This window comes from Pontibacter sp. JAM-7, assembly GCF_048548695.2.
Lineage (GTDB): Bacteria > Pseudomonadota > Gammaproteobacteria > Pseudomonadales > Balneatricaceae > Neptuniibacter.
Genome location: NZ_JBLYIF020000007.1, coordinates 130,432 through 223,546, shown reverse-complemented (window position 1 = coordinate 223,546; position 93,115 = coordinate 130,432). Strand labels below are relative to the sequence as shown.

90 protein-coding genes and 1 other RNA gene are annotated in these 93,115 nt (G+C 51.4%); 63 read left to right on the top strand and 28 right to left on the bottom strand.

Features of this window, described 5'->3' with window-relative positions; all coding sequences use genetic code 11:
* The first annotated feature begins 364 nt into the window (after nt 1-364).
* Nucleotides 365-850, top strand: coding sequence for a DUF2489 domain-containing protein (locus tag ACFVYJ_RS11425; RefSeq protein ID WP_419415962.1), 486 nt, complete (start codon nt 365-367; stop codon nt 848-850).
* Nucleotides 851-861: 11 nt separating this feature from the next.
* The gene (locus ACFVYJ_RS11420; RefSeq protein ID WP_419415961.1) at nt 862-1,236 is read left to right on the top strand and encodes a hypothetical protein; all 375 of its coding nucleotides are present in this window, start codon (nt 862-864) and stop codon (nt 1,234-1,236) included.
* A gap of 3 nt (nt 1,237-1,239) precedes the next feature.
* Here ACFVYJ_RS11420 and ACFVYJ_RS11415 read toward each other — a convergent pair whose 3' ends face one another.
* From ACFVYJ_RS11415 to ACFVYJ_RS11380, 8 genes are all read right to left on the bottom strand, one after another.
* Nucleotides 1,240-3,870: an ATP-binding protein gene (locus tag ACFVYJ_RS11415; RefSeq protein ID WP_463255287.1), complete on the bottom strand. Its 2,631-nt coding sequence runs from the start codon at nt 3,868-3,870 to the stop codon at nt 1,240-1,242.
* Complete coding sequence (locus ACFVYJ_RS11410; RefSeq protein ID WP_419415959.1) at nt 3,867-4,622, bottom strand: ABC transporter substrate-binding protein; 756 nt, start codon at nt 4,620-4,622, stop codon at nt 3,867-3,869. Before ACFVYJ_RS11410 ends, ACFVYJ_RS11415 begins: the two co-directional genes overlap by 4 nt.
* 223 nt (nt 4,623-4,845) lie before the next feature.
* Nucleotides 4,846-6,921: a TonB-dependent receptor plug domain-containing protein gene (locus ACFVYJ_RS11405; RefSeq protein WP_419415958.1), complete on the bottom strand. Its 2,076-nt coding sequence runs from the start codon at nt 6,919-6,921 to the stop codon at nt 4,846-4,848.
* A gap of 209 nt (nt 6,922-7,130) precedes the next feature.
* Entirely contained in the window at nt 7,131-8,825 is a 1,695-nt protein-coding gene (locus ACFVYJ_RS11400) for a ShlB/FhaC/HecB family hemolysin secretion/activation protein (protein WP_419415957.1), read from the bottom strand.
* 82 nt (nt 8,826-8,907) lie between these two features.
* A complete protein-coding gene (locus ACFVYJ_RS11395) occupies nt 8,908-9,702 on the bottom strand; it encodes a hypothetical protein (RefSeq protein ID WP_419415956.1) in 795 nt (264 codons plus the stop codon).
* A gap of 175 nt (nt 9,703-9,877) precedes the next feature.
* Complete coding sequence (locus ACFVYJ_RS11390) at nt 9,878-10,543, bottom strand: 2OG-Fe(II) oxygenase (protein ID WP_419415955.1); 666 nt, start codon at nt 10,541-10,543, stop codon at nt 9,878-9,880.
* A gap of 137 nt (nt 10,544-10,680) precedes the next feature.
* Nucleotides 10,681-10,830, bottom strand: coding sequence for a hypothetical protein (locus ACFVYJ_RS11385; RefSeq protein ID WP_419415954.1), 150 nt, complete (start codon nt 10,828-10,830; stop codon nt 10,681-10,683).
* A gap of 77 nt (nt 10,831-10,907) precedes the next feature.
* A complete protein-coding gene (locus ACFVYJ_RS11380; protein ID WP_419415953.1) occupies nt 10,908-11,531 on the bottom strand; it encodes a PRC-barrel domain-containing protein in 624 nt (207 codons plus the stop codon).
* A 445-nt stretch (nt 11,532-11,976) separates the two neighbouring features.
* On the opposite strand from ACFVYJ_RS11380, the gene ACFVYJ_RS11375 reads away from it, so the two are divergent.
* From ACFVYJ_RS11375 to ACFVYJ_RS11355, 5 genes are all read left to right on the top strand, one after another.
* On the top strand, nt 11,977-12,390 hold the full coding sequence (locus ACFVYJ_RS11375; protein ID WP_419415952.1) for a hypothetical protein: 414 nt from the start codon (nt 11,977-11,979) through the stop codon (nt 12,388-12,390).
* A 90-nt stretch (nt 12,391-12,480) separates the two neighbouring features.
* Entirely contained in the window at nt 12,481-12,969 is a 489-nt protein-coding gene (locus tag ACFVYJ_RS11370; RefSeq protein WP_419415951.1) for a DUF411 domain-containing protein, read from the top strand.
* Between the two features lie 15 nt (nt 12,970-12,984).
* Nucleotides 12,985-14,838 (top strand): copper resistance system multicopper oxidase, encoded by a 1,854-nt coding sequence (locus ACFVYJ_RS11365; RefSeq protein ID WP_419415950.1) that lies wholly within the window; start codon nt 12,985-12,987, stop codon nt 14,836-14,838.
* 10 nt (nt 14,839-14,848) lie between these two features.
* Nucleotides 14,849-15,553: a copper resistance protein B gene (locus ACFVYJ_RS11360; protein WP_419415949.1), complete on the top strand. Its 705-nt coding sequence runs from the start codon at nt 14,849-14,851 to the stop codon at nt 15,551-15,553.
* Nucleotides 15,554-15,635: 82 nt separating this feature from the next.
* The gene (locus tag ACFVYJ_RS11355) at nt 15,636-18,269 is read left to right on the top strand and encodes a heavy metal translocating P-type ATPase (RefSeq protein WP_419415948.1); all 2,634 of its coding nucleotides are present in this window, start codon (nt 15,636-15,638) and stop codon (nt 18,267-18,269) included.
* Between the two features lie 62 nt (nt 18,270-18,331).
* Here the strand turns inward: ACFVYJ_RS11355 and ACFVYJ_RS11350 are convergent, their stop codons facing one another.
* A complete protein-coding gene (locus tag ACFVYJ_RS11350; protein ID WP_419415947.1) occupies nt 18,332-19,225 on the bottom strand; it encodes a LysR substrate-binding domain-containing protein in 894 nt (297 codons plus the stop codon).
* Between the two features lie 104 nt (nt 19,226-19,329).
* Between ACFVYJ_RS11350 and ACFVYJ_RS11345 the strand changes: the two genes are divergently transcribed.
* The 3 genes from ACFVYJ_RS11345 (at nt 19,330) to ACFVYJ_RS11335 (ending at nt 22,823) form a co-directional block, all read left to right on the top strand.
* Nucleotides 19,330-20,448: an S-(hydroxymethyl)glutathione dehydrogenase/class III alcohol dehydrogenase gene (locus tag ACFVYJ_RS11345; RefSeq protein ID WP_419415946.1), complete on the top strand. Its 1,119-nt coding sequence runs from the start codon at nt 19,330-19,332 to the stop codon at nt 20,446-20,448.
* A gap of 25 nt (nt 20,449-20,473) precedes the next feature.
* On the top strand, nt 20,474-21,310 hold the full coding sequence (gene fghA / locus ACFVYJ_RS11340; protein WP_463255284.1) for an S-formylglutathione hydrolase: 837 nt from the start codon (nt 20,474-20,476) through the stop codon (nt 21,308-21,310).
* A gap of 103 nt (nt 21,311-21,413) precedes the next feature.
* Nucleotides 21,414-22,823 (top strand): formylglycine-generating enzyme family protein, encoded by a 1,410-nt coding sequence (locus tag ACFVYJ_RS11335; RefSeq protein WP_419415945.1) that lies wholly within the window; start codon nt 21,414-21,416, stop codon nt 22,821-22,823.
* A 33-nt stretch (nt 22,824-22,856) separates the two neighbouring features.
* Here ACFVYJ_RS11335 and ACFVYJ_RS11330 read toward each other — a convergent pair whose 3' ends face one another.
* Both ACFVYJ_RS11330 and ACFVYJ_RS11325 read right to left on the bottom strand, forming a co-directional pair.
* Nucleotides 22,857-23,417: a TMEM165/GDT1 family protein gene (locus ACFVYJ_RS11330; protein ID WP_419415944.1), complete on the bottom strand. Its 561-nt coding sequence runs from the start codon at nt 23,415-23,417 to the stop codon at nt 22,857-22,859.
* A gap of 266 nt (nt 23,418-23,683) precedes the next feature.
* Nucleotides 23,684-24,175, bottom strand: a complete 492-nt coding sequence (locus ACFVYJ_RS11325; RefSeq protein ID WP_419415943.1) for a Crp/Fnr family transcriptional regulator — start codon at nt 24,173-24,175, stop codon at nt 23,684-23,686.
* A gap of 562 nt (nt 24,176-24,737) precedes the next feature.
* Here ACFVYJ_RS11325 and ACFVYJ_RS11320 point away from each other — a divergent pair.
* The 3 genes from ACFVYJ_RS11320 to ACFVYJ_RS11310 all read left to right on the top strand — a co-directional run bounded on the left by ACFVYJ_RS11320 (nt 24,738) and on the right by ACFVYJ_RS11310 (nt 28,112).
* Nucleotides 24,738-25,169, top strand: coding sequence for a BLUF domain-containing protein (locus ACFVYJ_RS11320; protein ID WP_419415942.1), 432 nt, complete (start codon nt 24,738-24,740; stop codon nt 25,167-25,169).
* The gene (locus tag ACFVYJ_RS11315; protein WP_419415941.1) at nt 25,166-25,936 is read left to right on the top strand and encodes an EAL domain-containing protein; all 771 of its coding nucleotides are present in this window, start codon (nt 25,166-25,168) and stop codon (nt 25,934-25,936) included. Before ACFVYJ_RS11320 ends, ACFVYJ_RS11315 begins: the two co-directional genes overlap by 4 nt.
* Nucleotides 25,937-27,647: 1,711 nt before the next feature.
* Complete coding sequence (locus ACFVYJ_RS11310) at nt 27,648-28,112, top strand: Panacea domain-containing protein (protein WP_419415940.1); 465 nt, start codon at nt 27,648-27,650, stop codon at nt 28,110-28,112.
* 601 nt (nt 28,113-28,713) lie between these two features.
* Here the strand turns inward: ACFVYJ_RS11310 and ACFVYJ_RS11305 are convergent.
* From ACFVYJ_RS11305 to smpB, 9 genes are all read right to left on the bottom strand, one after another.
* The gene (locus ACFVYJ_RS11305; protein WP_419415939.1) at nt 28,714-29,196 is read right to left on the bottom strand and encodes a phage terminase small subunit P27 family; all 483 of its coding nucleotides are present in this window, start codon (nt 29,194-29,196) and stop codon (nt 28,714-28,716) included.
* Between the two features lie 616 nt (nt 29,197-29,812).
* Nucleotides 29,813-30,790, bottom strand: coding sequence for a hypothetical protein (locus tag ACFVYJ_RS11300; protein WP_419415938.1), 978 nt, complete (start codon nt 30,788-30,790; stop codon nt 29,813-29,815).
* On the bottom strand, nt 30,763-31,059 hold the full coding sequence (locus ACFVYJ_RS11295) for a hypothetical protein (RefSeq protein ID WP_419415937.1): 297 nt from the start codon (nt 31,057-31,059) through the stop codon (nt 30,763-30,765). Before ACFVYJ_RS11295 ends, ACFVYJ_RS11300 begins: the two co-directional genes overlap by 28 nt.
* 11 nt (nt 31,060-31,070) lie before the next feature.
* On the bottom strand, nt 31,071-31,277 hold the full coding sequence (locus tag ACFVYJ_RS11290; RefSeq protein WP_419415936.1) for a helix-turn-helix transcriptional regulator: 207 nt from the start codon (nt 31,275-31,277) through the stop codon (nt 31,071-31,073).
* 240 nt (nt 31,278-31,517) lie between these two features.
* Nucleotides 31,518-32,312, bottom strand: coding sequence for a hypothetical protein (locus ACFVYJ_RS11285; protein ID WP_419415935.1), 795 nt, complete (start codon nt 32,310-32,312; stop codon nt 31,518-31,520).
* Nucleotides 32,313-32,404: 92 nt separating this feature from the next.
* Nucleotides 32,405-32,596: a hypothetical protein gene (locus ACFVYJ_RS11280; protein ID WP_419415934.1), complete on the bottom strand. Its 192-nt coding sequence runs from the start codon at nt 32,594-32,596 to the stop codon at nt 32,405-32,407.
* 1 nt (nt 32,597) lies between these two features.
* A complete protein-coding gene (locus ACFVYJ_RS11275; protein WP_463255281.1) occupies nt 32,598-33,821 on the bottom strand; it encodes a tyrosine-type recombinase/integrase in 1,224 nt (407 codons plus the stop codon).
* A 198-nt stretch (nt 33,822-34,019) separates the two neighbouring features.
* Nucleotides 34,020-34,377: a transfer-messenger RNA gene (gene ssrA, locus ACFVYJ_RS11270) on the bottom strand.
* A gap of 73 nt (nt 34,378-34,450) precedes the next feature.
* Complete coding sequence (smpB, locus tag ACFVYJ_RS11265) at nt 34,451-34,924, bottom strand: SsrA-binding protein SmpB (RefSeq protein ID WP_419415932.1); 474 nt, start codon at nt 34,922-34,924, stop codon at nt 34,451-34,453.
* 168 nt (nt 34,925-35,092) lie between these two features.
* Here smpB and ACFVYJ_RS11260 point away from each other — a divergent pair, with 168 nt between their 5' ends.
* From ACFVYJ_RS11260 to ACFVYJ_RS11250, 3 genes are read left to right on the top strand one after another with little or no spacing between them, the layout of a single operon-like run.
* On the top strand, nt 35,093-36,457 hold the full coding sequence (locus ACFVYJ_RS11260) for a sodium-dependent transporter (protein WP_419415931.1): 1,365 nt from the start codon (nt 35,093-35,095) through the stop codon (nt 36,455-36,457).
* Nucleotides 36,458-36,472: 15 nt separating this feature from the next.
* Nucleotides 36,473-36,907 carry a type II toxin-antitoxin system RatA family toxin gene (locus tag ACFVYJ_RS11255; RefSeq protein ID WP_419415930.1) on the top strand — a complete coding sequence of 145 codons (435 nt, stop codon included), beginning with the start codon at nt 36,473-36,475 and terminating at the stop codon, nt 36,905-36,907.
* A gap of 8 nt (nt 36,908-36,915) precedes the next feature.
* Nucleotides 36,916-37,212: an RnfH family protein gene (locus tag ACFVYJ_RS11250; RefSeq protein ID WP_419415929.1), complete on the top strand. Its 297-nt coding sequence runs from the start codon at nt 36,916-36,918 to the stop codon at nt 37,210-37,212.
* Between the two features lie 11 nt (nt 37,213-37,223).
* Here the strand turns inward: ACFVYJ_RS11250 and ACFVYJ_RS11245 are convergent, their stop codons facing one another.
* Complete coding sequence (locus ACFVYJ_RS11245) at nt 37,224-37,571, bottom strand: outer membrane protein assembly factor BamE (protein WP_419415928.1); 348 nt, start codon at nt 37,569-37,571, stop codon at nt 37,224-37,226.
* Between the two features lie 181 nt (nt 37,572-37,752).
* On the opposite strand from ACFVYJ_RS11245, the gene fur reads away from it, so the two are divergent.
* Nucleotides 37,753-38,178, top strand: coding sequence for a ferric iron uptake transcriptional regulator (gene fur / locus ACFVYJ_RS11240; RefSeq protein ID WP_419415927.1), 426 nt, complete (start codon nt 37,753-37,755; stop codon nt 38,176-38,178).
* 53 nt (nt 38,179-38,231) lie between these two features.
* Here the strand turns inward: fur and recN are convergent, their stop codons facing one another.
* Entirely contained in the window at nt 38,232-39,893 is a 1,662-nt protein-coding gene (gene recN / locus ACFVYJ_RS11235; RefSeq protein WP_463255278.1) for a DNA repair protein RecN, read from the bottom strand.
* 190 nt (nt 39,894-40,083) lie between these two features.
* On the opposite strand from recN, the gene grpE reads away from it, so the two are divergent.
* From grpE to ACFVYJ_RS11145, 18 genes are all read left to right on the top strand, one after another.
* Nucleotides 40,084-40,674 carry a nucleotide exchange factor GrpE gene (grpE, locus tag ACFVYJ_RS11230; RefSeq protein WP_419416053.1) on the top strand — a complete coding sequence of 197 codons (591 nt, stop codon included), beginning with the start codon at nt 40,084-40,086 and terminating at the stop codon, nt 40,672-40,674.
* A 110-nt stretch (nt 40,675-40,784) separates the two neighbouring features.
* Complete coding sequence (dnaK, locus tag ACFVYJ_RS11225; RefSeq protein WP_419416054.1) at nt 40,785-42,713, top strand: molecular chaperone DnaK; 1,929 nt, start codon at nt 40,785-40,787, stop codon at nt 42,711-42,713.
* Between the two features lie 129 nt (nt 42,714-42,842).
* Nucleotides 42,843-43,976: a molecular chaperone DnaJ gene (gene dnaJ, locus ACFVYJ_RS11220; RefSeq protein WP_419416055.1), complete on the top strand. Its 1,134-nt coding sequence runs from the start codon at nt 42,843-42,845 to the stop codon at nt 43,974-43,976.
* Nucleotides 43,977-44,058: 82 nt separating this feature from the next.
* Nucleotides 44,059-44,865 carry a serine O-acetyltransferase gene (cysE, locus tag ACFVYJ_RS11215; protein ID WP_419416056.1) on the top strand — a complete coding sequence of 269 codons (807 nt, stop codon included), beginning with the start codon at nt 44,059-44,061 and terminating at the stop codon, nt 44,863-44,865.
* A gap of 25 nt (nt 44,866-44,890) precedes the next feature.
* On the top strand, nt 44,891-45,697 hold the full coding sequence (dapB, locus tag ACFVYJ_RS11210) for a 4-hydroxy-tetrahydrodipicolinate reductase (RefSeq protein WP_419416057.1): 807 nt from the start codon (nt 44,891-44,893) through the stop codon (nt 45,695-45,697).
* A 164-nt stretch (nt 45,698-45,861) separates the two neighbouring features.
* Nucleotides 45,862-46,968, top strand: coding sequence for a 4Fe-4S dicluster domain-containing protein (locus ACFVYJ_RS11205; RefSeq protein ID WP_419416058.1), 1,107 nt, complete (start codon nt 45,862-45,864; stop codon nt 46,966-46,968).
* A complete protein-coding gene (locus tag ACFVYJ_RS11200) occupies nt 46,965-47,804 on the top strand; it encodes an FAD/NAD(P)-binding protein (protein WP_419416059.1) in 840 nt (279 codons plus the stop codon). Before ACFVYJ_RS11205 ends, ACFVYJ_RS11200 begins: the two co-directional genes overlap by 4 nt.
* Nucleotides 47,804-48,586: an NADH-quinone oxidoreductase subunit B family protein gene (locus tag ACFVYJ_RS11195; RefSeq protein WP_419416060.1), complete on the top strand. Its 783-nt coding sequence runs from the start codon at nt 47,804-47,806 to the stop codon at nt 48,584-48,586. The genes ACFVYJ_RS11200 and ACFVYJ_RS11195 overlap by 1 nt, the downstream gene beginning before the upstream one ends.
* Entirely contained in the window at nt 48,579-49,871 is a 1,293-nt protein-coding gene (locus ACFVYJ_RS11190) for a Ni/Fe hydrogenase subunit alpha (protein ID WP_419416061.1), read from the top strand. The genes ACFVYJ_RS11195 and ACFVYJ_RS11190 overlap by 8 nt, the downstream gene beginning before the upstream one ends.
* Nucleotides 49,868-50,335: a hydrogenase maturation protease gene (locus tag ACFVYJ_RS11185; protein ID WP_419416062.1), complete on the top strand. Its 468-nt coding sequence runs from the start codon at nt 49,868-49,870 to the stop codon at nt 50,333-50,335. Before ACFVYJ_RS11190 ends, ACFVYJ_RS11185 begins: the two co-directional genes overlap by 4 nt.
* A complete protein-coding gene (locus ACFVYJ_RS11180; RefSeq protein ID WP_419416063.1) occupies nt 50,328-50,639 on the top strand; it encodes a YqfO family protein in 312 nt (103 codons plus the stop codon). The genes ACFVYJ_RS11185 and ACFVYJ_RS11180 overlap by 8 nt, the downstream gene beginning before the upstream one ends.
* A gap of 28 nt (nt 50,640-50,667) precedes the next feature.
* Complete coding sequence (locus tag ACFVYJ_RS11175; protein ID WP_419416064.1) at nt 50,668-52,044, top strand: V-type ATP synthase subunit B; 1,377 nt, start codon at nt 50,668-50,670, stop codon at nt 52,042-52,044.
* Nucleotides 52,037-52,636, top strand: a complete 600-nt coding sequence (locus tag ACFVYJ_RS11170) for a V-type ATP synthase subunit D (protein WP_419416065.1) — start codon at nt 52,037-52,039, stop codon at nt 52,634-52,636. The genes ACFVYJ_RS11175 and ACFVYJ_RS11170 overlap by 8 nt, the downstream gene beginning before the upstream one ends.
* Nucleotides 52,633-54,411, top strand: coding sequence for a V-type ATP synthase subunit I (locus tag ACFVYJ_RS11165; protein WP_419416066.1), 1,779 nt, complete (start codon nt 52,633-52,635; stop codon nt 54,409-54,411). The genes ACFVYJ_RS11170 and ACFVYJ_RS11165 overlap by 4 nt, the downstream gene beginning before the upstream one ends.
* On the top strand, nt 54,399-54,845 hold the full coding sequence (locus tag ACFVYJ_RS11160) for an ATP synthase subunit C (RefSeq protein WP_419416067.1): 447 nt from the start codon (nt 54,399-54,401) through the stop codon (nt 54,843-54,845). The genes ACFVYJ_RS11165 and ACFVYJ_RS11160 overlap by 13 nt, the downstream gene beginning before the upstream one ends.
* Entirely contained in the window at nt 54,842-55,525 is a 684-nt protein-coding gene (locus ACFVYJ_RS11155) for a hypothetical protein (protein ID WP_419416068.1), read from the top strand. Before ACFVYJ_RS11160 ends, ACFVYJ_RS11155 begins: the two co-directional genes overlap by 4 nt.
* Entirely contained in the window at nt 55,525-56,220 is a 696-nt protein-coding gene (locus ACFVYJ_RS11150; protein WP_419416069.1) for a hypothetical protein, read from the top strand. Before ACFVYJ_RS11155 ends, ACFVYJ_RS11150 begins: the two co-directional genes overlap by 1 nt.
* Complete coding sequence (locus tag ACFVYJ_RS11145) at nt 56,213-58,042, top strand: V-type ATP synthase subunit A (RefSeq protein ID WP_419416070.1); 1,830 nt, start codon at nt 56,213-56,215, stop codon at nt 58,040-58,042. Before ACFVYJ_RS11150 ends, ACFVYJ_RS11145 begins: the two co-directional genes overlap by 8 nt.
* Here ACFVYJ_RS11145 and ACFVYJ_RS11140 read toward each other — a convergent pair.
* Entirely contained in the window at nt 58,039-58,587 is a 549-nt protein-coding gene (locus ACFVYJ_RS11140) for an NUDIX hydrolase (RefSeq protein WP_419416071.1), read from the bottom strand. The genes ACFVYJ_RS11145 and ACFVYJ_RS11140 overlap by 4 nt on opposite strands.
* Nucleotides 58,588-58,717: 130 nt before the next feature.
* Here ACFVYJ_RS11140 and ACFVYJ_RS11135 point away from each other — a divergent pair, with 130 nt between their 5' ends.
* The 4 genes from ACFVYJ_RS11135 to ACFVYJ_RS11120 are packed head-to-tail and all read left to right on the top strand — an operon-like array spanning nt 58,718 to nt 60,352.
* Nucleotides 58,718-59,317, top strand: coding sequence for a CoA pyrophosphatase (locus ACFVYJ_RS11135; RefSeq protein WP_419416072.1), 600 nt, complete (start codon nt 58,718-58,720; stop codon nt 59,315-59,317).
* A complete protein-coding gene (locus ACFVYJ_RS11130) occupies nt 59,317-59,847 on the top strand; it encodes a gamma carbonic anhydrase family protein (RefSeq protein WP_419416073.1) in 531 nt (176 codons plus the stop codon). Before ACFVYJ_RS11135 ends, ACFVYJ_RS11130 begins: the two co-directional genes overlap by 1 nt.
* Nucleotides 59,844-60,038 (top strand): DUF1289 domain-containing protein, encoded by a 195-nt coding sequence (locus ACFVYJ_RS11125; RefSeq protein ID WP_419416074.1) that lies wholly within the window; start codon nt 59,844-59,846, stop codon nt 60,036-60,038. The genes ACFVYJ_RS11130 and ACFVYJ_RS11125 overlap by 4 nt, the downstream gene beginning before the upstream one ends.
* Entirely contained in the window at nt 60,035-60,352 is a 318-nt protein-coding gene (locus tag ACFVYJ_RS11120) for an MTH1187 family thiamine-binding protein (protein ID WP_419416075.1), read from the top strand. The genes ACFVYJ_RS11125 and ACFVYJ_RS11120 overlap by 4 nt, the downstream gene beginning before the upstream one ends.
* Before the next feature lie 10 nt (nt 60,353-60,362).
* Here the strand turns inward: ACFVYJ_RS11120 and ACFVYJ_RS11115 are convergent, their stop codons facing one another.
* A complete protein-coding gene (locus ACFVYJ_RS11115; RefSeq protein WP_419416076.1) occupies nt 60,363-61,637 on the bottom strand; it encodes an HlyC/CorC family transporter in 1,275 nt (424 codons plus the stop codon).
* An 85-nt stretch (nt 61,638-61,722) separates the two neighbouring features.
* Complete coding sequence (locus ACFVYJ_RS11110; protein ID WP_419416077.1) at nt 61,723-62,514, bottom strand: cytochrome C assembly family protein; 792 nt, start codon at nt 62,512-62,514, stop codon at nt 61,723-61,725.
* 242 nt (nt 62,515-62,756) lie between these two features.
* On the opposite strand from ACFVYJ_RS11110, the gene ffh reads away from it, so the two are divergent.
* The 20 genes from ffh to parC all read left to right on the top strand — a co-directional run bounded on the left by ffh (nt 62,757) and on the right by parC (nt 84,186).
* Nucleotides 62,757-64,166 (top strand): signal recognition particle protein, encoded by a 1,410-nt coding sequence (gene ffh / locus ACFVYJ_RS11105; protein ID WP_419416078.1) that lies wholly within the window; start codon nt 62,757-62,759, stop codon nt 64,164-64,166.
* Between the two features lie 158 nt (nt 64,167-64,324).
* A complete protein-coding gene (rpsP, locus tag ACFVYJ_RS11100; RefSeq protein ID WP_419416079.1) occupies nt 64,325-64,576 on the top strand; it encodes a 30S ribosomal protein S16 in 252 nt (83 codons plus the stop codon).
* A gap of 23 nt (nt 64,577-64,599) precedes the next feature.
* Entirely contained in the window at nt 64,600-65,133 is a 534-nt protein-coding gene (gene rimM, locus ACFVYJ_RS11095; protein ID WP_419416080.1) for a ribosome maturation factor RimM, read from the top strand.
* A gap of 3 nt (nt 65,134-65,136) precedes the next feature.
* Nucleotides 65,137-65,886 (top strand): tRNA (guanosine(37)-N1)-methyltransferase TrmD, encoded by a 750-nt coding sequence (gene trmD, locus ACFVYJ_RS11090; RefSeq protein ID WP_419416081.1) that lies wholly within the window; start codon nt 65,137-65,139, stop codon nt 65,884-65,886.
* An 18-nt stretch (nt 65,887-65,904) separates the two neighbouring features.
* A complete protein-coding gene (rplS, locus tag ACFVYJ_RS11085) occupies nt 65,905-66,261 on the top strand; it encodes a 50S ribosomal protein L19 (RefSeq protein ID WP_419416082.1) in 357 nt (118 codons plus the stop codon).
* Between the two features lie 200 nt (nt 66,262-66,461).
* Nucleotides 66,462-67,859: a hypothetical protein gene (locus ACFVYJ_RS11080; RefSeq protein WP_419416083.1), complete on the top strand. Its 1,398-nt coding sequence runs from the start codon at nt 66,462-66,464 to the stop codon at nt 67,857-67,859.
* Between the two features lie 5 nt (nt 67,860-67,864).
* Nucleotides 67,865-68,788 (top strand): site-specific tyrosine recombinase XerD, encoded by a 924-nt coding sequence (gene xerD, locus ACFVYJ_RS11075; protein ID WP_463255272.1) that lies wholly within the window; start codon nt 67,865-67,867, stop codon nt 68,786-68,788.
* Nucleotides 68,789-68,869: 81 nt separating this feature from the next.
* A complete protein-coding gene (locus ACFVYJ_RS11070) occupies nt 68,870-69,601 on the top strand; it encodes a thioredoxin fold domain-containing protein (RefSeq protein ID WP_419414928.1) in 732 nt (243 codons plus the stop codon).
* 244 nt (nt 69,602-69,845) lie between these two features.
* Complete coding sequence (locus ACFVYJ_RS11065; protein ID WP_419414929.1) at nt 69,846-71,147, top strand: homoserine dehydrogenase; 1,302 nt, start codon at nt 69,846-69,848, stop codon at nt 71,145-71,147.
* Nucleotides 71,148-71,161: 14 nt separating this feature from the next.
* Nucleotides 71,162-72,556, top strand: a complete 1,395-nt coding sequence (thrC, locus tag ACFVYJ_RS11060; protein WP_419414930.1) for a threonine synthase — start codon at nt 71,162-71,164, stop codon at nt 72,554-72,556.
* Between the two features lie 77 nt (nt 72,557-72,633).
* Nucleotides 72,634-73,428, top strand: a complete 795-nt coding sequence (locus ACFVYJ_RS11055) for a YdcF family protein (protein ID WP_419414931.1) — start codon at nt 72,634-72,636, stop codon at nt 73,426-73,428.
* A complete protein-coding gene (gene recJ, locus ACFVYJ_RS11050; protein WP_419414932.1) occupies nt 73,425-75,158 on the top strand; it encodes a single-stranded-DNA-specific exonuclease RecJ in 1,734 nt (577 codons plus the stop codon). The genes ACFVYJ_RS11055 and recJ overlap by 4 nt, the downstream gene beginning before the upstream one ends.
* A gap of 9 nt (nt 75,159-75,167) precedes the next feature.
* Nucleotides 75,168-76,049 carry a deoxyribonuclease IV gene (gene nfo, locus ACFVYJ_RS11045; RefSeq protein ID WP_419414933.1) on the top strand — a complete coding sequence of 294 codons (882 nt, stop codon included), beginning with the start codon at nt 75,168-75,170 and terminating at the stop codon, nt 76,047-76,049.
* A gap of 57 nt (nt 76,050-76,106) precedes the next feature.
* On the top strand, nt 76,107-76,760 hold the full coding sequence (locus ACFVYJ_RS11040; RefSeq protein WP_419414934.1) for an NUDIX domain-containing protein: 654 nt from the start codon (nt 76,107-76,109) through the stop codon (nt 76,758-76,760).
* The gene (locus ACFVYJ_RS11035) at nt 76,750-77,190 is read left to right on the top strand and encodes a DUF1249 domain-containing protein (protein WP_419414935.1); all 441 of its coding nucleotides are present in this window, start codon (nt 76,750-76,752) and stop codon (nt 77,188-77,190) included. Before ACFVYJ_RS11040 ends, ACFVYJ_RS11035 begins: the two co-directional genes overlap by 11 nt.
* Entirely contained in the window at nt 77,183-77,950 is a 768-nt protein-coding gene (locus tag ACFVYJ_RS11030) for a metallophosphoesterase (protein WP_463255269.1), read from the top strand. The genes ACFVYJ_RS11035 and ACFVYJ_RS11030 overlap by 8 nt, the downstream gene beginning before the upstream one ends.
* 87 nt (nt 77,951-78,037) lie before the next feature.
* Nucleotides 78,038-78,676 (top strand): YqiA/YcfP family alpha/beta fold hydrolase, encoded by a 639-nt coding sequence (locus tag ACFVYJ_RS11025; RefSeq protein ID WP_419414937.1) that lies wholly within the window; start codon nt 78,038-78,040, stop codon nt 78,674-78,676.
* Nucleotides 78,677-80,569, top strand: a complete 1,893-nt coding sequence (gene parE, locus ACFVYJ_RS11020; protein ID WP_419414938.1) for a DNA topoisomerase IV subunit B — start codon at nt 78,677-78,679, stop codon at nt 80,567-80,569.
* Nucleotides 80,562-81,863 carry an outer membrane beta-barrel protein gene (locus tag ACFVYJ_RS11015; RefSeq protein ID WP_419414939.1) on the top strand — a complete coding sequence of 434 codons (1,302 nt, stop codon included), beginning with the start codon at nt 80,562-80,564 and terminating at the stop codon, nt 81,861-81,863. Before parE ends, ACFVYJ_RS11015 begins: the two co-directional genes overlap by 8 nt.
* A 43-nt stretch (nt 81,864-81,906) precedes the next feature.
* Nucleotides 81,907-84,186 (top strand): DNA topoisomerase IV subunit A, encoded by a 2,280-nt coding sequence (gene parC, locus ACFVYJ_RS11010; RefSeq protein ID WP_419414940.1) that lies wholly within the window; start codon nt 81,907-81,909, stop codon nt 84,184-84,186.
* A 61-nt stretch (nt 84,187-84,247) separates the two neighbouring features.
* Here the strand turns inward: parC and ACFVYJ_RS11005 are convergent, their stop codons facing one another.
* A complete protein-coding gene (locus ACFVYJ_RS11005) occupies nt 84,248-84,937 on the bottom strand; it encodes a hypothetical protein (RefSeq protein ID WP_419414941.1) in 690 nt (229 codons plus the stop codon).
* 439 nt (nt 84,938-85,376) lie between these two features.
* Between ACFVYJ_RS11005 and ACFVYJ_RS11000 the strand changes: the two genes are divergently transcribed.
* Entirely contained in the window at nt 85,377-86,840 is a 1,464-nt protein-coding gene (locus ACFVYJ_RS11000) for a diguanylate cyclase domain-containing protein (protein ID WP_419414942.1), read from the top strand.
* A 515-nt stretch (nt 86,841-87,355) separates the two neighbouring features.
* Nucleotides 87,356-88,918: a methyl-accepting chemotaxis protein gene (locus ACFVYJ_RS10995; protein ID WP_419414943.1), complete on the top strand. Its 1,563-nt coding sequence runs from the start codon at nt 87,356-87,358 to the stop codon at nt 88,916-88,918.
* A 721-nt stretch (nt 88,919-89,639) separates the two neighbouring features.
* Here ACFVYJ_RS10995 and ACFVYJ_RS10990 read toward each other — a convergent pair.
* Entirely contained in the window at nt 89,640-90,605 is a 966-nt protein-coding gene (locus tag ACFVYJ_RS10990) for an IS5 family transposase (protein WP_419414944.1), read from the bottom strand.
* A gap of 98 nt (nt 90,606-90,703) precedes the next feature.
* Between ACFVYJ_RS10990 and ACFVYJ_RS10985 the strand changes: the two genes are divergently transcribed.
* Complete coding sequence (locus ACFVYJ_RS10985) at nt 90,704-92,272, top strand: conjugal transfer protein TraG N-terminal domain-containing protein (protein ID WP_419414945.1); 1,569 nt, start codon at nt 90,704-90,706, stop codon at nt 92,270-92,272.
* A 7-nt stretch (nt 92,273-92,279) separates the two neighbouring features.
* Here the strand turns inward: ACFVYJ_RS10985 and ACFVYJ_RS10980 are convergent, their stop codons facing one another.
* Entirely contained in the window at nt 92,280-92,489 is a 210-nt protein-coding gene (locus tag ACFVYJ_RS10980) for a hypothetical protein (protein WP_419414946.1), read from the bottom strand.
* A 263-nt stretch (nt 92,490-92,752) separates the two neighbouring features.
* Here ACFVYJ_RS10980 and ACFVYJ_RS10975 point away from each other — a divergent pair, with 263 nt between their 5' ends.
* Nucleotides 92,753-93,106: a hypothetical protein gene (locus ACFVYJ_RS10975; protein ID WP_419414947.1), complete on the top strand. Its 354-nt coding sequence runs from the start codon at nt 92,753-92,755 to the stop codon at nt 93,104-93,106.
* Nucleotides 93,107-93,115 lie beyond the last annotated feature (9 nt).

Sequence of the window (93,115 nt, the reverse complement as noted above, 5' to 3'; positions counted from 1 at the left end):
TTCCCCATGTGAGAGTAGGTCATCGCCAAGCACCTAACATTAAAGACCCCCAATCGCTGACGCGGTTGGGGTTTTTTAATGTTTGGCGGGATGATTTACTGTGTACTACAAAGGGTCGATGTGACCACCTCTGTTCCGAAGGAACGAGGGTGGAAGCGCCAAGGGCGTCGCGAAGCGATTGGAAGTGCTGCTTTCAACTTATTGTAGGTCATCGCCAAGCATTTAATTAGAAAAAGCCCCGGTCACGCTGTGATCGGGGCTTTTTTGTTGCTCAAAATAAAAATCATGTGGCGTTTTGGCAATGCATCTTTAATGACAAGCCGGTAAGCTAGCCACGTTTGTTCAGGTCTGCCTTGGGTGATGAATGTCTGAATCAGTTGTCTACAGTCTTATTGCAATTTGCGTATTGGTCATTGTGCTTTGTGTGTTTTATCTGCTGCGTTATTGGCGGCGGTATAAACAGCGGGTGGCGTATGAAAATCAGCAACAACAGAAGTTGAAGCAGGAGCTGCGTGAGCGCCGGGCTTATCTGGTTGAAAGTGTCCAGGTGATCGCTCGTGCGGTTGGGCATGATGATAAGTTAACTCTGACGGAGGCATGCATGCGGCTGAGTACCTTATTAGAAAGTTTATCCCCCGAACTGGTTAAGCATCCTGAAGTCGCCGTGTTAAGAGAGATGCACAATCGTACGAGTCATATCCCCATTAAAGAGGGGTGGCAAAAACTGAGTAAACAGGAACAGTGGCGATTTAAACAAGAGATGGTTCGGCTGGAACAAGAGTACGAGACGAAAATCCATACGGCTGCGGGTTTTCTGGCAGCGTATGACTTTAGCAAATTGATTCACTGACGGAGGGTAGGATGGAATTTCTGGCTGTATTTGCAATTACGTTATGCATGACAGTCGGTCTTTGTCTTGCGCTTTTGTATGGTAAAGCGCCTACATATCGTCCGCGGCGTCAAGATATTCTGGTGCTGCTTAATGCCGTCCTTTCCGGCACTGCTTCGCAGGACCAGTGGACTGTTTTTTTGGCCTTACCTATTACCCATGATCCTGAGTTGGAATCTATTCGGCAACGCTGTATTGAACTGGACGAAGGTTCTGCAGCGGAGTCTGCTGCTTGCCAGGGGTTGAATGGTAAAATATATGACAGTGCAGGTAATGCGCGCTTAAAAGCCATTAGCGAATCATTACAGCAGCTGATTGAGCATGCGCCAGTGAGCCGTTGGTTCTAGTAGCTAGAACTGCTCGTGCTCGATGATTCGCGTCATGTGCCAGAGTTTTTTCCAAATAGTACGCAGTTGTTGTCCAAGAATCGCCTCATGCAATTCATTGCCGGCATTTTCCAGTTCTGGTAGTTGGTAGAGCCCGGCTAAGCCAACGATTTGGTGGCTGCACTCTCTCATCCCGGCAAAATCATGTTGATCAAATTGTGTTCGCAGGCTGTCGAGTTGTTGCTGTAGTTCATGAGTTAAGTCACTGTGACTGATGCCATATTGTTCTAGTTTTGTCCCGTTTTGTGCGTTTTTTTCATGGCTGCTGTTATTAGTTGATGCCGGGAAAAGCAGCTCTTCGATGGTCTGAAACAACTCATGATCATTGATAGGTTTAAGTAATACTTGGTTGACGCCTGCATCGAGTAACTTTTGGTGTTCACTGCTTATAATGTTTGCGGTTAATGCCACGATAGGTAGTTTCTTTTGGCTGCGCATGCGAATTTGGCGTGTTGCTTCAATGCCATCCATTTTGGGCATATGCACATCCATGAGAATCAAATCTGGACTCAGCCTTAAGCTTTTATCGACAGCTTCCTCGCCGTTGATAGCCTCATAAACCTTGGCGCCGGCTTTTTCTAAAATGCGGCATATGAGTAATCGGTTAAAGTTGTTGTCTTCAGTGATGAGAATGCGTGGTGAGCCACTGAATTGTAGATTCGACGCGTCTTGTTCCTGCGTTTGTTGTGCGTCAGGGGATAGTGCGTTTAGCAGCAACTGAGTTCGCACAGGCTTTCTTAGCTGGATCACTTTTCTTGGTAAATCCACGGCCATAGGTTGGCTGGACAGAATGATTACCGGATGAGTGGCATATTGTAGCATTTCACCCAGCTGCAAAATGGTTGATTCGCTTAGGTCGCCGGCGGGTAGTCCCCACAATATAGAGCTGTTAGGCAAGCTTTCTGCAAGCTTGGACATCTCTTCCAGCGATTTAGCGACATGGATTTTCTTAATAAACGTTTCTAGCAAGTACTTCAGTGCGGTACGTACTTCGCTGCAGTGGTCGTAGATAATTAAGTGTGGAACCTGCAGTGGAGTGACGATAGATTGCACCGGGCTGACCTTGAACGGTATCTCTAATGTTACGGTGGTGCCTTGGTTTTCTTCGCTGCTGAGTGCTATCGTTCCGCCCATTAATTCGGTGAGCTGCTTAGCAATCACCAAACCAAGTCCGGAGCCACCGTAGCGCCGGCTAATTGAAGTATCAGCTTGGTTAAATGCCTGGAACAGGTGCGATACCCGTTCTTCTGGGATGCCAGAGCCGGTATCTCGTACGATGATGCGCAGTTGTATTTGCTGTTCGCCTAGAGGGGTCGCGCTGACATACACGGCAATATGTCCCTCGGCGGTAAATTTTACGGCATTGCTGATCAGGTTGCTGAGTACCTGTTTAATACGTACTGAATCACCATGCAGGATGCGGGGTGTGTCAGGCTGGAGGATGGGAACCAGTTCCAGGCCTTTATCGTGTGCAAGTACGGTCTGCATTTCAAATACATCCAGAATACAGCTCTCGATGTTGAACGGCAGTTGCTCTAGCTCAATGGCATTCGATTCTAGCTTCGAATAATCGAGGATGTCATCAATGATCGACAGCAGCAGGGTGGATGTTAGGTTAATAATCCGGGTGTATTCTTTTTGTTCCATTTTCAATGGAGTTCGGTCGAGTAGCCGGGCAAAACCCAAGACTGAGGTAAGAGGAGTTCGTAGCTCATGACTCATTCTTGCCAGGAATTCGTCTTTGGCCGCGTTGGCATCGTCGGCCCTTTGCCGTGCGGTATCGAGGGCTTGATTTTGTTTCTCAAGATGCACAAGGGTAGAGCGCAAGCGCTGCGTGGCGCGATCGACCTGCCCCTCAAGATTCTGGGTAAAATCATACACCTGATGTCCAAGCTTATTAATGCCATGTGCCAGCTCTTTCAGTTCGCCGGTGCTTTTTAAGTTGGCTCTGGCTTCCAGGTTGCCACGTTGTAGTTCTTGAATAACGCGACTCAGATCCAGTATGGGGCGGGTTATTTGACGACCAAAGCGAGAAGCCAGCAGAAATGCCAGTAGGAAAATAATGCCGACCAGGACTGAACTACGAATGATGATTTCCTGCTGGCGAACCTGGCCCGGTTTATTTGAGAAGGCAACAATAACCCATCCAATAAATTCCGGACTACTGTATTCAGGCAGAAGCTCGGGGTTGTTGGTAATGTCAAATCCAGTAGTTGTAATAGGGTAGCGGAAATAGCTGAGGCTGCCTTCAATGAGCGGGAACTTGGCGGTTTCAAGTGGAATGTTGCCTGACGATGCTGCCCGTTGAACCAGTTTATAGTCTCTATCAAGGAATAGAATATCCGCAACTTCGTCCTGTTTCATGGCAGAAGTGATCAGACTGCGCAGTGCTGCTGCATTACCTGTCAACATGCCGAATTCGGCAGAAGAGGCAAGTAATTGGCTCATAATTAAGCCCTTCTCCTGGCGTTGAATATTGGCATCTTCAAGCCGGGAGGAGATCAAGTGTCCACCCAGGATGAGGGTGACCAGTAAGAGCGGCAGGAAGGTGATCAGTAACACGCGCTGGCGGATACCTAAACGCCAGCTCTTCATGGTTCCATTCCTTTTAACTGCTGTTGAATGATTTCAGGTGACTTAATGTTTATGCGCAATGAGCGGGCCGCGACCGGGTTGGTCACAACGTTGAAATAGCTCGGGTACTGTGCATCTGCCAGACGCTTTTGGCTTAGCCATTGTGAAAGTACTTCTGCGGTTTGTCGGCCAATATCATTCGGCTTAGAATAAACGGCAGCGATAGCGCCAGCTTTGACATACTTTTCTGAAAAACCGAATAAAGGTATTCCCTGCCGAAACGAGATATATAAAATCCACTTTGCGGTTGTGCGGTTAAACAGAGACTTATCCGGCAAGGTGAGTACTACATCACTGCCTGCAATCAATGGCTGAAGTTTCTGCATTGGATTGTCATTTTCACTGAGAATAGCCTGTTTGATCTTTATGCCTTGAGCCGCACCAAGCCGCTCAAGTTCTGGCAATTCTTGCTGTGAATAGGCGCCCAGTGCAGTTGCCAGGGTAGCGGTATCAGGTTTAATAATTCGTATCAGATTAAATTGTCGTTCCAGCGGTTGGTCCAGGAAAACAGCAGTAAAGTTCTTCAACTTCTGGCGTGGGTGTGGTGTGTGTTTTTCTAATAACCCCAAGTAAGTGCGTTTGGGTAAAAATGCCATGATCAGGGTTTGCTCAGGTGATAAGTGGGTAAATGCCTGATCTGAAGCTTGGGAGCCTATAGTCACCACTGTGGGATAGGTTTTAGCATTACCGTGTATTGGAGCAAGTTCATCCATGGTTATCAGGGTGAAAGGCTCCGCAATTTGGTGTGTGATCGCAGAGGCTACCTTTTGGTAGGTGATTTGTTCCCCGCTGGTGACGATGAGTACCTGGGCGAGTGCCGGCTGTATGATAAATAAAGAACACAGTACCAGCCAGCGAAGCCAGGTTGGCTTCGTGTTTCTTAGGGCTGGGTAATTCGAGTTCCTTGGCATCTTTACAGTCCGTGTGGTACGCCGGTCAGAAGCTTAACTTGAATTGAAGGTAGGTGCGTCGGTCAAACTCGTTGTAGCGATAAAATTCTGAATATTGTTTATCAAACAGATTTTGAATAATGACTGTCATCGAGAGTGTGCTGTTCCAGTCAGCGGCGAAGTCGTAGGATAACCGCAAGTCAGTCCGGTCATATTGGATGTCATCATCCCGGTCATCGGTGCCTTCCAGCCAGCGAGCGTGATTCAGGTAATAGTGGGCCAGGCTGATAGAACTCTGCACAGTTGGTTTGGTGCTTAATAGAATAGAGGCAAGGTGAAGTGGAGCGGTTTCATCCAGTGGTTGAACGCCTTTCAGGCCTCGGTTACGGTCGCCTTTGACGTTGTTATAGCTGTAGTTAAATAAGGCGGATGATGCATGGCTGGCTTTTGAGACGTATTTGAACTGGAACTCAAACCCCTGATTGGTCCAGTTATAGACGTTGTCCTGAATGATGTAACGGTTGTCCAGGTCAGTAGCCGTCACGAAGGTAGAGCCGATACCATCATCAATGTCTTCATAGAAGATACGCAGATCCAGTTGGCTGTTAATGTCTGGAAACAGTGAAAAGTAGCCAATTTCGGCAGAGCGGATTGTTTCTGGATCAATGTTAGGGTTGGCAGCAGTATAAATATCATCGTCAACCCCTAGGGGGAAATGTAGGGTGTAGCTGCTGTTGGCCGATAACAGGGAAGGCATACGGTAGGCCTGTGTTGCTGCCGCTCGTATCGTGCTGTTTTGATCAATCAGGTAGTTGGCAGCGAAACGGGGTGAAAATGCGGTGCCGGCTATGCTGCTGTGTTCAATCATGCCGCCCAGGTTGAATACCCAGTCAGGTAGGGTTTTGAGTTCAACATTACCAAATAATCGCCAGCGGGTTTCATCAATCCAGTGGTTATTGGGTTGTTGAATCAGAGCACCACTGCGTGCCCGGGCATAGCGACCAGCGATGCCTAATACAAGGCTTACCTCGTGACTCGGCTCTATGGTATGCAGGTATTCCAGCTCATGGGTTTCAGTGGTACCGACTTCGGAGTCTTTGAAAATACCCGTTGGGTTTAAGGCATTCAATTGTGCTCCAGTGTCAGGAGGCAGAGCCCCAAAATCAGCTTCCAGCAATGCCTGTAATTCGGCATCGCTGAAGCGCGGGGTTTCCATGTCCAGGTAATTGTGCTGGTAGTTGAGCTGGAAGGAGTGGATCGGGTTAACGATATGTTGCCACTGTACCGCCTGGTAATGCGCAACATGTTCCCGGGATACAAACTCGGCTTCAGCCGGATTAGCTTCATTGCCATTACCGCGGTACGCGTGGCCGCTATTAATGCCTAAGCTTACATTGAAGGTATCAACCAGCGTAGGGGTGAAAACTGCCTCAATATTGAGGCGGCGGGTCAATCCACTATCTTGGTAGCGGTGGATACCGTCATTTTGAGTAAAGCCGGCGCTGAGTGCTAAGCGCATGCCGTTAATGCTTGTTGCATGTCTGAGATTATAGGTCTCGGTTGATAATGCACCCTGCGTGGTAGATATTTCGGTGCCCTGGCTCTGTATAGGGGAACGGGTAATAATATTGATGGCGCCTAGAAACGCATTGGAGCCGTGAGTTGGTACGTTAGAGCCGCGAACGACTTCAATCTTTTCAATATCATTTACTGTAATGCCCAGCGCTTCCCAGACTACCGTTGAAAGCAGAGGTATATAAACAGAGCGGCCATTAAGCATGACTTCCATCTGTCTTGGGAAGTCATCACTGACGCCGTGGTAGCTGGCAGCAAATTTGTTGCTGTGGATATGGTAGACATTCATGCCGGGTACTAGACGTAACAGGTCAGGGATGTTGAGGGCGCCAGAAGTTTCAATCATCCGTCGGTCGATAATACTGATTGCAGCGGGGGTTTCAGTAAGCTTTTGTGACAGGTGTGTTGCTGAAATAACTTCAGGGATATCAATCAGCAGGTCTGCTTCGGTTAGCAGAGGTAGTGGTTCTTCGGCGGATGCATGCAGTGGCAGGGAGAGTATTGCCAGCAGCAAGTGGGCGCGGCGTGATAGTAGTACTGGCTTCATCTGTTTATCTCGCGGCACAGGTCAAGGGAGAAGGCCTTCCCTTAACTGCTTAGACGGTCAGGTTATTATCATACTTTCAAGCCAATATATATGATTATGGCAGCCATGACGATGGCTTCCAGAATGAAACCGTTGTTTTCTAAAACCCAATTCAGCATCGATAGTCCAGATATAAAACTGACCCGAGTCGTCTCGGGTCAGTGGTTAGTTTAGAAAGACCAGCGCAGATTCAGATTATAGAAGGGACTGTGATCACCGGTCTCTATATGGGGGTCGCCAGTGGGCTTGGCGTACTCCAGACCAATACTGTAATGCTTGGTATCGGTAATTTCTAATCCCAGTGCATAAGATGAAATTGAACTATCAATATTCGGATCGTTCAGTTCGGTATGCGCAGTATCCATGGCAATGTAGGGCTCGAGACGTTTCGCATAAGTGCCGTTAATCGGGAGCAAATAACGCAGTTCAAGCTCTGCAGCCATGCCTCGATCGCCCTGTGCCTGACCATCATCATAACCTCGGCCAAAGCGCTTGCCGCCATAGCGGATTCGTTCTGATGATGGCAATACATCATCTGAGTAAAACAGGCTGCCCTTTGCTGTGACGCGCCACTGCGGTGCAAGCGACTGGCGCCACATGCCTTCTATTTTATAGTAATTGAAATACAGGTCTTCTGATCCGGTACGGGAAGCGCCGCTTTGTGTAATCTGGTTTTGATTGTTGCCCAGGTCAAGGCCTTGTTTCATGCTGCCGGTAAGCTGCCAGAAACGAATCTTATTCAGGTCCTGCCAGCGCGAGACTAACTCCAGAGCGGAGTAGCGCAGGTTCTTTTCGATATAGATAGGTGCGAACCCCTCAGGCGTTAACTCATAGTTAGAGGTTTCGTCCAGGTAGTGAAGATTACCTCCCAGCCACCAGCTGGAAGTGCGGGTGAGGTTGATGGGGTAATTTACCCCGAGTTTGAATCGGTCGCGGTTTTTGGTTTCTTCGTTATTAACCGGGATATCGGTGATATAGAAGGTGTCGTCGTTGTTACTTTCAAAGTGGTTGGCAGAGACGCTCAGTTGCAGACCTTCGTCGCCAACCTCCTGCTGGTAGGCAATATTTAAATAACTTTTGACGCTATCACTGGGTGTTAGCGCGGATACGGTCAACCGGTCTGCGTTGGAGGTTAGCGAGTTCAGCGTCAGGCCCAGCTGTACTCGCAGGTCATCCTGATCGCCGTCTAAGTTGAAACTGCGGTTGGTTTTGCGTACTTCGGTAGCTTCGACCAAAATTTTGGTGGCGCCGGTGGTGGTGACAGGCCGTGGTACATTGACTTTAAATCGATATCCCGGAGTTTTTTGTATCAGGCTGACGTAACGTTCGTACCCCTTGCGGGTGAGGGGTTTGAGTTGTTGCAGTTTAGCAACCAGACGCTCGATACGAGCGCGGACATCTGGGTCTTCAACTTTGATTTCGCTCTGGGTGATGTGCCCTTCGATCAACATGATCACCAGCTTGCCATCGGCCAGTGTTTGGCGTGGCAGGTGAGCAAAGGATAATGGGTACCCCTTGGCAAGGTAATGTCGGGTGATATTCTGCAAGGCGGTTGCCAGTTCGGCTTTAGATGTCTTTTTGCCACGAATTGCTGCAACCATCGCTTGCAGTTCAGCGTCACTGAAGACACTGCCGCCCTGAAATGTAATTTGTTGCACATTAAATTGCGGCAGGCTCTTAACTTCCTCACTCGCGACAGGCGGTTGGGGTAGTTTAGCTTGCTCCGGTTCGAATTCCGGTACCGGCTCGGTTGGACCGTCGGGTTCAGCAATAAAAGGCGGTTCCGTCGCATTAGCGGGAACAATAAAACAGCAACCGCCAAGCAGTATGCCAGCGATAATATATGAGCGCTTAGAGGGGTTCATTGGGGTGCCTGATCCTTTGGCTTAACTTATATCCGATTGTGCTTATGTACTTGCCAGACTTTAACACATACCAACTGACGTTTTATAGTAGTCCGCCCACTAGTGGATCCAGCAAGCCATCATCAACTTGGTCAAGCAGGTCGGTCAGCGGATCAAGCAGAGAATCCAGCGGAGTGTCATCTAAGGTTAGCGTGTCCAGTGTGTCGGTAAGAGAGTCGACCAGCTGTGTATCAGAGCTGTTGCCGGTGAGCAGGTTGTCGACGGATTCAGTGATTTGGTTAAGACCGAGCAGGCTATCGTCATTTATAAGCAAGCTGTCTAATGAATCGGTAATGGGCTCCAGGAGAGGTTCATCTCCGCCCAGCAGACCATCAAGGTTGTCAGTGAGAGGCTCAAGGATTGGGGTTTCTGGCGCGAGCACGTTATCTAGATCGCTCGCCAATGGATCAGATAGTAAATTGTCTACAGTGCCGCCAATCGGTTGTAACAGGGAGTCCACAGAACCGAGCAGCTGATCAGTTTCTGTACCCAGCAATAAATCAACCGTGCCGGTTAGATCAGACATCACCCCGCCAGATGTGTCATCAAGTGTGCTTGTCAGGCTGGTGAGCAGTCCCTGATCCAAGTCTAACAGGTCGCTTTCCAGATCTAATAAGTCAGCAGAGAGTTCAGAAGGCGCTTGGTTTTCTCTCGTGTCGGGCTGTGGGTTAGGCCCAAATCCCACTGTTGTATGGTTATCACTGACAACAATATCTGCGTCGATGCTGTCGGCGTCAGAAGGCATTACACGGGTGGATTGGGATGCTGTGCAGCCAGCACCCAATAGCGCTGCGAACAACAGACAACTGGTGAGTAAGGGTTTGAGAACTGTATCCATGTGTTTATGCCAATGTGACATAACTGTTTTCTTAACAAGTAGTTATGTCTGGTTCGATTTTCCTATCGTCAGAATTACCTTAATTCCCAGGCGCGATTATAGCAAGTTTTGAATAAAAAATGCCCAGCGGGTTACTGCTTATGAGTGCACAGTGGCATGGCCGTTTTCATGGGGCTTATGCAGGTGGATCAATGTGGTCTAGCCTAGTGCTGTTGATACGATACCAACCGGCAATACTATAACGCTCACGGCAGGCCGGAAGTACCTCGTGGGGGAAGTGCTCACTGAGAAATAGCACTAGGGTACCAAATGCGGGCTGAACTTTGATCAGTTCTGAGTGGTTATCTTCTGCATAGATTATCAACTCGCCGCCCTGACCAGGTTCCCAGCCGCGGTTGAGGTATGTCACCACCGACAGCACTCGGTTGGATTGGCCGCGAAAGGCATCGAAGTGCTTTTTGTAAAAGTCACCCGGTTGGTAATAAGCAAAGTGGCTCTCAAACGAAAATAACCCCATAAACAGGCGCTGGTTTAAGAAACAGCGAAGTTGTTCCGTCCACTCCAGCCAGGTGTTCACTGCAGGCAGGTGCGGTTCAATCCATAAAATCCGATCCCGGCGGATAAAGGGGTTCTTGGTCTGCTCTGGACCACGCCCAACTGAGGCTGCCCGAAAATTGTATTCGTCTTGTATGGCCAGTGCTTGCATGAGCGCATCTGTGATAGTTTCAGGCAGCGAGGCAGGCAGTACAGCGTAACCTTGGCTTTCTAGCTTTTGGGCAATTTGTTCGAATAGCGCAGGGGTTTCCCCTTGGGGGATGTCAGGTGGAAGTAGGGAGTGCATGTGGGCGCAACCTGAGTGGGTGTAAGGCTGCTATTTACACTACATCTGAAGCACAGGATAGTTATTTCTCATTAAGACTGAAAATAAAAAAAGCCTGACCGAAGATTCGATCAGGCAAGGTCTGCCCAAGAGTGAGTCTACTCTTTGGTGACGGGAGACTGAACGTCGTAGCCCTCTTCACTCAGCAGGTAGCCTGCCGTGCCGCCAACGGCCGCTCCGACAAGCAGACCACAGCCCTGCATGCTAAGGCTGAGTGCAAGTACAGTACATATCAAAATATGTTTCATTATGATTACCTCCTCATTACAGAGCACAAAGGGCCCTGTTATTACTGGTATGAGTGGTTATTCGTCCATGGGTATTGTTAGCTGGTGCCGCCGGCTGCAGTTGGCTCTGTTGGTAAGGAGTCTATCGCAGTGAATTCGCTTAGCGGCAGGTCGTCGGGGAGGGAAATATAGCCCTCGCCATGAAACTCAGCGGACTGTTTGATGATTTTAGCTGAGCTGTTTAATTTGACGGCACTGTTGGCAATGGTAAGCGCTTCTAATGGCACAGCAACGATTTTTGCGCCAAAACCCAGGACCCCACCTGAGGAGATGACCGCTTTATATTCTGCGGCGCTCATGTTGCGCACAATATCAGTGACTATGCCGACGGTATCGCCGTCGTTGTCTACTACCACCATGGACGACAGTTGGGCGGGAGTCAGCTGATAAATAGGATTGGTTTCTGCTGGCTGCTTGTTGGCAGCGGATTTATCTGACCAACTGCTGTCAGGTCTCAGCTCGCCGGCTTGGGTTCTCAGTTGGTTGGCGGGCGTGTTGGTTTCCACCTGGACCGAGGGGGCTTCCAGTTGAATTTTTACTGGAGAGGTTTCTGCAGTCAGTTCAGCTTTTGTATCAGCGAATGCCTGGGGTGCGGCCAGTGCGGCCAGTGCGGCCAGTGTGCATGTCAGCAGCGTGGTTTTAAACTTCATTGTAGAACGCATGATTACCTCCTTAAGGGTATTAACCACATAAGTTGCCAATGGTGTTGGGGCAACTCTGCGAATGAACTTAATAAAGGCTTAGCGAAGAGTGTGCCAAACGGAGGGTTGATAGAGAAAGTCAGTACCGAAGATCTTATTTTTTTACGTAATTGCATGAAAAATAATAAGAATTTAATTTTCATTCAGTGTAAGCGAAACGTAGCTTGGTTAGTTCGTGTCAGGGGTGGTGAGGTGAACTTGATTTGCAGAATGGTCTTAAGTTATTGATATTTAAATAATTATTATATGTCTCCAAAAAGAGACATTGTTTTTCATATATAAAACAGTACCTTAGGTTTCCAAGTGGGGTGACTGTCGCTGATCAGATACGCTTTGAATCTTTGCCGGATGCAGGGGTCAGAGCTTATACTTGGATAGATATCTACTCGTGTTCTGTAGGATATAGATGTTGTTTTATCGCCTGAAACAAAACCTGCTGTTATTACTGATTGTCGCTGTGACCTTTCAGGCGTCCTCTGTGGTTCAGGCTATCACGGCCGATGCTGCAGAAGCCCATACCGGGCGAATGGTCAACTGTCATGCCGAGATGAATCAATCGGTTCAATTGTCTCAGGCAGGTGAGAACATTTTAGACTGCTGCGACCATGCATCCTTGTCAGCTGAGCCAGCTAAATCAATGTCATCCTGCTCTCCCGGACATTGTGCAATGCTGCTTTGCGCAGGCGCCAGTTGCGGGCTGCCTTCTCTGACTCTTGCTGCTGATATAGGTCCACAAATCAATCATATAATCTTGCCTGCTGTGGCTTGGCGCTCCCGGGCGATCTCTCCGCTGTTACGCCCTCCCATTCTATACGCCTGATGCATTCCCGTTGCGTTGAACTGATCGGCGCAGCACTCTTATTATTGCAAAGCGATTACTCGATGGTCGCTGAATTATTGGGTGTTAGTTATGAAAAAACGTGGATTACGTCGTTTTAGTGCGGCTGTATTTGGCCTGTGTCTGAGTCTGTTATATGGGGTGGTTGCCACCGCAGCGGATAATGCTGAGCTGAAGGTATATAAAAGCCCCACCTGTGGCTGCTGTACTAAATGGATTGAACACTTGGAGCAACAAGGGTTGCAGGCCACCGGTTTACACCCGACGAGTATGCCAGCTGTGAAACAACATTTTGGCATCGCCCCGGCCTACCGTTCCTGTCATACCGGGGTTTCTACCGAGGGTTATGTGTTTGAAGGCCATGTGCCGGCCAAATTTATTCGTCAGTTCCTGGCATCGCCGCCTGAGGGTGCTATCGGTTTGTCGGTACCGGGCATGCCTGTCGGTAGTCCGGGTATGGAGGTCGATCAGCGGTTTGATGCCTATCAGGTCCTGCTGTTAATGCAGGACGGTAAGGTTGAAATTTATCAGGCGGTGAACTCGTCGGCAGAGCAGTATTAAGTTGGGAGATTGATTATGAAGCCTACTCTATTTACTGGTCGTCACGGGCTCACCCGTCGTCAGTTTGTCACCGGCTTGGCTGTGGGTGGTGTGTGTTCGGCATGGACAGCGCCAGGGGCAAAACTGTGGGCAATGCCGTCGGCATCAGCGGTACCTGAACTGACCGGCAAAGACCTTAAGTTAACGCTCGGTCAGCAAGCGGTGAATTTTACCGGCACTGAGCGAATTGCGACCACAGTCAACGGTTCATTACCGGCGCCCACGCTGCGCTTGCGGGAGGGTGATGAAGTTACCATTAGGGTAACCAATACATTGGGGGTCGATAGTTCAATTCACTGGCATGGGATTATTCTGCCGTCCGAAATGGATGGGGTGCCGGGTTTTTCGTTCGATGGCATTCAGCCGGGGGAGACGTTTCAATATCGTTTCAAGCTCAACCAGTCAGGCACCTATTGGTATCACAGCCATTCCGGGTTTCAGGAGCAAACCGGCTTGTATGGTGCTTTGATTGTTGAGCCTAAAGCGCCTGCCCCGTTTGCGTATGATCGTGATCACGTGGTGATGCTGTCAGACTGGACAGATGAAGACCCTATGGCTGTTTACCATAAGCTGAAAAAGCTCAGCCATTATTACAACTTTAATGAGCGCACGTTTCAGGATACCTGGCGCGACATTCAGCAAAAAGGTGTTAAAGCCACGTTACGCGAGCGTGAGATGTGGAATGAGATGCGTATGAGCCAGACCGATATCGCCGATGTCACCGGGTATACCTATACCTATCTGATGAATGGCGTTACTCCGGCAGACGGTTGGCAAGGGCTGTTTCGGCGTGGCGAAAAAGTTTTACTGAGGTTTATTAATAGCTCTGCGATGACCTTTTTTGATGTGCGCATTCCCGGTCTGAAAATGACGGTGGTGGCAGCAGATGGTCAATATGTCGAGCCGGTCACGGTAGATGAGTTTCGTATCGGTGTAGCAGAAACCTATGATGTGTTGGTTGAACCCTGTGCTGATCAGGCCTACACCTTATTTGCGCAATCGATCGATCGCTCCGGCTATGCCCGTGGCACACTCACCCCGGACCTTGGTTTGACCGCACAGGTGCCTGAGCTCGATCCGGTACCGTTGTTGGGACATGGGGAAATGGGTATGGGTGGCATGCATGCAATGCATGGTATGGATCACGCAGGGCATCAGATGACCGATAAAACGCCCATAGATCATTCCGCTCATGTCATGCCTGATGATCAGCCGATGGAGCATGCAGGGCATGCAGGGCATGCAGGGCATGCCGGGATGAGCCATGCAGGTCATGGCAGCAAGGCATCTACACTTGCCAGTGATAATCCAGGGCCTGTGATCCATGCGGCAGCGGAATATGGCCCTCATGTTGATATGCGTGCGGAAGCGCCGCAATACCGATTGAATGATCCGGGCATTGGCTTGCGTGATAATGGTCGGCGGGTGCTGACTTACGCAGATCTGAAAAATCTCGGAACGACCCCCGATCCGCGACCTCCGGAGCGCGAGATTGATCTGCACCTCACTGGCAACATGAGCCGGTATATGTGGTCGATTAATGGCGTGCCGTTTGCTGACGCTGATCCGTTGCATCTCACCTTTGGTGAGCGGGTTCGTTTCAACTTGGTTAATGACACCATGATGAATCACCCAATGCACTTGCATGGGATGTGGAGTGATCTGGAAACCGGGGATGAATCGCGCCTGCCGCGCAAACATACAGTGATTGTGCAGCCGGGCTCACGCATCAGTTATCGGGTGACCGCAGATGCTCGTGGCCGCTGGGCTTTCCACTGCCATCTGATCTACCACATGATGGGTATGTTTCGTGAAGTCCGGGTGAGTTAAGGAGCGCATAATGAACATAACTAAGTATGTAGTATCGATGTTTATGTTACTGCCAGCTGTTGATGCCTATGCCATGGGCGATGCGGACCCACTAGTGGGCATGGTCAAGTTTGATCAATTAGAGTTTAGAGATGCCAGTGAAGGCAAACCTTTGGTGTGGGAGGCTGAAGCATGGCTGGGTTATGACTTGAATAAAGTAAAGTTAAAAACCCGGGGTGAGCGTTTGGATGGTGTCACTGAGTCAGCCGAACTGCAGCTGCTCTACAGTCGGGCGATCGATCCTAACTGGGACCTGCAGTTGGGTGTCAGGCATGATTTCCTGCCAAAGCCAGACCGTACCTGGGGTGTCGTTGGCGTCGAGGGTTTAGCACCATGGTATCTGGAAACGGATGCGGCACTCTTTATCGGTGAGTCTGGTCAGACAGGTATACGGCTTAAGACAGAGTATGAGCTCATGCTGACTCAGAGGCTGGTATTGGTGCCGGAGTTGCAGTTGACCGCTTACGGCAAAAATGATCTGCAATATGGGATTGGCTCCGGATTGTCGGATCTGGAATTGGGTATACGCCTAAGCTACGAGTTTAAGCGTGAATTTGCGCCTTATATCGGGCTGAATTGGGAACGCTTGCTGGGCAAAACAGCCGATTTGGCGCGGGATGAAGGACACGAAACTAATGACCTGCAGTGGGTTGTCGGTGTCAGGTTCTGGTTCTGATGACATAACCTTATGTTGCAATAACAGGCGTGCATACATTTTTATGAGTGGATGCTGCGCCTGATGAGTATTGAGGGTCACCATGGTTAAAGATGCAGCGACTCCGCCTTGTTGCCAGCAAGAAGGCTCAGCAATGTCAGATGGGCAGTCTGATACAACGATGCAACGGGAGTTCCTGATAGAGGGCGCCGGTTGTGCCAGTTGTGTCAGTAAAATCGAACAGGCACTGCAGGCAGTGTCAGGTGTTGAGACTGCCAGTATGGACTTTCCGTCCCGGCGAGTCAGAGTGGTGGGTCAGGTGGCAAATCAGGCCTTGATGGATGCAGTTGCTACTGCGGGTTATCAGGCTCGGCCGGTAGTACAGGGCGATGGCTGCACTGGCGCAAAAAATGCGCAGGATACTGGAGCAGCATCTAAAGCTCAGAACCCGCCGAAAGCCATGTCGCAAAAGGCAGCGGTGACCAATGTCGAGTTGCTTATTGATGGCGCCAGCTGTGCCAGCTGTGTGGCTAAGATTGAGAAGTCACTTAACGCAGTACCGGGTGTGCGGAGAGCCAGCATGAATTTGGCTGAGCACAGTGCATCCATAGAGGGCGATGCGTCTCTGGATGCGTTAGTTCTGGCAGTGGAGTCTGCCGGTTATCAGGCACGTGCCAGAGGTGACCTGGCCGATACTGAGCTGATGGCCGAAAAAGCGCAGGCTGATCAGGCGAACTATCAAAAACTCATACGGGATATGGCGATTGCCCTCTCGTTGGGTGTGCCGCTGATGATTTATGGTCTTTTCATCGGAGAAATGACCGTCTCTACCCCGGCACAGCGCTTGTCCTGGCTGTGTGTCGGCGGCCTGACATTGGCAGTAATGCTGTTGTCTGGTCGGCATTTCTATCTCAGTGCCTGGAAGTCCATGCTCAATCGAAATGCCAACATGGACACGCTTATCGCACTTGGTACTGGTACCGCCTGGTTGTATTCCATGGTCGTAGTGATATTTCCTGATTGGCTGCCGGAGCTGACCAGGCATGTGTATTTTGAAGCGACTGCCATGATCATTGGTTTAGTTAACCTTGGGTTGGCGCTGGAGGTACGTGCTCGGGGGAGAACGTCTGTGGCGATCAAGCGGTTAATCGGTCTGCAGGTGAAAACGGCACGGATACTGTGCGAGGGTGTGGAAATTGATGTGCCGATTGAGTCCGTGGCACTTGGCGATCAGGTCAGAGTGAGGCCGGGTGAAAAAATCCCGGTGGATGGGCAGGTTGCAGAAGGGGAATCGACAGTTGATGAGTCCATGTTGACGGGTGAGCCTATGCCAGTCAGTAAACGTGGGGGCGATGATGTTGTTGGTGGCACGCTGAATAAGTCCGGTACTTTGTTATATGTTGCCACCCGTGTCGGCAAAGATATGGCGCTTGCGCGAATCATCGATATGGTCAAGCGTGCCCAGAACTCTAAACCGCCGATCGGCCGGCTGGCTGATGTGATTGCCGGTTATTTTGTACCCGCTATTATGATTATCGCTGTGGTTACCGCCCTGGTGTGGTTGAACTTTGGGCCGCAACCTTCGCTGGCGTTGGCGATGGTTTCTGCCACTACCGTACTGATTATTGCCTGCCCCTGTGCATTGGGATTGGCAACACCGATGTCTGTGATGGTGGGTATTGGTAAGGCAGCGGAAGCAGGGGTGTTAATTCGTAATGGCGAAGCCCTGCAAACTTCCGCCCGCCTGACGACGATGGTTTTGGATAAAACGGGTACTATCACCCAAGGCGAACCAAAACTGACCAAAATTGAGATCATCGGCAGTCTGGCAGAAGAGGATATATTGCAGTTATCTGCCAGTCTGGAGCAGGGATCAGAGCACCCACTGGCGGATGCCATTATACAGGCAGCGAAACAGCGACAACTGACATTATATGGGGTGGATGAATTTAAAGCGTTGGCCGGACATGGCGTATGCGGCAGCATAAATGGCAGGTTGGTTGCGCTGGGTAATGCGGCCATGGTGCGTCAGTATAAGGTTGATCTGGAATCTGCGACTGATATTACAGCATCAATGTCCGCTGAGGCGGTCACGCCACTGTATCTGGTTGTGGATGGCGCATTGGTGGCGGTGCTTGGTGTGTCTGATCCGGTGAAACCAGACTCAGCGGCGGCGGTTGCACGCCTGCAGCGCAATGGCATTAAGGTCGTGATGCTCACTGGAGATACCTATGCCACCGCGCGTTCGGTAGCTGCTGCGGTGGGTATTGATAAGGTGGTGGCGGAAGTGTTGCCGGAGCATAAGGCGGCAAAAGTTCGGGCGTTGCAACAGGATGGAGAGGTTGTTGGTATGGTCGGAGATGGGATAAATGATGCTCCGGCGCTGGCGCAGGCCGATGTGGGGTTTGCCTTGGGCACCGGAACCGATGTGGCGATGGAAAGTGCTGATGTCACGTTGATACGGGGATCGCTACTGGCGCTGGCCGATGCCATTACTATCAGCCAGGCAACTCTACGTAATATTCGGCAGAACCTTTGGGGTGCTTTTATTTATAACAGTGCCGGTATTCCGGTGGCCGCAGGGCTGTTGTACCCGCTGTTTGGTGTGTTGTTGAGTCCGGTGATTGCGGGTGCAGCCATGGCGCTCTCTTCCGTGACTGTCGTGAGTAATGCGAATCGATTACGGCTGCTTAAAATCAGGCCTGATGCACAGGAGCGGACTGATGCTGCTGGTTAACCTGCTTGGTCTGTTGTTGATTGGCTTGATCATCTGGTGGTTCTGGTTACATTAAGTTGCGGTTATGGGCTGGGTGGCCAGTTTGCTGGGGCATGTAAATTCTCCGCCAGATGGTCCACTAACATCCTTACCTTTGTGGAAAGGTGTCGATTCTGGGGATATACCGCCCAGATGCCTTCTCCGGTTTGCTGGTGCTGATCCAGTACCGCAACCAGTGTGCCCTCAATCAGGTGTGGCACAACGTAGTAATCAGGCAGTTGCACTAGGCCAAGGCCTTTCAGGGCAGCGTCCGTCAGCGCTTCACCACTATTGCAGCGCATATTGCCCCGCACCTTGATGTGCCGTTCGTGCCCCCGTTCCTGAAAGCGCCAGTAGTCCAGCGTACCCAACAGGCAATTATGCTGGTTTAACTCAGACAGGTGGGAGGGTTTGCGATGGTTGGCAAAATAACTGGGTGAAGCGCAGACATAGAGTGTTCGGGGTGCCAGTCGTTTCGCCATTAAACTGGAATCTTCCAACTTGCCAAGACGAATTGCCAGATCAAAGCCGCCCTCAACCAGGTCCAGTTGCTTGTTGGTGAGAAATAACTGCACTTCCAGTTCCGGGTACTGCATTAAAAAATCATGCAGTAATGGCGCAATCCGCGCCTGGCCAAAGGTGGTGGGCGCGGTGATTTTTAGCTTGCCCCGCGGTGTGGTTTGCAACTCCTGCAGCGAGCGTTCAGCAGACTCAAGACCGTCCAGTACCTGGCGGCAGTGTTGGTAGTAGAATTGTCCGGCCTCTGTGATGCTGACTTTACGGGTGGTGCGATACAACAGTTTGCTGGAGAGTCGGTTTTCCAGTGCGCTGACCTGTCGGCTAACCTGCGCGGTAGAGATATTCAGTTGTTTGGCGGCTGCAGTAAAGCTACCTGTCTCAGCTACCGCGACAAATTCACAAACGCCTTCCCAATTCATGATTATTACCACACAGTAAATATTATTTAATAAAATGGTAGATTATTCTGATTGAGTAACAAAATACAATAGTACTTTGAACTACCAAAACTGAGAGAGTTGTAATGATTAAAGCAAAAGCAGCGATTGCTTGGGGGCCGGGTCAGCCTCTGTCTGTTGAAGAAGTTGATGTGATGCCGCCTCAGGCGGGTGAAGTACTGGTAAAAATCATTGCCTCCGGTGTTTGTCATACCGATGCTTTTACCCTGTCAGGTGACGACCCTGAAGGTATTTTTCCAGCCATCCTGGGGCACGAAGGTGCGGGTATCGTTGAAGCGGTAGGTGAAGGTGTTACCAGTGTCGCAGTGGGGGATCATGTTATTCCGTTGTACACCCCAGAATGTGGTGAATGTAAATTCTGCCTGTCTGGTAAAACTAATCTGTGCCAGAAAATCCGTGCGACTCAGGGCCAGGGTTTGATGCCGGATGGAACCACCCGTTTCTATAAAGATGGTAAGCCAATTCACCACTACATGGGTTGCTCTACTTTCTCTGAATACACAGTTTTGCCAGAGATCTCGCTGGCTAAAGTTAACCCGGAAGCGTCTCTGGAAGAGATCTGCCTACTGGGTTGTGGCGTCACGACCGGCATTGGCGCGGTAATGAATACTGCCAAAGTTGAGGCGGGCGATACAGTGGCTATTTTTGGTCTGGGTGGTATCGGCTTGTCAGCGATTATTGGCGCGACCATGGCGAAGGCCGGACGTATCATTGCGATCGACATCAACCCTAGCAAATTTGAGCTGGCGAAAAAGCTGGGCGCTACTGATTGTATCAATCCACAGGATTATGACGGCCCTATCCAGGATGTGATCGTTGAACTGACCGACGGCGGCGTAGATTATTCATTTGAGTGTATTGGTAATGTGAACATCATGCGCTCTGCTCTGGAATGTTGCCATAAGGGGTGGGGTGAATCTGTCATTATTGGTGTTGCCGGTGCGGGTCAGGAAATCTCTACTCGTCCGTTCCAGTTGGTGACCGGTCGCGTATGGCGAGGTTCTGCTTTCGGCGGTGTTAAAGGCCGTTCTGAGCTGCCGGAATACGTTGAGCGTTATATGCAAGGCGAGTTCAAACTTGATGACTTCATTACGCATACCATGAAGCTTGAAGAGATCAACGAGGCTTTTGACTTGATGCATGAAGGCAAAAGTATTCGTAGCGTCATTCACTTCGATCATTGATAACCATTGATCGTCAGGAGGTGATATGACTTTGGAGTTGAAAAGCAGCAATCGCAGTTTTTCCGGCTGGCAGAAGCAGTACCTGCATGATTCAGAGGTACTGCAATGCCAGATGCAGTTTGCGATCTACCTGCCGCCTCAAGCTGAGACGGCGCCGGTACCGGTGCTTTACTGGTTATCTGGTTTGACCTGCACGGATGAGAATTTTGTCCAGAAAGCGGGAGCGCAACGGGTGGCCAGCGAGTTGGGTGTTGCTATCGTGTGTCCGGATACTAGCCCGCGCGGCGAAGGTGTGCCTGATGATCCGGAAGGACAGTATGATCTGGGTCTGGGTGCAGGCTTTTATGTCAATTCGACTCAGGCTCCCTGGCAACAGCATTATCAGATGTATGATTATGTGGTGTCTGAATTACCGCGCTTGATTGAAGCTAACTTCCCGGTATCGTCACAGCGCGCCATTGCCGGTCATTCCATGGGTGGTCATGGTGCATTGGTGGCGGCATTGCGTAACCCGGGTATGTATACCTCGGTGTCTGCATTTAGCCCTATCTGCAACCCAACGGATTGCCCTTGGGGGCAGAAAGCACTAACGGCGTATCTCGGTACGGATCAAACCGCCTGGGTCGAATATGATGCCGCCAGATTATTGTCTGCTGTTTCGCATCAGCTGCCAATGCTGGTTGATCAGGGTGAAGCGGATAATTTTCTGGCTGAGCAGTTGCGACCTGAAGCCTTACGGCACGCGGCTGCAAAGCAGGGGTATCCACTGACTTATCGATTGCAGCCTGGCTACGACCACAGCTATTTCTTCATCGCTAGTTTTATTGAGGATCATTTGCGCTTTCACGCTCAATATCTTTGATGCCTTAGGGGCAGGTTCGCTGCCCCTTTTTTTGCCTAATTATTGACCTGCGTCTTATAAATGTATAAAACTTTATATCAGTCAGATCTTATTTAGGTTCCTCATGCAGCGTTCAAAATCAGGCTACGGCCAGCCACCGGAAGGCGACTCTCTCGACTGTCCTGTCGATGGGGGATCCCCACGTACATCTGAAACAATTCGAAATCGAGACGTAACAGATACCCAGAATAAACAATCTGTGGGTTTGTATTGTCGGATTTCAGGTTTGGCACTTAGTGCGGATGTGCCGCACTTTCGTTGTCAGCGTTGTCGTGAAACTTATTTGTTGAAGTACCGTTTTGAAGAACAGCCCATGTGTCAGGACTGTGCTCAGCGTAGTGGCCTTACCCGGTTGTTGCTCCATGAGCGAGAGGGCCGTGAAAAATATATTGATGAATCCCTGCAGCAGCGACTCTATATCTTAAAAGAAGACCTGTTGTCTGAGATGCGCAAAGAAATCCGGATGCAGCTGGAAAATGTCATGGTGCATCAGGAAAATGAAAAACGCGCTATGGAAGATGCCATTGAGCAAGCAGTGCGTAAGCGTATGCATGGCATGACGCCGCAAACTGAAAAAACTCCTTCGCCAGCAGGATCGCCGAGTGTCGAAAGTCAGCATAAACAAGATCAGGATCATCTGAGAGAAACGTTCAACGCGCAGTTGGAACAGCTCTCAGCCGATTTGCAGCGTAAAATTGATGCGGTTTTTGTGGCTGTTTCACAAGCACCTGAAATGACTTCTGTGCAAGATATGCAGCTGGCACAGCTGGATGCCACGCCAAGCGAAAAAGTCACTCTGCCGCTGAGGGAAAAAGACTTCGTCACTATTCCTCCCGGTACCTTTATGATGGGCGAGGCAGAGAAAGAGCAGCGTGTTGCGATATCAGGTTTCCAGTTACAGATAACGCCGGTGACGTTCGCGCAGTTTGATGATTTCTGTGATCAAACTGGTCGAACCCGTCCCAGCGATAGTGGTTGGGGGCGTGGCCAACGGCCGGTGATGCATGTCAGCTACTGGGATGCCGTCGATTTTTGTGAATGGTTGAGTGAACACAGCGAGTACACGTATCGCCTGCCAACTGAGGCTGAATGGGAGTATGCCTGCCGTGCTGGTACTTCAACCCGCTTCTGGTATGGCAGTCAGCCCGACTTGAACAAAATGCATTGCTCGCAGGAAAATATCGGTGATGCCGCGCGAACCCTGCCGGTGGGACACTTTCCGCCAAATCCATGGGGGCTATACGATACTCATGGCAATGTTTGGGAATGGTGTGCTTCGATCTATAACAGTCAGTACAACGGTGCAGAAGAGCTTGATGCCAGTCTTGACCGTAATGATGATCGGGATCGCGTATTGCGTGGTGGCGCCTGGTTGTACACGCAGGCGTTATGTCGCTCAGCCTGTCGTTATACTCGTTGGCCAGATGGCCACAATAATAACATCGGCTTCCGCGCGGCTCGCACCTTGGATTAATCTCAGATTACTGAAAATTTCTACGCCCAGTGCTCAGCCGAACACCGGGCTATGCCAAATCCCTACGCCGGCAAATACCACTGCTGCCGCAACTCGCACTGCATTCATCGGGATGCGTTGCATCAGGTAATCCCCCGCATAAACGACAGGTACATTGGCAATTAGCATGCCCAGTGTGGTGCCCATGGTTACCCAAAATATTGATTCGAATTGCGCGCCCAACAAGACAGTGGCGACCTGCGTTTTGTCGCCAATCTCCGCAAGAAAAAACAAGATTGTTGCGACGACGAATGGACCATAGCTATCGAAGCGGCTATCGGTTTCATCCTCTTTATCAGGAATCAGCAACCAGGCAGCCAGCAGAATAAAACTACCGCCGATAACCCATCGTCCCAAATCACTTTGCAGGAACTGTCCTAACCAGTTACCCAGCCAGGCAGAGACGGCATGGTTCAACAGCGTAGCCAGTAAAATCCCCGCAATGATGGCGGTTTTATTACGAAAGCGTGCGGCCAGTAATAAAGACAAAAGTTGGGTTTTATCGCCAATTTCTGCCAGTGCAACTGTCATTGTTGAAGTGAAGAAAGCATCCATGAATTGTCTCTGGGGGAATGAAGCTGGAAGCTGGCTATTATAACCGTACCAAGAACGCTTCTACAGCGGTTATCGGTATTTGCAAACAGGATCTATCTGTTTTGAGACAAGGCTTTTTATGTTGTGCTGAAGGCGCAGTGTGTCACAGCAATCATGCGAAATGAATAATTACAGTATCTACATCATGGCTTATGTACTTAGTGTGGAACATAAGTGACAGGTGGTGGATCTTGCCTGAGAGGATGGCGGCTTAAAGCGACTAAACGTTACTGAGAGTGTTCATGTTTCTCTTGTGCCAGCATGCCAGACATCGTGACAATGGTCCGTGCCATCTCGCGGGAAAGGTTTAGCAGGAGAATGCCGAAATCGAGGGGGTGTTCGCAATGTAGCTCGTAAAACAGGTCATTGGTTACCTTTACGACCAGGCTCTCTTTGTTGGCAACCGCCGTACCCTGTCGGGGCAATAAAGCGACCATACTGACAAAGCCAATCTCAGCGCCGAACAGGTAGTCACGCAGATATTCTTTGTGGCTGTTTAGGCTTCGGTAATAAGCAATTGAGCCATTGAGGACAACATAAAAAGAATCGCCTTTCTCGCCTGCTTTAAAGAGCACATCGCCTTGATTGAGTTCTAGCAATTGCCCTTGTCGCAGCACAGCCTCGAGTGCCAGATTAGACAGAGCGCCTAAGGTTGATGCGTTCTTGAAATACTCAATACCTAGTTGATCAATTACCTGGCCTGCGTCCACCTGTTGCATGGCAAATACCCTTTGTCTGGGATCAAGTCAGCAGCTGCATCGCTTTCTATTTAGTATGGTACAGAGCGCGATCTGAAGCTAGCGTTGCGAGCTGATTCGGGGGTGTTTTGTCTTTAAAATCATTGGACTGTGTTGGCTCTTGTCGTCAAAGGAAGCTATATACAGTGCTGTGATACCAGCTACAGAGAGACCCCTGTTGCGTTAGAGTCACCTCTCCTTATCTACTTGCTGGTGGCTCGGTAGTATCGGTATGGGATATGAATCTGTGGTGAACGTGACCTTTCAGGTCAGCGTTTTTCATGGGGGGCTCGTGTTTATTTGATATGGGTCAGGTTAGTCTTGGTTAGTCGGATATTAGGAATGCAACGCATGGTTTTGAGATTAAAGTGGCGGTAAATCCAAGTTATCAAAGAGCTGAAAAGTGACCCAACTGCATCCACATAAGCCAACCAAAATGCTTCATCTAATGACATGATTTATCTTCAATGCTACTTTTACTTTAGCCTTGTTAATAATATGACTATCAAAGTAAACAGCTAATTACAGAGGGGTCATTTCGGTCGTGAGTAATTTAATTCACATCATTTACGTTAGTCAGTCTGACATGGCATGGGATGATTCAAAAATAAAGGAAATTTTGAGCGCGGCAAGGCAGTCGAATTCACAATTGGATATAACAGGCATGCTGCTTTTTGATGGTGGAAGTTTTTTTCAGGTATTAGAAGGCGACAAAGTTGCCGTGCGTAAATTGTATGAGAAGATCAAAAGAGACAAACGACATCAAAAACTAGTTAAAGTCATCGAAGAACCTATCGAAAGTCGATCTTTTAGTGACTGGACTATGGGTTATTCTGCGCTTAGTAAGGAAGAAATTGCAAGAGCCGAGGGGATGAATGATTTCTTCAAAGGTGATAATTGCCTCGTAGATCTAGATGAAGGGCGTGCGCAAAAACTTCTAGAAGCATTTAAGCAAGGTAGGTGGCGTATCAAATGAATCAAGTTAAAAATTTCCGAAAAATGCAATGTTCTGCTTGCCTTAATGGAGAAGGTTTCGATTATCCCTTCACTATGGCCTTTCAACCGATCGTTGATGTTAAAAGTAGGACTGTTTTCGCTCAAGAAGCTTTAGTTAGGGGTCTTGGCGACTTGCCTGCACGCGTTGTTTTCGAGCATGTTAATGACGAAAATCGTTATGCTTTTGATCAGGCATGCAGAGTTAAAGCAGTCAAGCTCGCTTCGCAGTTGAATATTTCTTCACTTGTTAGTATTAACTTCATGCCAAACGCTGTTTATAAGCCTGAGTTGTGTATTCGTACTACTCTTGAGGCAGCTGAACAATATAACTTTCCTGCTGATCAAATCATGTTTGAAGTTACGGAAGGCGAAAAGGTACTCGACATCGATCACTTACAGAATATTTTTGTCGATTATAATGAACGTGGTTTTATTACGGCGCTTGATGATTTCGGTGCAGGTTATTCCGGATTAAATCTTCTTGCTGGATTAGATGTCAAGGTTTTGAAGCTTGATATGGAATTGATCAGTAACATCGATACGGACAAGCGCAAGCAAGCGATAGTTAAAGGCATAGTGACTACATGTGGTGAATTGGGCGTAAAAATTATTGCTGAGGGAGTAGAAAAAAAGAATGAACTGCTAACAGTAATTGATATTGGTATCAATTTGGTTCAAGGATACTATCTCGCAAGGCCATCTTACGAATCACTAGCGAAAATTGATTGGGAGGCAGCTCTCGATTGAACTTTTAAGCTGCATTAGCTTGATCTAATTTTCTGGGGCTATTGCCGCGATGTTCCGATATATATCGACACGCTTTTCCGGGGCATAGCATACGTCTTTAATAGGTAGACAGGGGATATGCCCGTCCTATCAAACCCAGACAGTTGTATTTTATTCGAATCTGCCGACAACTCTGCTTACTTGCATAGTGCTGTATTTAAACCTCTCGTATGTTCTCATGCCATTGTCATTGAGAGTTAAAGCGATTTGCACATGGACTTACCAGCCGTTCTCATTGGAGCAATAATAGCCCAAAGCCTTGCAGCTTGTGTCTGTGCCTTTTCAGCCTTCGTTTTATTCCTTTTCGCTGTTTTATCTTGCGGGCCGTCCTTAACGCGCTCTCTCGCATTACCGGCATGGAAGCGATTAATAGAGAAGCCTAAAGCGATCTTGTACCACTTGGCGATATGATCGCCGTGCCCTTCACGCTGAACCTGATTAACGATGTCATTAATAAAGCCCGGACTGGCTGTGAAAACTTCACCACGTGTCTATGACAGAGAAGACATCAGAAGCTGAAACTCGCTACAGGTCCCCCGTACAGTTCTTCTACCAAATTGAAGTCGCTGTCAGTGGAAGTAGAGGTCGCCCTCATATTCATGGGCAGATGCTGCTGACACACAGAGAAGCTACGCTGTCAGGCATCAAAAGCCCTGCAAGACAGCACGGCATAGGATCAACGACTATACAGAAAAGTCTGACTTCAAGAAGAAGGCACTCAAGTTCGACCTACCGCGCTGTGATGCCGGATGGACTCAGTACACTACAACGCACTTGAATATCACTAAGCAGTTCATGGATAGCAAACCGCTCACCTGTACAGGCGATTGCTCAAGTGAAGCAGAGCACTCTGGGAGCAGCTAATAGAGAGGATAAAGCAGGGTGATCAGTATGATGTGTTACCTGAACCCAATAGGAAAAAATTAAACTTCGACGGCAGCTGTCAGGCGCTCTGCAATGCTATTCATGAGTCATATAGCGTATTCGAGACGCATTGCGCTATGTAGTTGGCCGTATGGATGATTGAAGAAGCGCGACTGCGTAAGAGAGGCTAAGAGAATAGACAGTGTTGGACACTGAGGTCCGACGCTTTGTTGCTTATAGTTAAATTGTTCACATGCCTTGTAATCCAAAAAGCCAGATTTTCAATTATTTATTGAAAATCTGGCTTGTGATGAATTTGGTGGGGTGGCGTCTACTGAATAGTCAATGTAACTACTTGTTATTAATAGTTATTATGTTTTCTTTTTTGTTTTTATACCCCCAGAAATACCCCCGCAATGCAAAGGCTGGCCCGGTAAATTAAGAATATTTCTTAGATATGGGAAAGGGTGAAAAGCCTACACTGCAACTGTGTTTTGGTTAACAAGGAAGTAAGGCATGACTGATACCTGCCCTGATTGTGCTGGTGGTCCTCGCCAGCAAGCCCTGAAAGAAATACATGCTATCCCCGGCAGCCGGATCTGCCGTTTGCCTCTTGTGGTGCCTACTGGCTGGAACAGGAAGGGAGGTGGGATCTGCTGTTGTTTGAGCAGGTTTTTAAACCCATCTGTTAGAGTTGGCGGGCTATGGCTCTAAAGAATAATGTTGGATACAATCCGCGCAGTCTAAACTTATAGCTAGATTTGGCCGATATATCTCGACAGACGGCGACCAAGGATTATGGTGGAACATGAACATTAATGAAGTGGCTGATTATTTTATAGCAAAGGCTGATGTCGAGTCGGGTGATAATATCACCCACTTGAAATTGCAGAAGCTGCTCTATTACACCCAAGGGTGGCACCTTGCAATTCATGGCCGGACTCTGTTTTCATCTACCTTTGAGGCTTGGGCTCACGGCCCTGTTTCTCCTGAAATTTATGCCCGTTTTAAGTCGTATGGATGGGACCCCATTCCGACTTCAGAGATTGTCACTGATTTCTCTAAGGTCTCTAGTGGCGACAGTGAGTTCCTTGATGAAGTCTGGGAAGTCTATGGGCAGTTCTCGGCTAAAAAGTTAGAAATGATGACGCATCAAGAGTCTCCTTGGCTTGAGGCTCGAGAGGGGTTGTCAGTTGAAGCTAGATCTTCAAAACCCATTTCGCAGAGAACAATGGACACATACTTTAAATCTCTCATGGAAGAAAGTGAGTAAAAAATTCCTAAAATTCCCCGCCAAAAAATATCGAGAGGCAAAAATATTAATCCTGGGCGTCATGCTGATCTAGTTACTTCTGATGAGTATGATGCTAATAATCTGACCCCACGTCTTCTTTTCAAGTATTTTGATGAGAAAGCAGAATGCCCTACTACTTGGGATAAAAATGAAGTTAAACAGCTGTTTTCAACATTTAAACTGCTTACAGACCAGACCTGGCAACAAGTGGTTGGATCGTCAGGTAAGGGAGCAAACAAAACTGGGTTAGGGTTCACTGAATTTAAAGAAGTACCAAACAAAGTTCCTTTTCCTAGTGGGTTATCGCCTGATCTTTCTGTTTCAGAGATAAGGGTCAGCAGGAGAGCACGTATTTTTGGGGTCCGACACAGAGAGATGTACTACGTTCTAAGGCTGGATCGAGATCATCAAGTATTTCCCGAAAATAAAACTAGAAGATAAAGAGTTACCTAAAAGCTTTTTATTTTTCCCTCAGTTCTGTTCGTCGGTTGTCGGGTCCTTTCTCTGTAGGCGGGTAAGGGTAGTTCGAGCCTCGACCTAAATTTAGCCAAATGGTTGTTGAGAGCTTTCCTTCCTTGGATCACTCGTCTTTAGGCTTTCTGCGGTTCAGGTATTCTGCAAGGGGATCAACTTCTACAGGGTCAATAGCAGCGACATTTGATCTAGTGGCGGGTGTCATACCGAACTCAGTCATCATGCTTTTAACCCGTTTCCAGGCATCTGAGCGCATCGCAATGATAGGGTGAGCTTTAATGGCTTCCTCGCCAGTTGTGGTTTTAATCCGATAGGTCCGGCCTTCTGATTCAATAACAGATGTTGTACTCAGGTATTCCAAATAGGCACAGGTCAGCAGCTCTAAAGCCATACCATCCAGTTTTGTAATGATACCTGCCTCGAACAGTTGATCTGCTAGGGTTTCAAATACGGCCCTTTCCTGATCGTTCAAGTGTTCAGGAGGAGTGGGCTTTTCTCGGCGAGACTTTGGTTCTGATTGTGTCTGTCGATCCTTCCGTCCAGTGCCTGTTAAGACATGAAGCTCTGTTGGTTTTCGTGGTCTGCTCATTTAAGTTCTCCAAAAAAATATTTCAGTTTTGACAGTGTGCGTGAATCACTGGGGCGGCGGTGTTCCGGTTATCAGTCTGTAGGGATTTGATACCCCCTCCCGTTAAACACACAACCACTGCCCTATAGAGGAAAATTCCATAGTGTTGCTGCTGGTGGCTCTGCGCCCCCACTGCCAGGGGATGAGCTGGAAAGGACCCGGAGCCGGTATTGCCTCACCTTCCGCACCTTTAACTAGCTGATCTGCTTATCAAAACACCCATCTGGTGGTGAGGCCCATAGAACCTCGATAATTAGCCGGGAATCGGGAGTTGCAAGCCCGGCCCGTGGGGGTGGTTTTTGCCAGGGTCCCCCGGCATTGATGGCATTGCCAATGTTGCATTCTGGGTGAGTGTAAACAGGGGGCGGGTCTACGCCCTCGCAGTGGGTCAGGGGGGCTGGAAAGAACCTTGCCGGGGTGGTCTATCGGTCAGTCTTCTTAAAGATCCACCATAGCCAAAGACAGAATAGAATCGCAGCTAACCCTGGACGCTGAACCAGTGCTGCAACTATCAGAATAAGAACTACTTGCTCCATATCGCTGCCTGCGTGTCATTCCCTGAGACACTCAGTATAGCTTAGAGGCTGGCAGAGCTATTCAATTCTGCAAGCCATTCCTCAGTGGTCTGTTCTTCAGGTCGCTTCTTAGTTGCAGGTAGCTCAGCAGTAAGTGGCTCAATGCTTTGCTGATCGACTGTTTTATATTCTGCCCCCTTATCTTCAATATCTTGTAGGGATGTATCTCTGTTTACCTTTAACCTGTTTACCGTATTACCGTAGCAAATTGCTCCCGTAGTTAAATTTGGCTGTATGCCTTGTGTTGTCTGGGTTTGAGCGGATTCCTTACACACGCTGCTTACACACGCCTTACTCACTTCATACACACCAGTTACACACGCCTTACGCACGGTTTGATCGTTCATAACTGCTGCCAATAGCTCATCGTGTGTAATGCTGAGTGGCTTGAGAGAGCTAGTGACAACCTTTTCACTTTCCTTGTAACAACCCGTCAGTATTAGTTGTTTCAGGTTGCCCATGCGTCTGTGATATGAGCAGTTATCTTTGCGCGGTTTGAATGGGCATAGCTGCCAGAATTTCACGAAGTCGCTTCCCGGTCTTGGCCTGAATTGTTTTTCAGGTAAAGGGGTGCCCTCTTTTCCGTGTTTGGTGTTCCTGTCTCTTGTCAGTTCGACATTGAAAATACAGAAAGCCTTTGTGTTGTGTATCAGGTCCAGCATTTGAATACTGGCACCAGCAATGTGAATTACGCAGCCGTTCTTTCTCTTGAATTCATATTGCCCGGTGCTATAGCTCTGATACCTGAAAACAGAAATGCCCAGTGCTACTCCAATGTCGTGGGCAATCCGGTCTGCGTTTTTTTGTATCCAGTCGTCAGGCACCTCTGAACCGTTCTGTGGCTCGATCAGTAGTTGACCTTGGCTAACAGATACCCGGTGCCCTTTACGCAGTACACGGGCTAACAGTGTTGATTCTGTCATGGCGAAAGCAGAGCGGCGGTTAAGCCGCTTTAGCAGGTGTAATAATCTATAAGCCATTCAGCCCATACCCGGCTTTCCTCTTGCAAGGTGTAGCGGGTAAAGCGAGCGTTAAACCTGCCGTATTTTTCCGGTACACGCTCAAAGACTAAATTGTGATCGTTAGCTAGGGTGCTGATTGTCGAATGCAAACATGATTCACCGTAAAGCTCGTGGGCTTCAGGTTGGATCAGTGAGCGGCGCAGCAGATATTTGAGTGCTACAATCTTTTTCGGCAAACGCTTCTGGCTGGTGCCCTCTGTGGCGGAGGGTGCTGGCATCTTATCCATGCTGTGCCCTCCTATGCGGCGTTGTCGTTGCTGGTGGACTCAGCAATGCGGTCAGCGATCCACTGTTGAATCACCTCTGAATCCCAGGCCACCAGTCGGCCACCTAATGAGATGGGTTTCGGAAATTCATCGCGGGACATTCTGGCGTAAATACAGCTTCGGCTGAGGCCGGTCAGGTGCTGTACTTCAGATCGGCGTAATAGTCGTTTGGTGGTCATTGGTTACTCCTCGCTTCCTATGTTGATATTGGAAGCAGGGTAAAGCTGATGGGTTAGGTGCCCAATTTTGCGGGATATTTCACTTTCGCTGAGGTTGGTTAGGCAATTTTCTGCAGGTCGTAGTCGTATGGTGCTCATTGTGTACCCCTCGTTTCCTATGTGGATTTGATGGGGCAATGGTTACTGTGTTCTGGAAGGGGAAACAGATAAAACCCCTTTTTGAAAAGGGGTAAAGGGGGCTTAGGGGTTTTCTGGTCTTCCGCCAGGGTGACTCCTGCCATCCCTCAAAATAGTGTCCATTTTTTCGGCCAGACTTTTGCTGTAACCCTTATCCATCAGCCACTGGACAACCTGCTCTTTACGTGGTGCTGTGTATGGATCTTCAGGGTCGTATAGCTCCCAGAATTTACTATTGGTTTCCAGCAAAACCAATAGCTGTGGGGATGTGTTAGCGTGTAAACCAAGGATGGGTTCACTCGTATCCTTTTTTGCAGATATATCGTTAGTTTTTTTTAGTTTTCTAACTTTTTCTTTAATGTTTGGTATGCCCTTGGAATCTGAAAAACGGCAAAGATCCTCTGTTGTAAAATAGATTCCTAGAATGCCGTCTGATGACCAATAGCTGTGGTTTCCAAAGCTGGAAATAATGTTGTTTTTGTGAAAATTGAATATCAAATGTTCAAGATTTGGTTCGCCATCAGGGAATAGCTTTTCAATTATGCTGTGGGTGATTCCGATGTGGCCGTGGTTTTTACCAAAGCAGCCAATGTAATCAGTTCTAAATGTGGTTGTATAAGGAGCAGCCGGGTCTGAAACATTGCGCTCCTGTCCAATGGAGTTGATCTGCAGATACCCATCTGCATATATATCTTCACACCAAAAAGGGTTGTTTTGCTTGTGATGCTGTTTATGGAAGGCATGTATCCAGCCATCTACTTTTACATAAAACGTCATTCCCTCAGCATCAGTCAGGTGTATTTTTGTCAGTTCATAAAAGTTCTCGGCACTGATGAATTCAGGTAGGTTTATGTTCATGGCATCCCCTTAATGCTTCCCTGCTGAGATACAGCACCAGCCTGTCAGGGAACAGGCGTTCGGGAGCTACCCTAGGTGCTGTAGAACGGGTTTTATTCGCTCAATGACTTCTCATATAGGCTTTTGATTTCTGTTACTTGGTCCACAAGCTCTGCCAGTAAGATTACTGCTTGGTTTCTTGTTATTCCCGTGCCTGAACATTCCGCCTGAAAACAGCGATTCAGATAAAATTCGAGTCGGTCGATTTTCCATCCCAGCGTGTCGCTTGCTAACTCCGTTGCCATGCTATACCCCTGCCTTGCCAAAGTTGGCGGTTATCACATTGCCAGCCAAAGCCTGTGCCTTGAGCTGGTCCAGGTAGTCGGCCCAGCGTTGCATCATCTCGGTACGCTGCGCCAGGTGTTTGGTGCGGTTGTAGGCTCTGCCGTTGGCATCCTTAACAGCATGGGCAAGCTGCTGCTCGATCCATTCAATGCGGTAGTTTAGTTGTTCATCCAGCAGGGTGCGGGCCATTGCTCTAAAGCCGTGGGGTGTCATGGTGTCGTTGTCGTAGCCCATCGTTCTCAGAGCCACCCTGATGGCGTTTTCAGACATACAGCGACTGCGACCACGGGCAGAGGGGAAAATATACTCTCCGTTGCCTGTGAGCCGGTGGAGTTCTTCCAGAATAGCTATGGCCTGTTTGCAAAGGGGAATGATGTGCTGCTGCTGGGTTTTCTCTGCCACCAGCTCTATACGCAGTTCATCGTGGTTTATGTCGCTCCACTTCAGGTGCCTTAGTTCACCAGGGCGACAGAAGAACAGGGCTGAGAGCTTTAGGGCGGCAGAGACTACTGGCGTTCCCTGAAACTGCTCTATAGCCACCATTAATCGGCCTACCTCTTTGGGTTCTGTAATTGCGGTGAAGTGTCGAACCGTAGGCGACTGTAACGCGCCTTTCAGGTCGGGGGTGGGATCTCGCTCTGCCCGTCCTGTGGCAATGGCATAGCGGAATATCTGACCGGCAATCTGTTTGGTGCGGTGTGCGGTTTCTACTGCGCCTCGCTTTTCAATTCCTCGCAATGTTGCCAGCAGTGCGGGGGCGGTAATGTCATTGATGGATAACTCCCCGAGCTGTGGGAACAGGTCTTTCTCCAGAGTGCGTTTTACCCGGCGCTGATAACCCTCTGTCTTATCTTTCTGCTTTGTGTCGAACCACTCAAGAGCGATTGCTGCAAAGCTGTTTGCTGTTGTGAGCTTATGGGCGGCCTTCTGAGCTTTCTTGTGCGCTGATGGGTCAATACCGTCAGCCAGTAATGATCTGGCGTTGTCGCGTAGCTCACGGGCTTTCTTCAAGCTGATCTCGGGGTAGACGCCAAAGGCCAGTAACTTTTCTTTGCCGTGGTAGCGGTATTTCATGCGCCAGTACTTAGCGCCGTTCTTTTTGATGAACAGGAACAGTCCTTTCTCGTCAGGCAGCCTATAGTCCTTTTCTTTGGCGGTAGCTGCTTGAGCTTCTTTTGCTGTCATCGGCATAACGTGGCCCTATGCAAAGCAGTGCTGATTTGGGGGTATCAGTTTTTGAGTGGGTAAAATACCCCCGTATATACCCCCTTATGGGTCTGGATAGTGGGGGTATCGAATGGAACAGGATGGAATAAGAGTAGGCCGCGAGCCCTGTATTTACAAGGCTCTGCGGTACTCTTAGGTCTTTCTAGGAAAGGAATTTGGTGGAGGTGGCGGGGTTCGAACCCGCGTCCGTCAATCCTCCGCCCTAAGCTCTACATGTTTAGGCTTCTCTATTGCGTTAACCCGTCGCGACCCGAGAGCCAGGGTGCTGTGGGCGAGCCTCTTTAGTTTTAACCGTTCAGCCTGAGGCAAGGCATCCGGGCGATTCTGTCTCGAATGATACCGAAAACCTCCTAGTTACAGACACCTAAGAGTTCGGCACAAGCCGACTTAAGCGGCTAGAGCGTAGTTATCGTCGTTAGCAACTATAACTGTGTAGTAATGGATTTACGTGATTCACTACACTCACGACATGCACCCAAGGTTTTGTAATCGGCGTCGAAGCCAAGTCACCCCCAGATAGTCTGCACCAGTGGCACAGATGCGCCAGACTAGCACATACGTTATGACCAGAATAGGAAAAGAAAGTTTTAGTTGGCGGCAAGAACCCGTTGTTTCTGGCGTTGCCAGTCGCGCTCTTTTTCAGTCGCACGTTTATCATGCAGTTTCTTGCCTTTCACCAATGCGATTTCACACTTGACCCGGTTCTGTTTCCAATACAGAGCCAGTGCCACACAGGTGTAGCCTTTGGCTTGGGTGGCACCGATCAGGTTGTCAATTTCGCGTTTGTTCAACAGCAGTTTTCGATCCCGTATCGGGTCGGCAACCACATGAGTACAAGCGGTTTTTAACGGTGTGAAGTGAGCACCAACCAACCAGGCCTCGCCATTTTTAAGGATGACATAGGAGTCAACCAGTTGAGCGCGACCTTCCCGCAGGCTTTTTACCTCCCATCCAGCCAAGACGACGCCCGCTTCGAATTTATCCTCAATGAGGTATTCGTGGCGTGCACGTTTGTTGAGACAGATGGTGTTGCCCGAGGGGGCTTTCTTCTTTTTGGTCATGGCGGGCGATTATATAGAGGCTGCTGATGCAATAAAAGCAAATAGGCGGACGCAGGGTCGGTTTAACGCGGCAGGCAAGCAGCTAAATTAGCGTGAGCATTGCACTTTTTGTCGTAAAAGTGGAATATTTTCAGCTAAATGCATGCAAGAAGCAGGAGTTGTTTGCCTATGCCGGATCGCAAAAGAATTCATGAATCATGGGGGTCTCGCTGGATCTTTATACTTGCTGCGACCGGCTCCGCAGTGGGGTTGGGCAATATCTGGAAGTTCCCCTATATCACGGGTGAAAATGGCGGGGGTGCTTTTGTTCTGGTCTATCTGTGCTGCATTTTGCTGGTGGGCATTCCGATTATGATGGCTGAGGTTATGATTGGTCGCCGTGGCCAGCAGAGTCCTATTAATGCCATGCGGGACGTGGCAACAGAATCCGGGCACTCCGGTCGCTGGTCGCTGGTTGGCTGGCTGGGGGTGCTGGCGGGGTTCATGATCTTTTCGTTCTACTCTGTGGTAGCCGGTTGGGTGTTGTATTACCTGGCAAGTATGGGGGCTGGGGATCTGGTGGCGATTGGCAGCGAGAGCGCTGTGCAGCGGTTTGAAGGCTTGCTGGCAGACTTTGATACCCTGATGATTTGGCACAGTGTTTTTGTGGTCATGGTGATGCTGGTGATCATGGGCGGGGTGCGCAAGGGCCTGGAAAATGCAGTCAAGTTCATGATGCCAGCGCTATTTGTGCTGCTTTTTGTTCTGCTGATTTATTCCATGCAGACCGGTAGTTTTATGCGTGGCTGGTCTTTCATGTTTGACTTCAATTTGGATCAACTGACTATGCAGAGTGTGTTGGTGGCTCTGGGGCATTCATTTTTTACGTTGTCGCTGGGTATGGGGGCTATCATGGCGTATGGCTCCTATATGCCGAAAAAGGCCTCGATTGGCGGTTCGGTACTGATGATTGGTGGCCTAGACACTCTGGTGGCTCTGGTTGCAGGTTTGGCGATCTTCCCCATAGTGTTTGCTAATCAACTGGACCCCGGGGCTGGGCCGGGTCTGATGTTCATTACCTTGCCGGTGGCGTTTGGGCAGATGCCAGGTGGTCAGGTCTTTGGTTTCTTGTTCTTCCTGCTGGTGGGGCTGGCAGCCTGGACCTCGGCGATCTCTTTGGTTGAGCCTGCAACTGCCTGGCTAACGGAACGCTTTGGCTGGCATCGCATTCCATCTTGTTTGGTTTTGGGGATCATTATCTGGTGTTTGGGTGTGGCGGCGCTGGGTTCATTTAATGTCTTGTCAGACTTTAAATTGTTGGGTTTCACTATTTTTGATTTTCTTGACTTTACCACTGCCAATATCATGCTCCCGTTGGGAGGGCTGTTTATTGCCATCTTTGCAGGTTGGTTCATGAAGCAGGTGCATAGTCAGGATGAGCTGGCTATCGGCAACGCTGTCTGGTTTAAAGCGTGGTATATTACGCTGCGCTATATTGCCCCGGTGGCGGTAGCTATTATCTTTATTCTCAATCTGTATGAAAAACTACAGTAAGGCGTAACGGACAGCATGACCCGGGTAGAACGCAGTGCACTGGTACTGCACAGTGCAGAGCAGATGTTTGATCTGGTGAATGATGTAGAAGCCTACCCTGCTTTCCTGCCTTGGTGTGCTGCTACAGAGCTGGTCAGCCAGTCAAATACAGAACTGGTGGCTACCCTGCATTTGGCAAAAGCGGGTCTTAAATACAGTTTTACTACCCGCAACCTTTTGCAGCGTCCTGGCATCATGGAGCTGAGCTTGGTGGAAGGGCCGTTTTCACAATTTCAGGGCCGCTGGGATTTTTCGCCACTGAGTGAGGATGCCTGTAAAGTCAGCCTTAATCTGACGTTTGATTTTGCCGGAAAATTGACCGCTATGGCGATGAGTAAAGTATTTAACCAGGTGGCGACTACGCTGGTGGATGCCTTTGTCCAGCGGGCTGATCAGATCTATGACAATTGAGGTCTTACATGATTGTTGAAGTGGCCTACGCGCTGCCGACTGAGCAAAAAATTATTAGGGTGCAGGTGACAGAAGGCTCGACCGCTTATGAAGCGGTTATGAAATCTGGCATTGTTGAGGTGTTCCCGCAGATCGATCCCGATCAGGATCCGATGGGCATCTTTGGTAAGGCGATGAAAGATCCGAAAACCACGGTGCTGACCGAGGGCCAGCGGGTAGAGATCTATCGTCCTTTAATCGCCGATCCTAAAGAAGCACGCGCTAAGCGTGCGGCGAAGAAAAAAGCGCAAAAGGGCAGCGCGTAACGCGTTGCCTGTTACTGTTCGGTGAGCGTTGGACCTGCGCCCGGGCGGAAAGAGCCAGCCAGGCTGCTGAGTTTGCCTTCACTGAAGAGTACCGCCAGACGATATTGTTCAATCTCACCGGTTTTGCCGGTTTTCTTGCGGTAGATATAGTCCCAGCGATTTTGATGAAAAGTATCGGTGACTAACGGCGAGCCGAGTACATAGCGTACCTGATTGTGAGTCATGCCGGGGCGTAGTTGGTCGACCATGTCCTGGGTCACTACATTGCCCTGGGGAACATCAATTTTGTAGACGCCAGGAAAACCGGAGCATCCGGCAAGGATGAGGCTGAAGAAAAGGACAATGAGTTTGGTTTGCATTCGAGTTCCGCTTCACTATTGAGCTGAAATCCGGATAATAAAGTCTCGAGCACATCTGAACAACCCCGGCCGGAGCCGTAGGGTAGTAATTGCATGCAATTATGGCTGTGTGTGAAGGGGTTGTCTGCGGCAGGCATGATAGATGGCCTGCTGTATTTGAATTATAAATAGAGAAGATAATATGCCACTGGAAAATCAGGAACTGCGCAAGGCCGGCCTCAAGGTAACCCTGCCGCGAGTGAAGATTTATCAGATTCTTGAGCGTGCCCAGGAGGGCGATCACTTCAGTGCTGAAGCTATCTATAAAATGCTGATGGAGTTGGGCGAGGATGTAGGTCTGGCGACGGTGTACCGCGTGCTGACACAGTTTGAAGCTGCCGGTCTGGTGACGCGCCACCACTTTGAAGGTGGTCATTCCGTATTTGAACTCTCTCGTGATGAAGAGCATGACCACATCGTCTGTGTGAAGTCAGGCATCGTTAAAGAGTTTTCTGATCCGCGCCTGAATGAATTGCTTGAAGAGATTGCCACCAAGATGGGATTTGCGCTGACCGACCGTACCATTTATCTGTACGGCGTCTATCAGGGTGATAAAGTTAAAAAATAATCCAGCTCATGTTTTTCCAAACCCTGCCTTGGCAGGGTTTTTTATTGCCAGCGTTACTGGCAGGTCAGCATTTCACGGGCATGCTGCAAGGATGTTTCGGTGATATCGATGCCGCCCAGCATTCGGGCGATCTCCTCTACTCGGTGATCCTGTTCCAATGTTTTAATGGCCGTTGAAGTTTGTGATTGCTTACTTTTTTTGCTGACGTAGAGATGTTGGTGGCCTTGTGCAGCAACCTGAGGTTGGTGGGTGACGCAGAGAATTTGTGCCTGTTCACCTAGCTGGCGTAGCAGGCGGCCAACGACTTCGGCAATTGCACCGCCAATACCCACATCCACCTCATCAAAAATTAAGGTCGGTGTGGAGGAGGTTTGCGCGGTAATCACCTGAATTGCCAGGCTGATGCGGGATAGTTCACCACCGGAGGCGATTTTGGCCAATGGTTTAGCGGGTTGACCTGCATTGGTGGAGATCATCAATTCTATCTCTTCTAATCCGGTTGCCGCCGGTTGTTGCAGTGTATGCAGTGCGACAGTGAGCTGGGCCGCAGGCATGCCCAGCAAATGCAGTTGTTCTCCGACCATTTCCCCTAGTTGCTTAGCGGTACGTTGGCGTTGCTGGCTCAGCGACTTCGCCTGTTTTTGGTAGGCGGCCTCGGCCTCGGCTACGCTGGCGGTCAGGGCTTCAATGCTGGCATCGCCACCCAATAGCCCGTTTAACTCTTCTGTCAGGATCTGGTGATGAGATAGTAGTTGCTCGGGTTTGATGCGGTGTTTACGGGCTATCTCGTAAATACTGCCCAGACGTTCTTCCACCTCTTGCTGGCGTTCTGGGTCGACTTCAACCTGCTCAAGAAAGTGGCGGATCTCGCCGCTGGCTTCCTCGGTCTGAATCAGTGCACCGTTGATCATCTCGGCGGTTTGTTGCAGGGCTGGGTGCGGGTTATCCATCTTGTTGAGTAATTGCAGCCCCTGATGCAGCATCTGCAGGCAGTTGCCTGCCTCCTGATCTGTCAGCACTTCTAATAACTGGTGGCCGTTATGCAGAATATCGCCGGCATTTTCCAGCAGCTTCTGCTCCCGCTCTAACTCGATCAGTTCGCCTTCGCCAAGATTAAGCAGATCCAGCTCTTCCACCTGGTAGCGCAACAGTTGCAACCGGGCTTGTTGCTCATCGTTTTGTTCACTCAGTAGGCGTAATTTTTTTGCTTCTGACTGCCAGAGCTGAAAAGCGGTTTTTACCTGCTGTGTCAGTGGGCTGAGGCCAGCGTAGTTATCTAATAAACTGCGGTGATACTCTTTTTTGAGCAGCCGCTGGTGTTCATGTTGGCCATGAATGGCGACCAGTAGTTCACCCAGTTGTTTGACGTTGCCCGCGGGGGATGGTCGACCATTGATGTAGCAGCGTGAGCGCCCATCCTGATTGATCACCCGGCGCAGCATGCATTCATCGCCCTGCTGGAGTTCCTGTTCTTCAAGCCAGGCTTGTGCTTCTGGACACTGACTGAGGGAAAACACGGCGATAATCTCCGCCCGGTCGGCGCCATTGCGCACGGTGCCACTTTCGGCACGGTCACCCAATGCCAGCGCTAAGGCATCCAGCATAATGGACTTACCGGCACCGGTTTCGCCGCTGACCACGGTCATGCCGTTTTCCAGCTCAAGATCCAGTGAATCAACAATGGCAAAGTTGCGAATTGATAGTTGCGTCAGCATAACGGTACATCTGTTTATTTATACAGTGTTTTGTATAAGCCATATTGTCGCGGGTTGCAATCCTTTGGCAGAAAAAGCAGAAAATTTTCCTCAGCGGTTGAAAGGTGTGCAGCTGTCCCCATATAAGCCAGCAATCGGATTTAAGCCTGAATAAGTGTGCCTGTTAGCAGGCGGAGCTGGAGATTTTTATATGGCAGATGAAAAACAGAACCCGACCGCAGAAGCACAAGCCGCCGCGGCTGACCCATCGGTTGAAGAGGTGGTTGAGTCGGCTGCAGCAAGTGAAGACTCAGTTGAACAGGATAACCAGGTCGATGCTGAGCAGCTAGCAACAGAGTTAACAGATGCCGTTGCTGAAATCGAAAGCCTGAAAGAGCAGATGCTGCGTATTCAGGCTGATGCTCAGAATGTTCGCCGCCGCGCTGAGATGGATGTGGAAAAGGCGCACAAGTTTGGCGTAGAAAAGTTTGTCAACGAGATGCTGCCAGTCGTCGATAGTCTGGAGCGTGCGCTGGAAACGTTTGGCGAAGATGAGTCGGTCCAGGCGATGCGGGAAGGGGTCGAAATGACCCTGACTATGTTATTGGCCGGCCTGGGTAAATTTCAGGTTGAGCAAGTCTCACCTGAAGGCCAGGCGTTTGATCCAGAGCTGCATCAGGCAATGTCTATGGTCGAGGTACCAGGGGCTGAGCCTAACTCAGTGGTGAGTGTGATGCAGAAAGGCTACACCCTGAGCGGTCGCCTGGTGCGTCCTGCCATGGTGATGGTTGCCAAGGCCTGAGAAAGTTTACTGCGCCCCCTTGAAACCCGGCGCAAAGCACGCATATAGAACTCAAGCAAATACAGATTTAAACCTGCCTTGATTGGGCAGTGAATTCGGAGCAGATACACATGGGTAAAATCATCGGTATTGACCTGGGGACTACCAACTCCTGCGTTGCCATCCTTGATGGTGGCAGTGCCAAAGTTATTGAAAACGCCGAAGGCGACCGTACCACGCCGTCTATCATCGCGTATAAAGATGATGGCGAAACATTGGTTGGTCAGCCAGCAAAGCGTCAGGCAGTTACTAATCCTGATAACACGCTGTATGCCATCAAGCGCCTGATCGGTCGTCGCTTTACTGACGATGTTGTTCAGAAAGATATCAAAATGGTGCCATACAAGATCATCGAAGCTGACAACGGTGATGCTTGGGTACAGGTAAAAGACAAAAAACTGGCCGCGCCTCAGGTATCTGCTGAAGTGCTGAAAAAGATGAAGAAGACCGCAGAAGATTACCTGGGTGAAAAAGTCACCGAGGCGGTTATCACTGTGCCGGCTTACTTCAACGACTCTCAGCGTCAGGCAACCAAAGATGCCGGTAAAATCGCTGGTCTGGACGTGAAACGTATCATTAACGAGCCCACTGCTGCGGCACTGGCGTATGGTATGGACAAGTCCAAGGGTGATAAAACCATCGCGGTATATGACCTGGGTGGTGGTACCTTCGATATCTCTATTATCGAAATCGCGGAAGTTGATGGCGAACACCAGTTTGAAGTGCTGTCTACCAATGGTGATACCTTCCTGGGTGGTGAAGATTTTGACATGCGCTTGATTGAATATCTGGCAGCAGAGTTCAAGAAAGAGAGCGGCATTGATCTGCACAACGACCCACTGGCACTGCAGCGTCTGAAAGAAGCGGCGGAAAAAGCGAAGGTTGAACTGTCTTCTGCCCAGCAGACTGATGTTAATCTGCCATATGTGACTGCTGATGCCAGTGGTCCTAAGCACCTTAATGTAAAAGTGACCCGTGCCAAGCTGGAATCTCTGGTAGAAGAGCTGGTTGAGCGTTCTCTGGAACCTTGCCGTATTGCTCTGAAAGATTCTGATTTGAGTGCTTCTGAAATCGACGAAGTGATTCTGGTCGGTGGTCAGACCCGTATGCCACTGGTACAGAAAAAAGTGGCTGATTTCTTTGGTAAGGAACCACGTAAAGACGTCAATCCGGATGAAGCTGTTGCTATGGGTGCAGCGATTCAAGGTGCGGTTCTGTCAGGTGACGTCAAAGACGTACTGCTGCTGGATGTTACTCCGCTGACGCTGGGTATTGAAACAATGGGTGGTGTGGCGACACCGCTGATCGAGAAAAACACTACGATTCCTACCAAGAAATCACAGACTTTCTCTACCGCAGATGATAATCAATCTGCCGTAACCATTCATGTGGTACAGGGTGAGCGTAAACAGGCAACGGCTAACAAATCACTGGGTCGTTTTGACCTGGCTGATATCCCGCCAGCACCGCGTGGTATGCCACAGATTGAAGTGACCTTCGACCTGGATGCGAATGGTATTCTGAACGTGTCGGCCAAAGATAAAGCGACTGGCAAAGAACAGTCCATTGTCATTAAAGCCTCTTCCGGATTGTCTGATGATGATATCGAGCAGATGGTTAATGATGCTGAAGCGCATGCTGAAGAAGACAAAAAGTTCGAAGAGCTGACCACTGCCCGTAACCAGGGTGATGCGATGGTGCACTCGGCTCGTAAGACTTTGGAAGAAGCGGGTGATAAAGCCAGCGATGAGGAGAAATCCACTATCGAAGCGGCGATTGAAGCATTGGAAACTGCGCTGAAAGAGTCTGATAAAGACGACATTGAAAGCAAAACAGCGGCCCTGACCGAAGCGGTCTCCGGTGTGGCGCAGAAGATGTATGCTGACGCGGCGCAGCAGGCAGAAGCGGCTCAGGGTGCTGAGCAGCAGGAAGCCGGTGGTGCGGATAAAGACGATGCCGTGGATGCTGAGTTTGAAGAAGTAAAAGACGACAAAAAGTAAGTTGTCTTGTGCCGGTTTCCGGCGCTAATAAGACTGCCTGTCACCAGCGTGATGGGCAGACATCAGGCACCGCGGGCACTAGCCCGCGTTGTCATATCCGGCCAACCGCTTTGGGTATGTGACTGAGTTATGTCAAAACGAGATTATTACGAAGTTCTGGGTGTCACCCAGGATGCCTCTGATGCAGAGATCAAAAAAGCGTTCCGACGCATGGCAATGAAATACCATCCGGATCGTAATCCGGATGACACCGCTGCTGAAGATAGCTTTAAAGAGGTCAATGAAGCTTACGAAGTACTGTCCGATGCGCAGAAAAAAGCGGCATACGATCAGTATGGCCATGCTGGGGTTGATCCCAATATGCGGGGTGGCCAGGGTGGCGGTTTTGAAGGCAGCTTCTCAGATATTTTCGGTGATGTCTTTGGTGATATTTTCGGCGGTGGTGGTGGCGGACGTCGTCACAGCTCGGTGCAACGTGGGGCTGACCTGCGTTACACCATGGATATGTCGTTGGAAGAAGCGGTTCGTGGTGTCGAAAAAACCATCAAAGTGCCTTCACTTGTGGCATGCGAAACCTGTGATGGCAGTGGTGCTAAACCGGGTTCTTCCGCCAAAGTATGTGGTACCTGTGGCGGCCATGGTCAGGTGCGCATGCAGCAGGGTTTCTTCTCTGTACAGCAGACCTGTCCGACCTGTCATGGTGAAGGTCAGGTTATCAGCGATCCGTGTAACGACTGTCACGGCCATGGGCGTAAGGAAAAAACCAAAACCCTGTCGGTTAAAATTCCTGCTGGGGTTGATACCGGTGATCGGATTCGTCTGGCGGGTGAAGGTGAAGCAGGCACTCATGGTGGCCCGGCGGGTGATCTCTATGTGCAGGTGCATGTGCGGACACATCCGATTTTTGAACGGGATGGTCGCAACCTGTATTGTGAAGTGCCCATCAGTTTTATTGATGCGGCGTTGGGTGGTGAACTGGAAGTGCCAACACTGGATGGTCGGGTTAAGCTGAAAGTGCCCGCAGAAACCCAGACTGGCAAAATGTTCCGCCTGCGCGGTAAAGGTGTTGCTCCAGTACGGGGTGGTGCCACAGGTGATCTGCTGGTGAAGGTGGTACTGGAAACGCCGGTACATCTGAGCTCCCGTCAGAAAGAGCTGCTGCGTGAATTCCAGCAGGAAATGGAGCAGGGCAATAACAAGCACAGCCCGAAAAAAGCCGGATTTTTCGATTCGGTGAAAAAGTTCTTTGAAGACATGACCTGAACACAGGTCTAATCTTAACAATCAGGGGAGCGTATGTGCCGTTCTGGCAGGCTGGCTCCCTCGGTTGCTATACGAGGTCATCATGTATCCCAACTCCCTCACTCCGGAAGAAATCTGGGGGCAGATAATCCAAGAAGCTGAGTCTGAAGCTCAGCAGGAACCTGTGCTATCAGGTTTTTACCATGCCAATATTCTGGGGCATCAAAGTTTGCGCTCCTCTCTGGCATACCTTCTATCACGTAAATTGGATGATGATGCGTTACCCGCCGTGACATTGCGTCTGGTAATTGAGGAAGTATTGCGGGAAGCACCTGAAATTTTGCAGGCGACCAGTTGTGATCTGGCTGCAGTGCAAACCCGTGATCCGGCAATTGAAAATTACTCTACCGTGTTACTGTTCCTGAAAGGCTTTCATGCTTTGCAAGCCTATCGTGTGGCGCATTACATGTGGCAGCAGGGACGTAGAACCATGGCGATGTATATTCAGAGCCGGGTGAGTAGTGAACTGCAAGTGGATATTCATCCGGCGGCACGGATTGGCCGCGGCGTGATGTTTGACCATGCGACTGGCATCGTTATTGGTGAAACCTCAGTTATTGAGGATGATGTGTCCATTCTGCAATCGGTTACCCTGGGTGGTACCGGTAAAGAGTGTGGCGATCGACATCCGAAGATTCGTGAAGGTGTGATGATTGCTGCCGGGGCGAAAATATTCGGTAATATTGAAATCGGCGCGGGTGCCAAAATTGGTGGTGGCAGTGTGGTACTCGACAGTGTGCCTGCCCATACTACCGTGGTTGGTGTGCCTGCTAAGGCGGTAGGGCATCCGCAGGGTGACAAACCGGCGCTGGATATGAATCAGAATATCCTGCTGGATTCAGACGACTAAGCAAATCTTAGAAACGGATTACAGAATGATTAGAGTGGCAGTAACCGGCGCCGCCGGACGGATGGGTAAGGCAAATATCGAGGCGATCCAGATGGCCGAGGGCATTACCCTGTCCGCGGCGATTGTTGAACCATCCAGCAGCCTGGTGGGTGCCGATGCCGGTGAAGTGGCAGGGGTTGGTAAGCTGGGTGTAAAACTGGCCGACACACTGGCGTCTGTGGTCGATGATTTTGATGTTCTGATCGATTTTACGTCACCTGAAGTGACGTTGGACAATGTTGCTTACTGTGCAGCTCAGGGAAAACACGTGGTGATCGGTACCACGGGGTTGAATGATGCACAGAAAGAGCGTCTTAACGTATTGGCAGAAAACACGGCCATTGTGTTTGCGCCAAATATGAGTGTAGGCGTCAATCTCTGTTTCAAACTGCTGGAAGTTGCTGCCAGGGCGCTGGGTAACGATGATTATGATATCGAAGTGATCGAAGCTCATCATCGCCATAAAGTCGATTCACCCTCCGGCACTGCTCTGCGAATGGGTGAGGTCGTTGCGGATGCACTGGGACGTGACCTGAAAACCTGTGCAGTGTATGGCCGTGAAGGTCAGATAGGTGCCCGACCGCGCGGTGAAATTGGTTTTGAGACCATTCGTGCGGGTGATGTGGTGGGTGATCATACCGTGTTGTTTGCCACTGAGGGTGAGCGTATTGAGATTACTCATAAGGCCAGCAATCGTCTGACGTTTGCCAAGGGTGCGGTCCGTGCGGCTGTTTGGCTGCAGGATAAAACCACCGGCCTTTATGATATGCAGGATGTGCTCGGACTGCGCTGAAAAATCTGCTTCATCGACAAAAAAAGCCCGCACCCTGATGGTTGCGGGCTTTTTTTATTTCTGGCTGATACGCTAAAACATTGATCTATCCCCTACGTCTTACCCTGCACTCTGTTCTAGTCTTATAGCGGCATGCTTTTAATTGCGTTCCGCAGGGGCTTTAGATGGATACTCAGTGTGCGAAGTTTCTTAAACGACAGGATTTCCAGCAATTGCTGGTCAAGCTACAGGCTGCTGGCTATCGGGTGGTGGGGCCTCAGGTGCGTGATGAGGCACTGATTTATGCCGACCTGACTAGCGTGAATCAACTGCCTAAGGGTTGGACGGACTATCAGGTGCCTGGCGCTTACCGCCTGCAGCAGACCGGTAGCGAGCGCCTGTTTAACTGGGCCAACGGGCCTCAGGCGCTGAAACCTTTGCTGTTTCCCGCCAGAGAGGTGTTGTGGCAAGCCAGACGTCAAGCGGATGGCAGTGTTGAGTTTCTGATTCCTGACGCTCAGGTTGAGAAGGTTGCTGTGCTTGGCGTAAAAGCCTGTGATCTGGCTGCACTGCGTTTGCAGGACCAGCATTTTCTGGAAGGTGAGTTTGTTGACCCCGGTTATCAGGCACGCCGGGCGGGGTTGCTGTTGCTGGGCGTCAACTGCAGTCATGCCAGCGAAACCTGTTTCTGCCACTCTACCGGTGATGGACCTGAGGTGAGTACTGGTGCGGACATTTTGTTATCTGAACTGGATGAGGGGTTTCTTATCCAGGCAGACACTCCGGCCGGGCAGTCGATTATGCAGCAGCTGCCCCTGCAGACGGTTTCCACTGATCAAATTGCCCGGTCAGAGCAACAGACGGCGCAGGCTGTACAGCAACAGGTACGCGAGCTGCCTGCGATCAAACCCGATCAGCTGCAAAGCGCCAGGGCACATCCGCAATGGGATGATGTGGCCGACCGCTGTTTGGCTTGCGGTAACTGTACTATGGTCTGCCCCACCTGCTTTTGCCATCATCAAACTGATTTGCTAAGCCTGTCCGGTGAGCATAGTGACCGTCAGCGCGAGTGGGACAGCTGTTTTGGTGAAAGTCACGGCCATCTGGCCGGTATGCAGGTGCGACCGGATGTTAAAACCCGCTACCAGCAGTGGATGATCCATAAGCTTGATGTCTGGCAAAACCAATACGGGCGTTCTGGTTGCGTGGGTTGTGGCCGCTGTACCAGCTGGTGCCCGGCAGAGATCGACTTTGTCGCTGAAGTGCGTGCTTTGACTGGGGAATCCTCATGAGTGCGGCGCAGATGTTGTATCCGCTGCAGGCTCAGGTGGTGGAGGTAATTCATGAGTCAACCACTATCTTTACCCTGCGACTGAAATTGCTGGATGACGCTGCTCGAACGCAATACCGCTTCCGGCCTGGGCAGTTCAATATGCTGTATCTGTTTGGTGTCGGTGAAGTACCTATCTCCATCGTATCCGACCCCGAAGATGAACAACTGATTGACCATACCATCCGCATCGTCGGCCGGGTGACAGCAGGGTTGGCACAGTTGCAGCCGGGTGACCAGCTGGGGTTACGCGGACCGTTTGGTACCGGCTGGCCGTTGTTGCAGGCCGAGCAGCGTGATCTGGTGATTATTACCGGAGGCCTGGGCTGTGCGCCGGTAGTGGCGGCCATCAATTTCGCTCTCAAGCGGCGGGAAAAATTTGGCCACATCTGTGTGGTGCAGGGTGTTAAGCACAGTAATGATCTGATCTGGGGGGATATGTATGCCCGCTGGCGGCAATTACCTGATGTGCAGGTATTGCTGGCTGCTGATCAGGCAGGTCAGGGCTGGCCATTTCACCAAGGGCGTATCACTGAGCTGCTGGACCAGCTACAAGCAGACTTACCAGCGGCTGTGGCCATGGTCTGCGGACCAGAAGGGTTGATGTTGGCTGCTGCCAACCAGCTGATCGCTCAGGGGCAGCCGCCCGGGCAGATCTTTCTGAGTCTGGAGCGGAATATGCAATGTGCTGTTGGGCATTGTGGGCATTGTCAGTTTGGTGCTGATTTTATCTGCCATCACGGACCGATCTTCAGTTATCCAGATATTGCCCCGCGCTTGTGTGTGGAGGGTGTCTGATGCGTTCTCGCTTAAGTTTGGCTGTGCATAAATTCAGTTCCTGCGATGGTTGCCAATTGGCGCTGCTGAATATGGGCCCTGATTTGCTGACATTGGCGCAGCGTGTAGAGATCAAACACTTTGCTGAAGCCGGGTTGCTGGATGAGGAAGCGCAGGTCGATGTGGCTCTGATTGAAGGCAGTGTTGTCACCGCGCATGACCAGCAGCGCATTCAGCAGATCCGTCAACGTAGCCGGTACCTGATTACCATCGGTGCTTGTGCTACTTCTGGAGGAATTCAGGCGCTCAAAAATCTCTCTGGGGAACGCCATTTGTGGCCAGGACAGATCTATCCCAGCCCAGAATTTATCGATAGTCTGGACTGTTCCGATGCGATCCGGGCGCATGTCAAAGTAGATTTTGAACTCTGGGGCTGTCCCATCAGCTCGGCACAGATAACCGCGGCGATAGGGCAGCTGCTGGAAGGTGTCATGCCGCCAGATCTGAGCGAAAAATTGTGTGTCGAGTGTAAGCGTAAACAGGTGGTCTGTACGTTGGTGACCCGAGGTGAACCTTGTCTTGGGCCGGTCACCCGTACCGGCTGTGGAGCCCTTTGCCCGGCGTTTGGTCGTGGTTGCTATGGTTGTTATGGTCCTGCGGAACTGCCTCGTAGTGACGCGTTGGCGCGGCGTTTCAGCGGGTTAGGTTTGGCACCGGAGGCTGTTAGTCGGCGGTTCCACCTGATTCATCCGCAGCAGCCTGCATTCCAGTTAATTGCGATTTCGGGAGAAGCAGATGACTGAACGTAAAATTCAGATTGATGTACCTGCGCTGGCCCGGGTTGAAGGTGAGGGAGCGCTTCATCTGAAAATTGATGGAGGTAAGCTTGCAGGCCTGCATTTTAAAATTTACGAGCCGCCGCGGTTTTTTGAGAAGTTTCTCGAAGGTCGTCACTTTTCTGAGGTGCCGGATATCGTGGCGCGTATTTGTGGTATTTGCCCGGTGGCCTATCAGGTCAGTGCCGCCAATGCTATTGAAGGACTGTTCCAGCTGCCGCTTACGCCCTGGATCAGGCAGATGCGGCGACTGTTGTATTGCGGTGAGTGGTTACAAAGCCACAGTTTACATATTCATTTACTGGCACTGCCAGATTACTTTGGCCATGACAGTGCCATTGGTCTGGCCAGTGATTATCCGGATGAAGTCAGGCGTGGTTTTGCTATTCAGGATGCCGGTAATCAGATTATGCGGTTGATGGGTGGTCGCTCGGTACACCCAGTGGGATTGAAGATTGGTGGTTTCCATCATGCCCCAGCCCCAGCTGATGTTGACGTTTTATTGGCAACGCTTGAAACCATGCTGCCGCAGGCGGAACAGATGTGTCACTGGCTGGCGACAATTGTCACTCCCGATGAATCACAGATATTTACCAGCGTAGCGTTGCGGGCTAAGGGTTATGCCATTGATTCGGGAGTGCTGGTCAGCTCAACTGGCTTGCAGCTCCATCCAGAGCAGTATGATCAGTATTTCACCGAGAGCCAGGTACCTTATTCCACTGCTTTATGGAGTCACCTGCAGGGACGGGATTACCTGGTGGGGCCGCTGGCTAGGATGAATCTGGGCTCTGCAGAATTGCCACAGCGGTTACAGCAGTTGCTGCAAGCTTTGGGTAATCCATTCCCCAGTCAGAATATGTTCCATAGCATGCTGGCCCGAGGCGTTGAAATTTGTCTGGCGCTGCATGATGCCATCGATATATTGCAACAATATCAACGACCAGAGATCACTGCTGTGGATGTTGACGTGAAGGCAGGGGTTGGCTGTGGCTGGAGTGAAGCACCCCGGGGTCTGCTCTGGCAGCGCTATGAAATTGACCAGGCCGGTATCATTCGGGTTGCACGTATTGTGCCTCCTACGAGTCAGAATCAAGCGCGGATAGAGCAGGATTTGCGCCATTCACTGAGCCGGTTTGGTTTGCACCAATCCGATGATGCCCTCAGGCTACATAGCGAAAAGGTGATTCGAAATTATGATCCCTGTATCTCTTGCGCGACGCATTTCTTGCGCCTGACGACTGCTCGGCAATGAAACCTATAGCCATCCTTTGTTTAGGTTCGGCCCATGGTGATGACAGTGTCGGTTGGCGGGTAGCTGAGCAGCTGAGCAGCTACCGCTGGCCGGACGTTAGGATAGAGGCACTGCATAACCCCGGTGCGGGCTTATTGACTCAGCTCAACCAATATCGTCGGGTATTGGTGGTGGATGCCTGCGATTGTTGCGCTGCAGCAGGAAGCCTGTTTCACTATCAACAACCGGTGCTACTGCAACAACCGGAGTCAGGGACGTTGAGTAGCCATCATGTCAGTCTGCCAGCGCTATTGCAGCTGGCCCGGCAACTGTCGTTGCCGTTGCCGCCGATGGAACTGTTTGCTGTGCAGGTTGCCGAGTGCCAGCCAATGGCGGAGCTATCACCTGCCGTGGCGGCAGCCCTGCCAAAACTGGTGGAACAGATTAGTGCAACCGTAGAGGAGGCGGTAAGGCAGCATGTATAAGCTAACGTTTTTTGTGCCAGAGTCACACTTGGAGTTTGTCAAAGATGGCTTGTTCAAGCTGGGGGTTGGCAAAATTGGCGATTACGATAGCTGTTGCTGGCAGGTGCTTGGTCAGGGCCAGTTTCGCCCGTTGCCGGGTAGTGATCCGTATATTGGCAGTCATGAGCAGTTGGAGCGTTTGCCCGAGTGGAAGGTTGAAATGGTCTGTGAAGACCGCCTGATCCAGGCGGCGGTGGCGGAACTTAAGCGGGTGCATCCTTACGAAGAGGTTGCCTATGATGTCTGGCAACTGGCTGATATTTAACTTGTTTGTCTGCTGAAGGGGAGAGTCGGTGACACAGTCATTGGTGCGTTATTCCAGGATTCTCGCCATAGTCGGAGATATCGTTACTGTTCATGTGGCGTTGCCGGACTCTGGCGTTTCCCCCATCAGCTTTGGTGACCTGGCACTGATCGAAAGTCGTGCAGACGAAGAGTTACCACGCATGGCGCAAGTGGTGCTGCTGGATCGGGAGCGGGTTTCCTTGCAGGTATTTTCTGGTACTAAGGGGTTATCCACTCACTCTGCAGTACGTTTCTTGGGTTACCCGATGCAGGTAGCTTTTTCGTTGAATATTCTGGGGCGCGCTTTTTCCGGTACTGGTCTGCCAATTGATAGGGGTCCCTCCCTGAACGATGAGCCTCGGGTAGAGATTGATGGCCCGACCGTCAATCCGATGCGCCGGGTACTGGCGTCCCATATGATCCGCACCGATGTGCCGATGGTAGATGTATTCAATTGCCTAGTAGAAAGCCAGAAAATACCTATCTTCTCCGTGGCCGGGGAACCCTACAATGAGCTGCTTGCCAAAATAGGTACGCATGCAGATGCTGACGTGGTGGTGTTTGGCGGCATTGGCCTGACGTTTGATGATTATCATTTTTTCCGCCAGACTTTTGAGCAGGCCGGAGTGCTGGCGAGAACGGTGATGTATGTGCATCAGGGTTCTGATCCGACGGTGGAAGCGTTGTTGGTACCGGATATGGCACTGGCGGTTGCAGAACACTTTGCGGTTGAAGAGGGGCAGCGGGTGCTGGTTCTGCTGACCGATATGACAGCTTATGCCGATGCCCTGAAAGAGGTGGGGATCGCAATGGAGCATGTGCCCTCCAACCGGGGTTATATCGGCGACCTGTATTCTCAGCTGGCGCGCCGTTATGAAAAAGCCTGTGACTACAAAGGTGCCGGTTCGGTGACCATTCTGTCGGTTACCACCATGCCGGGTGACGATGTCACCCATCCGGTGCCGGACAATACCGGTTATATCACCGAAGGACAGTTTTACCTGCATGACGGGGTGATCGATCCGTTTGGCTCCCTGTCGCGGTTGAAGCAGCATGTCATCGGCAAGGTTACCCGGGAGGATCATAGTCAGATCATGAATACCATGGTGCGGTTTTATGCTGAAGCCATGGATGCCCGCCAGAAACAGGCAATGTCATTTGAACTCAGTGAATACGACCTGCGTTTACTGCAGTTTGGTGATCTGTTCCGGCAGCGGTTTATGGATATCCGGATCAGCATGCCGCTGGAACAGGCGCTGGATCTATGCTGGCAGACCCTGGCAGAGTGCTTCGATGTGCAGGAGTTGCTGATGAAGCAGAGTCTGGTGGATAAATACTTCCCCACAGTCACACGTCAACCCGCACCAGAGGCGGTGTATGGCTAAACTGGCGCTGAATAAAAGCTCGCTTAACCGGGAGGGAAAGCGCTTACAAACCTTCCGTCAGTTTCTGCCTGCACTCGACCTTAAACGGAAGCAGCTACTGTCTGCTCGACTGGACACCCGGCGTCGTTTACAGGCGAATGAAGTTGCATTGCAGGCATTGCACCAACAGGTTGAGCGCCAGTTGCTCATGCTGGCGGATACGGATGTGCCGGTGGAGGGTTTAATCAGGATTCGCGAGCTGGAGATCGGCAAACGTAACCTTGTTGGGGTTGAGTTGCCCCAGTTGCAGCAACTTGAGCTTGAATACACCTCCTATTCCCGCCTGATGCTGCCGCATTGGGTAGACCCCTTACTGGAGATGCAGGAGCAGGCGGTGCGGCTGGAGGTAGACATTAAACTGGATCTGCTCAGCCTGCAGCGGCTTGAACAGGCGATCCAGAAAACCACCCAACGCTTGAATCTGTTCGATAAGGTGCTAATTCCCAAAACAGAGAGCAATATCAGACGTATCCGCATAGCGCTCTCTGATGCTGAACGGGCTGGAGTGGTCCGCGCTAAACTGGCTAAGAGCAAACACCGGAGTCTGGCATGAGCATTGCGCCACTGCTTAAGGCGACGCTGATCGGGCTGAGTGCAGATAAACCGGTGTTGCTGGAGCAGTTGCAGCAACTGGGCCTACTGCACATGATTCCGCTGCAACCGCCGCGACCACTTGTGGCAGATGAGAGTACAGAGCTCAGTCCGGCACGCTTGCAGCTGGTGTTGCGGTACCTGCTGGATTGTCCTGATAAACGTCGGCAGGTGACTACTGCCAGGCATTTCGATCTACCGGTGGTGGCTCAGCAGGCGGATGAAAATCGTCAGCACCGGCTCAGTTTGCTGGAACAGCGTGATTTTCTACAGAACCGGATTAAGGACTTGCGTCCCTGGGGTGATTTCCGCTTGCCGGAAACGGATGAACTGTACCAGCAAAAACTCTGGTTCTATCTGGTGCCTAACTATCGTATGGCAGAGGTGCAAAAGTCTGACCTGACCTGGCAACAGGTGTACCAGGACAACCGTCATAGCTATGTGGCTGTGGTTGCTGAGCAAGAGCCACTGTTCGATGCGATGCCGGTGCCGCGTACCCATACTGGAGTCGTGCCGCTGAGTCAGTTGCACAAGTCTTTGGAAGATGTGGAAGTCGCACTGGAAACACTGGAAGCGGAGCGCCAAGGGCTGACCTGCTGGATCTTCCTGCTGCAGTGTTCTGTCGCCGGTACGATGGATGCAGCACAGCGCAGTGAAGTCGCCGCTATGACCCTTGATGCGGGAGAGGTATTTGCCTTGCAGGGATGGTTGGCTAGTCGTGACCTGGAACGGTTGCAACAGTTTGCCTCGGAGCAGGGGATGGTACTGCAGCTGGCGGCGCCAGATCAGGCTGAACAGCCACCGACGCTGCTGCAGAACGACCCTGCCACTTCGGCTGGAGAGGAGATCGTGCACTTCTTTCAGGAACCGGGGTATCGCAGTTGGGACCCATCACGGGTGGTGTTTTTTTCGTTTGTGACCTTTTTTGCTCTGATTATGTCGGATGCGGGTTACGCGTTGTTGTTGGCGGCGGGAATCCTGTTGTTCTGGCGTCATTTCGAGCGCAGCCGGACCGGGCGTCGATTGCGCACACTGGGTATGGCGCTGTCGGTGTCAGGTGTGCTTTGGGGCATGCTGGTGGGCAGTTATTTTGGTGCTGCCCCCCCTCCCTGGTTAGCGGGTTGGAAAGTTGTCGACCTGTATGACTTTGACAGCATGATGCGATTATCCATCTGCCTTGGTGTTCTACATCTGGTATTGGCTAACCTGATGATGGCATGGGTGAGACGGCGCACCATACAGGCGTTGGCACCGATTGGCTGGTGCCTGATTTTGCTCAGTGGTTTGCTGGGCTGGTTGCTGGGCATTGGGTTGATGGTTAATGCAGGGTTTGTCCTGGGCTTATTACTGGTGCTGGGCTGCACCAGTCAGCGCGCCGGTTTTGGCTGGCGGCGCTGGTTGGATGGGGTACTGGCACTGACGGGTATCAGTAAATTATTTGGTGATGTGCTCAGTTATATGCGGCTGTTTGCGCTGGGTCTGGCCAGTGCGTCACTGGCGATTACCTTTAATCAATTGGCTCAGGATGTTGCTCTGGCGCTGCCAGTGGTTGGCGTGTTTTTTAAAATGTTGATTCTATTGCTCGGGCATTTGCTTAATTTCGTGCTGACGGTCATCAGTGGTGTGGTGCATGGCTTGCGGCTGAATCTGATTGAATTTTATAACTGGAGTCTGGCGGATGAAGGCTATGCCTTTCAGCCATTTGCAAAGCAGGAGGTTTCACCTTGGATAACCTGATATTGGCACTGGGCTGGGCGGGCCTGTATGGCCCCATGGCGTTGGGAGCCATCGGCAGTATGATCGGGTGTGCGCTGGCGGGTCAGGCTGCTTGCGGAGCACTGCTGGAAACAGAGTCGGGTCATGGTCGTTACATAGGGATCTCTGCCATGCCATCGTCCCAGTCAATATACGGCATAGTGGTGATGTTTGCGCTGAACCGTGAACTCACCACCACCAATGCTCCGGGACTGGCAGCTATCGGGTTATTGTGCGGGCTGGCGTTGTTGTTCAGTGCTGTTTACCAGGGGCGTTGTTGTGCTTCAGCCATTCATGTTTCCAGAATTCGGCCGGAAATTTTTGGTATGTCTCTGGCTCCGGCGGCAATTGTTGAAGGGTTTGCGGTGTTTGCCTTTATTTTTGCGCTGGTTCTCAGTGAGGGCATTCCGGTATGAAAAATGGCAAACCTGAGCATGCCGCTTCTGGCGTAGAAGCACTGATTGATAAGCTGCGTGACCAAGGGGTGCGCCAGGGTCAAGCAGAGGCGTCTCGGTTGGTGGATGAGGCCGAACGACGGGCCGATTGGTTGTTGGCTCAGGCGCGTCAGGAAGCCGAGCAACTGGTACACCATGCCCGCGCAGAAGCCGATGCGTTACGCAGTGCCGGAGAAGAAGCCTTAAAAGTAGCGGCCCGGGATCTGCAATTGGATGTGAAGGAGCAGTTAACCCGCAGCTTTACTGACCAGGTGGAACGGCTGGTTACGCAGCAGATGGATAACGAAGCTTTTATTCGCCAGTTGGTGTTGGCGTTGGTTAACCGAGTCGCGGAAGATACGGGGCTGAATGAGGCAGATGCGCTGCAGATTGTGCTGCCTGCGGACAGCATCGGTTTAGAAGAGTTGCGGCGCAATCCGCAGGAATACCGTGACGGACAGCTGAGTCGCTTTGTACAGTCACTGGCGGCGGAGCAGTTGCGTGCCGGGATTAGTTTTGATTTGCATGCTGGCGCAGGTATTCGCATTCGCTTGCAGGCTGAAGATATTGAGGTAGACCTTAGTCCGGCGGCTGTCAGTGAATTGCTGTTAAAGCATCTACAGCCCAGGTTTCGTGCCATGCTCGAAGGGGTGATCCGCTAGTGGCTGATTATGTGACGCTGATAAATGCCCTGCCCAGCCTGCCGACGTTGGATAAATGCCGGCAATTGCCACTGTCCCGAATCGCGCTGGAGCGCCGGTTGAGTATGTTGTCGCATCATGACAGTGAGCAGCTGGCTTTGGTGGAGCAACTGTATTTCCCCCATCAGGGTCGGGCTAAACAGCAGTCAGAACAGCAGCTGGTCCAGCACTGGCAACAACAATTGGCGTGTATCGACAGTCTTCAACTCCAGGCACGGGTCAATTATTTGCTTGAGTTGTGGACCTTGTTGGCTGCGTTGCGGTATCGGGCGGCGGGTCAGCGCAGTGGTGAAGCTTTCCTGGGTGCAGGTCGCTGGCTAGGGCAGATCCGGCGGCACTGGCATGAATCGCGGTTTGGTCTCGAAACGCTCTGGCCAGAGGTATCAGGGCTCTGTCATGCGTTTGATCATGCAGCACCAGAGCAGGTGGAACGGCACCTGAACCGGCTCCTGTGGCAAGACCTGTGGCGGTGTGAACAACAGCGTTTGTTTGATTTTGATGCGGTGGTCTGTTTTGTCTTGCGCTGGGGGCTGGCTGAACGCCAGCTCAGCTATCAGGTGCAACCGGCTTTACAGCGCTTTCAGGCGCACAGTTGTCAGTTATTGGCGTCGTCAGAACCGCTCGCTTTGTGGTTGAAGGAAACGCGTTATGCATGATCAGGTTACAGCCCGGGTGATGGCGGTACGAGATGATATTGTCACCGTGCAACTGCTCCGGGATGCGTCGGGTGAACCTTATGCGATCCGAAAAAACGAAGTGGTCTACCTTTGCCCGGCCCGGCATGAGGGTGAGCGCCCTCGTTACCTGCAAGCCGAGGTTTTGCGGGTACGACAAGGTGAGGCAGACGTACAGGTGTTTGAGAGTACCCGCGGTGTAGCGATTGGTGATGCTGTACGGCAAAGCGGTGCGATGTTGTCCGTGACGCTGGGGCCCGGGCTGCTGGGGCAGGTCTATGATGGACTGCAGAACCCGTTGGAAAAAATTGCCGCACAGGAAGGTTTTTTTCTACCCCGTGGTCTGCAATTAAACGGCCTTGATACACAGCAACACTGGGCGTTTCAGCCGAGGGTTAAGGTTGGCGCGAAGGTGCGTGCGGGTGATCTGTTGGGCGATGTTCAGGAGGGGCGCTTCCGGCATCAGATAATGGTGCCGTTTGGTCTGCTGGGCAGTGCTCGGGTCAGCTGGATTCAGGAGGGCAGTTTTACTGTCACTACCCCGGTTGTGCGTTTGCAAACCCAGTCAGGCAAAGAGCGTGAAGTGACCATGCAGCAGGAATGGCCGGTACGAATTCCGGTCAGTGGTCCACTCTTGCGTAATGGCAGCAGTGAGCGCCAGTACCCTAAGCAACCGCTGCTGACCAGTATTCGGCTGATTGATACGTTTTTCCCGGTGGCGCGGGGCGGCAGTGCCTGTATTCCGGGGCCTTTTGGTGCCGGTAAAACGGTACTGCAGAATCTGATATCGCGTTATTCGGATGTTGATATTGTCGTGATTGTTGCCTGTGGCGAACGAGCTGGGGAGGTGGTGGAAACCATTACAGAGTTTCCAAACCTACCGGACCCCCATGGCGGCAGCCTGATGGATCGCACGGTGATCATTTGTAATACCTCGTCTATGCCGGTGGCAGCACGGGAGGCCTCAATTTATACCGGCATTACCATCAGCGAGTACTACCGGCAAATGGGTTACAACGTATTGTTGATTGCGGACTCAACCTCCCGCTGGGCACAGGCAATGCGGGAGACCTCTGGTCGGCTGGAAGAGATACCTGGGGAAGAGGCATTTCCGGCTTATCTGGATTCGGCCATCAGAGCCTTGTATGAACGGGCAGGGGTGATTCGTACCAATACCGGTGCCACCGGCAGCCTGACATTGATTGGTACCGTGTCGCCTGCCGGGGGTAATTTTGAGGAGCCTGTTACCCAGTCGACCCTGCGCACGGTAAAAACCTTTCTTGGCTTGAGCGCCGAGCGTGCATATAAGCGGGCCTATCCGGCAGTAGACCCGTTGATCAGTTGGTCGCGCTACCTGATGCAGATGACCGATTGGTATCAGAGCCATCTTGGTGCGGATTGGGTGGATGCGGTGAAACAGATGCAGCACTTGCTGGTGGCTGGTGAATCAGTACAGCAGATGATGCAGGTTACCGGTGAGGAAGGTGTGACATTGCAGGATTATATTACCTATCATCGAGCACTCTGTTTGGATCAGGTTTATCTGCAACAGGATGCGTTTGATCCGGTGGATGTGTCTACACCACTGGCACGGCAAAAGACGTTGTTTGAGCTACTTCAGCGTTGCTTGCTGGGTGAGCAGACGTTTACGGATAAGGATCAGGCGCGGCAGTTTTATCTGCAACTGACAGGGTTGTTGAAAAACTTGAATTACAGCCGCCAGGATAGCCCCGACTACGGTAAATATCTGCAGCAGATAGAAGCGATGTTGATGCCTGATGCTATTGCTGCAGTGAGTGACTAGGGGCGATTATAGCGGGTGCCCTGCAGTTCGATCTGGCGTAATGGGAATGTGCCGGTTTTGCGATCCTCAAAATAGTATTGCAGCGCATTACGGATGGTATGAAAGGCCAGCTCCTCCCAGGGGATCTCGTCCTCGGCAAACAGTTCTACTTCAAGCGATTCATTGCTGGTGCTGAATTCAGGTTTATCCATCTCGGCGAGATAGATCAGCTGTACCTGATTGACATGGATAATGGAGGTCATGGTGTAAAGGCTAAGCAGGCGGACTTCCGCATTGGCTTCTTCGCGGGTTTCCCGCAAAGCGGCCTGCTGGGTGGATTCATTGTTTTCCATAAATCCGGCCGGCAATGTCCAGAAGCCCAGGCGTGGTTCGATGGCGCGTCGACACAGTAGTACTTTGTCTTGATATACCGGCAGACATCCGGCAATAATTTTCGGGTTTTGGTAGTGAATAGTGTCGCACTGGCGGCAAATGTGGCGCGGCAGGTTATCGCCTTCCGGGATGGCAATGTGTAATTCTGCAGCGCAATTGGAACAATACTTCATGACGCTTCCTTATTTTCAACAGCCCATTCTAGGCAGCTGTTAGCAAACACTCAACCGGGATTTTCGGTTGGCTTTCTACCCCGGCCGGGCACAGGGTAGAATAGAATAGACATCAGCGGTTGGAACTACCATGTTAACTCAGATTCGGCATCGCCTTGCACAGCATGAACCGCGGCAATTGTTTGCTCAGCGGGCGCAGGCGGGTGTGCTGGTGGCCCTGACAGACAATGTTACCGGTCCGGAGGTGATCCTCACCCGCCGTGCTGTTCGGCTCTCGACCCATAGCGGAGAAGTGGCTTTCCCCGGCGGTAAACGTGATCCGGAAGATATCGATCTACTGCATACTGCGCTGCGTGAAGCACATGAAGAGGTAGGTATTGCGCCAGACCAGGTGGATATTATTGGCCCGCTGGGGCAGGTGATGTCGAAGCATGCCTTGCAGGTAACGCCTTGGGTGGGGGTCGTCTCAGCGGATATACGGCTGACTCCTAACCCAGGTGAAATTGATCAGATTTTCCGGGTGCCGCTGACATTTTTCATGGCGGATCATCGGTGCCGGACTGATGCGTTGCAGTTTCGCGGTAAGACTCTGTATGTGCCTGCCTGGGAGTTTGACGGACATATAATCTGGGGACTGACGGCCTACGTGCTGGTGGAGTTGCTAAATATCGGTTGTGACGCAGGTATTCCGATGCGGCCCAGGCCTGAACATGACATGAGGTATCGCTAGTGCTTTATACATTGGATGGATGTGACGTCACTTTGCTGGGTGAAGAACACTTTGTCGCAGAGAACGCCACAGTGATCGGTAATGTGACCCTGCATGACTGCAGTAGTGTTTGGTTTAATGCGGTGATTCGCGGTGATAACGACCCCATTATCATTGGTGAGCGCAGTAATATTCAGGACGGCGCGGTGCTGCATACCGACCCGGGTTTTACCTTGAGTATTGGTGCAGATGTGACCATTGGTCATCAAGCGATGCTGCATGGCTGTGCCGTGGGAGATGGCTCCCTGATTGGCATTGGTGCGGTGGTGCTGAATGGTGCTCAGATTGGTAAAGGCTGCCTGGTTGGTGCTAATGCATTGGTTCCGGAGGGTATGGTGATTCCTGATTATTCTTTGGTTGTGGGTGCTCCGGCCAAGATAAAACGCGTGCTTACTGAGGAGCAGGTTGCCGGCTTGCTGGAAAACGCGCATCACTATGTAGCTAACATGCGCCGCTACTGTCGTGGCTTGCAGTTACAGGAATCAATATGACCGTTGATGTTCAGCTTAAGCCTGTGCCTAACCCTTGTATCGGTGTGTGCGCTCTGGATGAGCATGACCTCTGTATTGCCTGCAGGCGCAGTGGGATTGAGATTGCTGAATGGGGCGTTTATAGCAATGAGCAAAAACGGCAGGTGATCCGTAAGGTTATTAAACGAGAAGCGGGGGATCTTAGCGTATGAAATCGATGCCGGTTATGGTTGATATCTGTCTCGTGCCGTTGGGTGTAGGTGTGTCGCTGGGTGAGTATGTAGCCGCTTGTCAGACGGTGTTTCAGCAGGCCGGACTCAACTATCAGTTGCATGCCTACGGTACCAATGTCGAAGGCGAGTGGGACGCAGTGATGGCGGCAGTCAAACGCTGTCATGAGGTAGTGCATGAAATGGGTGCGCCGCGTATTACCACCTCTATGCGGCTAGGTACCCGCACCGACCGTCATCAGTCGATGCAGGACAAGCTAGATAGTGTGACGCAACGTCTGGTGGTTGATGACTGATCTTGCTTGATCAGTCATCTCCATCGGGGTTAGGCAGTGCAATAATCCGCGCGGTTTTGATCATGTTTTCGCCGATTTGCAGGGTCTCAATGCGGTAGTGGTCAATTTCAACACAAACATTGGCATCGGGCAGGGATTCCAGTTTTTCAGTGATCATACCGTTGATGGTTTTCGGGCCATCGGTTGGCAGGTTCCAGTTTACGTGCTTGTTCACATCGCGAATGTAGGCGGTACCATCGACAAAGTAGCTGCCATCTTCCTGTAAGTGCACGTCATGGTTTTCATCAGGATTGGTATTGGACAGCTCGCCGACAATCTCTTCTAGAATATCTTCCAGAGTGACAATGCCCTGAATGTCGCCATATTCATCTACGACCAGACCAATGCGCCGGTTTTGACGTTGGAAGTGCAGTAGTTGGGTCTGTAGTGGCGTGCTTTCCGGAATAAAGTAGGGTTCTCGAATGACCTGCAGAATCGCTGCTTTGGTGACGCTGCCCTCGCTGAAAACCTGTGCCAGGTTGCGCATATGCAGAATGCCCACCACCTTATTTAATTCGCTCTGGTACACCGGCAGGCGAGTATGTTCGGTATTGCTGAGTTTGGCGATAATGGTATCAATATCTTCATCCAGATCGATCCCCAGCACTTCATTGCGAGGTACCATGATGTCATTCACAGTGACTTCATTCAGCTCTAGCACGCCCAACAGCATGTTCTGGTTGGTTTGCGGTAACAGTGCGCCAGCTTCATGCACTAACGTACGCAGTTCTTCGGTGCTGAGATGGTGCTGATTATCACCTGTTACCTTGACGCCAAACAGGCGCAAAAAGTTATTGGTAATGGTGTTGATAATCCACACCAGTGGGTAGATCAGCTTCAGTAGTGGTATCAGTACATAGGATGCCGGGAACGCGATCTTTTCCGGGTGTAGCGCGGCCATGGTCTTGGGCGAAACCTCAGCAAAAATCAGGATGACAACGGTCAGTGCGGCGGTGGCAATCGCGATGCCGGCATCACCCCACAGACGTACCGCAATAACAGTGGCAATGGCAGAGGCCAGAATGTTGACGAAGTTGTTGCCAATCAGAATCACGCCGATCAGGCGGTCGGGCCGGGATAGCAGCTTACTGGCTTTGCGTGCACCGCGGTGTTTTTTGTTGACCAAATGTTTCAACCGGTAGCGGTTGAGCGACATCATTCCGGTTTCAGAGCTGGAAAAAAACGCGGAACAGAGGATAAGAAAAACCAGAACCCCGAGTAGGGTACTTATTGATGCATCTTCCAAGAGCGGTCGGCCTGTATTATGGATTGCCCTGCATTGTCAGTATCACTGCTTCGCCTGTCAAGGCTGAGGCCCTGCAGGTTAACGATTAACTGTGCAGGATCAGCTCGGTGACAAATTTGCTGCCAAAGTAACCCAGTGCCAGCAAGGCGAAACTGCCCAGAGTCCAGCGGATAGCGGTGTGGCTGCGCCAGCCGAAACTCAGGCGGCCGAAGAGTAGCGTGGCATACAGGCCCCAGGCCATGATCGACAGCACCGTTTTGTGTACCAGATGCTGGGCAAACAGGTTGTCCTCGAACAGAAAGCCTGTCACCAGAGACGCAGTCAGCAGGATCAATCCGGCCCAGAGCAGTTCAAACAGGAACCGTTCCATCGTTTGCAGGGGGGGCAGAGAGGCAATCAATCCACGGGTGTGGTGGTGTTTTAAAGCGGCTTCCTGTCTGGAGAGCAGGATTGCCTGAATCACCGCAATGGTGAAAACGCTATAGGCCAGGATAGACAGCAGAATATGTGCAATCAGACCGCCAGCATAGGGTTTGCCGGGTTGTAGGTCGGTGACGATGGTGAGTAATGCCGTAATCAGTGCCATCGGCAGAACACCTAAAAACAGGTTGTCTATGGCCTGACGCAGGCTGCTTAATAACACCAGTCCGGTGACTAGCCAGGCGATCAGCGAGCCAGCACTGAACAGGCTTAGATTCAGCCCCTGCGGTTGGTGCAGTACTGTGTAGACCGACAGGGTATGGGCGACAAAGCCTCCCAGCGCCAGCCATTTAAGTAAAGCGGGTTGCGCCGTACGTTTACCGAGCACCACCTGATATTGCAGCAAGGAGGCGGCACCATAAAGTAAAACTGCTAGCAAAGTGGAAAACAGTAGCATTGGAATCCCTTAATACAGCCTGTCACCGATAGGCCCGCGGATACTGGATGTTCGCAGGCAGGCTAAGTGTGTCATAGAACGCGGGTGGATTAAATAACGTGACGCTATTCGCAGCTGCGTTGGCACTGAGGTATAATCCTCGCCTTTATTACCACATCTTTTTTGAAATTATCCCAACCGCCGCAAGTGCTTGATAAAGCCAATTGATGTTCCAGCAGGTGGAAGGGGAACCGGGGTACGACATGTTCGAAAACCTTACAGAGCGATTAACGCAAACGCTCCGCAGTGTTACGGGTCAGGCCAAGCTGACCGAAGACAATATAAAAGGCACCCTGCGTGAAGTGCGGATGGCATTGCTGGAAGCGGATGTGGCTTTGCCGGTGGTCAAAGACTTCATTAACAGCGTTAAAGCGCGCGCGGTGGGTCAGGAGGTCAGTAAAAGCCTGACCCCGGGTCAGGTTTTCGTCAAGATCGTCAACGAAGAGATGGTCAGCCTGATGGGCGAGGCCAACGAACAGTTGAATCTGGCGACTGTGCCGCCAGCCGTAGTGTTGATGGCTGGTCTGCAGGGCGCGGGTAAAACCACGTCCGTTGCTAAGCTGGGTCGCCACCTGCGCGAGCGGGAAAAGAAGAAAGTGCTGGTGGTGTCTGCGGACATATACCGTCCTGCAGCGATTAAACAGCTAGAAACCCTGGCGGCAGAAGTCGAGGTCGACTTCTTTCCCTCCACAGCGGAGCAGGATCCGGTAGATATCGCCAATGCGGCGATCGCCCATGCCCGTATCCAGCAGCATGATGTAGTGCTGGTAGATACGGCCGGTCGACTGCATGTCGACGAAGACATGATGGGTGAGATCCGCCGTCTGCATGATGCGGTAAAACCGATCGAAACCCTGTTTGTGGTCGATGCCATGACGGGTCAGGATGCGGCCAACACTGCCCGCGCTTTTAATGAAGTGCTGCCACTGACCGGTGTGATTCTGACCAAAACGGATGGCGATGCCCGTGGTGGTGCGGCCTTATCCGTGCGTCAGATTACCGGCAAACCAATTAAGTTTATCGGTGTCGGCGAGAAAGTTGATGCGCTGGATCCGTTCCATCCTGATCGTATTGCGTCCCGTATTCTGGGTATGGGTGATGTGCTCTCGCTGATCGAGGAAGCAGAGCAGAAGATAGATAAGGAAAAGGCGGAAAAATTTGCCCGCAAGATCAAAAAAGGCAAAGGCTTTGATCTGGAAGACTTCCGCGAACAGATCTCCCAGATGAAAAATATGGGTGGTATGGCCGGCCTGCTGGATAAACTGCCCGGTATGGGACAGATGGCTCAAGCGGCGGAAGCCGCCAATGCCGAGAAAGGCATTCATCAGATGGAGGCGATTATCAACTCCATGACCCCGGCAGAACGTCGTAAACCGGACATTATCTCAGGCTCGCGTAAAAAACGTATCGCCAGGGGGTCAGGTACCCAGGTACAGGATGTCAATCGACTGCTTAAGCAGCATAAACAGATGTCCAAAATGATGAAGAAATTCGGCGGTAAGGGCATGGGTAAAATGATGCAAGGCATGAAAGGTATGCTGCCTCCCGGCATGGGCGGCGGTGGCGGATTTGGCGGTCCGGGCGGATTTGGCGGCGGTGGTTTTCCGCGCTAAATCTGGCGTGGTTAAAAAAACGGCAAAATGCTTTCTAAGGGCGGCGAATTCACGTAGAATTGCCGCCCTTGATTTTTAACGGCCCAATCTGTGGTTTGCAGGTTGGTTAATCAAACTGTGGGCGATACCAAAACCCACTCAATAAAGGGATCTAACGCATGGTAATAATTCGTTTGTCTCGCGGCGGCGCCAAAAAGCGTCCTTTCTATCACATCTCGGTGGCTGATTCGCGTAATGCGCGTGATGGTCGCTTTATTGAGCGGCTCGGTTTCTTTAACCCGTCTGCACGTGGTCAGGAAGAGCGTCTGCGCCTCGCACTGGATCGCGTTGAATACTGGCAGGGTAAAGGTGCACAGCTGTCTGAGCGTGTAGCTACTCTGGTTAAGGAAGCTAAAAAAGCATCAGCGTAATTGCTGATCGATCAGGTAGCCGGATGAGCAGTAAGAACAGCGAAGCGACAGTTGTACTTGGCAGTGTTACTGCGGTCTACGGAATTAAAGGTTGGGTAAAAGTCTATTCCCATACCGATCCGTTAGAAAATATCTTCAGCTACGGGCCCTGGTTAATGGAGTTTGACGGTGAGTGGAAACCGGTTGCGGTGGAAGCAGGCAAACCTCATGGCAAGGGACTGGTCGCCAAACTGACCGGTGTGAATGACCGAACCCTGGCCAGCAAATATTGCGGCAAGGAGATCCGGGTTGATGCCAGCCAGCTGCCAGAATTGGCAGCCGGTGAGTATTACTGGAGTCAGTTGGAAAACTTGATGGTTTATACCGAGTCCGGCCAGTTGCTGGGCAAGGTAAGTCACCTGATGGAAACCGGTGCTAATGATGTGTTGGTGGTGAAGGGAACCGAGCAGAGCATTGACCGTAAACAACGGTTACTGCCCTGGTTGCCGGATCAGGTGATCAAAGAAATTAACCTGGAATCAGGTACCATGCGGGTCGATTGGGACCCGGAGTTCTGAACCGTGTGGTTCGGTGTGGTTACCCTCTTCCCTGAGATGTTCGAAGCAATTACAAGCTTCGGTGTCAGTGGCAGAGCGGTGAAAAACGGTTTGATACAGCTGCAGTGCTGGAGTCCTCGAGACTTCACCCATGATAAGCATCGCACTGTAGATGATCGGCCTTATGGTGGTGGCCCCGGCATGTTAATGAAGGTGCAGCCACTGCGGGATGCAATCCAGGCGGCTAAAGCGGCTGCCGGTGGTGAAGCTAAGGTGATCTACCTTTCACCCCAGGGACGCAAACTGGACCATAAAGGCGTGCAGGAGCTGGCCGAAAATAAACGGCTTATCCTGGTAGCTGGGCGCTATGAAGGCATTGATGAGCGCCTGCTGGGAACTGAAATTGATGAGGAATGGTCGCTGGGCGACTTTGTCTTGAGCGGTGGTGAACTGCCGGCCATGACCCTGATTGATGCGGTTTCCCGACTGGTGCCCGGCGTGCTCGGACATCAGGACTCGGCTGCTGAGGATTCGTTTTGTGATGGCCTGCTTGATTGCCCCCACTATACCCGCCCGGAACAGCTTGACGGCATGGACGTACCTGAGGTGTTGCTTAGCGGTAACCATGAGGTGATCAGGCGCTGGCGTCTGAAACAACAACTGGGCAGGACCTGGCAACGCCGGCCTGACCTGTTGGATTCCCTCACGCTGACAGCTGAGCAACAGGCATTGTTAACAGATTTTATCCGGGAGACCGAAGGGTCCGAAGGTTGAATACATTAGGAGCAAGCTATGAGCGGCAACAACCTGATTATTCAGCAGCTTGAAGCTGAACAGATGAGCAAACAGATTCCTGATTTTGCACCGGGCGATACCGTTGTGGTTCAGGTAAAAGTAACTGAAGGTAACCGTACTCGCCTGCAGGCGTATGAAGGTGTGGTACTGGGTAAGCGTAACCGCGGTCTGAACTCTGCGTTTACGGTACGTAAAATCTCCCACGGTGTGGGTGTTGAACGTACTTTCCAGACTTTCAGTCCTACCGTTGACAGCATTACCGTGAAACGTCGTGGTGATGTACGTCAGGCGAAACTGTACTACTTGCGTGAGCGTAGTGGTAAGTCTGCACGTATCAAGGAAAAGCTGGGTTAAGCTTTTGCTGTGTAATACTGAAAAAAACGGCCTCCGGGCCGTTTTTTATTGTCTGCATGAAAGGGCTGCAGTTTTTGGCACCGCAGCCGCTATGGAAGTAGGGGGTAAAACTGGTGTTTTACCCCCTACTCCATTAAGGTCTTTAAGTGGATCTCTCATGCCATCTATGTTTGTGATCGCTCAAAACGGAGTCTGAGGTTGTGCTGGCGACATTACGAATCCTGAAGTTTCTGGTCATTGTGCTGTTATTGCTGGCACTGGCCGCCGCTGCCGGTTATCTCTATATGTGGTGGCAGATTACCCGTACGGCAGATGCAGTGCAGGATGCCATCGCGCCATTCGTCACTATGGAATATGCCAGTGTCGAAATTGAACCGCTGAAATCTGAAGCCGGGATCCGCAATGTGCGGTTGACCCCGGTAGGCATGCAGGACGCCATTACGGTTGAACGTATGCTGCTTCGTACCGATAACCCGCTGCAGCTGCTGCAGGCTCCCCAGGGGTTGAGTAAGGAGCAGTTGCCAGATGCCTTTTCTGTCATTGTCACGGGCATTAATTTAAACCTGCAAAGTGACTTTATGCGGATGCTTGCTGAGAACGCCGTTGCCGTGCAGGAGGAAGCGGGGCCAAGTTATGACACCCTTGGCTGCGGTGACCTGCAATATATGGGGCTACCGCAGTGGCGGAAAATGGGCTTCAGTCAGCTACTATCAGATGTTCAGCTAAGCTATCGCCTTGACCGACTGGTGCAGACGGCGCGGTTTGATCTGTTTGCGGAAACCTTGGGTGTGGCTCGAGTAGAGGCTTCTTTGGCGATCGGCAGTAGCGAAAAAACGCCGACGGTTTCAGGTCTGTTTTCACCCAATACCCTGCTGGAGAGCATCGAACTGCGGATGCAGGATCTGGGCTATAACCTGCGCCGTAATCGCTTTTGTGCGCAATTGAATGATGAAGAGGTTGCTGAATACCGTGCCCGTTACCGGGACCTGTTGGCGGTGCGTCTGGCTAACGAGGGCTGGCAAATCCCGGTGTCGTTACTGGATGCTTATGACACCTTGAATAACCCCGGTGGTTCAATGTTAGCGCGGGTGCGACCGCAGATGATGATGGGGCCGCAAGCTGCATCTCTGATGCAGCAGCCTGAAGACCTGTTGGCGGTTCTCAAACCCTATGTTGAATTTTCAGGCAAGCAAGTATCGCTGCAGGGTGTGCGTTGGGACCCCTCACAAAAACAGCAGCCGGCGCTGGCGACCCCTAAACAATCGCCTGCTGAGACTGAGGCTACGGACCAAGTGGATGCCAAAGCTGCTGAATCTCTACCAGCGAAGGTAACAGCTGATCGACCGGCAGGCATTGGCAGGCCCCTGATAGTGCTGCCAGAGCGGAAAACCTTGCAGCGAGTAGCGGTCAATCAACTCAGTGGTCATGTTGGTCATCATGCTGTACTTAGAACCTATTTTGGCCGGCGGGTAGAAGGGCGCATTATTTCGGTAAGTCGCGCCGAGGTGGTGATCGAGCATCGCCCACCAGATGGTAGGGGCACCGCTACCTACCCTATCGCCCGGGATAAGATTGAATTGGCCGAAGTGCTGTTTTAGCAGTCATGGCTGATGCTGATACCTCTTCTAAACTCGGCTCAGCCGCGCAAACGCTGATAGAGGCCTATCTGGATGCTATCTGGATGGAGAAAGGGCTGAGTGATAACACTTTGGCTTCTTATCGAAGGGACTTGCAGGCTTTTGCTCTCTGGCTGCAGCAGCAGGGCGTCGACCTGCTCGGTTGTCAGCGCAGCGCCGTCCAGCGGTACCTGGCCTGGCGGCTGAAGCAGCGTATAAAACCCAGCTCGACTGCGCGTATGCTGTCATGCCTGCGCGGCTTTTATCGCTATCAGCTGCGAGAAGAGCAGATTACAGAAGACCCCACTCTACTGATAGAAAGCCCTAAGCGGGGTCGGGCCTTACCTAAAACCCTGACGGAACATGATGTCGAGCAGTTACTGGCCGCTCCGGTACTGGGTGACCCGGTACAATACCGGGACCGGGTGATGCTGGAAGTGCTGTATGCCACCGGTATGCGGGTGAGTGAATTGGTGGGCCTGGAGTTGCATATGATGAACCTTAATCAGGGGGTGATTCGTGTAACCGGGAAGGGTAACAAAGAGCGGTTAGTGCCATTGGGGGAAGAGGCGATTGGCTGGCTAAAAAGTTACCTGACTGAGGTCCGGCCCCTGCTGTTGGCCGGACAGAATCTGAATGCGGTGTTCCCCAGTCGGCGCGGCAGCTTTATGACCCGGCAGACCTTCTGGCATCGTATTAAGCATCACGCGCTGGTGTCGGGTATTAATAAACCACTGTCGCCGCATGTTTTGCGTCATGCTTTCGCGACTCATCTGCTTAATCATGGTGCCGATCTCCGGGTGGTGCAGATGCTGCTGGGACACAGCGATCTTTCCACGACACAGATTTATACCCATGTGGCTCAGCAACGCCTGCAAGCCTTGCATCAGCTGCATCACCCGAGGGGCTGAACCGGAGTGAACTTGCTGTTATCCTGCCAGTCCTACACATGATGCCGACATGCTGTGCGGCTTTGGATCAATGAGGAAGATATGAAAAAGACAGTTGCCCTGTTGGGCTGCCTGTTGTGGGCTGGGATGGTCACCGCAGATGATGACGTTGCTCAGCGGATCACGGAAAATCTGCAGCAGGTGGATGCCAGAATTGAGGTTAAATCGATTAAAGAAGCTCCGATTGCTGGTCTGCACGAAGTGACTTTGTCCTCTGGTGATGTGCTGTATGCCAATGATGCAGGAGAGTACTTCCTGATTGGTCAGCTTTATCAGTTCAGTAAAACCGATGGCTTTGTCAACTTGACTGAAGCGCAGCAAAAAGTGGCGCGGCGCGAGCTGATGGCTAAGGTGGCGGATGAGGATACCGTGATTTTTCCGCCCGAGGGCGAAGTAAAAGCCACCATTGATATCTTCACGGATGTGGACTGTCCGTATTGCCGTAAACTGCATCAGGAAGTGCCAAAGCTCAATGCCATGGGGGTCAAAGTCCGTTATCTGGCTTTTCCGCGCAAGGGTGAAGGTAGTTCGACTTATGCCGAAATGGTCTCGATCTGGTGTGCCGAAGGTGAGGCACGTCGTACGGCCATGACGGATGTGAAATCCGGTGCTAAACTGCCTCCCGCGAGCTGTGATAATCCTGTCAAATCTCAGTACTTGTTGGGTAAGGATGTGGGTGTCAATGGGACGCCAGCGACTGTGCTGGAAGACGGTACCCTGATCCCCGGTTATATGCCTGCAGCTAATATGGCGCGAATTCTGGGTGTGCAGTAACCAGTTGCCGTGACCGTGTCCCGGTCGATGACCGGAGTGGCGGTTGCAGCCCCAGGGCGGCGCGCGGCTTAGGCCGCAGCGCCGCCCACCTAATCCCATCTAACTCTCCCCTCGTGTTTCTTGGTCACTAATTGCATAGAGTCGTTAAACGGTTTTCGTTATAATGCGCCACTTAGTTTTGTGCTGCGGGTAAAACCCGTTGTTTCGTCGATTAAATCGTCCAACGAAAAGGTGAGGTGCACAGTTGAAACCGGTAAAAGTGGGAATCTGCGGGCTGGGAACAGTCGGTGGCGGCACATTCAATGTTCTGAAACGAAACGCTGAAGAGATCGAGCGTCGCGCTGGTCGCCAGATCATTGTTGAGCAGATTGGTACCCGGCATGAAAACCCGGCCTGTGACACCAAAGGCACTCAGCTCACTGCGGACATTTTTGAAGTTGCCAGCAATCCGGAAGTGGATATCGTGGTTGAACTGATTGGGGGTTACGATGTAGCTCTCCAGCTGGTGATGACAGCGATTGAAAACGGTAAGCACGTAGTAACCGCGAATAAGGCGCTGATTGCGGTGCACGGTAATGAGATCTTTGAGGCTGCGCAAAAGAAAAACGTTATGGTGGCGTTTGAAGCCTCGGTTGCTGGTGGTATTCCTATCATCAAAGCGATTCGTGAAGGTCTGGCCTCCAACCGGATTAACTGGTTGGCAGGTATTATCAACGGCACCGGCAACTTTATCATGACCGAGATGCGCGAAAAGGGTCGTGATTTTAATGATGTGCTGAAGGAAGCTCAGGCGTTGGGTTATGCAGAAGCTGATCCGACCTTTGACGTTGAGGGTATTGATGCAGCGCATAAGCTGACCATTTTGGCTTCACTGGCGTTTGGTATTCCACTGCAGTTTGAAAAAGCCTTCACCGAAGGGATCAGTAAGATTACTCGTGAAGATGTGCAGTACGCTGAAGAATTGGGTTACCGCATCAAGCACTTGGGTATCAGCCGTCATGCGGAAAATGGCATTGAGCTGCGGGTGCATCCAACACTGATTCCACGGTCTGCGTTGATTGCCAATGTAAACGGCGTCATGAATGCGGTGATGGTTGATGGCGATGCAGTAGGTCAGACACTATATTACGGCGCAGGTGCTGGTGCAGAACCAACAGCCTCTGCGGTGGTCTCTGACATCATTGATGTCGTGCGCACTCTGACAGCCGATCGGGATAATCGTGTGCCACACCTTGCGTTCCAGCCAAGTGCCTTGTCTGATGTCCCGGTGCTGCCAATTTCAGAAACCGAAAGCGCTTACTATCTGCGCATGAATGCGGTTGAAAAACCGGGTGTTCTGGCCAAGGTCAGCAGTATTCTGGGTGAAGAGGGTATCAACATTGAAGCCATCATCCAGAAGGAAACCAAAGAGTACCAGGTGCCGGTTATTATCCTGACCCAGCGTGTACTGGAGCGGAAAATGGATGAAGCGATCTCCCGCATTGAAGCTCTGGATGAGATCAACGGCCAGGTTACCCGCATCCGCGTAGAACACTTTACCGCGTAAGCAGGAGTTGCTCAGTGAAATATATTTCTACCCGGGGTCAGGCTCCGGTGATGAACTTCGAAGAGGTTCTGCTGGCGGGTCTGGCCAGTGATGGTGGCCTGTATGTGCCGGAAACTCTGCCGTCTTTTAGTAAGGAAGAGATCGCTTCTTGGGCGGGCCTGCCCTATAACGAGCTGGCCTTTAAGATTATTAAGCCCTTTGTCTCCGATTGCGTGCCTGATGCAGACCTGAAGCTGATGCTGGATGAAACCTATGCGGGTTTTAATCACACAGCAGTGGCGCCACTGAAAGAGCTGGGTACCAATGAATGGGTGCTGGAGCTGTTCCACGGTCCAACTCTGGCGTTTAAGGATTTTGCCCTGCAGTTGCTGGGTCGGTTGATGGATTACGCTCTGACCAAACGTGGTGAGCGACTGGTTATTATGGGCGCTACGTCTGGTGATACTGGTTCTGCGGCGATTGAAGGCTGCTGCCACAGTGATCATCTGGACATCTTTATTCTGCATCCATATCAGCGGGTCTCCGAGGTGCAGCGTCGCCAGATGACAACGCTGATCAAAGACAATGTTTTCAATATTGCCCTGCAGGGGAATTTTGATGACTGTCAGCAGATGGTCAAAGACAGTTTTGCTGACCAGGGCTTCCTGAAAGGTCTGAAACTGGGGGCGGTGAACTCCATTAACTGGGCCCGCATCATGGCGCAGATTGTGTATTACTTCTCCGCCTCACTGGCCCTGGGGGGGCCGCACCGTCCGGTATCTTTTTCCGTTCCGACCGGTAACTTTGGTGATATTTTCGCCGGTTATCTGGCGAAACAGATGGGTCTGCCGATCCAGCAGCTGGTGGTTGCCACCAATCGAAATGATATCCTGCACCGGGTAATCTCCGGTAACGATATGTCCAAAGGCGAACTGGTACATACCCTGTCGCCATCTATGGATATCATGGTCAGCTCTAACTTCGAGCGGCTGTTGTTTGATGTCTATGGGCGTGAGGGAATAGCGATCAACAAGCTGATGGATGACTTCAAGGCTGGCCCGGTGTCTTTGGGTGATGGTAACTGGGATCAGGTGCGTGAACTGTTCGACAGCTGTGCGGTGGATGATGACACCACCTGCGCAGTGATCAAGCAGGTGTTTGCTGAGACTGAGTATCTGCTCGATCCTCATACGGCTATCGGAGTCAAAGCAGGTCGTGAGTGTAACCAGGATCCCGCGGTACCCATGGTGACCTTAGCAACAGCGCATCCGGTTAAATTCCCAGATCCGGTAGTCAAAGCCGGGTTGGAATCGCCACAGTTGCCGCCGCATATGGCAGATCTGTTTGAGCGCGAAGAGAAATATGAGATCTTGGCTAACGATCTGACTCAGGTTCAGCAGTTTATGGCATCTCACGTCCATACTGCTTGAGTCAGCTAGCCAGTCTGCTATAACAAAAGCCCGACCTTAATGTCGGGCTTTTTTGTCACTGGATACCGGGAGCAACCATGCAGGATCTGTTTTTCTATCTATCGAAAACGCTTTGGTTTGTGCTGTCGCCGGACCACTTTCTCTGGTTGTTGACCCTGCTGGCACTGTTTCTCTGCCGTCGTCGTGTTGGTTTCTTGTTGCTATTGTTGGCCGTGCTGGGACAGGGTGTGATGGCTTTCTATCCGCTGGGCAATTTGTTGTTGCGTCCCTTGGAGCAGCGCTTTGCTATGCCTACGGAAATGCCGGAGCGTCTGGCGGGCATTATTGTACTGGGTGGCGGTGAAGATGCAGAGGAGTCGTTTCTGCATCAGCAGGCTCAATTTAATCAGGGTGCCGAGCGCTTAATGGTATTGCCAGCCCTGCTAGAGCAATATCCGGATACCCCGGTCATCTTTACCGGCGGCTCAGGTTCCATGCTACAGCAGACCTACAAAGGTGGTGATGCAGTTGCGCAGTGGTTAGCGACACTGGGATTGGCTGACCGGGTGCAAATTGAGCGTGAATCACGCAATACATTCGAAAATGCAGTTTTCAGTCGCCGTTTGTTGGCGGATGAATCCCAGGGGCCTTGGCTGTTGGTAACCTCGGCGTTTCATATGCCGCGCTCGGTGGGGGTATTTCGCCAGGCCGGCTGGCAGGTGATTCCTTACCCGGTGGACTACCGTTCCGGTGCAGATCGAATCAGGCCTCTGCTGAATCTTAATATGGATGATCTGAATGTGGCTGTCAGGGAGTGGATCGGCTTACTCGCGTATTATTTATCGGATTATACGGATGCGCTGTTTCCGGCCCCGAGAGGGGCGGGCCGATGAAATCGGTATTGATCCAGCAACGGCCAGAGCCGGATAACGCCCTGCCGGTGTTTCATCAAACTCACCCGGTGCTGGCGCGTATCTATGCTAACCGGGGGGTCACTGAGCTGGATGCGCTGGGGCGTACGCTTAATCAGTTGCTGCCGGACAGTAGCATGAAAGGGGTGGATGCGGCGGTTGCCCGCATCCTGCAGGCATTACAACAGCAGCAGTCCATTCTGGTAGTGGGTGACTTTGATTGTGACGGTGCCACCAGTACCGCCGTGACGCTGTTGGCGTTGCGTCAGTTGGGTGCGGCGCAGGTGAATTATCTGGTCCCGAACCGGTTTGAATATGGCTACGGCCTCAGCCCTGAAATCGTCGCTGAAGCGCTGCAGCAGTCGCCGGATCTGATTATTACCGTAGATAACGGCATCTCCAGTAGCGAGGGAGTGGCGGCTGCCAATGCGGCAGGGGTTGATGTGATTATCACCGACCACCACCTGCCGGGTGCCGAGCTGCCGGAGGCCGCTGCCATTGTTAACCCAAACCAGCCGGGCTGCGATTTTATCGCTAAATCTACCTGCGGTGTGGGTGTGGTGTTTTATCTGCTGATCGCTCTGCGGCGGACATTGCAGCAGCAGGGCTGGTTTGAGCAACAGGGTATTGTTGCACCTAATCTAGCCAGTCTGCTCGACCTGGTAGCATTAGGTACAGTGGCTGACGTAGTGCCGCTGGAGCAGAATAACCGCGTTTTGGTGCATCAGGGCTTGCAGCGTATTCGCGCCGGACATTGTCGACCGGGGATTAGGGCACTGCTTGAGTTGGCCGGACGGCAGCTTAACCGCTTAAATGCGTCTGATTTGGCATTTGCTGTGGCTCCCAGGTTAAATGCTGCCGGTCGGCTGGAAGATATGTCCATCGGCATTGAGTGCCTGCTCAGTGAAGATGAAACTAGCGCCCGGGAGTTAGCTCAGCTGTTGGATAATTTGAATCAGGAGCGCAAGGGCATCGAGCAAGAGATGCAACAGCAGGCGTTGCAGTTGCTGCAACAACTCCACCTCAATGACTGCGAACTGCCCTACGGTTTGGCGTTATACAATGCGGACTGGCATCAGGGAGTGATCGGTATACTGGCGTCCCGCATCAAGGAGCAGGTACACCGTCCGGTGATTGCATTCGCACCGGGAGATCCGGGGCAGTTGAAAGGGTCTGCGCGGTCGATTGCAGGTTTCCATATTCGCGATGGACTGGATGCGATTGCTACTCGATATCCGGACCTGTTGTGCAAATTTGGCGGTCATGCGATGGCTGCAGGCCTGACGATAATGACGCAGGACCTGGCACTGTTTCAGCGGGTGTTTGCCGAGCAGGTTGAACAGGTACTGGAGCCGGCTGCTCTGCAGCAAATGCTGCTCACTGACGGTCGTCTCAGTGCGGACGACCTTAATCTGGAGCTGGCGCAATTGCTGCGTGAGGCCGGCCCCTGGGGGCATCAATTCCCGGAGCCATTGTTCGAGGGTGAGTTCTCACTATTGCAGCAGCGAATTGTTGGCCAGCGGCATCTGAAAATGGTGCTGATGGAGCCAAAAACTGGCCTGGCGCTGGATGCGATTCAGTTTAATACCGATCTTGAACTGTGGCCCAACAATGCCATCAACCGGGTACGGGTAGTGTACCGGCTGGATGTTAATGAATTTCGCGGGCAGCGCACGGTACAGCTGTTGCTGGATTACCTGCAGCCGTTGTAGAGGGAAACTATGTCAGATCTTAAACCCTATTACCTTGGTGCTCATGTCAGTGCCAGTGGCGGGGTGCAGAATGCACCGCTGAATGCACAGGCCATAGGTGCTAATGCGTTTGCGCTGTTTACTAAAAACCAGCGTCGCTGGGAGGCGAAGCCGCTTGACCCCAAGAATATCGCGGCCTTCAGGCAAAACTGTGAAGCTGCCGGTATCGCACCGGAACAGGTGTTACCGCATGACTCCTATCTGATCAATCTAGGACACCCTGAGGCGGAGGCGTTGACTAAGTCGCGGCGGGCGTTTGTTGATGAGTTACAACGTTGTGCTCAGCTCGGGCTGTGTTATCTGAATTTTCATCCTGGTAGTCATCTGCGTGAGATTACTGAGACTGAGTGTCTGCGCCGAATTGCCGAGTCGATTAATCTGGCACTGGAACAAACTGAAGGCGTTACTGCGGTGATAGAAAATACCGCCGGTCAGGGCAGCAATCTGGGGCATAACTTTGCTCAGATTGCTGAGATTATTGATCAGGTGGAGGATAAAAGCCGGGTTGGCGTTTGTCTGGATACTTGCCACCTGTTTGCCGCCGGTTATGATCTGCGTACCTTCGACAGTAGTGCCCAGGTGTTTGCTGAATTTGCGGATAGCGTGGGTTTTGAATACCTCTGTGGTATGCATCTGAATGATTCAAAAGGTGGTTTGAATTCGCGGCTGGACCGGCACCACAGTCTGGGGCAGGGTGAGATAGGATTGGAGGTGTTTCGTTATCTCATGTCGGATGACCATTTGCGCGGCATCCCGCTGGTGCTGGAAACCATAGATGAAACCCTCTGGGCAGATGAAATTCAGCTCCTGCGGCAGTTTGCCCATGCTGCCCGTTCGCCTGTCACTGCTTGATCTGCGGCAGCGAAAAGCGGCATGCTATAGTGAAGTTTTCGTTAACAGAGTCGCAACATGGCAGTAACACACTGGTCGCCAACCTACGGTAACGCGGATTTCTCACTCGAACGGCAGGAACCGCTGTACGAGGGCTTTTTTCGGATGCTGAGACTGTATCTGAAACACCGTACTTTCGCCGGGGGTGAGATTCATATCCAGCGCGAACTGTTTTACCGTGATGATGCGGTGTGTGTGCTGCTCTACGATGCCTGCCTTGATCGGGTGGTGCTGGTGGAGCAGTTTCGGGTGGGTTCGCTGGAACACCCGGATGGACCTTGGATGCTGGAGCTGGTTGCAGGTATTGTTGAGGCAGGTGAAACACCGCAACAGGTAGCGGAACGGGAAGCTGAAGAGGAAGCGGGTGCGGCGCTGGGTGAACTCGAACATATCATCCGCTTTGTTCCCAGCTCGGGCGCTACCCGGGAGTATATTGACCTGTATTGTGCGGCAGTGGATAGCAGTGTGTTAGGCGGGGATTATGGCCTGGCACATGAGGGCGAGGATATTCGTGTCCATCTGTTTGCTGCCAGTGACGCTTTTGACTTGCTACACCAGGGTAAGATCTACAATTCACCGGCCATCATTGCGCTGCAATGGTTGCAACTGAATCATCAGCGATTACGCCAGCAGTGGGGTACGCTGGATTCCGGGGAGAGTGATGAAACGTAAATATGTGCCAGACCTGAGCCGTCAGATGGCGGTGTGCGAAACCAACTACGCCCGGATCATGAAACTGATGCCTGATCTGGATCGTCGTGATGTACGCATGTATCAGATCAGTTGGCAGAATCATCATGCTGAACTCGAAATCCGGGTGGATGAACGGTTTCGTTATACCTCCACGGTAGTGATCCGGCATCGGTTTGCCAGTGATATTCCCTGGTTGGCGGCTCCCGGCATGGTGGTGCGTCTGTACCATGATGCGGCAATGGCAGAAGTGGTCTGCCTGCAGCGCAAGCAATTGTCCGGTGCCTATCCTTACCCTAACCGACAGATGCACCAGCCAGATGAAAAAGCCCAGCTTAACCAGCATCTGGGTGAATGGTTAACTGAATGCCTGCAGCATGGCCATTGTGCAGAGCTCGTGTTCAGTGGCTAAAGCGGCCCCCGTTGAACTGCTACAACTGACTGACCTGCACTTGCCGGAACAGCCAGGCACGCTCCGCCGAGGCCAGGATGCGGAACAGCGGTTTCAGCTGGCGTTGGCAGCGGTAGCCGACAGTGATGCTGACCTGTTGCTGCTCACGGGTGACCTGACTCACCATGCTCCTAGTGCCTACCGTCGTTTAGTGGATGCGGTAGCAAAGCTACCATTTCCCAGCTGCTGGATCCCCGGCAATCATGACCTGCCCGATGCCATGGCGGCATTCCCAGCACTGAATCGCAAATGGCTGGAATTTCCCCATTGGCGGGTGATTCTGCTGGACAGTACGGCAGCACCCAATGGTCTGGGTGGCGGGTCCCTGGCAGCGGCTGAACTACTGTTTTTGCAGCAGCAGTTACAGGATGCAAATGACAAACACTGTCTGGTGGTGTTGCATCATAATCCGATGCCGGTGCAGAGTGCCTGGCAGGACCGGATCTCACTCGGCAATCCCGATGCCTTCTGGCAGTGTATCGAGGCTTCACAGCAGGTCAGAGCGGTGGTGTTTGGTCATCTGCACCATCGTCGGGACGAGCGGCGGGGCGATGTTGCACTGTACTGTTCTCCGGCGACAGCACCGCAGTATCGTGCCGGTACCGAGGAGCCTGAGGATGAGCCTGATACCTACCTGGCCGCGCCAGCCTTCAGCCGTTATCGTCTCTGGCCGGATGGTAGCATAGACGTCAGTGTCACCCATTTGCCTACGGTTGAATAAGCCGTGTGTCATAATCTTGCTTGTCATGCACTGCCATGCTGGACTTGAGCGACGCTTCCCGATAACTTTCCTAGCCAGAGGAGAGTTATGACCGCACCATTTTTTATCTACGTACATGGTTTTAACAGTTCGCCCCAGTCGATGAAGGCGCAATTGTTTTTGCACTATATGCAACAGTCAGGTTGTGAAGATCAGGTGGCAATTCCCGGACTATCACACTGGCCCAGGGAAGCGATGCATCAACTGCAGGCGCTGATAGAACAACATTGGCACCGGCCGGTGATTCTGCTGGGTAGCTCCCTAGGCGGTTATTACAGTACCTGGTTGACCGAGCACTACCCTCATGTGAGGACTGTGCTGATCAATCCGGCGGTTAGGCCACATGAGCTGCTGCCGGCATACCTGGGGGAAAACCAGAATCTGTATTCTGGCGAGGTCTATCAATTGACCGAAGGGCACCTGTTACAGTTGCTGCAACTGAGGTGCGAACAGATCGCAGACCCTTCCCGCTATCTGCTGCTGACCCAGACCGGTGATGAAACGTTGGATTACCGCGAAGCAGTGGCGATGTTTGCCGATTCTCCCCAATTTATTCAGCCGGGTGGCAGTCATGGCTTTGCACAGTTCGATCAGTTGATCCCGGCGATACTTGCTTTTGCCCAAGGTTACATTGAGCTGCCACCGGCCACTCCCATTAATGTTTCTCGTTCACAGGAACCGCACTAGATGTCCAAGCAATACAACGCGGAAGCCATTGAAGTTCTCAGCGGACTGGAGCCTGTCCGGCGCCGTCCCGGTATGTACACCGAAACCGACCGTCCTAACCATCTGGCTCAGGAAGTGATTGATAACTCGGTGGATGAGGCACTGGCAGGCCATGCGCGCCAGATCGATGTGATCCTGAATAAGGACAATTCCCTGAGTGTCAGTGATGATGGGCGCGGCATGCCGGTGGATATCCATCCTGAACAGGGGGTTAGCGGGGTTGAGTTGATTCTGACCAAGCTGCATGCCGGTGGTAAATTCAATAATGATAACTACACCTATTCCGGGGGGTTGCACGGGGTAGGTGTCTCCGTGGTCAATGCACTGTCCAAACTGCTGGAAGTGCAGGTGCGGCGCGATGGTCAGGTGTATCGCATCGGCTTTGCGGACGGTGAAAAAGTATCCGAACTGGAGGTGGTTGATACCTGCGGTAAACGTAATACCGGTACCACCCTGCGTTTCCTGCCCGATGCGAGCTACTTTGACAGTCCCAAATTCAGTGTCAGTCGCCTGAAACATAATCTGCGCGCAAAGGCGGTGCTCTGTCCCGGACTCAAGATGACCTTTACCGACCTGAGCGGCAGCGCGCGGGAGAAAGAGGAGTGGTACTACGAAGATGGTCTGGTGGACTATCTCAAAGGTACCACCCAGGTTTATGAGACTGTCCCGGCAGAGCCTTTCACCGGGTCACTGCAGGGTGAAGAGGATGCGGTGGAATGGGCGGTACAGTGGCTGCCGGAAGGTGGCGAGATGACCTGTGAAAGCTATGTCAATCTGATCCCTACCGCGCAGGGCGGCACCCATGTTAATGGTCTGCGTACCGGTTTGCTGGAAGCGATGCGGGAGTTTTGTGAATTCCGTAATCTGCTGCCCCGGGGCGTGAAACTCACCGGTGATGATATCTGGGAGCGCTGCTGTTATATCCTATCGGCCAAGATGCGTGATCCACAGTTTGCTGGCCAGACCAAGGAGCGCCTCTCCTCCCGCCAGATTGCCGCTTTTATCACCGGCGCAATGAAAGACGCCTTCTCCCTGTGGCTTAACCGCCACGTTGAGGAGGGAGAAAAACTGGCCGAAGTGGTGATCAGCAACGCCCAGCGGCGGTTGCGCTCTAGTCGCAAAGTGGTGCGGAAAAAGGTCACATCCGGACCGGCGCTGCCTGGTAAGCTGGCGGATTGTTCCGGTGCCGATACCATGCAGTCTGAGCTATTTCTGGTGGAGGGTGACTCTGCCGGTGGTTCCGCCAAACAGGCCCGTGACCGTCAATTTCAGGCGATCATGCCACTGCGCGGTAAAATCTTGAATACCTGGGAGGTAGATCCCGGTGAGGTGCTGGGTTCTCAGGAGATCCATGATATCTCGGTGGCGATTGGGGTTGAGCCAGGCTCTGATGACCTGAAGGGTCTGCGTTACGGTAAGGTCTGTATCCTGGCCGATGCCGATTCCGACGGACTGCATATCGCAACCTTGCTTTGCGCCCTGTTTGTACGTCATTTCCGTCCGCTGGTAGCGGCGGGCCATGTTTACGTGGCAATGCCACCGCTATACCGGATCGATGTGGCAAAAGAGGTGTATTACGCGCTGGATGATGGTGAGCGTGATGGCATTATCGAACGGATTCGGGCCGAACGGAAAAATGCCAAAATTGGCGTGCAGCGGTTTAAAGGTTTGGGTGAGATGAACCCGTTGCAACTGCGAGAAACCACCATGTCTCCGGATACCCGCCGTCTGGTGCAGTTAACCATCGATGCCGGGGATGGCACCAACGAAATGATGGATATGCTGCTGGCTAAAAAACGCTCCCCGGACCGCAAAAGCTGGCTGGAAAGCAAAGGCAACCTAGCGGATGTATAAAACGGCACTGTTGCTACTGCTGTTGTTGAGTAGCCTGACCCCGGTGCAGGCTGCCCAACCCAAAGGCTGGTTCTACCAGCTGTTTGTGGACCGTGATTTGTGGCAGCAACAACATATCGACATTGCAGCGCGGCTGCAGAGTGGCCTGATTGCCGCTGACCATGGCAGCAGTAATATCTTTCCTGCCGGTTTTCTCAGCTTGCACGATGGTTTTGTCCTCAACCGGGCAGAGATCATTATCGAGAAGCCCCTCAATAGCCGTATCAGGCCCCGTATCGGGCCTTTCCCCGGTGCCCGTTATGATGACTGGGACTGGGGTTTCCTGCTCCAGGGACGCTATGGCGAAGACTTCAGTCGCACCTACGGTTTTGATGATGAGTGGGGCATTAATGAGGCTGAAAAACGGGTTGTCATTCTGCCCCAGTGGTTTGTGAAGGCGTATGCCCCCTGGGGCGGTGGTACTACATTACAGTTTGGCACCTGGTTTACCAACATAGGTAATGAAGTTGGTGCGCCGATTGATCCACCCAGTCCGTTTTACAGCCATGCCTATGCGTTTCTTTATGGCCCCAGTAAACACTTTGGTGGGTTGGTTTCGACCCGGTTGCCAGTTGATCAACAGTACGGCCTGTGGGGGCTGGAGTTGGGTCTGGTGCAGGGTTGGAATAACCTGCAGGATAACAATGACGATAAAAGCCTGATTACCGGTTTGCAGTGGCGCAGCCCTGATATGGCAACCTGGGTTGACCTAGAAAGTATCTGGGGCAATGAACAGTCTGAAAACGGTATCACCGATCAGGCACCCTTTATTGCCATCAGCAGCAATAACCGGAATCTGTTTCGCCAATTTCATTCGCTGACAGTCAGTCATCAGTTCGGTGCCACAAGTGACTGGCGCTGGGTATTGAACAGCGTCTATGGCCGGCAGGAAGGCGGCGATGTGCCGGCAGACAGCAATAACCCGCCCGGCTTGCCAATTGTGACTACCAGTGAATGGTATGGCTGGAATCTGAGCCTGACACATCAGCTGCGCACGGACCTGCAACTGGCGACCCGAATTGAAAAAATGTTTGACCGCCAGGGGGCGTTTTTTCTGCTGCCGGGTGGTGAATACAGTGCCTGGACCGCCAACCTGTCCTGGTACCCCCAACCCTGGTTGCGCATCCGGCCAGAGCTGCGTTATGACCAGTTTGAGGGTGAGGGACAGCCGTTTGGTGGTGCCCTGCCCAACCAGTTTAATGGCCGGGAACGCCAGCAATGGCTGTTTTCAATTGATGCGACCCTGTTTTTGTAACGCTGCACTAGCAGCGGTTTAAGCGAACGGTGAATGGATACCTATGACAATGCAAACCACCTTTGAAGGCGAAACTGAACGCCTGTCGCTGAAGGATTTTACCGAGAAGGCATATCTGGATTATTCCATGTACGTCATTCTCGACCGGGCACTGCCGCACATCGGCGATGGCATGAAGCCGGTGCAGCGCCGAATTGTGTATGCAATGTCGGAGCTGGGGCTGAAAGCCACGGCTAAATACAAAAAATCGGCACGCACCGTGGGTGATGTGCTGGGTAAATTTCATCCTCATGGCGACTCGGCGTGCTATGAAGCGATGGTGCTGATGGCGCAGCCGTTCAGCTATCGCTATCCGTTGGTGGACGGGCAGGGTAACTGGGGTTCACCGGACGATCCCAAGTCCTTTGCTGCCATGCGTTATACCGAATCCCGCTTGGCGCCCTATGCTGAGGTGCTGCTGTCAGAAGTGGGTCTGGGTACGGTGGATTGGGAACCTAACTTTGATGGCACCATGCGTGAACCTGCCATTTTACCAGCGCGACTACCGAATGTGCTGCTGAATGGCACCACCGGTATTGCGGTGGGTATGGCTACCGATATTCCACCGCATAACCTGCGCGAGGTGACTGCCGCCTGTATTCATCTGCTGGATAACCCAGAGGCTGATCTTGACCGACTATGCGAGTTTGTTCCTGCCCCGGATATGCCAACGGACGCTGAAATTATCACGCCCCGGGCTGAGTTGAAAAAACTCTATGAAACCGGACGTGGTTCACTGCGTATGCGTGCTGTTTATATGCGGGAAGAGGGTGACATCATCATCACCGCGTTACCGCATCAGGTGTCTGGCGCCAAGATATTGGAGCAGATTGCGGCGCAAATGCAGCAGAAAAAACTGCCAATGGTAAGTGATCTGCGCGATGAGTCAGACCATGAAAACCCGACCCGCTTAGTGATTGTGCCCCGTTCAAATCGGGTCGATATTGAACAGTTGATGGCACACCTGTTTGCTTCGACCGACCTGGAACGTACCTACCGGGTTAACATGAACATGATCGGCACGGATGGTCGACCGCAGGTGAAGAATCTGCAGCGTATCCTGATCGAATGGCTCAGTTGGCGAACCGGTGTGGTGCGCAAGCGCCTGCAGCATCGTCTGGATAAGGTGATGGAACGCCTGCATATTCTGGAAGGCTTGATGGTGGCCTATCTGAATATTGATGAGGTGATTGCCATTATCCGGCATGAGGACCATCCCAAGCAGGAGCTCATGCGGCGCTTTAACCTGACTGATGTGCAGGCGGATGCGATTCTTGACCTGAAACTGCGCCATCTGGCCAAGCTTGAAGAGTTCAAGATTCGTGGTGAGCAGGATGAGCTGGAGCAGGAGCGGAAAAAGCTCGAAGCCATTCTGGGGTCTGATGCTGCCATGCGTGACCTGATTAAGCAGGAGTTGACCGAGGATGCGGAAAAATATGGTGATGAGCGTCGTTCGCCGATTGTGTCGCGGGAAGAAGCTCAGGCCTTTAGCGAAAAAGACCTGCTAACGGCCGATCCTGTTACCGTCGTGGTTTCCAAGCAGGGTTGGGTACGCGCAGCCAAAGGGCATGACATCGATGCTGAAGGCCTGAACTACAAGTCAGGCGATGGCTTTAAACTGGCTTGTAAGGCACGGGCGAACCAGCCAACACTGCTGCTGGATTCCACCGGGCGCAGTTACACTCTGGATACCCATAACCTGCCCTCAGCGCGAGGCCAGGGCGAACCGGTGACCGGACGGATCAGTATGCCGAAAGGGGCGACCATTGAAGGTGCCATTGCAGGTAAAGACAGCGATAGCTTATTGCTGGCTTCGGATGCCGGTTATGGTTTTATTACCTGTGTTGGCGAGTTAACCAGTAAAACCAAAAACGGTAAAGCTGCGCTGACGTTACCCAAGAATGCCAAAGTGCTGCCGCCGTTGCCGGTGGAAGATAAAACCAGTCAACTGATTGCCACAGCAACTAATGAAGGACGTTTGCTGTTGTTCCCGGTCGCAGAACTGCCTGAGCTATCCCGGGGTAAGGGTAACAAGATCATTAATATCCCAACTGCCCGGGCGGCGTCAGGCGATGAGATTGTCGTGGCCCAGGCAGTGCTGGGGCCGGAGGACTGCCTGTTGGTGCACTCCGGCAAGCAGTTCCTGCGCCTGAAGGGTTCCGATCTGGAGCACTACCGTGGTGAGCGCGGCCGACGTGGCAACAAACTGCCGCGGGGGTATCAGCGGGTGGATCAACTGGGCGTTGAAGCCAAGGCTGCCGCAGAAGAGGATGCTGATACCTAGTTCTGATAGATCAATAAAAAGCCCGGCTTAACTGACCGGGCTTTTTATTTGAGTATTTGAATTAAAACAGGCAGTCACTGCCAGTGCCAGGATAGACATCGACATAGCCTGTACGTAGATAGCTGGTACAGGCGTTGTATTCATCTTCATTGATCAGTGCGCGGCGTGGGCCATCTAAATACTGCTCGCAAAAACCAGTGGAACCGTCCCACTGGGTTCTCAGTACCCAGTAAATACTCCCAATCGTGTCAGCAAACTGCACGGTGACGTAATCGGCAGAATCAATCATGCAGTACGGAGTCTCTCCTGCGTATCCTGCCGGAGGTGCTTGCCCGGCGTATAGATCCCAGTCACCCTCGCAGGGGCAGGGGCCATCACCGGGAGGCAGATAGACCAGACCAAAGGGGACGAAAATCGACAGATTCAGGCTGCCACCATCAGTGGTCAGGGAGAGCATGTAGTTGCCTGGTGTATTCACTGCGGCAGACACTGCGGTTGTAAACGGCAGTATCAATAATTCGGACGTGGAGTCGACGTGTATATCAGCGGCGGCTCCGCCCAACGTAACTGTCGCCGAATCCGGGTTGAGATTGGCGCCCGCCACTAAGACTTCTAAGTCGTTGTAACTCACCTTGATTGAATGGATTTCAGGTGCAGCAGCCGGTGGGTTTTTAGGCGGTGGTTTGGCTGCAAACGCCAGCTCTGGCACGGTCAAAAATAGAACAAAAAATGTCATCCAAAGCCTGGTCATATAGTGCCTCCTGCGTTACCGATTTTCGACAGGCAACCAGCATGCCTGCAAGCGCTGTCTTGATCTCAAAATGCTCTGAAAGCCAGAGGCGTTTTGGGCTTATTCGTAGGTTCCTTAGGTAATTCCCTTGACGGGGCTTTCAGTATAGTTGGTAAGTGTGGTGGGTAACGGCATAGGGTGCGGTCTTAACACGCAAATTATTCACCTTCCCTGAGATCAATGCGCTGAATGGAACAGATGAAATACTACGTTTTAAGTTACAGTCATGTTTCTGGCTGACCTGTGAGAGCTCGGCTTTTGGCCGTCGCAGGTTGTGAAAAGCTATATTCAACAATTGCTTAGCTATGATTTTGAATCAGAAAAAACACGTAAATAGTTTACAAACGGATCTGACTGACATAGTTTCCCAGCATACAATATGCTTTACAGGTGGTTCTAAATGTCGGTTTTTACGTCATTTTTTTGTCGTACGCCTTGGATTAAAAAAACTGTAATCATTTTGCTGTGTATCAGCGGTTATGTGGTAGCCGCATGCTGGTGGTATGGCAGCAGTGCGCGACAGGCTGACCGGGCCATGCAAGCTGATTTGCAGCAGCAAGTCGATCTGGCGTTACAGAAAACCCGCGCTGGCCTGGAAAGCAGAATTGAGGAACTGGAGGCCAGTATCGGCCTGTTTGTCAGCTCTAATCGTGCTGAGATAAATCAGCTGTTGGCAGACCCGACGATAGGCAGCGGTGTGTATCAGCGTCTGCTGACATTGCTCAAACAAGCCTACCCCGATGTGGTGGCATTCACTCTGGCTGATACGTCGGGTAAACCCATTCTGGAACCGATCAAAAAACTGATTGGTCAGCCCTGTGAATACGCCATTCAGATGTATGCCGCAGATGCCCAGTCTGATTATCGATCTCTGCACCCTAATCAACAGTTGACGCACTTTGATGTCATGGTCTCAGTTGACAGTGCTGCTGGCAGGGTTATCTTTTTCGCTAACTTTCTGACCCCGATTATTACGGGCACGCTGCAGCGCTTTAGCAGTCATGGTGTCGAAGTGATGCTGCTGCACCGGCAGAATCAACAGATGATTGAGTTTACTGAAGCGGGTGCCCGCGGTACCTATCGCCGTAACTGGCGTTTGCAACCCGAGGAGCAGTCACGCATTCGCGGCGAAGTGCCAATAACAGGTAGCCAGTGGAACCTTGTCGCTATGCCAGCCTTAGAGTTAGAAGCGGAGAAAGTGCAGCAGTTACAGCACGGACTGGACTCGCTGTTTACCCGGTTGTTGTTGGTCGGTTTGTTGCTGCTGGTTGTGGTTACCCTCTTGGTTAAATTGGTGTTCTTTCGTATGGCGAAGGCTGACCGCACAGAGAGTAACCGGGATCAGCCTCTGCATCATGATCCCCTTACCGGTTTGCCAGATCGGTTATTACTCATGGCGCGGATACAATTAACCTTGCAGCATTGTCAGCGTGATGATGGTCTGGCTGCGGTATTGTTTGTCGACTTGGATAACTTTGATCAACTGAATCAACAGTTAGGTGATGCTGTGGGCGATCGGGTGCTTGAGCAGTTGGCCGCCAGCCTGATTAACTTTCCCCAGGCGGATACTGTTGCTCGCCTGGCGGATGACCAATTCGCACTGCTCTTAAGCGACCTGGCCGATGCAAAAACAGCAGAGTTGATCGGTCAACAGTTACTGCAGCAGATCGCCGCAATCAGTGAACTGGAAACGCTCCCACTACCCCTAAGTGCCAGTATCGGGTTGGTATTTTATCCTCGGGATGGTGTTGATAGCGCAACCTTGCTGGAACATGCCGAACAGGCAATGTTGCGGGTTAAAACAGCGGGGGGGAATGGGGTTGCTACTTACCAGCCGGGGTCTGGTGGTCGGGGAAATGACTGAAGGCGTTTGCTTCAAGGTGTAGTCTTCAAAACGCTGACAGTTGAGGCTCCACATGCGCCGGGCAGGCAGCAGGCTCAGGGTAGATAGTGCGGTTTGCTGCTGATGCGACAGCTGTGGCGTTAACGAATAAGCTGTTGCGACGCTGCTATTTTTTACCGGGAATGGCCAGTATATTTTTTGGTTTTTTTATAAATTAGTCTTATTTTTCAGATGGTTAAGTTTTATAAACGGTTTGGCATGGTATTTGTTAGCTTGCTGTAAAATAATAACTATGCTGAAAACCCGCCATGAGCTTATATAAAAATATTGAAAAAACTTTTTTCAATTCTCTGACCAAAAAAATTGCCGGCAATGTTCTCTTTCTCTTAACTCCTTATATTGCACTGCTTTTCCTTGCCTATTATCACGCGCAGGAGATAGAGGCTGCAGTCTCGCGTCTGGGTATCAATTCTGCTCAAACAGATCTCCTGCATGAGACATTAAGGCACTTATGGCTCTCTGGTTTGATCACGGTGATGCTCGCGCTCATAAGCGGAGTGCTAACCATTTTCTTTATGCGCCATCTGTTTATGAAGCCGGTTATGGATGTGACTGAAGTGCTGAGTGGGATTAAACAGAACGATGGCGATATCTCAGCCACTCTACCGGTATATACCCATGACGAGATCTCGGTTCTGGCGGCAAACTATAATGATTTTGTCGAGAAGCTAAAGGGCATCATCGCAGACACCCGAACACGCAGTGTGAATGTTGCGCTCTCTGCTGCGCGACTGAAAAAAGTTATCGGTCAGGCCCATACCAAAGCGGGTGAGCAGGAGGAGAGTGCTCATCAGGTATTTCAGTCCAGCAGTGAGGCAACTCAGGCGATCGATGAAATTGCACAAAGCACCTTGCAGATTAGTGAAAAAAATTCCGCCAATCTGGAGGATGTGCGTGCCTCTCGTGCTGAGCTGATCAAGGTTCAGGAGCAGATCGAAGCGATTCATGATCTGGTTACACGGTTTCAGGCTACCGTGCATAGCCTACATGCTAATTCACACAACATTACCCAGATCCTGTCGATGGTGCAGGATTTTTCAGATCAGACCAACCTGTTAGCGCTGAATGCATCCATTGAAGCGGCGCGTGCCGGAGATGCTGGACGGGGTTTTGCTGTGGTGGCTGATGAAGTCAGAGGCCTGGCACAGAAGGTGGGGGAGGCGACCACCGAGATCGACAAAAATATCTCGCAGATGTCATCGCTGGTATCCGACACCGATAGCAGTGCTAAAAATATTATGGGGTATGTGGAAACTACGGGTGAGTTTATTGAGCATACCAATGGTCAGTTCAATCAGATGGTGGATGATTTCGAGCGGGTTAATAGTCAGCTTGCCAGTATCAGTGTTGCGATCGAGGAGCTGTCTTACACCAATAAAAATTCACACAAGCATGTCGAGCGGATTACCCTGTTATCGGCGGAGATCAAAGAGGAGATGGGCCGCTCTAATGACTATTCAAATGGGCTTGAGGTTTCTACTGAGGAGAGCCAAGAACTGCTATCACGGTTTATTATCGGTTACGGTGCATTTGAAGCCATTATTCAAACAGCCCGGATGTTTAAGCAGGAGGTTGATCAGCAGCTAGAGCAGTTGAATTTGAGTTGTAATCTGTTTGATACCAGCTACCAGCGTATGAACCCAAATCAGCTACCGGCTAAATTCATGACCGGTTACGTGGATAGATTCGATAGGCTGTTGCAGCCGCTTTATGATGGTTTTGTGCAGCAAAATCCTGATTTTATCTATAGCGTATTGGTGGATAAGAATGGCTATATCGGCACACACCATGCCAAAGTATCGCAGCCGATGACGGGAGACTTTATCAAGGATAATGCTAACAGCCGTAACCGGCGCATTTTTTTTGGTACCCGCTCAGAGCAACGTCGTGCAACCCATACCCAACCTTTTATGCTGCAGACCTATGTGCGTGACACCGGAGAAATTCTCAATGAGTTATCTATCCCGGTGTTTATAGAGGGCCGACACTGGGGCGCTTTGATTATCGGTTTTGATCCGCAGGTGCTGCTTCGTGCATAAGTAGAATTGGCGAGTCAGCAGGTTAGGTTGAGATATTGGGTGGGTCTTATAGAGTAGGCTGCTCCAGCGGAGTGTATTCAGAACCTTGTGCGCAACGAGGTCATCATTTCTTTGCCTCGCTGCTGTTATGGGTGCTGCGGGTCGAGCCTTCGCTTCTGATGCGTAAGGGTTTTGCCGAATCGATAGAAAAACAAAAGCCCTGCTCATCTGAGCAGGGCTTTTGTTTGGAATGCTGGTACCAGCGGCCGGACTCGAACCGGCACACCCGTTAAGGCGGGGGATTTTGAATTCACTCTTTATACTCATTTCTCGACGTTGAATAACGTTCCGCGAAGTAGATTAAAGCTCTCTATGTTGTTGATATAAAAGGCTTTGTATCTATATTCTGTCTGCGGTAGGCAATTCTGGTGTTACTCAAGATTTCTCTTGGGATGCAAAAATTACTTTCATTTGCATCCCATTTGCATCCCAGATTTTGCCGGTGAGGATGAACAAAAGGAGATCTTATGGGAGCTATATCTGACAACCGAATCAAGTTCAATAAACCGAATCTGAAAGCCATTGAGAATCGTATTAATCGAGGAGAGTTTAGGAACCTACGATCAAGCCCCTCCCTTTGAGCTATTCTGTCGATTAAGTCGCATTTACAGCGTAACTGTCCTAATTTTGATCATTTATCACCGTCTGAATGCTAATTTTTCAGCATTCAGACGGATTGGTCCTATGCCCTTAACATCTGATCAACACGCACGATGTTAGCCAGAGCAAACAACATCGCTAGCTTCCCATCATTCTTCTTTAGGCCGCGATAACAGGCTTTGGTAAAACCAAATTGACATTTGATGATCCTGAAAGGATGTTCCACCTTGGCTCGGATACTGGCTTTAAGGTACTCAGTTTTTAACTGAACCTTATTGATCCGTGGGTGCTTCTTTAATGCTTTGACCTTACTCGGAATCTCAGCAATATGCCAATCAGCCTTTACGTCTTCCAGCTCTTCGCGTTTCTCAGCACCACGATAGCCACTGTCAGCAAAAATAAACTTTTCCTCTCCATGTAAGAGGTGCTCGGCTTGATTGAGGTCGTGCTCATGCGCAGCAGTGGTTGTGAGGCTGTGTATCAGACCTGTCTTAGCATCAACGCCGATATGAGATTTCAGGCCGAAGTACCACTGATTCCCCTTTTGAGTCTGATGCATTTCAGGATCTCGCTTGCCGCTTTTATTCTTGATCGAACTGGGCGCTTCAATGATCGTTGCATCTAAAAGCGTTCCTTCATTGACCAAGATACCTGCTTCACTTAGCCAGCTACTGACATTCTCAAAAATCTGCCGGGCCAGATCATGCTTTTCCAATAGGTGACGGAAGTTCATGATGGTTGTGTGGTCCGGGATAGCGCCATCTAAAGATAGCCCAGCAAACAAACGCATCGGCGGCGTATCATACAGCGCATCTTCCATTGCTGGATCTCTCATACTGTACCACTGTTGCATGCAATGAATGCGTAACATGGTCTCTAGTGGATAAGGTCGACGACCGTTTCCAGCTTTAGGGTAATGTGGCTCGATCAGGTCAGACATCATGTACCAAGGAACTAGCGTATCCATTCGCTCAAGAAATAGCTCTTTGCGAGTTTTACGTCGTTTGTTTTGATATTCACTATCAGCGAAAGAGAGTTGGTGATCCATGGAAAGTCCTCTGCACATCAGAGCCCCTATTATCTCATGTTGAGGGACTTATTCGCATCTTCCCTTGATGGTTAGCGCTTGATCATTGGAGCAGGGCAATGAGTGTCGATAGCTATCTGGAGCTCTTTACTTCCCTTTTTGGCTGGACCTTCTACGGCATTCTGTGGGATGTGCTGGTCAGTACCGGTATCGTCTATCTCCCGTTTCTGGGCATTCTGATCGACAACTGGCGCGAACCGGCGCAGGGCGGTGAGGTTGGCCATGCCAGCGGCCTCTCACTGCGGCGCATGGAGATCGAGCTGTTCATTGCGCTGTTGGTAGTCGTGCTGGCCGGGCAACCCGCTGCCCTCACACCACTCAATGCCGGTACCTTGTCCTATTTGCCACCGCCGACCTTGCTGAACCCAACGCCAACAACCGCGACCGTAGCGGCCCCACAGAGCACCTATGGCACGACCGGCTTCACGGGTTCTGCCGCAACTGTCAATGTTCCCGTCTGGTGGTACGGCGTGATCGCCCTCAGCTCCGGCCTGAACCACGCCATTGTTGAAGGTCTACCTACCGTGGCAGATATGCGCACCTTCGAGCAACAAGCACACCTGGCCACCATTGCCGATCCGCGACTCAGGCAGGAGGTGAGCGGTTTCTTCAGCCAGTGCTATATCCCGGCCCGCTCCAAATACCAGGCTGAACGACCAAACACAGCGGCCATCAATGGCATTCTCACCACCTACGGTGCCGATGATCCCGACTGGATGGGCTCACACGTCTATCGGGATACCGCAGGCTATTACGACACCCTGCGCCCGACCAACCAAATTACTGGCTGGGCTTACAACGCGGCCAGGGATACGGAATACGATCCCGCGACACCGCCAGCCTGGGGTAAACCTTACTGCAAACAGTGGTGGGAGGATGGGGCCATCGGCTTGCGGGAGAAGCTGATCAACGAGGCGGATGCCACCTCGGCCGGCTTCTCCGGTCTGGTGGTCGCTATCGCACCGGCCCTGGCCAGCGAACAACAAAACGATGCCGTCGCCAAAACCGTTCTCACCAATGCGCCACCCTCCTGGTCGAGCAATGAACTGATCGCCAATAATGCCTCCGGCTCGGGTTTGTTCAATACCGCGGGAAATATTGTCAAAGGCGGCCTGGCGACCGGTGGTGTGGTCACCGCATCGGCCCTGTTTTCCGTCACCATGACCGCCGTGTTGCAGTCATTGCCCATGGTACAGGCCATTATGCTGCTGGGCATCTATGCCCTATTACCGCTGGTGGTGGTTTTGTCCCGCTACTCCATTGCCATGATGGTGGTCGGTGGCATGGCCATCTTCACCATCAAGTTCTGGACAGTGCTCTGGTACCTGGCCATGTGGGTGGATCAAAACCTGATTCTCTCCATGTACCCGGACGTCAATGTGTTCCTGCAGATCTTTGCCAACCCCGGCGAACACGACGCCAAGCGCATGCTGCTGAATATGATTACCACCAGCCTCTATCTGGGGCTGCCGTTGCTGTGGAGTGGGATGATGGCGTGGGCAGGGGTGAATATAGGGCGCTCTATCACTGCAGCTACTTCCCCGCTCGCAAGGCCTGCTGATGATGCAGGAAGGCAGGGCGGCAGTTTGGGTAAAATGGCCGTCTCAAAAGGGATGAAGAAGAAATAGGGAGCTGTTACAAGTCCTCCTCATACCAGCCATCTGGATCAGCTCCAGAGTCCATACGTCCGGTACGAAAATTGTGCTCCCCAAATCGGTCTGAGCCATCTCCTAAGGGACGGTCTTCGCTTTCGTCGTCATCAGCGCTGAATAAAATGCCCACAGCGGTTACGAGCAAAGCTGCACTGGCTCTGAGGATATTGGCAATGCGGTTGACAGTCTTCATCGGCAGACTCCACCTGCGGGTTACTCCAGCTCAGATTTAAGTATAGCGCCGTTGGACAAAAAAACTTAGCTCAGCCACTCAATCCTGACGGGGTGGGCCTCAAGTCAATATTTGCAGTTCTGGCGCTTAATGGAACAATCCGTTGATTGATCTATGTCAATCATCAAGGGCGTTATGTTTGAACTTTCGAGAGAATAAGGTATCTTTCCTAAGGTTAATATAACCATTTGCAGATTATGTGGCTTAGCAGATTCAGATTTTACATGGCGATCTTCGCGTTACTGGCTTTTACCAGCCAGTCGTTCGCTGTTGCGAAATTGCCCTACCACAAGATGAGTCACGAATCCGATGTTCCAGTAATGACGGGGGCAATGGATCATGGAAGCCATACCAAGGCAAACAATATCCAGATCAATAATGCCCTTACGGCTGATGCCGCTGATTGTTGCAGCCAGGATCACTGCTCTCAGCTGGATTGCATCTCTGCAAGCGTTGCGGTGGTGAGTACACTGTCGCCGTTTTCCGTCCAGTTTTCTCAAACCCTCAATACAGCGTATTCGGTTTCCTTCCTCTCCCAGGCAGCTTCCTCGCTGTTTCGCCCCCCCATTTCCCGCTGAAGTAGGGTT

Bases quoted from the DNA above. Each gene is read 5' to 3' on its own strand.
- ACFVYJ_RS11000 (WP_419414942.1), top strand. From the start codon at position 85,377: ATGTCGGTTTTTACGTCATTTTTTTGTCGTACGCCTTGGATTAAAAAA.
- ACFVYJ_RS11335 (WP_419415945.1), top strand. From the start codon at position 21,414: ATGCAGCGTTCAAAATCAGGCTACGGCCAGCCACCGGAAGGCGACTCT.
- ACFVYJ_RS11190 (WP_419416061.1), top strand. From the start codon at position 48,579: ATGACTGAACGTAAAATTCAGATTGATGTACCTGCGCTGGCCCGGGTT.
- ACFVYJ_RS11330 (WP_419415944.1), bottom strand. From the start codon at position 23,417: ATGGATGCTTTCTTCACTTCAACAATGACAGTTGCACTGGCAGAAATT.
- ACFVYJ_RS11245 (WP_419415928.1), bottom strand. From the start codon at position 37,571: ATGCAAACCAAACTCATTGTCCTTTTCTTCAGCCTCATCCTTGCCGGA.
- smpB (WP_419415932.1), bottom strand. From the start codon at position 34,924: ATGACCAAAAAGAAGAAAGCCCCCTCGGGCAACACCATCTGTCTCAAC.
- ACFVYJ_RS10975 (WP_419414947.1), top strand. From the start codon at position 92,753: ATGGCGATCTTCGCGTTACTGGCTTTTACCAGCCAGTCGTTCGCTGTT.
- ACFVYJ_RS11415 (WP_463255287.1), bottom strand. From the start codon at position 3,870: ATGAAGAGCTGGCGTTTAGGTATCCGCCAGCGCGTGTTACTGATCACC.
- ACFVYJ_RS11410 (WP_419415959.1), bottom strand. From the start codon at position 4,622: ATGGATGAACTTGCTCCAATACACGGTAATGCTAAAACCTATCCCACA.
- ACFVYJ_RS10980 (WP_419414946.1), bottom strand. From the start codon at position 92,489: ATGAAGACTGTCAACCGCATTGCCAATATCCTCAGAGCCAGTGCAGCT.
- ACFVYJ_RS11165 (WP_419416066.1), top strand. From the start codon at position 52,633: ATGAGCATTGCGCCACTGCTTAAGGCGACGCTGATCGGGCTGAGTGCA.
- ACFVYJ_RS11260 (WP_419415931.1), top strand. From the start codon at position 35,093: ATGCCGGATCGCAAAAGAATTCATGAATCATGGGGGTCTCGCTGGATC.
- ACFVYJ_RS11380 (WP_419415953.1), bottom strand. From the start codon at position 11,531: ATGCGTTCTACAATGAAGTTTAAAACCACGCTGCTGACATGCACACTG.
- ACFVYJ_RS11200 (WP_419416059.1), top strand. From the start codon at position 46,965: ATGAGTGCGGCGCAGATGTTGTATCCGCTGCAGGCTCAGGTGGTGGAG.
- ACFVYJ_RS11355 (WP_419415948.1), top strand. From the start codon at position 15,636: ATGGTTAAAGATGCAGCGACTCCGCCTTGTTGCCAGCAAGAAGGCTCA.
- recJ (WP_419414932.1), top strand. From the start codon at position 73,425: ATGAAATCGGTATTGATCCAGCAACGGCCAGAGCCGGATAACGCCCTG.
- ACFVYJ_RS11290 (WP_419415936.1), bottom strand. From the start codon at position 31,277: ATGACCACCAAACGACTATTACGCCGATCTGAAGTACAGCACCTGACC.
- ACFVYJ_RS11275 (WP_463255281.1), bottom strand. From the start codon at position 33,821: ATGACAGCAAAAGAAGCTCAAGCAGCTACCGCCAAAGAAAAGGACTAT.
- fghA (WP_463255284.1), top strand. From the start codon at position 20,474: ATGACTTTGGAGTTGAAAAGCAGCAATCGCAGTTTTTCCGGCTGGCAG.
- ACFVYJ_RS11255 (WP_419415930.1), top strand. From the start codon at position 36,473: ATGACCCGGGTAGAACGCAGTGCACTGGTACTGCACAGTGCAGAGCAG.
- xerD (WP_463255272.1), top strand. From the start codon at position 67,865: ATGGCTGATGCTGATACCTCTTCTAAACTCGGCTCAGCCGCGCAAACG.
- ffh (WP_419416078.1), top strand. From the start codon at position 62,757: ATGTTCGAAAACCTTACAGAGCGATTAACGCAAACGCTCCGCAGTGTT.
- ACFVYJ_RS11345 (WP_419415946.1), top strand. From the start codon at position 19,330: ATGATTAAAGCAAAAGCAGCGATTGCTTGGGGGCCGGGTCAGCCTCTG.
- ACFVYJ_RS11055 (WP_419414931.1), top strand. From the start codon at position 72,634: ATGCAGGATCTGTTTTTCTATCTATCGAAAACGCTTTGGTTTGTGCTG.
- ACFVYJ_RS11375 (WP_419415952.1), top strand. From the start codon at position 11,977: ATGTTGTTTTATCGCCTGAAACAAAACCTGCTGTTATTACTGATTGTC.
- cysE (WP_419416056.1), top strand. From the start codon at position 44,059: ATGTATCCCAACTCCCTCACTCCGGAAGAAATCTGGGGGCAGATAATC.
- fur (WP_419415927.1), top strand. From the start codon at position 37,753: ATGCCACTGGAAAATCAGGAACTGCGCAAGGCCGGCCTCAAGGTAACC.
- nfo (WP_419414933.1), top strand. From the start codon at position 75,168: ATGTCAGATCTTAAACCCTATTACCTTGGTGCTCATGTCAGTGCCAGT.
- ACFVYJ_RS11325 (WP_419415943.1), bottom strand. From the start codon at position 24,175: ATGCAACAGGTGGACGCAGGCCAGGTAATTGATCAACTAGGTATTGAG.
- ACFVYJ_RS11205 (WP_419416058.1), top strand. From the start codon at position 45,862: ATGGATACTCAGTGTGCGAAGTTTCTTAAACGACAGGATTTCCAGCAA.
- grpE (WP_419416053.1), top strand. From the start codon at position 40,084: ATGGCAGATGAAAAACAGAACCCGACCGCAGAAGCACAAGCCGCCGCG.
- ACFVYJ_RS11400 (WP_419415957.1), bottom strand. From the start codon at position 8,825: ATGAACCCCTCTAAGCGCTCATATATTATCGCTGGCATACTGCTTGGC.
- rpsP (WP_419416079.1), top strand. From the start codon at position 64,325: ATGGTAATAATTCGTTTGTCTCGCGGCGGCGCCAAAAAGCGTCCTTTC.
- ACFVYJ_RS11310 (WP_419415940.1), top strand. From the start codon at position 27,648: ATGAACATTAATGAAGTGGCTGATTATTTTATAGCAAAGGCTGATGTC.
- ACFVYJ_RS11305 (WP_419415939.1), bottom strand. From the start codon at position 29,196: ATGAGCAGACCACGAAAACCAACAGAGCTTCATGTCTTAACAGGCACT.
- recN (WP_463255278.1), bottom strand. From the start codon at position 39,893: ATGCTGACGCAACTATCAATTCGCAACTTTGCCATTGTTGATTCACTG.
- ACFVYJ_RS11280 (WP_419415934.1), bottom strand. From the start codon at position 32,596: ATGGCAACGGAGTTAGCAAGCGACACGCTGGGATGGAAAATCGACCGA.
- ACFVYJ_RS11125 (WP_419416074.1), top strand. From the start codon at position 59,844: ATGACCGTTGATGTTCAGCTTAAGCCTGTGCCTAACCCTTGTATCGGT.
- rimM (WP_419416080.1), top strand. From the start codon at position 64,600: ATGAGCAGTAAGAACAGCGAAGCGACAGTTGTACTTGGCAGTGTTACT.
- ACFVYJ_RS11285 (WP_419415935.1), bottom strand. From the start codon at position 32,312: ATGAACATAAACCTACCTGAATTCATCAGTGCCGAGAACTTTTATGAA.
- ACFVYJ_RS11350 (WP_419415947.1), bottom strand. From the start codon at position 19,225: ATGAATTGGGAAGGCGTTTGTGAATTTGTCGCGGTAGCTGAGACAGGT.
- ACFVYJ_RS11370 (WP_419415951.1), top strand. From the start codon at position 12,481: ATGAAAAAACGTGGATTACGTCGTTTTAGTGCGGCTGTATTTGGCCTG.
- ACFVYJ_RS11360 (WP_419415949.1), top strand. From the start codon at position 14,849: ATGAACATAACTAAGTATGTAGTATCGATGTTTATGTTACTGCCAGCT.
- ACFVYJ_RS11140 (WP_419416071.1), bottom strand. From the start codon at position 58,587: ATGAAGTATTGTTCCAATTGCGCTGCAGAATTACACATTGCCATCCCG.
- ACFVYJ_RS11365 (WP_419415950.1), top strand. From the start codon at position 12,985: ATGAAGCCTACTCTATTTACTGGTCGTCACGGGCTCACCCGTCGTCAG.
- ACFVYJ_RS11135 (WP_419416072.1), top strand. From the start codon at position 58,718: ATGTTAACTCAGATTCGGCATCGCCTTGCACAGCATGAACCGCGGCAA.
- ACFVYJ_RS11170 (WP_419416065.1), top strand. From the start codon at position 52,037: ATGGCTAAACTGGCGCTGAATAAAAGCTCGCTTAACCGGGAGGGAAAG.
- ACFVYJ_RS10995 (WP_419414943.1), top strand. From the start codon at position 87,356: ATGCTCGCGCTCATAAGCGGAGTGCTAACCATTTTCTTTATGCGCCAT.
- ACFVYJ_RS10985 (WP_419414945.1), top strand. From the start codon at position 90,704: ATGAGTGTCGATAGCTATCTGGAGCTCTTTACTTCCCTTTTTGGCTGG.
- ACFVYJ_RS11185 (WP_419416062.1), top strand. From the start codon at position 49,868: ATGAAACCTATAGCCATCCTTTGTTTAGGTTCGGCCCATGGTGATGAC.
- dapB (WP_419416057.1), top strand. From the start codon at position 44,891: ATGATTAGAGTGGCAGTAACCGGCGCCGCCGGACGGATGGGTAAGGCA.
- ACFVYJ_RS11005 (WP_419414941.1), bottom strand. From the start codon at position 84,937: ATGACCAGGCTTTGGATGACATTTTTTGTTCTATTTTTGACCGTGCCA.
- ACFVYJ_RS11250 (WP_419415929.1), top strand. From the start codon at position 36,916: ATGATTGTTGAAGTGGCCTACGCGCTGCCGACTGAGCAAAAAATTATT.
- ACFVYJ_RS11015 (WP_419414939.1), top strand. From the start codon at position 80,562: ATGTATAAAACGGCACTGTTGCTACTGCTGTTGTTGAGTAGCCTGACC.
- ACFVYJ_RS11110 (WP_419416077.1), bottom strand. From the start codon at position 62,514: ATGCTACTGTTTTCCACTTTGCTAGCAGTTTTACTTTATGGTGCCGCC.
- ACFVYJ_RS11395 (WP_419415956.1), bottom strand. From the start codon at position 9,702: ATGGATACAGTTCTCAAACCCTTACTCACCAGTTGTCTGTTGTTCGCA.
- ACFVYJ_RS11295 (WP_419415937.1), bottom strand. From the start codon at position 31,059: ATGGATAAGATGCCAGCACCCTCCGCCACAGAGGGCACCAGCCAGAAG.
- ACFVYJ_RS11120 (WP_419416075.1), top strand. From the start codon at position 60,035: ATGAAATCGATGCCGGTTATGGTTGATATCTGTCTCGTGCCGTTGGGT.
- ACFVYJ_RS11425 (WP_419415962.1), top strand. From the start codon at position 365: ATGTCTGAATCAGTTGTCTACAGTCTTATTGCAATTTGCGTATTGGTC.
- ACFVYJ_RS11195 (WP_419416060.1), top strand. From the start codon at position 47,804: ATGCGTTCTCGCTTAAGTTTGGCTGTGCATAAATTCAGTTCCTGCGAT.
- parE (WP_419414938.1), top strand. From the start codon at position 78,677: ATGTCCAAGCAATACAACGCGGAAGCCATTGAAGTTCTCAGCGGACTG.
- ACFVYJ_RS11025 (WP_419414937.1), top strand. From the start codon at position 78,038: ATGACCGCACCATTTTTTATCTACGTACATGGTTTTAACAGTTCGCCC.
- ACFVYJ_RS11145 (WP_419416070.1), top strand. From the start codon at position 56,213: ATGCATGATCAGGTTACAGCCCGGGTGATGGCGGTACGAGATGATATT.
- ACFVYJ_RS11180 (WP_419416063.1), top strand. From the start codon at position 50,328: ATGTATAAGCTAACGTTTTTTGTGCCAGAGTCACACTTGGAGTTTGTC.
- ACFVYJ_RS11390 (WP_419415955.1), bottom strand. From the start codon at position 10,543: ATGCACTCCCTACTTCCACCTGACATCCCCCAAGGGGAAACCCCTGCG.
- ACFVYJ_RS11155 (WP_419416068.1), top strand. From the start codon at position 54,842: ATGAAAAATGGCAAACCTGAGCATGCCGCTTCTGGCGTAGAAGCACTG.
- ACFVYJ_RS11315 (WP_419415941.1), top strand. From the start codon at position 25,166: ATGAATCAAGTTAAAAATTTCCGAAAAATGCAATGTTCTGCTTGCCTT.
- ACFVYJ_RS11420 (WP_419415961.1), top strand. From the start codon at position 862: ATGGAATTTCTGGCTGTATTTGCAATTACGTTATGCATGACAGTCGGT.
- rplS (WP_419416082.1), top strand. From the start codon at position 65,905: ATGAGCGGCAACAACCTGATTATTCAGCAGCTTGAAGCTGAACAGATG.
- parC (WP_419414940.1), top strand. From the start codon at position 81,907: ATGACAATGCAAACCACCTTTGAAGGCGAAACTGAACGCCTGTCGCTG.
- dnaK (WP_419416054.1), top strand. From the start codon at position 40,785: ATGGGTAAAATCATCGGTATTGACCTGGGGACTACCAACTCCTGCGTT.
- dnaJ (WP_419416055.1), top strand. From the start codon at position 42,843: ATGTCAAAACGAGATTATTACGAAGTTCTGGGTGTCACCCAGGATGCC.
- ACFVYJ_RS11070 (WP_419414928.1), top strand. From the start codon at position 68,870: ATGAAAAAGACAGTTGCCCTGTTGGGCTGCCTGTTGTGGGCTGGGATG.
- ACFVYJ_RS11040 (WP_419414934.1), top strand. From the start codon at position 76,107: ATGGCAGTAACACACTGGTCGCCAACCTACGGTAACGCGGATTTCTCA.
- ACFVYJ_RS11035 (WP_419414935.1), top strand. From the start codon at position 76,750: ATGAAACGTAAATATGTGCCAGACCTGAGCCGTCAGATGGCGGTGTGC.
- ACFVYJ_RS11405 (WP_419415958.1), bottom strand. From the start codon at position 6,921: ATGAAGCCAGTACTACTATCACGCCGCGCCCACTTGCTGCTGGCAATA.
- ACFVYJ_RS11300 (WP_419415938.1), bottom strand. From the start codon at position 30,790: ATGGCTTATAGATTATTACACCTGCTAAAGCGGCTTAACCGCCGCTCT.
- ACFVYJ_RS11385 (WP_419415954.1), bottom strand. From the start codon at position 10,830: ATGAAACATATTTTGATATGTACTGTACTTGCACTCAGCCTTAGCATG.
- ACFVYJ_RS10990 (WP_419414944.1), bottom strand. From the start codon at position 90,605: ATGGATCACCAACTCTCTTTCGCTGATAGTGAATATCAAAACAAACGA.